The organism is Streptomyces sp. NPDC005303, assembly GCF_040607335.1.
Taxonomy (GTDB): Bacteria; Actinomycetota; Actinomycetes; order Streptomycetales; family Streptomycetaceae; genus Streptomyces.
In genome coordinates this window covers 341,630-450,410 of record NZ_JBEXGM010000002.1, presented here as the reverse complement: position 1 = coordinate 450,410, position 108,781 = coordinate 341,630, and the positions used below count along the sequence as shown (strand labels likewise).

112 protein-coding genes, 4 tRNA genes and 3 pseudogenes (2 of these 119 cut by a window edge) are annotated in these 108,781 nt (G+C 69.8%); 63 read left to right on the top strand and 56 right to left on the bottom strand.

The window, feature by feature from the left end; genetic code table 11:
• On the top strand, positions 1 to 570 hold the 3' end of the coding sequence (locus ABZT93_RS06050) for an immune inhibitor A domain-containing protein (protein WP_356099580.1). The gene continues 1,782 nt to the left of window position 1, outside the view; only the last 570 of its 2,352 coding nucleotides appear in the window; its start codon lies off the left edge, out of view; the stop codon is at positions 568 to 570.
• 113 nt (positions 571 to 683) lie between these two features.
• Positions 684 to 1,028 carry a hypothetical protein gene (locus ABZT93_RS06045; protein ID WP_037710638.1) on the top strand — a complete coding sequence of 115 codons (345 nt, stop codon included), beginning with the start codon at positions 684 to 686 and terminating at the stop codon, positions 1,026 to 1,028.
• Positions 1,029 to 1,044: 16 nt separating this feature from the next.
• Here ABZT93_RS06045 and ABZT93_RS06040 read toward each other — a convergent pair whose 3' ends face one another.
• On the bottom strand, positions 1,045 to 1,632 hold the full coding sequence (locus ABZT93_RS06040; RefSeq protein WP_356099577.1) for an isochorismatase family protein: 588 nt from the start codon (positions 1,630 to 1,632) through the stop codon (positions 1,045 to 1,047).
• Positions 1,633 to 1,729: 97 nt separating this feature from the next.
• Entirely contained in the window at positions 1,730 to 3,076 is a 1,347-nt protein-coding gene (locus ABZT93_RS06035) for a nicotinate phosphoribosyltransferase (protein WP_356099574.1), read from the bottom strand.
• Positions 3,077 to 3,134: 58 nt separating this feature from the next.
• Between ABZT93_RS06035 and clpS the strand changes: the two genes are divergently transcribed.
• The 7 genes from clpS (at position 3,135) to ABZT93_RS06000 (ending at position 7,882) form a co-directional block, all read left to right on the top strand.
• Positions 3,135 to 3,452, top strand: a complete 318-nt coding sequence (gene clpS / locus ABZT93_RS06030) for an ATP-dependent Clp protease adapter ClpS (RefSeq protein ID WP_007382360.1) — start codon at positions 3,135 to 3,137, stop codon at positions 3,450 to 3,452.
• Between the two features lie 41 nt (positions 3,453 to 3,493).
• Entirely contained in the window at positions 3,494 to 4,096 is a 603-nt protein-coding gene (locus ABZT93_RS06025; RefSeq protein ID WP_356099572.1) for a DUF2017 domain-containing protein, read from the top strand.
• A gap of 349 nt (positions 4,097 to 4,445) precedes the next feature.
• Positions 4,446 to 5,891 carry an amino acid permease gene (locus ABZT93_RS06020; RefSeq protein WP_356099569.1) on the top strand — a complete coding sequence of 482 codons (1,446 nt, stop codon included), beginning with the start codon at positions 4,446 to 4,448 and terminating at the stop codon, positions 5,889 to 5,891.
• A 69-nt stretch (positions 5,892 to 5,960) separates the two neighbouring features.
• The gene (locus ABZT93_RS06015; protein ID WP_356099566.1) at positions 5,961 to 6,383 is read left to right on the top strand and encodes a M67 family metallopeptidase; all 423 of its coding nucleotides are present in this window, start codon (positions 5,961 to 5,963) and stop codon (positions 6,381 to 6,383) included.
• Between the two features lie 79 nt (positions 6,384 to 6,462).
• The gene (locus ABZT93_RS06010) at positions 6,463 to 6,558 is read left to right on the top strand and encodes a putative leader peptide (RefSeq protein WP_356021866.1); all 96 of its coding nucleotides are present in this window, start codon (positions 6,463 to 6,465) and stop codon (positions 6,556 to 6,558) included.
• An 88-nt stretch (positions 6,559 to 6,646) separates the two neighbouring features.
• Positions 6,647 to 6,925 (top strand): MoaD/ThiS family protein, encoded by a 279-nt coding sequence (locus tag ABZT93_RS06005; RefSeq protein WP_007382355.1) that lies wholly within the window; start codon positions 6,647 to 6,649, stop codon positions 6,923 to 6,925.
• A gap of 6 nt (positions 6,926 to 6,931) precedes the next feature.
• Complete coding sequence (locus ABZT93_RS06000; RefSeq protein WP_356099563.1) at positions 6,932 to 7,882, top strand: cysteine synthase; 951 nt, start codon at positions 6,932 to 6,934, stop codon at positions 7,880 to 7,882.
• 7 nt (positions 7,883 to 7,889) lie between these two features.
• Here ABZT93_RS06000 and ABZT93_RS05995 read toward each other — a convergent pair whose 3' ends face one another.
• Positions 7,890 to 8,342 (bottom strand): type II toxin-antitoxin system PemK/MazF family toxin, encoded by a 453-nt coding sequence (locus ABZT93_RS05995; protein WP_356099560.1) that lies wholly within the window; start codon positions 8,340 to 8,342, stop codon positions 7,890 to 7,892.
• 234 nt (positions 8,343 to 8,576) lie between these two features.
• On the opposite strand from ABZT93_RS05995, the gene ABZT93_RS05990 reads away from it, so the two are divergent.
• The gene (locus tag ABZT93_RS05990; RefSeq protein ID WP_356099557.1) at positions 8,577 to 9,329 is read left to right on the top strand and encodes an MBL fold metallo-hydrolase; all 753 of its coding nucleotides are present in this window, start codon (positions 8,577 to 8,579) and stop codon (positions 9,327 to 9,329) included.
• Between the two features lie 71 nt (positions 9,330 to 9,400).
• Here the strand turns inward: ABZT93_RS05990 and ABZT93_RS05985 are convergent, their stop codons facing one another.
• A complete protein-coding gene (locus ABZT93_RS05985) occupies positions 9,401 to 10,651 on the bottom strand; it encodes a PTS transporter subunit EIIC (RefSeq protein ID WP_356099551.1) in 1,251 nt (416 codons plus the stop codon).
• A gap of 253 nt (positions 10,652 to 10,904) precedes the next feature.
• Here ABZT93_RS05985 and ABZT93_RS05980 point away from each other — a divergent pair, with 253 nt between their 5' ends.
• The 4 genes from ABZT93_RS05980 (at position 10,905) to rdgB (ending at position 13,126) form a co-directional block, all read left to right on the top strand.
• Positions 10,905 to 11,138: a PTS glucose/sucrose transporter subunit IIB gene (locus tag ABZT93_RS05980; protein WP_311717686.1), complete on the top strand. Its 234-nt coding sequence runs from the start codon at positions 10,905 to 10,907 to the stop codon at positions 11,136 to 11,138.
• 85 nt (positions 11,139 to 11,223) lie between these two features.
• Entirely contained in the window at positions 11,224 to 11,961 is a 738-nt protein-coding gene (gene rph, locus ABZT93_RS05975) for a ribonuclease PH (RefSeq protein ID WP_356099545.1), read from the top strand.
• 146 nt (positions 11,962 to 12,107) lie between these two features.
• Positions 12,108 to 12,512, top strand: a complete 405-nt coding sequence (locus ABZT93_RS05970; RefSeq protein WP_356099541.1) for a hypothetical protein — start codon at positions 12,108 to 12,110, stop codon at positions 12,510 to 12,512.
• A gap of 11 nt (positions 12,513 to 12,523) precedes the next feature.
• Positions 12,524 to 13,126: an RdgB/HAM1 family non-canonical purine NTP pyrophosphatase gene (gene rdgB, locus ABZT93_RS05965; protein WP_356099538.1), complete on the top strand. Its 603-nt coding sequence runs from the start codon at positions 12,524 to 12,526 to the stop codon at positions 13,124 to 13,126.
• Positions 13,127 to 13,180: 54 nt separating this feature from the next.
• Here the strand turns inward: rdgB and ABZT93_RS05960 are convergent.
• Together ABZT93_RS05960 and ABZT93_RS05955 are read right to left on the bottom strand one after the other, a co-directional pair.
• A tRNA-Leu gene (locus ABZT93_RS05960) sits at positions 13,181 to 13,264 on the bottom strand.
• A pseudogene (locus ABZT93_RS05955) lies at positions 13,264 to 13,428 on the bottom strand (HNH endonuclease); the annotation flags it as partial. The pseudogene ABZT93_RS05955 and the gene ABZT93_RS05960, both read right to left, overlap by 1 nt.
• 44 nt (positions 13,429 to 13,472) lie before the next feature.
• Here ABZT93_RS05955 and ABZT93_RS05950 point away from each other — a divergent pair.
• The gene (locus ABZT93_RS05950) at positions 13,473 to 13,979 is read left to right on the top strand and encodes a GNAT family N-acetyltransferase (protein WP_356099535.1); all 507 of its coding nucleotides are present in this window, start codon (positions 13,473 to 13,475) and stop codon (positions 13,977 to 13,979) included.
• On the opposite strand, the gene bcp is transcribed toward ABZT93_RS05950, so the two are convergent.
• Positions 13,960 to 14,427 carry a thioredoxin-dependent thiol peroxidase gene (gene bcp / locus ABZT93_RS05945; RefSeq protein WP_356099532.1) on the bottom strand — a complete coding sequence of 156 codons (468 nt, stop codon included), beginning with the start codon at positions 14,425 to 14,427 and terminating at the stop codon, positions 13,960 to 13,962. The genes ABZT93_RS05950 and bcp overlap by 20 nt on opposite strands.
• A gap of 93 nt (positions 14,428 to 14,520) precedes the next feature.
• Between bcp and ABZT93_RS05940 the strand changes: the two genes are divergently transcribed.
• Both ABZT93_RS05940 and ABZT93_RS05935 read left to right on the top strand, forming a co-directional pair.
• The gene (locus ABZT93_RS05940) at positions 14,521 to 14,850 is read left to right on the top strand and encodes a DUF3618 domain-containing protein (protein WP_356099530.1); all 330 of its coding nucleotides are present in this window, start codon (positions 14,521 to 14,523) and stop codon (positions 14,848 to 14,850) included.
• Positions 14,851 to 14,894: 44 nt separating this feature from the next.
• The gene (locus ABZT93_RS05935; protein WP_356099527.1) at positions 14,895 to 15,245 is read left to right on the top strand and encodes a co-chaperone GroES; all 351 of its coding nucleotides are present in this window, start codon (positions 14,895 to 14,897) and stop codon (positions 15,243 to 15,245) included.
• A gap of 64 nt (positions 15,246 to 15,309) precedes the next feature.
• On the opposite strand, the gene ABZT93_RS05930 is transcribed toward ABZT93_RS05935, so the two are convergent.
• Complete coding sequence (locus ABZT93_RS05930; protein ID WP_356099524.1) at positions 15,310 to 17,724, bottom strand: transglycosylase domain-containing protein; 2,415 nt, start codon at positions 17,722 to 17,724, stop codon at positions 15,310 to 15,312.
• 202 nt (positions 17,725 to 17,926) lie between these two features.
• Here ABZT93_RS05930 and ABZT93_RS05925 point away from each other — a divergent pair, with 202 nt between their 5' ends.
• From ABZT93_RS05925 to ABZT93_RS05910, 4 genes are read left to right on the top strand one after another with little or no spacing between them, the layout of a single operon-like run.
• A complete protein-coding gene (locus ABZT93_RS05925; RefSeq protein WP_356099521.1) occupies positions 17,927 to 18,727 on the top strand; it encodes an ABC-2 family transporter protein in 801 nt (266 codons plus the stop codon).
• The gene (locus ABZT93_RS05920; protein ID WP_356099518.1) at positions 18,720 to 19,541 is read left to right on the top strand and encodes an ABC transporter permease; all 822 of its coding nucleotides are present in this window, start codon (positions 18,720 to 18,722) and stop codon (positions 19,539 to 19,541) included. Before ABZT93_RS05925 ends, ABZT93_RS05920 begins: the two co-directional genes overlap by 8 nt.
• A gap of 26 nt (positions 19,542 to 19,567) precedes the next feature.
• Positions 19,568 to 20,551 (top strand): ATP-binding cassette domain-containing protein, encoded by a 984-nt coding sequence (locus tag ABZT93_RS05915; protein WP_356099802.1) that lies wholly within the window; start codon positions 19,568 to 19,570, stop codon positions 20,549 to 20,551.
• 33 nt (positions 20,552 to 20,584) lie between these two features.
• Positions 20,585 to 21,283, top strand: coding sequence for a DUF1707 domain-containing protein (locus tag ABZT93_RS05910; RefSeq protein ID WP_356099516.1), 699 nt, complete (start codon positions 20,585 to 20,587; stop codon positions 21,281 to 21,283).
• 104 nt (positions 21,284 to 21,387) lie between these two features.
• Here ABZT93_RS05910 and ABZT93_RS05905 read toward each other — a convergent pair whose 3' ends face one another.
• Positions 21,388 to 22,722 (bottom strand): SGNH/GDSL hydrolase family protein, encoded by a 1,335-nt coding sequence (locus ABZT93_RS05905; RefSeq protein WP_356099513.1) that lies wholly within the window; start codon positions 22,720 to 22,722, stop codon positions 21,388 to 21,390.
• 195 nt (positions 22,723 to 22,917) lie between these two features.
• On the opposite strand from ABZT93_RS05905, the gene ABZT93_RS05900 reads away from it, so the two are divergent.
• Both ABZT93_RS05900 and ABZT93_RS05895 read left to right on the top strand, forming a co-directional pair.
• Positions 22,918 to 24,309 (top strand): DUF445 domain-containing protein, encoded by a 1,392-nt coding sequence (locus ABZT93_RS05900; RefSeq protein WP_356099510.1) that lies wholly within the window; start codon positions 22,918 to 22,920, stop codon positions 24,307 to 24,309.
• Between the two features lie 67 nt (positions 24,310 to 24,376).
• Positions 24,377 to 25,828, top strand: coding sequence for an MFS transporter (locus tag ABZT93_RS05895; protein ID WP_356099507.1), 1,452 nt, complete (start codon positions 24,377 to 24,379; stop codon positions 25,826 to 25,828).
• A gap of 367 nt (positions 25,829 to 26,195) precedes the next feature.
• On the opposite strand, the gene ABZT93_RS05890 is transcribed toward ABZT93_RS05895, so the two are convergent.
• A complete protein-coding gene (locus ABZT93_RS05890) occupies positions 26,196 to 27,623 on the bottom strand; it encodes an alginate lyase family protein (RefSeq protein WP_356099798.1) in 1,428 nt (475 codons plus the stop codon).
• 141 nt (positions 27,624 to 27,764) lie between these two features.
• Here ABZT93_RS05890 and ABZT93_RS05885 point away from each other — a divergent pair, with 141 nt between their 5' ends.
• The gene (locus ABZT93_RS05885; RefSeq protein ID WP_356099504.1) at positions 27,765 to 28,142 is read left to right on the top strand and encodes a VOC family protein; all 378 of its coding nucleotides are present in this window, start codon (positions 27,765 to 27,767) and stop codon (positions 28,140 to 28,142) included.
• Between the two features lie 3 nt (positions 28,143 to 28,145).
• Here ABZT93_RS05885 and ABZT93_RS05880 read toward each other — a convergent pair whose 3' ends face one another.
• Positions 28,146 to 28,448 (bottom strand): hypothetical protein, encoded by a 303-nt coding sequence (locus ABZT93_RS05880; RefSeq protein WP_356099501.1) that lies wholly within the window; start codon positions 28,446 to 28,448, stop codon positions 28,146 to 28,148.
• A gap of 183 nt (positions 28,449 to 28,631) precedes the next feature.
• Here ABZT93_RS05880 and ABZT93_RS05875 point away from each other — a divergent pair, with 183 nt between their 5' ends.
• Positions 28,632 to 29,057: an Hsp20/alpha crystallin family protein gene (locus ABZT93_RS05875; RefSeq protein ID WP_356099499.1), complete on the top strand. Its 426-nt coding sequence runs from the start codon at positions 28,632 to 28,634 to the stop codon at positions 29,055 to 29,057.
• Positions 29,058 to 29,173: 116 nt separating this feature from the next.
• A complete protein-coding gene (locus ABZT93_RS05870; RefSeq protein ID WP_356099496.1) occupies positions 29,174 to 29,587 on the top strand; it encodes a DUF2267 domain-containing protein in 414 nt (137 codons plus the stop codon).
• A gap of 13 nt (positions 29,588 to 29,600) precedes the next feature.
• On the opposite strand, the gene ABZT93_RS05865 is transcribed toward ABZT93_RS05870, so the two are convergent.
• Entirely contained in the window at positions 29,601 to 30,080 is a 480-nt protein-coding gene (locus ABZT93_RS05865; protein WP_356099493.1) for a hypothetical protein, read from the bottom strand.
• Here ABZT93_RS05865 and ABZT93_RS05860 point away from each other — a divergent pair.
• The 3 genes and pseudogenes from ABZT93_RS05860 to ABZT93_RS05850 all read left to right on the top strand — a co-directional run.
• A pseudogene (locus ABZT93_RS05860) lies at positions 29,982 to 31,025 on the top strand (alpha/beta hydrolase); the annotation flags it as partial. The gene ABZT93_RS05865 and the pseudogene ABZT93_RS05860 sit on opposite strands and share 99 nt — an antisense overlap.
• A 90-nt stretch (positions 31,026 to 31,115) precedes the next feature.
• A complete protein-coding gene (locus tag ABZT93_RS05855) occupies positions 31,116 to 31,691 on the top strand; it encodes a GNAT family N-acetyltransferase (protein WP_356099795.1) in 576 nt (191 codons plus the stop codon).
• The gene (locus tag ABZT93_RS05850) at positions 31,688 to 32,230 is read left to right on the top strand and encodes an HAD domain-containing protein (protein ID WP_356099490.1); all 543 of its coding nucleotides are present in this window, start codon (positions 31,688 to 31,690) and stop codon (positions 32,228 to 32,230) included. The genes ABZT93_RS05855 and ABZT93_RS05850 overlap by 4 nt, the downstream gene beginning before the upstream one ends.
• 50 nt (positions 32,231 to 32,280) lie before the next feature.
• On the opposite strand, the gene ABZT93_RS05845 is transcribed toward ABZT93_RS05850, so the two are convergent.
• Entirely contained in the window at positions 32,281 to 32,697 is a 417-nt protein-coding gene (locus ABZT93_RS05845; RefSeq protein ID WP_356099487.1) for an SsgA family sporulation/cell division regulator, read from the bottom strand.
• A gap of 226 nt (positions 32,698 to 32,923) precedes the next feature.
• On the opposite strand from ABZT93_RS05845, the gene ABZT93_RS05840 reads away from it, so the two are divergent.
• On the top strand, positions 32,924 to 34,771 hold the full coding sequence (locus ABZT93_RS05840; RefSeq protein ID WP_356099485.1) for a sigma-70 family RNA polymerase sigma factor: 1,848 nt from the start codon (positions 32,924 to 32,926) through the stop codon (positions 34,769 to 34,771).
• 112 nt (positions 34,772 to 34,883) lie between these two features.
• Here the strand turns inward: ABZT93_RS05840 and ABZT93_RS05835 are convergent, their stop codons facing one another.
• The 8 genes from ABZT93_RS05835 to ABZT93_RS05800 all read right to left on the bottom strand — a co-directional run bounded on the left by ABZT93_RS05835 (position 34,884) and on the right by ABZT93_RS05800 (position 40,987).
• Positions 34,884 to 35,183, bottom strand: coding sequence for a zinc-ribbon domain-containing protein (locus tag ABZT93_RS05835; RefSeq protein WP_356099482.1), 300 nt, complete (start codon positions 35,181 to 35,183; stop codon positions 34,884 to 34,886).
• A gap of 100 nt (positions 35,184 to 35,283) precedes the next feature.
• Positions 35,284 to 35,907: a hypothetical protein gene (locus ABZT93_RS05830; protein ID WP_356099479.1), complete on the bottom strand. Its 624-nt coding sequence runs from the start codon at positions 35,905 to 35,907 to the stop codon at positions 35,284 to 35,286.
• Positions 35,908 to 35,957: 50 nt separating this feature from the next.
• Positions 35,958 to 36,947: a BtrH N-terminal domain-containing protein gene (locus ABZT93_RS05825; protein WP_356099476.1), complete on the bottom strand. Its 990-nt coding sequence runs from the start codon at positions 36,945 to 36,947 to the stop codon at positions 35,958 to 35,960.
• A gap of 53 nt (positions 36,948 to 37,000) precedes the next feature.
• The gene (locus ABZT93_RS05820) at positions 37,001 to 37,513 is read right to left on the bottom strand and encodes a nucleoside deaminase (protein WP_356099474.1); all 513 of its coding nucleotides are present in this window, start codon (positions 37,511 to 37,513) and stop codon (positions 37,001 to 37,003) included.
• 40 nt (positions 37,514 to 37,553) lie between these two features.
• Entirely contained in the window at positions 37,554 to 38,102 is a 549-nt protein-coding gene (locus tag ABZT93_RS05815) for a hypothetical protein (protein WP_356099472.1), read from the bottom strand.
• The gene (locus ABZT93_RS05810; RefSeq protein WP_356099469.1) at positions 38,099 to 39,799 is read right to left on the bottom strand and encodes a hypothetical protein; all 1,701 of its coding nucleotides are present in this window, start codon (positions 39,797 to 39,799) and stop codon (positions 38,099 to 38,101) included. The genes ABZT93_RS05815 and ABZT93_RS05810 overlap by 4 nt, the downstream gene beginning before the upstream one ends.
• Before the next feature lie 138 nt (positions 39,800 to 39,937).
• Positions 39,938 to 40,126 carry a DUF397 domain-containing protein gene (locus ABZT93_RS05805; protein WP_356099792.1) on the bottom strand — a complete coding sequence of 63 codons (189 nt, stop codon included), beginning with the start codon at positions 40,124 to 40,126 and terminating at the stop codon, positions 39,938 to 39,940.
• 15 nt (positions 40,127 to 40,141) lie between these two features.
• On the bottom strand, positions 40,142 to 40,987 hold the full coding sequence (locus tag ABZT93_RS05800) for a helix-turn-helix transcriptional regulator (protein WP_356099467.1): 846 nt from the start codon (positions 40,985 to 40,987) through the stop codon (positions 40,142 to 40,144).
• A 219-nt stretch (positions 40,988 to 41,206) separates the two neighbouring features.
• Here ABZT93_RS05800 and ABZT93_RS05795 point away from each other — a divergent pair, with 219 nt between their 5' ends.
• Positions 41,207 to 41,839, top strand: a complete 633-nt coding sequence (locus tag ABZT93_RS05795; protein ID WP_356099465.1) for an ATP-binding protein — start codon at positions 41,207 to 41,209, stop codon at positions 41,837 to 41,839.
• On the opposite strand, the gene ABZT93_RS05790 is transcribed toward ABZT93_RS05795, so the two are convergent.
• Positions 41,836 to 42,585: an HNH endonuclease gene (locus tag ABZT93_RS05790; protein ID WP_356099462.1), complete on the bottom strand. Its 750-nt coding sequence runs from the start codon at positions 42,583 to 42,585 to the stop codon at positions 41,836 to 41,838. The two genes, ABZT93_RS05795 and ABZT93_RS05790, sit on opposite strands and share 4 nt — an antisense overlap.
• A gap of 161 nt (positions 42,586 to 42,746) precedes the next feature.
• On the opposite strand from ABZT93_RS05790, the gene dcm reads away from it, so the two are divergent.
• A complete protein-coding gene (gene dcm / locus ABZT93_RS05785; protein ID WP_356099459.1) occupies positions 42,747 to 43,967 on the top strand; it encodes a DNA (cytosine-5-)-methyltransferase in 1,221 nt (406 codons plus the stop codon).
• Here the strand turns inward: dcm and ABZT93_RS05780 are convergent, their stop codons facing one another.
• On the bottom strand, positions 43,968 to 44,438 hold the full coding sequence (locus tag ABZT93_RS05780; RefSeq protein ID WP_356099456.1) for a very short patch repair endonuclease: 471 nt from the start codon (positions 44,436 to 44,438) through the stop codon (positions 43,968 to 43,970).
• 280 nt (positions 44,439 to 44,718) lie between these two features.
• Here ABZT93_RS05780 and ABZT93_RS05775 point away from each other — a divergent pair, with 280 nt between their 5' ends.
• Positions 44,719 to 45,582 carry an NgoMIV family type II restriction endonuclease gene (locus ABZT93_RS05775; RefSeq protein WP_356099453.1) on the top strand — a complete coding sequence of 288 codons (864 nt, stop codon included), beginning with the start codon at positions 44,719 to 44,721 and terminating at the stop codon, positions 45,580 to 45,582.
• 314 nt (positions 45,583 to 45,896) lie between these two features.
• Here the strand turns inward: ABZT93_RS05775 and ABZT93_RS05770 are convergent, their stop codons facing one another.
• Together ABZT93_RS05770 and ABZT93_RS05765 are read right to left on the bottom strand one after the other, a co-directional pair.
• Entirely contained in the window at positions 45,897 to 46,346 is a 450-nt protein-coding gene (locus tag ABZT93_RS05770) for a HEPN domain-containing protein (RefSeq protein WP_356099450.1), read from the bottom strand.
• Positions 46,347 to 46,368: 22 nt separating this feature from the next.
• Positions 46,369 to 47,571 carry a DUF262 domain-containing protein gene (locus ABZT93_RS05765; protein ID WP_356099448.1) on the bottom strand — a complete coding sequence of 401 codons (1,203 nt, stop codon included), beginning with the start codon at positions 47,569 to 47,571 and terminating at the stop codon, positions 46,369 to 46,371.
• Between the two features lie 775 nt (positions 47,572 to 48,346).
• Between ABZT93_RS05765 and ABZT93_RS05760 the strand changes: the two genes are divergently transcribed.
• Positions 48,347 to 48,811, top strand: coding sequence for a hypothetical protein (locus tag ABZT93_RS05760; protein WP_356099445.1), 465 nt, complete (start codon positions 48,347 to 48,349; stop codon positions 48,809 to 48,811).
• 458 nt (positions 48,812 to 49,269) lie between these two features.
• A complete protein-coding gene (locus tag ABZT93_RS05755; RefSeq protein ID WP_356099442.1) occupies positions 49,270 to 49,734 on the top strand; it encodes a hypothetical protein in 465 nt (154 codons plus the stop codon).
• Positions 49,735 to 49,821: 87 nt separating this feature from the next.
• Here the strand turns inward: ABZT93_RS05755 and ABZT93_RS05750 are convergent, their stop codons facing one another.
• From ABZT93_RS05750 to ABZT93_RS05740, 3 genes are all read right to left on the bottom strand, one after another.
• The gene (locus ABZT93_RS05750) at positions 49,822 to 50,670 is read right to left on the bottom strand and encodes a hypothetical protein (RefSeq protein ID WP_356099439.1); all 849 of its coding nucleotides are present in this window, start codon (positions 50,668 to 50,670) and stop codon (positions 49,822 to 49,824) included.
• Between the two features lie 262 nt (positions 50,671 to 50,932).
• Entirely contained in the window at positions 50,933 to 51,943 is a 1,011-nt protein-coding gene (locus tag ABZT93_RS05745; protein WP_356099437.1) for an SEC-C domain-containing protein, read from the bottom strand.
• A 102-nt stretch (positions 51,944 to 52,045) separates the two neighbouring features.
• On the bottom strand, positions 52,046 to 53,518 hold the full coding sequence (locus tag ABZT93_RS05740; protein WP_356099434.1) for a beta-1,6-galactanase: 1,473 nt from the start codon (positions 53,516 to 53,518) through the stop codon (positions 52,046 to 52,048).
• A gap of 277 nt (positions 53,519 to 53,795) precedes the next feature.
• Between ABZT93_RS05740 and ABZT93_RS05735 the strand changes: the two genes are divergently transcribed.
• The gene (locus tag ABZT93_RS05735) at positions 53,796 to 54,599 is read left to right on the top strand and encodes a class E sortase (RefSeq protein WP_356099431.1); all 804 of its coding nucleotides are present in this window, start codon (positions 53,796 to 53,798) and stop codon (positions 54,597 to 54,599) included.
• A gap of 131 nt (positions 54,600 to 54,730) precedes the next feature.
• On the opposite strand, the gene ABZT93_RS05730 is transcribed toward ABZT93_RS05735, so the two are convergent.
• Positions 54,731 to 56,122, bottom strand: coding sequence for an MFS transporter (locus ABZT93_RS05730; RefSeq protein WP_356099428.1), 1,392 nt, complete (start codon positions 56,120 to 56,122; stop codon positions 54,731 to 54,733).
• Positions 56,123 to 56,190: 68 nt separating this feature from the next.
• On the opposite strand from ABZT93_RS05730, the gene ABZT93_RS05725 reads away from it, so the two are divergent.
• From ABZT93_RS05725 to ABZT93_RS05710, 4 genes are all read left to right on the top strand, one after another.
• Entirely contained in the window at positions 56,191 to 56,718 is a 528-nt protein-coding gene (locus ABZT93_RS05725) for a helix-turn-helix domain-containing protein (protein ID WP_356099426.1), read from the top strand.
• A 35-nt stretch (positions 56,719 to 56,753) separates the two neighbouring features.
• Entirely contained in the window at positions 56,754 to 57,065 is a 312-nt protein-coding gene (locus ABZT93_RS05720) for a DUF6412 domain-containing protein (protein WP_356099423.1), read from the top strand.
• Between the two features lie 86 nt (positions 57,066 to 57,151).
• Entirely contained in the window at positions 57,152 to 57,865 is a 714-nt protein-coding gene (locus ABZT93_RS05715; RefSeq protein ID WP_356099419.1) for a YidC/Oxa1 family membrane protein insertase, read from the top strand.
• A 116-nt stretch (positions 57,866 to 57,981) separates the two neighbouring features.
• Positions 57,982 to 58,839, top strand: coding sequence for a fumarylacetoacetate hydrolase family protein (locus ABZT93_RS05710; protein ID WP_356099416.1), 858 nt, complete (start codon positions 57,982 to 57,984; stop codon positions 58,837 to 58,839).
• Between the two features lie 122 nt (positions 58,840 to 58,961).
• Here ABZT93_RS05710 and ABZT93_RS05705 read toward each other — a convergent pair whose 3' ends face one another.
• From ABZT93_RS05705 to ABZT93_RS05695, 3 genes are read right to left on the bottom strand one after another with little or no spacing between them, the layout of a single operon-like run.
• A complete protein-coding gene (locus tag ABZT93_RS05705; protein WP_356099413.1) occupies positions 58,962 to 59,819 on the bottom strand; it encodes an LLM class F420-dependent oxidoreductase in 858 nt (285 codons plus the stop codon).
• A 44-nt stretch (positions 59,820 to 59,863) separates the two neighbouring features.
• A complete protein-coding gene (locus tag ABZT93_RS05700; protein WP_356099410.1) occupies positions 59,864 to 60,373 on the bottom strand; it encodes a heme-degrading domain-containing protein in 510 nt (169 codons plus the stop codon).
• Complete coding sequence (locus ABZT93_RS05695) at positions 60,370 to 61,443, bottom strand: Gfo/Idh/MocA family oxidoreductase (protein ID WP_356099407.1); 1,074 nt, start codon at positions 61,441 to 61,443, stop codon at positions 60,370 to 60,372. The genes ABZT93_RS05700 and ABZT93_RS05695 overlap by 4 nt, the downstream gene beginning before the upstream one ends.
• A 48-nt stretch (positions 61,444 to 61,491) precedes the next feature.
• Between ABZT93_RS05695 and ABZT93_RS05690 the strand changes: the two genes are divergently transcribed.
• From ABZT93_RS05690 to ABZT93_RS05665, 6 genes are all read left to right on the top strand, one after another.
• Positions 61,492 to 62,835 (top strand): ROK family transcriptional regulator, encoded by a 1,344-nt coding sequence (locus ABZT93_RS05690; RefSeq protein ID WP_356099404.1) that lies wholly within the window; start codon positions 61,492 to 61,494, stop codon positions 62,833 to 62,835.
• An 83-nt stretch (positions 62,836 to 62,918) separates the two neighbouring features.
• A complete protein-coding gene (locus ABZT93_RS05685; RefSeq protein ID WP_356099401.1) occupies positions 62,919 to 63,704 on the top strand; it encodes a hypothetical protein in 786 nt (261 codons plus the stop codon).
• Positions 63,705 to 63,817: 113 nt separating this feature from the next.
• A complete protein-coding gene (locus ABZT93_RS05680; protein ID WP_007382293.1) occupies positions 63,818 to 64,597 on the top strand; it encodes an HAD-IIA family hydrolase in 780 nt (259 codons plus the stop codon).
• A 98-nt stretch (positions 64,598 to 64,695) separates the two neighbouring features.
• The gene (locus tag ABZT93_RS05675; protein WP_356099398.1) at positions 64,696 to 65,223 is read left to right on the top strand and encodes a hypothetical protein; all 528 of its coding nucleotides are present in this window, start codon (positions 64,696 to 64,698) and stop codon (positions 65,221 to 65,223) included.
• A 5-nt stretch (positions 65,224 to 65,228) separates the two neighbouring features.
• Complete coding sequence (locus ABZT93_RS05670) at positions 65,229 to 65,930, top strand: class F sortase (RefSeq protein WP_356099395.1); 702 nt, start codon at positions 65,229 to 65,231, stop codon at positions 65,928 to 65,930.
• Between the two features lie 82 nt (positions 65,931 to 66,012).
• A complete protein-coding gene (locus ABZT93_RS05665) occupies positions 66,013 to 67,572 on the top strand; it encodes an LPXTG cell wall anchor domain-containing protein (protein WP_356099392.1) in 1,560 nt (519 codons plus the stop codon).
• Between the two features lie 277 nt (positions 67,573 to 67,849).
• On the opposite strand, the gene ABZT93_RS05660 is transcribed toward ABZT93_RS05665, so the two are convergent.
• The gene (locus tag ABZT93_RS05660; protein WP_356099389.1) at positions 67,850 to 68,629 is read right to left on the bottom strand and encodes a GAF and ANTAR domain-containing protein; all 780 of its coding nucleotides are present in this window, start codon (positions 68,627 to 68,629) and stop codon (positions 67,850 to 67,852) included.
• A gap of 164 nt (positions 68,630 to 68,793) precedes the next feature.
• On the opposite strand from ABZT93_RS05660, the gene ABZT93_RS05655 reads away from it, so the two are divergent.
• Complete coding sequence (locus ABZT93_RS05655; RefSeq protein ID WP_356099386.1) at positions 68,794 to 69,834, top strand: glycoside hydrolase family 6 protein; 1,041 nt, start codon at positions 68,794 to 68,796, stop codon at positions 69,832 to 69,834.
• Positions 69,835 to 69,932: 98 nt separating this feature from the next.
• On the opposite strand, the gene ABZT93_RS05650 is transcribed toward ABZT93_RS05655, so the two are convergent.
• The 3 genes from ABZT93_RS05650 to ABZT93_RS05640 form a co-directional block, all read right to left on the bottom strand.
• A complete protein-coding gene (locus tag ABZT93_RS05650; RefSeq protein WP_356099383.1) occupies positions 69,933 to 71,870 on the bottom strand; it encodes a kelch motif-containing protein in 1,938 nt (645 codons plus the stop codon).
• Positions 71,867 to 73,885, bottom strand: coding sequence for a glycosyltransferase family 2 protein (locus tag ABZT93_RS05645; protein WP_356099381.1), 2,019 nt, complete (start codon positions 73,883 to 73,885; stop codon positions 71,867 to 71,869). The genes ABZT93_RS05650 and ABZT93_RS05645 overlap by 4 nt, the downstream gene beginning before the upstream one ends.
• Before the next feature lie 577 nt (positions 73,886 to 74,462).
• Positions 74,463 to 74,536, bottom strand: a tRNA-Lys gene (locus ABZT93_RS05640).
• A gap of 165 nt (positions 74,537 to 74,701) precedes the next feature.
• Between ABZT93_RS05640 and ABZT93_RS05635 the strand changes: the two genes are divergently transcribed.
• The 5 genes and pseudogenes from ABZT93_RS05635 to ABZT93_RS05615 all read left to right on the top strand — a co-directional run bounded on the left by ABZT93_RS05635 (position 74,702) and on the right by ABZT93_RS05615 (position 80,219).
• Entirely contained in the window at positions 74,702 to 76,009 is a 1,308-nt protein-coding gene (locus tag ABZT93_RS05635) for a peptidoglycan-binding protein (protein WP_356099378.1), read from the top strand.
• Positions 76,010 to 76,204: 195 nt separating this feature from the next.
• On the top strand, positions 76,205 to 77,314 hold the full coding sequence (locus ABZT93_RS05630) for an SPFH domain-containing protein (RefSeq protein WP_356099375.1): 1,110 nt from the start codon (positions 76,205 to 76,207) through the stop codon (positions 77,312 to 77,314).
• Positions 77,315 to 77,409: 95 nt separating this feature from the next.
• Entirely contained in the window at positions 77,410 to 78,015 is a 606-nt protein-coding gene (locus tag ABZT93_RS05625) for a lytic polysaccharide monooxygenase (RefSeq protein WP_356099372.1), read from the top strand.
• A gap of 86 nt (positions 78,016 to 78,101) precedes the next feature.
• Positions 78,102 to 78,536: a hypothetical protein gene (locus ABZT93_RS05620; RefSeq protein WP_356099369.1), complete on the top strand. Its 435-nt coding sequence runs from the start codon at positions 78,102 to 78,104 to the stop codon at positions 78,534 to 78,536.
• Positions 78,537 to 78,576: 40 nt separating this feature from the next.
• Positions 78,577 to 80,219 (top strand): annotated as a pseudogene (locus ABZT93_RS05615) (long-chain-fatty-acid--CoA ligase).
• 121 nt (positions 80,220 to 80,340) lie between these two features.
• Here the strand turns inward: ABZT93_RS05615 and ABZT93_RS05610 are convergent.
• The 6 genes from ABZT93_RS05610 to ehuB all read right to left on the bottom strand — a co-directional run bounded on the left by ABZT93_RS05610 (position 80,341) and on the right by ehuB (position 84,520).
• Positions 80,341 to 80,414, bottom strand: a tRNA-Lys gene (locus tag ABZT93_RS05610).
• A gap of 92 nt (positions 80,415 to 80,506) precedes the next feature.
• Positions 80,507 to 81,265, bottom strand: coding sequence for an IclR family transcriptional regulator C-terminal domain-containing protein (locus ABZT93_RS05605; RefSeq protein WP_356099366.1), 759 nt, complete (start codon positions 81,263 to 81,265; stop codon positions 80,507 to 80,509).
• A gap of 220 nt (positions 81,266 to 81,485) precedes the next feature.
• Positions 81,486 to 82,283, bottom strand: coding sequence for an ectoine/hydroxyectoine ABC transporter ATP-binding protein EhuA (gene ehuA / locus ABZT93_RS05600; RefSeq protein ID WP_356099363.1), 798 nt, complete (start codon positions 82,281 to 82,283; stop codon positions 81,486 to 81,488).
• Positions 82,273 to 82,923, bottom strand: coding sequence for an ectoine/hydroxyectoine ABC transporter permease subunit EhuD (gene ehuD / locus ABZT93_RS05595; RefSeq protein ID WP_356099360.1), 651 nt, complete (start codon positions 82,921 to 82,923; stop codon positions 82,273 to 82,275). The genes ehuA and ehuD overlap by 11 nt, the downstream gene beginning before the upstream one ends.
• On the bottom strand, positions 82,923 to 83,618 hold the full coding sequence (ehuC, locus tag ABZT93_RS05590) for an ectoine/hydroxyectoine ABC transporter permease subunit EhuC (RefSeq protein ID WP_356099356.1): 696 nt from the start codon (positions 83,616 to 83,618) through the stop codon (positions 82,923 to 82,925). Before ehuC ends, ehuD begins: the two co-directional genes overlap by 1 nt.
• A complete protein-coding gene (ehuB, locus tag ABZT93_RS05585; protein ID WP_356099352.1) occupies positions 83,615 to 84,520 on the bottom strand; it encodes an ectoine/hydroxyectoine ABC transporter substrate-binding protein EhuB in 906 nt (301 codons plus the stop codon). Before ehuB ends, ehuC begins: the two co-directional genes overlap by 4 nt.
• A 97-nt stretch (positions 84,521 to 84,617) precedes the next feature.
• Between ehuB and ABZT93_RS05580 the strand changes: the two genes are divergently transcribed.
• Entirely contained in the window at positions 84,618 to 85,112 is a 495-nt protein-coding gene (locus tag ABZT93_RS05580; protein WP_356099348.1) for a DUF3830 family protein, read from the top strand.
• A gap of 3 nt (positions 85,113 to 85,115) precedes the next feature.
• On the opposite strand, the gene ABZT93_RS05575 is transcribed toward ABZT93_RS05580, so the two are convergent.
• Positions 85,116 to 86,528 carry an amidase gene (locus ABZT93_RS05575; RefSeq protein WP_356099344.1) on the bottom strand — a complete coding sequence of 471 codons (1,413 nt, stop codon included), beginning with the start codon at positions 86,526 to 86,528 and terminating at the stop codon, positions 85,116 to 85,118.
• 22 nt (positions 86,529 to 86,550) lie between these two features.
• Positions 86,551 to 87,498: a D-2-hydroxyacid dehydrogenase gene (locus ABZT93_RS05570; RefSeq protein WP_356099341.1), complete on the bottom strand. Its 948-nt coding sequence runs from the start codon at positions 87,496 to 87,498 to the stop codon at positions 86,551 to 86,553.
• 197 nt (positions 87,499 to 87,695) lie between these two features.
• Here ABZT93_RS05570 and ABZT93_RS05565 point away from each other — a divergent pair, with 197 nt between their 5' ends.
• Complete coding sequence (locus tag ABZT93_RS05565; protein ID WP_356099339.1) at positions 87,696 to 88,520, top strand: aspartate/glutamate racemase family protein; 825 nt, start codon at positions 87,696 to 87,698, stop codon at positions 88,518 to 88,520.
• Complete coding sequence (locus ABZT93_RS05560) at positions 88,517 to 89,248, top strand: decarboxylase (RefSeq protein WP_356099336.1); 732 nt, start codon at positions 88,517 to 88,519, stop codon at positions 89,246 to 89,248. The genes ABZT93_RS05565 and ABZT93_RS05560 overlap by 4 nt, the downstream gene beginning before the upstream one ends.
• Before the next feature lie 19 nt (positions 89,249 to 89,267).
• Here the strand turns inward: ABZT93_RS05560 and ABZT93_RS05555 are convergent, their stop codons facing one another.
• Together ABZT93_RS05555 and ABZT93_RS05550 are read right to left on the bottom strand one after the other, a co-directional pair.
• A complete protein-coding gene (locus ABZT93_RS05555; RefSeq protein WP_356099333.1) occupies positions 89,268 to 89,801 on the bottom strand; it encodes a hypothetical protein in 534 nt (177 codons plus the stop codon).
• A 13-nt stretch (positions 89,802 to 89,814) separates the two neighbouring features.
• Positions 89,815 to 90,075 carry a hypothetical protein gene (locus ABZT93_RS05550; protein ID WP_356099330.1) on the bottom strand — a complete coding sequence of 87 codons (261 nt, stop codon included), beginning with the start codon at positions 90,073 to 90,075 and terminating at the stop codon, positions 89,815 to 89,817.
• Positions 90,076 to 90,249: 174 nt separating this feature from the next.
• On the opposite strand from ABZT93_RS05550, the gene ABZT93_RS05545 reads away from it, so the two are divergent.
• Positions 90,250 to 91,371, top strand: coding sequence for an LLM class flavin-dependent oxidoreductase (locus tag ABZT93_RS05545; protein WP_356099327.1), 1,122 nt, complete (start codon positions 90,250 to 90,252; stop codon positions 91,369 to 91,371).
• On the opposite strand, the gene ABZT93_RS05540 is transcribed toward ABZT93_RS05545, so the two are convergent.
• Positions 91,368 to 93,182 (bottom strand): EAL domain-containing protein, encoded by a 1,815-nt coding sequence (locus ABZT93_RS05540; RefSeq protein ID WP_356099323.1) that lies wholly within the window; start codon positions 93,180 to 93,182, stop codon positions 91,368 to 91,370. The genes ABZT93_RS05545 and ABZT93_RS05540 overlap by 4 nt on opposite strands.
• Positions 93,183 to 93,465: 283 nt before the next feature.
• On the opposite strand from ABZT93_RS05540, the gene ABZT93_RS05535 reads away from it, so the two are divergent.
• Positions 93,466 to 94,749 carry a M6 family metalloprotease domain-containing protein gene (locus ABZT93_RS05535; RefSeq protein WP_356099320.1) on the top strand — a complete coding sequence of 428 codons (1,284 nt, stop codon included), beginning with the start codon at positions 93,466 to 93,468 and terminating at the stop codon, positions 94,747 to 94,749.
• 361 nt (positions 94,750 to 95,110) lie between these two features.
• Here ABZT93_RS05535 and ABZT93_RS05530 read toward each other — a convergent pair.
• The 7 genes from ABZT93_RS05530 to ABZT93_RS05500 form a co-directional block, all read right to left on the bottom strand.
• Positions 95,111 to 95,184: transfer RNA gene (locus tag ABZT93_RS05530), tRNA-Lys, on the bottom strand.
• On the bottom strand, positions 95,175 to 95,762 hold the full coding sequence (locus ABZT93_RS05525; RefSeq protein WP_356099317.1) for a bifunctional DNA primase/polymerase: 588 nt from the start codon (positions 95,760 to 95,762) through the stop codon (positions 95,175 to 95,177). Before ABZT93_RS05525 ends, ABZT93_RS05530 begins: the two co-directional genes overlap by 10 nt.
• 147 nt (positions 95,763 to 95,909) lie before the next feature.
• Positions 95,910 to 96,278, bottom strand: coding sequence for a hypothetical protein (locus ABZT93_RS05520; RefSeq protein WP_053851180.1), 369 nt, complete (start codon positions 96,276 to 96,278; stop codon positions 95,910 to 95,912).
• Positions 96,279 to 96,439: 161 nt separating this feature from the next.
• Complete coding sequence (locus ABZT93_RS05515) at positions 96,440 to 97,792, bottom strand: AAA domain-containing protein (protein WP_356099314.1); 1,353 nt, start codon at positions 97,790 to 97,792, stop codon at positions 96,440 to 96,442.
• Positions 97,789 to 99,381, bottom strand: a complete 1,593-nt coding sequence (locus tag ABZT93_RS05510) for a hypothetical protein (RefSeq protein ID WP_356099311.1) — start codon at positions 99,379 to 99,381, stop codon at positions 97,789 to 97,791. Before ABZT93_RS05510 ends, ABZT93_RS05515 begins: the two co-directional genes overlap by 4 nt.
• Positions 99,372 to 100,493 (bottom strand): hypothetical protein, encoded by a 1,122-nt coding sequence (locus ABZT93_RS05505; RefSeq protein ID WP_356099308.1) that lies wholly within the window; start codon positions 100,491 to 100,493, stop codon positions 99,372 to 99,374. The genes ABZT93_RS05510 and ABZT93_RS05505 overlap by 10 nt, the downstream gene beginning before the upstream one ends.
• Positions 100,444 to 101,409 (bottom strand): phosphatase PAP2 family protein, encoded by a 966-nt coding sequence (locus ABZT93_RS05500; protein WP_356099306.1) that lies wholly within the window; start codon positions 101,407 to 101,409, stop codon positions 100,444 to 100,446. The genes ABZT93_RS05505 and ABZT93_RS05500 overlap by 50 nt, the downstream gene beginning before the upstream one ends.
• 209 nt (positions 101,410 to 101,618) lie before the next feature.
• Here ABZT93_RS05500 and ABZT93_RS05495 point away from each other — a divergent pair, with 209 nt between their 5' ends.
• Complete coding sequence (locus tag ABZT93_RS05495; protein WP_356099303.1) at positions 101,619 to 102,212, top strand: histidine phosphatase family protein; 594 nt, start codon at positions 101,619 to 101,621, stop codon at positions 102,210 to 102,212.
• Between the two features lie 112 nt (positions 102,213 to 102,324).
• On the opposite strand, the gene ABZT93_RS05490 is transcribed toward ABZT93_RS05495, so the two are convergent.
• Positions 102,325 to 103,722, bottom strand: coding sequence for a tetratricopeptide repeat protein (locus ABZT93_RS05490; RefSeq protein WP_356099301.1), 1,398 nt, complete (start codon positions 103,720 to 103,722; stop codon positions 102,325 to 102,327).
• Between the two features lie 265 nt (positions 103,723 to 103,987).
• Here ABZT93_RS05490 and ABZT93_RS05485 point away from each other — a divergent pair, with 265 nt between their 5' ends.
• Together ABZT93_RS05485 and ABZT93_RS05480 are read left to right on the top strand one after the other, a co-directional pair.
• Complete coding sequence (locus ABZT93_RS05485; protein WP_356099298.1) at positions 103,988 to 104,368, top strand: hypothetical protein; 381 nt, start codon at positions 103,988 to 103,990, stop codon at positions 104,366 to 104,368.
• A gap of 48 nt (positions 104,369 to 104,416) precedes the next feature.
• Positions 104,417 to 105,268 carry a fused MFS/spermidine synthase gene (locus ABZT93_RS05480; RefSeq protein ID WP_356099295.1) on the top strand — a complete coding sequence of 284 codons (852 nt, stop codon included), beginning with the start codon at positions 104,417 to 104,419 and terminating at the stop codon, positions 105,266 to 105,268.
• 1 nt (position 105,269) lies between these two features.
• On the opposite strand, the gene ABZT93_RS05475 is transcribed toward ABZT93_RS05480, so the two are convergent.
• Positions 105,270 to 105,776 carry a hypothetical protein gene (locus ABZT93_RS05475; RefSeq protein WP_356099292.1) on the bottom strand — a complete coding sequence of 169 codons (507 nt, stop codon included), beginning with the start codon at positions 105,774 to 105,776 and terminating at the stop codon, positions 105,270 to 105,272.
• A 98-nt stretch (positions 105,777 to 105,874) separates the two neighbouring features.
• Here ABZT93_RS05475 and ABZT93_RS05470 point away from each other — a divergent pair, with 98 nt between their 5' ends.
• The 3 genes from ABZT93_RS05470 to ABZT93_RS05460 all read left to right on the top strand — a co-directional run.
• Positions 105,875 to 106,579, top strand: a complete 705-nt coding sequence (locus ABZT93_RS05470; protein ID WP_356099289.1) for a response regulator transcription factor — start codon at positions 105,875 to 105,877, stop codon at positions 106,577 to 106,579.
• Positions 106,576 to 107,973 carry a HAMP domain-containing sensor histidine kinase gene (locus ABZT93_RS05465; protein ID WP_356099286.1) on the top strand — a complete coding sequence of 466 codons (1,398 nt, stop codon included), beginning with the start codon at positions 106,576 to 106,578 and terminating at the stop codon, positions 107,971 to 107,973. Before ABZT93_RS05470 ends, ABZT93_RS05465 begins: the two co-directional genes overlap by 4 nt.
• A gap of 74 nt (positions 107,974 to 108,047) precedes the next feature.
• Positions 108,048 to 108,781, top strand: the 5' portion of a protein-coding gene (locus tag ABZT93_RS05460) for a cellulose binding domain-containing protein (protein ID WP_356099283.1). 661 nt of this gene lie beyond the right edge of the window; only the first 734 of its 1,395 coding nucleotides appear in the window; the start codon lies at positions 108,048 to 108,050; its stop codon lies beyond the right edge, outside the window.

Sequence of the window (108,781 nt, the reverse complement as noted above, 5' to 3'; positions counted from 1 at the left end):
ACCGCGAACGGCTTCTCACGCATCGGCGCCTCGATCACGGACGACTACGCGCAGTACTACCTCGCCGAGAACCGCCAATACGTGTCGTACGACAAGGTGTTGAAGGTCGGCCCGTACAACTACGGCTTCTCGAAGACCCGTCCGGACTGGGTGGAGCACTACGCCTACCAGAACGGCCTGTTGATCTGGAAGTGGGACACCTCCCAGGCGGACGACAACACCAGCCAGCACCCGGGCGAGGGTCTGATCCTCCCGGTCGACTCCCACCCGACCGCGCTGAAGTGGTCCGACGGCACGCTGATGCGCAACCGCATCCAGGCCTACGACTCCACCTTCAGCTGGTACCCGACGGACTCGATCACGCTGCACAACGCCGACGTCGCGACGAAGATCAAGTCCAAGCCGGGCGTCCCGGTCTTCGACGACGGCACGTCGAGCTACTACGACGCGTCGAACCCGCTCGCCGGGGTCAACATCACTGACACCGACACCCGGATCAAGATCGTCAAGGAGCCCCTGAACGGCTCGACGATCACGCTCCAGGTCGGACCTTCGGTCAAGAAGAAGTAAAACAGCAGGTCAGAAGCGTATCGGCGGCAACCCCTGGCGGGTTGCCGCCGATCGTGTTTAGGTGCGTCCTGTGGCTTCCTTATTGACACCGACACCCACGGGGGTATGACCGCATGGCCGCAGGAGGTTTCTGCAAGCTGCCGAACGGCAGGGTGGTGGTGGCGCTGAACCTGCCCCGCCCGCCCGCCGACGGCTACGGCAACGTGCGGGTACTCGTCCACGCCCACAACCGGGCGCGCGCCCTGACCAGGCTGCGCAACCTGGGGCTGCGCGCGGTGTACCTGCGCGGCAACGGTGCGCCCCCGACCCCGGACGAGATCACCGCCGTACTCCACCACCCGGACGGGCTGATATGGCGTACCGCCCCTGACAACGCTGTCGTGGGCGGTCCCGAGCTGGTCCAGGAGCTGTGGCATCCGATCAGGTCACTGCTGAGGAGGCCGACGGCACCGGCCTGAGGCCGCGTGCCCGTCCCTAGACGACCGGCTTCCCGGACAGCTCCACGCCCGCCTGCCGCAGCTCCTCGATCGCCCGCTCGGTCGTCGCCTCGGCGACCCCGGCGGTGAGGTCGAGGAGGACCTGCGTACGGAAGCCCTCCCGGGCCGCGTCCAGCGCGGTGGCCCGTACGCAGTGGTCCGTGGCGATCCCGACCACGTCCACCTCCGTGACCTCCCGCGCCCGCAGCCAGTCGGCCAGCGTCACGCCGTTCTCGTCGGCGCCCTCGAACCCGCTGTACGCCGCCGCATACGCCCCCTTGTCGAAGACCGCGTCGATCGCCCCGGAGGCGACGGCCGGCGCGAAGTTCGGGTGGAACCCCACGCCCTCGGTCCCGGCGACGCAGTGCGCCGGCCAGGAGTGCACGAAGTCGGGGTTGTCGGCGAAGTGGCCGCCGGGGGCGATGTGGTGGTCGCGGGTGGCCACCACGTGCTGGTAGCCGGAGCCCGCCGCCTGCCCGATCAGCTCGGTGACGGCGGCGGCCACATCGGCGCCTCCGGCCACCGCGAGGCTGCCTCCCTCGCAGAAGTCGTTCTGCACGTCGACGACGATCAAGGCGCGGCGCATGGTGGGTGTCCTTCGACTAAGAGTGAACTTATGAGCCTAGAGACTTCGGGGACCGGGCGGGAGGGGGCATGGACGGGCGCGTTCGGGACGACAGCCGCTAGTTACCCGTGCGCCCGTTGACATACTCCGTCGGAATGACAGGCTCCCCGCGCGAGAGCTGCGTCGCCGACAGCGGCAGGTTGGCCCGGGCGGCGGCATGCCGGTCCCGTACGACGTCCAGCGGCTCGCGCGCCACCACCTCGCCGCCCTTGACCAGCTCCACCACCAACTGCCGGTCCGTGAGCCCCGGCGGGACCGGCCCGGTGCCGACCACCTCGGCCTCCGCGACGCCCTCCGTGTCCAGCCGCCGGGCCGCCCACTTGCGGCCGCCGACCGAGGTCTTGCCCCCGGACGACTTCTTCGCGACCGGGATCAGCGGCGCCTTCGGGTCGTCGGACTCGGCGCGCGCGACCAGCTTGTAGACCATCGAGGCGGTCGGATGCCCGGACCCGGTCACCAGCTGGGTGCCGACGCCGTACGCGTCCACCGGGGCCGCGGCCAGCGAGGCGATGGCGTACTCGTCCAGGTCGGAGGTGACGATGATCCGCGTCCCCTTGGCGCCCAGCTCGTCCAGCTGCTGGCGCACCCGGTGCGCGACCAGGAGCAGGTCGCCGGAGTCGATGCGCACGGCCCCCAGCTCGGGCCCGGCGACCTCGACGGCCGTACGGACGGCCTCGGTGACGTCGTAGGTGTCGACCAGCAGGGTGGTGCCCCGGCCCAGCGAGTCCACCTGGGCCTGGAAGGCGTCCCGCTCCTGGTCGTGCAGGAGGGTGAAGGCGTGGGCGGAGGTGCCCACCGTCGGGATGCCGTAGCGGAAACCGGCTGCGAGGTCGGAGGTGGTGGCGAAGCCGCCGACGTAGGCGGCGCGGGCGGCGGCCACGGCGGACAGCTCGTGGGTGCGGCGGGCGCCCATCTCGATCAGCGGCCGGTCACCCGCGGCCGAGGACATCCGGGAGGCGGCCGCGGCTATCGCGGAGTCGTGGTTGAGGATCGACAGGATCACGGTCTCCAGGAGCACGCACTCGGCGAAGGAGCCCTCCACCCGCATGATCGGCGAGCCCGGGAAGTACACCTCGCCCTCCGGGTAGCCCCAGATGTCACCGCTGAAGCGGTAGGAGGCGAGCCAGTCCAGGGTCTCCTCGTCGACGATGGAACGCTCCCGCAGGAAGCCGAGGACGTCGCCGTCGAAGCGGAAGTTCTCCACCGCGTCCAGCACCCGGCCGGTGCCCGCGACGACGCCGTAGCGCCGTCCTTCCGGCAGCCGCCGGGTGAAGACCTCGAACACGCTGCGCCGTTCGGCGGTACCCGCCTTCAGGGCGGCCTGCAGCATGGTCAGCTCGTACTGGTCCGTGAAGAGCGCCGTCGAGGGAACGTCCACCGGCAGCCCAAGGTCCGCTGTGTTCATAACAACGGATGCTACCCCACTTCGCGTCAGTGTGACGATTTGTGGGGCGCGTGGCAGCATGGGCCGTGTGACGTCACCCGCTCCCGTAGAGATCGAACGCACCGAGTCGGCGGAAGAGGTCTTCGCCGTCCCCGAGCCGGACGTCCCCTGGGTCACGATCGTCCACAACGACCCGGTCAACCTCATGAGCTACGTGACCTACGTCTTCCAGACGTACTTCGGCTACTCGAAGGACAAGGCCACCAAGCTGATGCTCGACGTCCACCACAAGGGCCGGGCGGTCGTCTCCAGCGGATCCCGCGAGGAGATGGAACGCGACGTGCAGGCCATGCACGGCTACGGTCTGTGGGCCACCCTCCAGCAGGACCGGAAATGACCCGCCCCCGCCCGCAGGACCGGAAGTAGCGACAATCCCTGATGCCCGGAACCTTCGAACCGCTTCCCGGCGGCGGCGCGGCCGTCGCTCTCGACGACGTCGAGATCTCCATCATCCGGTCGCTGGCCGTCCAGCTCCTGGAGCTCATCGGCCCGGGACCCGCCGAGGACGCGCCCGACGACCCGCTCGCCGAGCTCTTCGCGGACGGCCCGAGCGAGCCGCCCTCCGACCCGGTGCTCAAGCGGCTCTTCCCGGACGCCTACAGCGACCCCGAGGGCACTCCCCAGGCCGAGCAGGCCGAGGAGCAGCGGGCGTACTCCTCGGAGTTCCGCCGCTACACCGAGAACGACCTGCGGGCCGGCAAGCGCGAGAACGCTCTCGCGGTGGTCCGCTCCCTGGACGCGCTGCACTCCGCGGGCGACGGCGGGGCGGTCCTCAAGCTGTCGCCCGGTGAGTCCCAGCAGTGGCTCGGCGCCCTCAACGACCTGCGGCTCGCGATCGGCTCCCGCCTCGACATCACCGACGAGGAGGACACCGACCTCCTCTACCGGCTCCCGGACGAGGACCCCCGTAAGCCGATGGTGATGGCGTACCTGTGGCTGGGCGGTCTCCAGGAGACGCTCGTGACCACCCTTATGCCATGAGATGTGATGGTTCCGTGTTCGCTCAGGGGACGCTCAAATCCGGATAACGATCACGTCACCGCACTGACGGCATTCGCGTATCCCGGGCGGCGTTTGTCCCCTTCTTCCTGTGACCCGCGCCACATAATGCACGGGTGATCAATGCTGCGGCCGTGATAAATCTTCACGACCGCCCGGCGAACACCACCCGTATGTTCGGCCGGGTGCGCCACCGAGCCGGCAACCGCCGGCCAGGCTCAGCGGACCCGGGGAAGCCCGGGCCCGCTCACTCCATCAATCCGGGGGGATCGAGATCCGATCCGCGGCCGACGAAGGCCGGGGTCGGTATGGAGAAAGGCGCACCACAGACATGACCTCCGCTCAGGTCGACACAGGCACGGGCTCAGGCTCGGAGAAGACCCCCGAAGAGGGGTACGAGCGCGGACTCGGCAGCCGCCAGGTCCAGATGATCGCGATCGGCGGCGCCATCGGCGTCGGCCTCTTCCTCAACGCCGGGGCGAACATCGCCAAGGCCGGTCCGAGCCTCATCCTGATGTACGCCGTCGCCGGCGTGATCATCTTCTTCATCATGCGGGCACTCGGCGAGCTGCTGCTCTACCGCCCGGTCTCCGGGTCCTTCGCGGAGTACTCCCGCGAGTTCCTCGGCCCGTTCTTCGGCTACTTCACCGGCTGGACGTACTGGCTGCTGTGGGTCGTCACCGGTATGGCGGAACTCACCGCCGCCGCGATCTACGTCAACTACTGGTTCCCGGCCGTCCCCCAGTGGACGACGGCCCTGGTCTTCCTGGTCGTCCTGTTCGTGGCCAACCTGATCTCGGTGAAGCTGTTCGGCGAGATCGAGTTCTGGTTCTCGATGATCAAGGTCACCGCCCTCATCGGCATGATCGTGATCGGCCTCGGAGTCCTCACCTTCGGCTTCAGCGCGGCCGGTGACACCGCCGCGGTCTCCAACCTCTGGGCCTTCGACGGCTTCTTCCCCAAGGGCATCGGCTCGTCGCTGATGACCCTCCAGGGCGTGATGTTCGCCTACCTCGCCGTCGAGCTGGTCGGCGTCACCGCCGGTGAGTCCGAGAACCCCGAGAAGACCCTCCCCAAGGCGATCAACACCCTGCCCTGGCGCATCGGCCTCTTCTACGTCGGCGCCCTCACCGTCATCCTGTGCGTGGTGAAGTGGACCGAGTTCGCGGCGGGCGTCAGCCCCTTCGTGAAGGCCTTCGCCGTGATCGGCATCCCGGCGGGCGCCGGAATCGTGAACTTCGTCGTCCTGACCGCGGCCCTGTCCTCCTGCAACTCCGGCATGTACTCCACGGGCCGCATGCTGCGCACCCTGGCCGACAGCGGAGAGGCGCCGCAGGCCTTCAACAAGCTCTCGGTGACGCGCACCCCGGCGCTGGCCATCACCGTCTCCGTGCTCTTCATGGGCATCGGCGTGGTGCTGAACTACGTCGTGCCGGAGAAGGCCTTCGAGTACGTCGTCTCGGTCGCGACCGCGGCGGGCATCTGGACGTGGCTGATGATCCTGGTCAGCCATGTGCGCTACCGCCGCGAGGTCGTGGCAGGCCGTCTGCCCGCCTCGGCCTTCCCGGCACCCGGCGGCTCGGTCGGCAGCTGGATCGCGATCGTGTTCCTGCTCTTCGTGACCGGCCTGATCGCGTACGACGCCGACTCCCGCGTCTGCCTGTACGTGATGGCCGGATGGGCCGCCGCGCTGGGCATCGGCTGGGCCGTCCTGAAGACCCGGAACCCGGGTATCGCGGACCGGCGCGAGCCCGAGTTCGAGAAGGTCGGCGGCTAGAACGTCCGGCATGTGGGCCGCTTCGTACCGAACCTCGGTACGGGGCGGCCCTTTGCTTATCCTTTCGACATGCTGACCATCACCCAGGCCCTCGTCGACCAGATCGTCGCGCACGCGCGCAAGGACCACCCCGACGAGGCGTGCGGAGTCGTCGCGGGACCGGCCGGGTCCGACCGCCCCGAGCGCTTCATCCCCATGCTCAACGCCGCCATGTCGCCCACGTTCTACGAGTTCGACTCCGGTGACCTGCTCAAGCTGTACCGCGAGATGGACGACCGCGACGAGGAACCGGTGGTCATCTACCACTCCCACACCGCGACCGAGGCCTACCCGTCCCGCACGGACATCTCCTACGCCAACGAGCCCGGCGCCCACTACGTCCTGGTCTCCACCGCCGACACCGACGGCCTCGGCGACTTCCAGTTCCGCTCGTACCGGATCGTGGAGGGCGAGGTCACGGAGGAGGAGGTCACGATCGTGACCGCCTACTGATCTCACAGTTCGGTCAGGATTCATCCAGCATGCGAGATCACACTCCGGGGCCCCGACCGGGAATCGATACGATGAGCCCATGGTTCTGAATGACGTGAGCGAGAAGGCGCCGGGCATCCTGCTCGTGGCGCGGCTGCACGTCGACCTGTGCAGGCTGAACAGCGCCATCTGTTGACGTTCCCTGCCGCCGTACGGCCGTGAGCCGCGGCGCGCGTCGTCGTGCGCCCACCGACCAGAACACTTCCCGACAGGAGCCCGCAACCATGGCCATCGAGGTCCGCATCCCGACCATCCTTCGCACCTACACCGACGGCCAGAAGGCGGTGGAGGGCAACGGGAACACCCTCGCCGAGCTCTTCGCCGACCTCGAGACCCGGCACGCGGGCGTCCAGGCCCGCATCGTGGACGGCGGTGAGCTGCGCCGGTTCGTCAACGTCTACCTGAACGACGAGGACGTCCGCTTCCTCGACGGCATCAACACCAAGCTCACCGACGGCGACAACGTCACGATCCTGCCGGCCGTGGCCGGCGGCATGGCCTGATCGTCGATGCGTTACGACTCCCCGCTGGCCGCGGTGGGCAACACCCCTCTGGTGCGCCTGCCGCGGCTCTCGCCGTCCGCCGACGTCCGCATCTGGGCCAAGCTGGAGGACCGCAACCCGACCGGCTCCGTCAAGGACCGCCCCGCCCTGCACATGATCGAGCAGGCGGAGAAGGACGGCCGTCTGACCCCGGGCTGCACGATCCTCGAACCCACCTCCGGCAACACCGGCATCTCCCTCGCGATGGCGGCGAAGCTCAAGGGCTACCGGATCGTCTGCGTGATGCCCGAGAACACCTCGCAGGAGCGCCGGGACCTGCTCGCCATGTGGGGCGCCGAGATCATCTCGTCCCCCGCCGCGGGCGGCTCCAACACCGCCGTACGGGTCGCCAAGGAGCTCTCCGCCGAGCACCCCGACTGGGTGATGCTCTACCAGTACGGCAACCCCGACAACGCGGGCGCCCACTACGCGACCACCGGCCCGGAGATCCTCGCCGACCTCCCCTCGGTCACCCACTTCGTCGCGGGCCTCGGGACCACCGGCACCCTGATGGGCGTCGGTCGCTACCTGCGTGAGCACAAGCCGGACGTGAAGATCGTCGCCGCCGAGCCGCGCTACGACGACCTGGTGTACGGGCTCAGGAACCTGGACGAGGGCTTCGTACCGGAGCTCTACGACGCGTCCGTCCTCACCACCCGCTTCTCCGTCGGCTCGGCGGACGCGGTCACCCGCACCCGCGAGCTCCTCCAGCAGGAGGGCATCTTCGCGGGCGTCTCCACCGGCGCCGCCCTGCATGCGGCGATCGGCGTCGGCAACAAGGCGGTCAAGGCGGGGGAGCCCGCCGACATCGTGTTCGTCGTGGCCGACGGCGGCTGGAAGTACCTCTCGACCGGCGTCTACACCGCGGCCACCACGGAGGAAGCGATCGAGACACTGCAGGGCCAGCTCTGGGCCTGACCGTCCGCTAGGTCGCCAGGTGACGGACCTGGTCCCACAGGACCGGGTCCACCACCCCCGCCTTGCGCCGGAAGTCCCTCACCGGCACCAGGCGCAGCTCGTCCGTCTCCAGGAAGCTCGCGCGCCCCCGGGCGTCGCCCACCGAGCCCGGAGGCAACGGGATCACCCCGGCCCGCTCGTCGCGGTACTTGCTGGTGATCTTCGCGACGGTGACCCGCCCGCCGCGCACCGCCAGCACGAGACACGGCCGGTCCTTGCCCCCCGGCCCGTCCTCGTACGGCACCTGTGCCCACCAGATCTCGGCGGGCCGCGGCCGCACCCCCGTCGTACGCCCGGACGGCCGAGTCGTACGGTCCGCGCGTCCGCGGGGCCGGTGCCCCCGCCCCCAGCCGTCCACGAGCGTGGCGACCAGCGCGAGCAGTACCACCGCAGCGAGCGCGAGCCACCAGGACGTGTCCATGAGGACGACGTTACCGGCGCGCGAACTGCCCCGCGCGCCCTCTGCTGAACCCGTGATCCCTCTCTCACTCCCTACACGCCCCTGGTCCAGCCGAACCGGTGACACCACAGGTGAGTTCGCCCACAACAGCCCTTGGCGGAGGAGCGACCGGAGGTTTTGCGCCTTACGCTCGACGGACCGCACGACCCCCGTTTCCATCCCAGAAAAGTTCCCGCCAGCGGAGGTTTCTGTTTCATGAAGCTCACCGTCGTCGGCTGCTCGGGGTCGTTCCCGTCCGCGGAATCGGCCTGCTCGAGCTACCTCGTCGAGGCCGACGGCTTCCGGCTGCTTCTCGACATGGGCAACGGTGCCCTTGGCGAGCTGCAGCGCCACTGCGGTCTCTACGACCTCGACGCGATCTTCCTCAGCCATCTGCACGCCGACCACTGCATCGACATGTGCGCGTACTTCGTCGCGCGCTACTACCGCCACGACGGCGGCCGCTGCGACCCCATTCCGGTCTACGGCCCCGAGGGCACCGAACACCGCCTCACCACGGCCTACGCCGACACCCCCACCGCCTCCTCCATGAGCGAGGTCTTCGACTTCCACACGGTCAAGCCGTCCACCTTCGACATCGGCCCGTTCACCGTCCACACGGAACGCGTGGCGCACCCGGTCGAGGCGTACGGCATCCGGATCGAGCACGGCGGCAGGTCGCTGACCTACTCCGGTGACACGGGTCTCAGCCCCGCCCTGACCGAACTCGCCCGCGACACCGACCTGTTCCTGTGCGAGGCCGCCTTCACGCACGGCAAGGAGAACATCCCCGACCTGCACCTCAACGGCCGCGAGGCGGGTGAGACCGCGACCCGGGCAGGCGCCCGCCGCCTGGTCCTCACCCACATCCCCCCGTGGACCGACCCCCAGGTCAACCTCGCCGACGCGCGCGCGGTCTTCGACGGCCCGGTGACTCTGGCGACGCCGAGGGTGTCGTACGAGATCTAGCGCGCAGGGCATGACGAAGGCCCCCGGAGCGGTTCAGGGCTCCGGGGGCCTTCGCATGCGGTACGGCGGCTCTACGCCTTGGTGAGGTCCTCGACCTCTTCCTCGGGCTCGCGGCCGGGGGTGGGGAGGTTCCACTTGATGATGGCGAAGCGGAAGACGGCGTAGTAGATCGCCGCGAACACCAGGCCGATGGGGATGATCATCCAGGGTTTGGTGGCCAGGTTCCAGTTCAGCGCGTAGTCGATGAAGCCCGCGGAGAAGTTGAAGCCCGCGTGGACTCCCAGCCCCCAGGTGACGGCCATGGACACGGCGGTCAGCACGGCGTGGATCACGTAGAGGATCGGGGCGATGAACATGAACGAGAACTCGATCGGCTCGGTCACGCCGGTCACGAAGGACGTCAGGGCGAGCGAGACCATCATGCCGGTCACGGCCTTGCGGCGCTCGGGGCGGGCGGTGTGCGCGATGGCCATGGCCGCGGCGGGCAGACCGAACATCATGATCGGGAAGAAGCCGGACATGAACATTCCGGCGGTCGGGTCGCCGTGCAGGAAGCGGTTGTAGTCGCCCGTGTAGACCTGGCCTGCGGCGTCCTTGAACTCGCCGAGCTGGAACCACGCGACCGTGTTCACGAACTGGTGCATGCCAATCGGGATGAGCCCGCGGTTGATCGCGCCGAAGAGAGCGGCACCGAACGAGCCCAGACCGGTCATCCACTCACCGAAGTTGGTGATGGCGTCACCGATCGGCTCCCAGACCAGCCCGAAGAAGACACCGAGGGCGACCCCGACGAAGGCCATGATGATCGGCACCAGACGGCGGCCGTTGAAGAAGCCGAGCCAGTCGACCAGCTTCTTGCGGTGGTACCGCTGCCACAGGACCGCCGAGAGCAGACCCACGATGATGCCGCCGAGGACACCGGGGTTGTTGTAGGTCGCGGCTATGTCCGCACCCTTGGTGATCTTCGCCTCGGTGACGGGGAACGACTCCAGGACCTTGCTGTAGACGAGGAAGCCCACCAGCGCGGCGAGCGCGGTCGAACCGTCGGCCTTCTTGGCGAAGCCGATGGCGACGCCGATACAGAAGAGCATCGGAAGGGCACCTGTGATGGCGCCGCCCGCGTTGGCGAAGACCGAGGCGACCTTGTCCCAGCCCAGGCCGTCCTTGCCGAATACGTCGTCCTGGCCGAGGCGGACCATCAGCCCCGCCGCCGGCAACACGGCGATAGGGAGCTGCAGGCTTCGGCCGACCTTCTGCAGGCCCTGTATAAGACCGGATCCCCGCTTCTTAGCGGGGGCCGCCGTCTCGGTGGCGGTGCTCATAACGCTTCCTCCATCGGGTGGTGGTCTACACCACTCAGTGGTGTAGACCTGTTGTACACGATGGGGGCGTTATAAGGAACCCGTCAATTTCGCAACCGGAGGACTCCCTCCTCACCGCCGTTCCCCGGGGTTGGCTACCACCCGCCAGGTGGTGTAGACCAGTTACGGACGATTGGGTTGCTGTGACGTCATCTTCGGTACGTACGGCGCAATCGCTCACGAAACTGGGCCCACTGTGCGTGAGGAGACCGACATGGCCACCAAGGCAGAGAAGATCGTCGCCGGACTCGGCGGCATCGAGAACATCGAAGAGGTCGAGGGCTGCATCACCCGCCTGCGCACCGAGGTCGTCGACGCCGGCAAGGTCGACGACGCCGCCCTCAAGGCCGCCGGCGCCCACGGCGTCGTCAAGATGGGCACCGCCATCCAGGTCGTCATCGGCACCGACGCCGACCCGATCGCCGCGGAGATCGAAGACATGATGTGACGCCGGAGACCATCCCGGCCAAGGGGCCCCTCCCATCCCAGGAGGGGCCCCTTCCGCATCCCCGTCTCCGGCTAGGCTCAACGCCATGTCTCGAATCGACGGCCGCACCCCCGAACAACTCCGCCCAGTCACCATCGAACGCGGCTGGAGCAAGCACGCCGAGGGCTCCGTCCTCGTCTCCTTCGGCGACACGAAGGTCTTCTGCACCGCCTCCGTCACCGAAGGCGTCCCCCGCTGGCGCAAGGGCAGCGGCGAGGGCTGGGTGACCGCCGAGTACTCCATGCTGCCCCGCGCCACCAACACCCGCGGCGACCGCGAGTCCGTCCGCGGCAAGATCGGCGGCCGCACGCACGAGATCAGCCGCCTCATCGGCCGCTCCCTGCGCGCGGTCATCGACTACAAGGCACTCGGCGAGAACACCATCGTCCTCGACTGCGACGTCCTCCAGGCCGACGGCGGCACCCGCACCGCCGCGATCACCGGCGCCTACGTCGCCCTCGCCGACGCCGTCGCCTGGGCCCAGGGCAAGAAACTGATCAAGGCCGGCCGCCAGCCGCTGACCGGAACCGTCAGCGCCGTCTCCGTCGGCATCGTCGGCGGCGTCCCCCTCCTCGACCTCCGCTACGAGGAGGACGTGAAGGCCGACACCGACATGAACGTCGTCTGCACCGGCGACGGCCGCTTCGTCGAGGTCCAGGGCACCGCCGAGGCCGAACCCTTCGCCCGCGACGAACTCAACTCCCTCCTCGACCTCGCCGTCCTCGGCTGCTCCGAACTCGCCGTCCTGCAGAGCAAGGCGCTCGACACGGTCCTCGAAAGGTAAAGAGACCGCCAAGAACGGTGGCCGGCGCGCGCAACCCGACCGCCCGCCCCGGCGTCTTCGGGAGTACGGGCGCCCGCTGTGCACAACGGGCGCCCGGCCAGTCAACGGGGGCCTCCTGAGGCCTGCCACAGGGAGGGAACAGATCCATGGCCGCGAGCAGACGCCGCCGTAGTCGCCGTACCACCATCGCCGCCGCGGTGGCCGCCGTAGGACTCACCGTCGGCCTCACCACCGGCTGCGACGCCGTCAGCAAGGCACTGGACTGCGTCCAGACCGCCGAGGCCGTCGCCGACAGCGTCACCGACCTCCAGCAGGCCGTGGAGAACGCGTCGAACGACCCCACCCAGATCGACGAGGCCCTCGCCTCCATCGACCAGAACCTCGACGCGATAGGCGACAAGACCGACAACACCGACGTCAACCAGGCGGTCGACCACCTCAGCCAGGCCGTGACCAACGTCCGTACCGCGGTCAAGAACGGCGACGAGACCCCGGACCTGAGCCCCGTCACCGACGCGGCCGGCGAACTGACCAAGGTCTGCACGCCGTAATACTGGTGGGCATGACCCGCCTGATCCTCGCCACCCGCAACGCCGGCAAAATCACCGAGCTCCACGCGATCCTCGCCGACGCAGGCCTGCCGTTCGACCTCGTCGGCGCGGACGCGTACCCCGACATCCCCGACGTCAAGGAAACCGGCGTCACCTTCGCGGAGAACGCCCTCCTGAAGGCCCACGCCCTGGCCCGGGCGACGGGCCTGCCCGCCGTGGCCGACGACTCGGGCCTGTGCGTGGACGTCCTCAACGGCGCCCCGGGCATCTTCTCGGCCCGCTGGTCAGGACGCCACGGCGACGACAAGGCCAACCTGGACCTGCTCCTGGCCCAACTCTCCGACATCGCCGACGAACACCGCGCCGCCCACTTCGCCTGCGCGGCAGCCCTGGCCCTCCCGGACGGCACGGAGCGAGTGGTCGAGGGCCAACTGCGAGGCGTCCTTCGCCACGCCCCCGTGGGCACGAACGGCTTCGGCTACGACCCGATCCTCCAGCCGGAGGGCGAGACGCGGACGTGTGCCGAGATGACAGCGGAGGAGAAGAACGCGATCAGCCACCGGGGGGAGGCGTTCCGGGCGCTGGTGCCGGTGGTGCGGGAGCTGTTGGGCTGAGGTGCACACGGAAAAGGCCTGTGCATCGTTCCTTCGATACGCAGGCCATCCGTGTGCGGCGGAAGGGATTCGAACCCTCAAGCCCGATCAAGGGCCACAGATCCTAAGTCTGCTGTGTCGCCATTGCACCACCGCCGCTAGCTGATTGCCATCGTACCGGCAGTCGCTCGCGGCCCGTTGCCTCCCCTGCACCAGGTGCTGGTGATCGCGTGGCAGTTGGGGTACAGCAACCGCAGGTTCTCTCTCCGGTCGTCGCCCAAGTCGCCGTTGATGTGATCGACCTCCAGGGTCACGGGCTTACCGAACCGCTTGTCGGACAGTCACGCCCGTCATGTAGACCTCAGACATGGACGCGGATCTGAATCTCCGAACAGCGGGCTCCACCGACCGCCCGGTCATCGAGCGACTCTGGCTCATGTTCCAGCACGACATGTCCGAGTTCGTGGGGGGAGTGCCGGGCCCCGACGGGAGCTTCCGCAGTGAGCGGCTGGAGGCTGCCTTTGCCGGGTCGGGGGACTGGGCGCCGTATGTGATCGGTCTCGGTGACCGGCCCGTCGGGTTCGTCTTCGTGCGGGGGCTCGCCGGGCCCACCCGGGTGCTGAACAGCTTCTTCGTCGTGCGCGGGGTGCGGCGCACTGGGGTCGGGCTGTGGGCCGTGCGGGAGGTGGTGGCGCGGCATCCGGGGGCGTGGGAGGTCGCGTTTCAGGACAGCAACACGAGGGCTGTCCGGTTCTGGCGGCGGGTCGCGGAGGACCTCGCTCCCGGGCGGTGGAGCGAGGAGCACAGGCCGGTTCCGGAGCGGCCCGACCTGGCTCCTGACTGCTGGATCTCGTTCAGATACCCAGGTCCTTGATGATCTTCGCCACGTGGCCCGTCGCGCGGACGTTGTACAGGGCTCGTTCGACCTTGCCCTGTTCGTCCACGACGATCGTGGAGCGGATGACGCCCATGTAGGTCTTGCCGTAGTTCTTCTTCTCGCCGTAGGCCGCGTAGGCCTCGGTCACGGTCTTCTCCGGGTCGGCCAGCAGCGTGACCTTCAGGGATTCCTTCTCGCGGAACTTCGCCAGCTTCTGCGGGGTGTCCGGGGAGATGCCGATGACGTCGTAGCCCGCGCCGGCCAGCACCTCCAGGTTGTCGGTGAAGTCGCAGGCCTGCTTCGTGCAGCCGGGGGTCAGGGCGGCCGGGTAGAAGTAGACGATGACCTTGCGGCCCTTGTGGTCCGACAGGGAGACCTCGTTGCCGTCGGCGTCGGGCAGGGTGAAGGCGGGGGCCACGTCCCCGGGCTGGAGTCGCTCGCTCATTGGGTCAGCGTAACCGGGGGTCCTGACAGTGCGGTGGCGGGCGGAACTGACAGACTGTCCAGGACAAGCAGAAACGACCCCGGAGGCTCTACCGTGGCGGACACGTCGGACATCAGAACCCCGGCGCAGATCGAGGCGGACATCAAGCGCCGCCGCGACGTGCTGGCCGAGACGCTCGACGAGATCGGGGTGCGGGTGCACCCGAAGACGATCGTCGGCGACGCCAAGGCCAAAGTCGTCTCCAACATCGACCACACGCTCGGGCGGGCGTACGTCGCCGTCAACAAGGCGGTCACGGACGTGAAGGCCCAGTTCGTGGACGAGGAGGGGGCCCCTCGTCTGGAGCGTGTCGTGCCCGTCGCCCTCGTCGCCGTGGGGCTCGTGGGGCTGCTCGCCCTGGGCACCAGGCGCCGCAAGGGCTGACCCGGCCGCGTACCCGGGCGTCGAGGACAGGTAGGTTCAGTGGCGTGAGCGCGAAGAGAAACGACACCTCGCAGGACAAGCTGCCCATCCGGATGCTGCACGACCGTGTACTCGTGCGGCAGGAGAACGGTGAGGGCGAGCGGCGTTCAGGCGGCGGCATCCTCATTCCCGCCACCGCGGCCGTCGGGCGCAGGCTGGCCTGGGCCGAGGTCGTCGCCGTGGGGCAGAACGTACGGACCGTGGAGCCCGGTGACCGGGTGCTGTACGACCCGGAGGACCGGGCCGAGGTCGAGGTGCGCGGGACCGGTTACGTCCTCATGCGTGAGCGTGATCTGCACGCTGTGGCGGCCGACCGGTTCGAGGGTTCCGAGGACTCGACGGGCCTGTACCTCTAGACAGCGGTCCGAAAGGGGCCGGTGACCGACGTCACCGGCCCCTTTCGCCGTGCTCGCGGGACGGTCAGTCCCGTCTGGACGTGGTCACCAGGCCCCCGCCCTCCGTCGTCGCTCCGCCGCTCGGTGTGTCTCCGGTGGTTCCCCCGGTCGTGTCCCCCGTCGTGCCGCCGTCGGTCGTGGTGCCGCCGTTCGTGGTGCCACCCGTGGTCCCGCCGGTCGTCGTGCCGCCGTCGGTGGTACCGCCACCGGTGGTCGGGCCCCCGGTCGTGCCGCCCGTCGTGGTGTCGCCGCCGGTCGTGGTCGTACCGCCGTTGTCCTGGCCCTGGGTCTGCCCCTGCGTCTGGCCCCCGGTGTCCTGGCCGCCGGTGGTGTCGCCCGTGGTGCCGCCGTCGTCCTGGCCGCCCGTGGTCGGGTCGACGGGAGCCTGGCTGCTGGGGGCCCGGGTCTCGGCGCCCGGCTGGAGTTCCAGGTCGAAGTCGCTGGCCGGCTTCCCCTTGAGGGCGTTCCTGGTGTACTGCGCCCAGATCTCGGCGGGTGGTCCGCCGCCGTTGACGCGCTCCAGGCCCATCGCGCCGTACAGCGACTTGTGGGCGGCGGTCACCGGGTCCTGGCCCATGACGGAGACGACCGTGGCGAGTTCGGGGGTGTAGCCGGCGAACCAGGCCGCGGTGTCCTCCTCGGCGGTGCCGGTCTTGCCCGCGGCGGGGCGGTCGGCGCCCTGGGCGGCGGTGGCGGTGCCGTTCTCGACGACGCTCTGCAGGATCGAGGTGGTGGTGTCGGCGGCCTCGCGGCTGACGGCCTGCTCGGCCTTCTGCCGGGGCAGTGTGACGGTCTCCGAGTTGTCCTTGGTGATCTTGTCGATCATCGTGTAGGTGCCGTGGCGGCCGTGGTTGGCGAGGGTTGCGTAGGCCTGCGCCATGTCGAGGACGCTCGCGGTGTTCACGCCGAGCGCGATGGACGGGGACGCCGTGAGGTCCGGGGTGTTGGAGGGGATGCCGAGGTCGATCGCGGTCTGCTTGACCTTGTCGGAGCCGACGTCGACGGCCATCTGCGCGTACACCGAGTTGACGGACTTGTCGGTGGCCTCGCGGACGGTGATCTCGCCGTAGGAGCCCTGGTCCTCGTTCTCGGGGGCGTAGGTGCCGCCGCTCCAGCCCTCGACGGGGCGCTTGTTGGTGCCGTCGTAGTAGGTGTTGGGGGTGATGGTCTGGCCGTCCTGCGTCTCGGAGTCGTTCTGGACGGCCGAGGCGAACACGATGGGCTTGAAGATGGAGCCGACCTGGAAGTCGCCGCGGGTCGCGCCGTTCGTGTACTGCTTGACGTAGTCGATGCCGCCGTACATCGCGACGACCTTGCCGGTCTTCGGGTCGACGGAGGCGCCGCCCGCGCGGACGTAGTTGTCGGCCTTGTTGTTCTTCTTGTCGAGCTTCTTCATCACCTGGTCGTTCACCGCCTTCACGAAGGCGTCCTGCTTGCTCTTCTGCAGGGTGGTGGTGATGCGGTAGCCGCCCGCCTCCAACTGGTCCTTGGTGAGGATCTTGTTGTCGATGATGTAGTCCTCGACCGCGTCCCTGATGTAGCCGCGCTGCCCGGACAGGCCGGTGGAGACGGTCTGCTCCTTGGGCATCGGGAACTTCAGCCCGGCGCGCTCGGTCGGGGCCAGCCAGCCCTTCTTGACCATGCCGTCCAGGACGTAGTTCCAGCGGGCCTGGGCCGCCGCCTTGTTCTCGGGGTGCGCGACGACGTCGTACTCGCTGGGCGCGTTGACCAGCGCGGCGAGGTAGGCGGCGCGGGCCGGGTCGAGGTCGACGGCGTCCATGCCGTAGTAGGCCTGGGCGGCGGACTGGATGCCGTAGGCGTTGCGGCCGAAGTAGCTGGTGTTGAGGTAGCCCTCGAGGATCCGGTCCTTGGACTGGGTGCGGTCCAGCTTGATCGAGATGAAGAACTCCCTGGCCTTGCGGGTGACGGTCTGTTCCTGGGCCAGGTAGTAGTTCTTCACGTACTGCTGGGTGATCGTCGAACCGGACTGCTTGCCCTTGCCGGTGGCGGTGTTCCAGCCGGCGCGCAGCATGGCCTTCGGGTCGATCGCGGACTCCGAGTAGAAGTCGCGGTCCTCGGCGGCCAGTACGGCGTGCTGGGCGTCCTTGGAGATCTGTGCGAGGGAGACGTTCTCGCGGTTGATCTCGCCGTCGCGGGCGAGCTGGCTGCCGTCGGCGTAGAGGAAGACGTTGGACTGCTTGGTGGCGAGCGCGTTGGCAGGCGGGATCTTGACCATGGAGTAGCCGAGGAAGAACAGGCCGGCCAGGGCGATCAGTCCGAGGACGAAGGTGCCCAGCACCATGCGCCAGGTCGGGATCAGCCGTCGCCAGCCGGTGCGCCTGGGCCGCTTGGCCTTCTTCTTGCCGTCGGGCTCTTCAGCCGCCTGCGGGTCTGTCGGTGCCCAGCCCTCGGTCGTCGGCTGCTGCGGCTGGTCGCTCATCTCGTGCACGGACTCCTGTTTCGCGTCGTACGTTCCCGTACGACCTCGTACGCCTTCTGCGTCCCCTGTTGAAGACTCTCGCACCCTGCGTTCCGTTCCCGGATATGGCGCGCGTCTCGCCCGGAAAATGGGTGGCCCGCCCCGTCACCTGCGCACTAGGCTCCTGCGCTTCGGTGTCCGCGGGCCGAGGAGGGCTGTTGATGTGGGTTCCTGGCGCCTGTACGCGGCTGTTGCGGCAGGGGGATTCCGACGATACGCGACATATCGCGCGGCCACGTTCGCGGGGGTGTTCACCAACACCGTCTTCGGTGTGATTCTCGTCTACACGTATCTCGCGCTGTGGGACGAGAGGCCCCATCTGGGGGGCTACGACCAGGCGCAGGCCGTCACCTACGTCTGGCTGGGACAGTGTCTCTACTCGACGCTGGCCATCCAGGGCGGCGGTGCCGAGAAGGACGTGATCGAGCGGATCCGCACGGGTGAGATCGCGGTCGACCTGTACCGTCCGGCCGATCTGCAACTGTGGTGGCTGGCGAGCGACTTGGGCCGCTCACTGTTTCAGCTGATCGGACGCGGGGTGATCCCCTTCGTGTTCGGCGCGCTGTTCTTCCCGATGGCGCTGCCGACCGACGTCATGTCCTGGGCGGCCCTGTTCGTGGCGCTGCTGCTCGCGATGCTGGTCAGTTTCGGGATCCGCTATCTCGCGGCGCTGAGTGTGTTCTGGCTGATGGACGGCATGGGCATCATGCAGGGCGTGATGATCACGGGCGTCTTCTGCTCGGGCATAGTGTTCCCGCTCAACGCCTTCCCCGGGGTGCTGGGCGACATCGTGCGGGCGCTGCCGTGGGCGGCGCAGCTCCAGATGCCGGCGGACGTGCTGATGGGGGAGACCGACCCGCTCGGGGCGTACGCCTTCCAGGCGACGTGGGCGGTGGTGCTGCTCGGGGCGGGGCGGCTGCTGCAGTCGGCGGCGACGCGGCGGGTGGTGGTGCAGGGTGGCTGAGACGTCCCGCCTGGGCGAGGGTGCGCGGGCCTACCGGCTGATCGCGGGCATGTGGATCCGGTCCGCCATGACCTACCGCACCTCCTTCGTCGTCACGATGTGCGCCAACCTGGTGATGACCGGCCTGGACTTCGTCGGGATCCTGTTGATGTTCTCGCAGGTCGAGTCGCTGGGCGGCTGGGGGCTGCCCGAGATCGCCTTCCTGTACGGCCTGTCAGTGACCGCCTTCGGGATCGCCGACCTGGTGCTCGGCTCGATGGACGTGCTGGGCTCGCGGATCCGGGACGGCTCCTTCGACATCCTGCTGGTGCGGCCGGCGCCGGTGCTCGCGCAGATCGGCGCGGATCGTTTCGCGGTGCGCCGCCTGGGCCGGATCACTCAGGGCACGGTGGTGCTCGGCTGGGCTCTGGCCTCGGTGGACGTCGACTGGAGTGCGGCGAAGGTGCTGCTGGTGCCGGTGATGGTGGTCAGCGGTGCGGTGATCTTCTGCGCGGTGTTCGTGGCGGGCGCGGCCTTCCAGATCTTCGCGCAGGACGCGAGTGAGGTGCAGAACGCGTTCACGTACGGCGGCACAACCCTGCTGCAGTATCCGCCGACGGTGTTCGGGAAGGACTTCGTGCGCGGGGTGACGTTCGTGCTGCCCCTCGCCTTCGTCAACTGGGTTCCGGCCTCCTATGTGCTGGGCCGGCCGTACCCGCTGGATCTGCCGCGGTGGGCGGCCTTCGCACCGCCGCTGGTGGCGGTGGCGTTCTGTGCGCTGGCCGGGCTCGCGTGGCGGGCGGGACTCGGGTCGTATCGGAGTACGGGGAGTTAGTGGTGGACCTGGTGATGGACACGGCGATGGACGTGGCGACGGACGCCTTCATCGAACTCGACCGCGTCGAGAAGGTCTTCGACGTGCGCAGGAAGACCGGTTTCCTGAAACGGGAGCGGCGCCAGGTGCGGGCGGTCGACTCGATCTCCTTCACCGTGGCGCGCGGTGAGATGGTCGGGTACATCGGCCCGAACGGCGCGGGCAAGTCGACGACGATCAAGATGCTGACGGGCATCCTGACGCCGAGCGGCGGGCGCCTGCGGGTGGCGGGCATCGACCCGTCCCGGGACAGGACGAAACTCGCCCACCGCATCGGGGTGGTCTTCGGCCAGCGCACCACCCTGTGGTGGGACCTCCCGCTGATCGACTCCTACAAGCTGATGCACCGCATGTACCGCATCCCGGACGCCCGTTACCGCGAGAACCTCGACCGCTGTGTCGAACTCCTCGAACTGGCCGACCTGTTGGATGTTCCCGTACGACAACTCTCCCTGGGCCAGCGCATGCGGGGTGACATCGCGGCGGCACTGCTGCACGACCCCGAGGTGCTGTACCTGGACGAGCCGACCATCGGACTCGACGTCATCTCCAAGGCCAAGGTGCGGGGATTCCTGCGTGAGTTGAACACCGAGCGCGGCACCACGGTCCTGCTGACCACCCACGACCTCCAGGACATCGAGCAGCTCTGTTCGCGCGTGATGGTCATCGACCACGGGCGCCTGATGTACGACGGTCCCCTCGCGGGCCTGCACGAGGTGGGCGAGAGCGAGCGCACGCTGGTGGTGGACCTGGAGCGGGAGGTGCCGCCGATCGACGCTGCGCCCGCGCGTGTGGTGAAGGTGGAAGGGCCGCGCCAGTGGCTGGCGTTCCCCGCCTCCGAGTCGGCGGCGGCGCTGGTGGCCCGGGTCGCGGCGGAGTACCCGCTGGTCGATCTGTCGGTGCGGGAGCCGGACATCGAGGCGGTGATCGCGCGCATGTACGCGGGAGAAGCGGAGAACGCGGTGTCGTAGCCGTGGGGAGGGGTTGCTCGTAGGCTGCCCTGTATGACGGAAGAACTCCCGGAGCTGCGTGCTGCCGACGCCGATCGTGAGCGAGTCGCCGAGGTCCTGCGGGACGCCCTCGCGGAGGGGCGGCTCGACATGGAGGAGTTCGAGGAGCGGCTGGACGCCACGTACAAGGCGCGAACCTACGGCGAGCTCGCACCGATCACCCGGGACCTGCCGGTCGGACCGGTGACCGCTCCCAAGGTCGACATGCTGAAGCGGCCCGAGCCGGACGGGAGTTGGGCGTCCCGGATCGTCGGCGGCGAGGGCTCCTCGACGTGGGCCGTCGCCGTGATGTCCGGGTTCCAGCGCAAGGGGCGGTGGACCGTGCCCCGGCGCTTCAACTGCTTCGCCTTCTGGGGCGGCGGGGAGATCGATCTGCGGGAGGCGAACTTCGCCGCCGGCGAGGTCGAGATCAACTGTGTCGCGATCATGGGCGGGATGCAGGTGATCGTGCCGCCCGGGGTCGAGGTCGTGGTGCGCGGGATCGGGATCATGGGCGGCTTCGACCAACGCGAGGAGGGTGTGCCGGGGGAGCCGGGCGCTCCGCGGGTGGTCGTGACCGGGTTCGCGTTCTGGGGCGGGGTCGGCGTCGAGCGCAAGCTCAGGAGGGCCGACCGGCAGCGGCTGCGGGAGGAGCGGCGGCAGGAGCGGCTGGAGCGCCGGGAGGCCCGGGAGCTCCGACGCGGGGAGCGCTGAGCGGCCGGGGGCGGGTGCGGGATCGTTGTGGCTGGTCGCGCAGTTCCCCGCGCCCCTGAGTGGGTGCGGGGGAAGCATGCCTGGCTGCACCCACCCGCCCGCGCCTACAGTCTCGCCGCCGCCGAACCCTTCAGGTACTCCAGGTCGAACACGTCCGCCATCCGCTCGTACCCCTTGTCGTTGGGGTGGAGCCGGTCCCCCGAGTCGTACATAGGGCGGAGACTGCGGGGGGCGTAGGGATCCCGCAGCGCCCTGTCGAAGTCGATCACCGCGTCGTAGACCTTGCCCGAACGGATCGCCGCGTTGACGGTCTGGCGGACGCCCTCGCGGGCCTCGGTCCAGGTGGTGCGCTTGCCGACGGGCATGAGGGTGGCGCCGACGACCTTGATGCCGCGCGCGTGGGCCTGGCGGACCAGGTCGCGCAGGCCGGTGAGGAGCTTCTGGGGGTCGACGGTGCCCGGCGTGCGGAGGATGTCGTTGATGCCGAGGTCGATGACGACGATCTTGACGTTGGGGCGGTCGAGCACGTCCCGTCGGAAGCGCCGGATGCCGGCCTGGTTCTCCAGGGGGCGTCCGCGGGCGTCCGCGAGGACCCGGTTGCCGCCGATTCCCTCGTTGACGACGCTGTAGCGGGGCAGCTCCCGGCCGGTGGCGAGCGCGGTGCGCAGGCGCAGGTTCAGGTAGTCGGGCCAGCGGGCGTTCGCGTTCATGGAGGAGTTCTTGCCGTCGGTCAGCGAGTCGCCGAAGGCGACCACCGTGCCGTCGGCCTCGTCGCTGAGCACGTCCAGCGCGGTGAGATACCGCCAGTGGTCGACCTGGTCCGTGTACCCCGCCCCGGTCTCGTCCCCGGTGAGGTCGCCCGGTCCGGCGTACGACGTCTGGCGGGCCGTCGGATGGTAGGTGACCGGGCCGGACAGGCTGGGGGAGTAGGTGGTGACCAGGACGTCCGCGCCCGCCGGGACGGCCAGGGCGACGGCGTCGCTGAGCACCTGCGCGCCCGCCGGGATGACGACCGTGGTGCTGGCGGCGAACGTGAGCCGCCGGGTGGTCCCCGCCTCCGCGGCGGGGGTCGCCGTGCCGGCGGCGAGGGCGAGGGAGGCGTGCGTGATGGTCAGCGCGGTCCGGCCGTAGAGATTGGACAGCGTGATACGGGCACTCGTACCGCCGACGCTGGTGTGGACGACGTTGCGGACGGAGCGGCCGGTCATGCCCTCGGCCTCGGTGCCGGGCTCGGCGCCGACCGGGGAGGCGGACCAGGTGCCGACCCAGACTCCGGCGGAGGCGGGCGCGGCGGAAGGGCGTACGGCGCGGGAACCGGACAACGAGGTCTGGTCCGTGGTGCCGTTGTCGGCCGCCACGCCGACGTAGATGGCGGTGGACAGGGCCACGATCACGGCGACGATCGCGGCGAGCAGGGCGTAACCATGACGCCGAGTCATGTGGTGCTGTTCTCCTAGGGCGATGGGAGCCCGAGGCTCCGATCTGATGAACCCATGATGAGGCATGAATCCGGGGAGAAGTGACGAGACCCCCTCCGGTTCCCTCGTCCGGACCGACCCCGGGAACTCTTGTTCTGCTCCGGGAGTCCGTCAGGAAGGGACAATGTGTGAGGGATCACCGAACGGGTGGAGCGGATGGAACGCACGAAACCTGAGGAAACGGGACCGTCCGACGCGGGACCGTCCGACGTCGAGCGGCAGGCCCGCAGGGACGGAGCCGTGCCGTCCACGAGCCGTGCCGCCCCCGCTTCGGCCGTCCGTGCGATGAACACCTTCAGCGCCGCGGACCTGGAGAAACAGCGCGGGGTGCGGCGCATGAAGCTCACCGCGACCGGGCTGCTGCTGTTCGTGGCGGTGGTGTACGTGCTGACCACGTGGGCGCACAACTCCGGGGCCGGTCCCTGGGCCGGCTATGTCGCCGCGGCCGCCGAGGCCGGCATGGTCGGCGCGCTCGCCGACTGGTTCGCGGTCACCGCCCTCTTCCGTCACCCGCTCGGCCTGCCCATCCCGCACACCGCGATCATCCCCACCAAGAAGGACCAGTTGGGGGTGTCGCTCGGCGAGTTCGTCGGCGAGAACTTCCTCTCGGAGGAGGTCGTACGACAGCGGCTGCGTGCCGTGGGGATCGGCAGCCGGCTGGGCGTCTGGCTGGCCGAGCCCGAGCACGCCGACCGGGTCACGGCGGAGCTGTCGGCCGCGCTCAGGGGCGCCCTGACCGTCCTGCGGGACTCCGACGTCCAGGCCGTAGTCGGCGAGGCGATCACCCGGCGGGCCGACGCCCAGGAGATCGCGCCCGGCATCGGGAAGATGCTGGACAAGGTCGTCGCCGACGGCGGTCACCGGCGGGTCGTCGACCTGGTGGTGGCCCGGGCCCACGACTGGCTCGTGCTCCATGACGAGCAGGTCATGGACGCGGTGCAGGGGGGCGCGCCCGGCTGGACCCCGCGGTTCGTCGACAAGAAGGTCGGCGAGCGGGTCTACAAGGAGCTGCTGCGGTTCGTGACCGAGATGCGGGACATGCCGTCCCATCCGGCGCGCGGCGCGCTGGACCGGTTCCTGACGGACTTCGCCTCCGACCTCCAGTCCGACACCGACACGCGCGCGCGTGTCGAGCGGCTCAAGGGCGAGGTGCTGGGGCGCGGCGAGGTGCAGGATCTGATCGCGTCCGCCTGGACCGCCGTACGGTCGATGATCGTCTCCGCCGCCGAGGACGAGCGCAGTGAGCTGCGGCTGCGGGTGCGGGCGTCGCTGTTGTCGCTGGGTGCGCGGATGGCCGTGGACCCGAAGGTGCAGGCGAAGGTCGACGGGTGGGTGGAGGGGGCCGCGGTGTACGTGGTCACCACCTACCGGCGGGAGATCACCTCCCTGATCACCGACACGGTGGCCGGGTGGGACGCCGAGCACACGACGCGGAAGATCGAGGCGAACATCGGCCGCGACCTGCAGTTCATCCGGATCAACGGCACGGTGGTCGGATCGCTCGCGGGATTGTTGATCTATACCGTGTCGCGGGCGCTGGGGGCGTAGGGGAGCAGGTCGGGGGCACCCGGGTGGGGTTCGTTCGAGGATCGCTCGACGAGGAGGGAGCCCGTCCGTGACCACCGCCCAGGCCGATACCGGCCGCACCGTGACGACCAACATCCCCGCCAGACTCGACCGGTTGCCCTGGTCACGCTGGCACTGGACGATCGTCATCGGGCTCGGCACCGTGTGGATCCTCGACGGCCTGGAGGTCACGGTCGTCGGCAACATCGCGAGCCGGCTCTCGGAGCCCGGCAGCGGACTGTCCATCTCCTCCGGGCAGGTCACCGGTATCGCGGCGGCGCTGTATGTGGCCGGTGCGTGCCTGGGTGCGCTCTTCTGGGGGCGGCTCACGGACAAGTGGGGCCGCAAGAAGCTGTTCATGATCACGCTGGCGGTGTATCTGGCGGCCACGGCGCTGACGGCGGTGTCCTTCGACTCCTGGTGGTTCTTCCTGTTCCGGTTCCTGACCGGCTTCGGGATCGGCGGCGAGTACGCGGCGATCAACTCCGCGATCGACGAGCTGATCCCGGCGCAGTACCGGGGCCGGGTCGACCTCATGATCAACGGCAGCTTCTGGCTGGGGGCGGTGGGCGGCTCGCTGCTGTCGATCGTCGCGCTGAACACGGACATCTTCGCGAAGGACGTGGGCTGGCGGCTGACCTTCGCGCTGGGCGCCGTGCTGGCCTTCGTGATCCTTATCGTACGGCGGCATGTACCGGAGAGTCCGCGGTGGCTGCTGATCCACGGGCGGGACGAGGAGGCCGAACGGATCGTCACGTCGATCGAGGAGCAGGTGGAGGCGGAACAGGGCTCCACGCTGCCGCGGCCCGAGGGTGAGATCACGATCCGTCAGCGGCGCAGCGTGTCGTTCGTGGAGATCGCGCGGACCGTGTTCTCGGACTACCGGCGCCGGTCGGTGCTCGGCTTCTCGCTCTTCATCGGCCAGGCCTTCCTCTACAACGCGATCACCTTCGGCTTCGGCGCGATCCTCACGACATTCTTCGACGTGCCGACCGGGAACACCGGGTACTACTTCGCGGTCATCGCGATCGGCAACTTCTTCGGGCCGCTGCTGCTGGGCAAGCTGTTCGACACGGTCGGGCGACGAGTGATGATCTCGTCGACCTACCTGCTCTCGGGGCTGCTGCTGTTCGCGACGGCCTGGCTGTTCGACCGGGGGTCGCTGAGTGCGAACACGATGACGGCCTGCTGGTGTGCGGTGCTGTTCTTCGCGTCGGCGGGCGCGTCGAGCGCCTACCTCACGGTGTCCGAGGTGTTCCCGATGGAGACCCGGGCGATGTCGATCGCCTTCTTCTACGCCCTGGGCACGGCCGCGGGCGGCATCAGCGGACCGCTGCTGTTCGCCGACCTCACGAGCACGGGGAAGGTCGGCGACACGGTGCTGGCGTTCCAGATCGGCGCGGGCCTGATGTGCGCGGCCGGCCTGGTGGCGGCGTTCCTCGCGGTGCGGGCGGAGCGACGGTCCCTGGAGGACATCGCGAAGCCACTCACAGCAACGTGATGCCTCCGGCGGTTGGGCGGGGGCGGTCGTCGGGTGTCTGAGGTCGTCGGGTGTCTGCGGGCCGGTGGGGGCTGGTCGCGCAGTTCCCCGCGCCCCTGAGGCCTGCGGCGGCCTGTGCGGGTGCGTCGCCGCCTGGTGCGGAGACGCACCCGTCCTGGACGCAGGGTGACAACAACCCCCTAGGGGCGCGGGCAACTGCGCGACCGGCCACGACGCACCCGCACCCGCTGGACAACCGTCGCGGGCGGGCGAAGTGCGGCGAACGGTCCGTCCTCGCGCGGGCGACTGCAACCCCCTAGGGGCGCGGGGAACTGCGCGACCAGCCACAACGCACCCGCACCCGCCCGACAACCTGACCCGGCACCCCCTACTCCGTACCCCCGCGCCGCACCCGATCCCGCCGCCGCAGCAGAAGCAGTCCCCCCGCCACCGCCGTGATCCCCGCCGCCGCGGACCACCCGACGATGTCGTCGGAACCGGTGGCCGCGAGGTCCTGGCCGGCGGCGGGGGACGCCGTACCCCCGGAGGAGTCGGCGGAGTCGGCGGAGTCCGAGGGGGCACTCGCGCGCCCCGCCGGGACAGGCGAGGCCCCCGTGTCCGCCACCCGGTCCCGCGTGAACGCCAGCGTGCCGAAGCCCAGTTGGTCGTACCCCCCGCTGTTGGGGCCGTAGTCCCCACCGCCCCCCTCCGGCGAGGACTTCGCCGCGACCCGGGTGAGGTACGACGCCGAGAGCCCCCGCCGCTTCGTGTAGTGGTTGGCGATCATCGCCCAGATGGGGCGGGTCATCGCGGGGTCGACGCCGGCCGCTGCGGACGCCGTCTCCCTCCCGGACCAGCCCCCGATCGCACCCTTCGCCCGGGTGTTGGCCGTGTAGGAGACCTCCCCTCCCATGCTCCACTTCGCCACGTACTGGGCCCCCTTGAGGAACCGGCTGTCGTCGTAGCCGTACAGGTCGTACCCCTGGTTCCACGCCATCTCGCAGAACGTGCCCATCAGCCCGACCCCGAGCAGCGCGTGCCCCTGGTCCCGGCCCGCCTCCAGCCACTCGCCGAGACCGTCGCCGGTCACGACGGGGATGGCGTTCCTGATCGCGCCGAGCCCCTCGCCGTGCTTGAAGTAGTCGATCGCGCGGGCGACTTGGGCCCTGTCGTCGCAGAAGATGCCGGTGGCCAGGACGCACGCCATCGTGCACAGGTCCCAGTTGGTCCAGTAGTTGGTGACGACGGCCCCGTTGTGCCGGACCAGGAAGTCGTCGCTGAGCGGGGCGAAGACCTTGCTGAGCATCTCCTGGAAGCGGGAGAGGTCGAAGCCCGGGTGGTCGCGGACGAGTTCGGCGGCGTTGGCGAACTGGTAGCCGTAGAGCCCGGCGGCGAGGAAACGGTCCGCGCTGCCTTCGAGGGAAGTCAGCTTCGCCGACCAGGCGTTGAGGATCGCCACGGCGGTGTCGGCATGCGCGCTGTCGCCGCTGACGTGGTACCGGAGGGCGTTCTGGTAGGCGGCGTGGATGTCGTTGTAGAGGGTCGCGTAGTTCTGGGGGCTGCCCGCACCCCGGTACACCGTCGCCTGCGGGTTGGGCGTCCAGCCGCTCTGCGCATGGCGGTTCGCGGTCAGCCTGGCGAAACCGGCCGTGTAGGGCGCGGCGCCCGCCTTCACCTTGGCGGCCATGCGGGCGAGGTCGGCCCGGGTGTGCAGCAGGCCCGGGTGCGCGAAGGCGGAGTCGGCGGCGACGGCGGTGGCGGGCAGGGCCGTGGCGGCGGTCACCGCGACACCCGCGGCGCCCGCTGCCTTGAGCATGCCGCGGCGGCTGATCTGTGAAGTCACGAACGTCATTCCTCGCGTGCCGGTGGCTGGGGACGCTCAGGAGACGCGAGGGTGGAGCGGTCGATAACAGAAAAGGTCGATGACAGAAAAGGGAACAGCGAAGGAGCCGTGCCCATGAGCATCCGCAGGATCATGCCCGACATCCACGTGGAGTCCGGGGAGGCCCTGACCGCGAACCGTGACTTCTACGGCCTGCTCGGCTTCGAGGAGGTCATGGACATGGGGTGGGTCGTCACGCTCGCGTCACCCGCCAACCCGACCGCCCAGATCAGCTTCCTCACCGAGGAGCGCACCGCGCCCGTCGTCCCCGACCTGAGCGTGGAGGTCGAGGACGTCGACGCCGTGTACGCGCAGGTCGTGGCGTCGGGAGCGGAGATCGTACGGGAGCTGCGGGACGAGGAGTGGGGCGTACGGCGCTTCTTCGTCCGGGATCCGAACGGCCGGGTGGTGAACGTACTGACCCACCGGGCCGGGGGAGCGAGGGTCCGGTGACTCTCAGGCGTTGCGGTCCGCCACCGCCCAGGACGCCAGTGCCACCGCGCCCGCCACGCCGAAGACCGCGGGCCACGCGCCCACCTTCTTGGCCAGCGGGTGGGACCCGGCGAAGGCGGCCACGTACGCCGCCGACAGTGCCCCGGCCGCCTTCCCGCCGGCCCGCTCCCGCCACTGCTGGGCCGCAGCGGCCCCGGCGACGGCCAGCACCGCCCCGCCCAGCTGCCGCTTCTTCGTCCAGCGGGCCACGCCGTACCCGCCGACGAGCCCGCCCGCCGCTACCAGCGCGCTGGGAACCTTCGCCATGTCTGCCTCCTGACGCTCATGATCGGCACGGTCACGACCGACCCCGCCGACGGTCCGAGGCTAACTCCGGGCCGGTCCCGAAAAACGAACCTGAGTCGGAGCTTGTCAAGTTTCCTGGCTTCGAGCTATATAAGAAGGCGTAGGCATCGCACCGCAGAGTCTGTGGAAAGGAGATGGACTGTGATGCTCATGCGTACCGACCCCTTCCGTGAGTTCGACCGGCTCACGCAGCAGGTTTTCGGTTCCAACGCCCGTCCCGCCGCGATGGCGATGGACGCGTACCGGTCGGGAGACGACTTCGTCGTCCACTTCGACCTCCCCGGTGTCGACCCCGAGTCGATCGACCTGGACGTCGAACGCAACGTCCTGAACGTCCGCGCCGAACGCCGCCTCCCCGCCCCCGAGGGCGCGGAGATGATCGTCGCCGAGCGCCCCACGGGCTCGTTCACCCGTCAGCTCTTCCTCGGCGACACCCTCGACACGGAACGTATCGACGCCTCGTACGACGCCGGTGTCCTCACCCTGCGCATCCCCGTGGCCGAGCAGGCCAAGCCGCGCCGCATCCACATCACGGGCGGCGACAGCGGCCGCAAGCAGATCAGCCGCTGACGCAGGCCCCATATCAGGCGGTGGCTGCCCGAGCCCCGCATCAGACAGCGGCGTCCCGCGGGGCGATGTGTCCGTCCCGCGGGACGCCCGGAGCAACAACCCAGGAGACCCCGTACATGAGCGCGAACCGACCCAGCTGGACCGGCCTCGTCGAGGCGGTGCAGGACGCCGGACAGTACGTGACCCCGGCGGAGGCGGAACACGTCCTGCGCGTCGTCCTGTCCGCCCTCGGCGACCACGTCACCGGCGAGGAACGCGTCGACCTGGCCCAGGCCCTGCCCGAGGAGGCGGCCAGGGTCCTCGCCTCCCGCATCCCGCTCAACACACCCTTGCCGGCACCGGAGTTCGTTGACGCGGTGGCCGCCCGTATCGAGGACGCGACCCCGGCGACGGCCCGCTGGCACGTCAGCTCGGTGCTGAGCGTGCTGCCCGAGCTGGTGGGCCACGAACTCGTGGACCGGGTGCTGGACCGACTGCCGTCCGGTTACGCCCTGCTGTTCGGCAAGGCGGAGCTGGTCCTCACAGCCTGACGCTCCCGCCCGCTCAACGGTCCTCGCCCTTGCGCGCCCCGGCCCGCAACCGCAGCTCCGTCACATAGGCGGAGGAGACGGCACAGCCGACCGCGGCGAGGGCGAGGATCACGGCGACGGGAGTGACGTACCCGGGGACCTCGTCGGCCGGGTAACCGCCGCCGTCGCTCGTCTCACAGACGAAGGAGAGGGGCAGGAAGCTCACCGAGTAGTCGATGACGTGAACGGCCCGCTCATCCGTACGGCATGGCAGGATCGGCGACGAGCCCGCCCCGCCGTCCTCCGCCTCCAGGACCGCGCCGCCGACACACAGCAGGCCCCACGCGTACACGGCGGCCGCCACCGCGCCCGTCAACGCGGCCAACCCGCGCAGAGCGGCGGGGAGTTCGGCGCGGTGCGTGAACCAGTCGGCGGTGCGGCCGCCGCCGTAGCCGAGGAGTGCGAACGCGGTGACCACGAGGATCAGGATGAACAGTGGGATCAACCAGAACATCCCGGCCCCCTGACTGATCGTTTCCGGGTCCGCCCGAGTCCAGCAGCACAGGATGCGAACGGCTGTGGCGGAGCCCACAGTTCCGGCAACAGGGCTGTCACAGACGGGACGTGGAAAACAGCTGGCGCTCGGCGCGCGGGTCGGGCGAGGCTTCCCTCACGTACGCAACCCAGGCGAGGGGGAGCAAAGTTGAAGCGCCTCACCACCCACCTCACCGTCGGCGACGGCACCCGCATCGCCTACCGTGACCGCCCCGGCCCCGGCCCCCGCCCCGAACCGTCCGTGCTGCTCCTGCACGGACTCGCGGGACATCTGGGCGAATGGGACGACCTGGCCGGGCGCTTGGAGTCGGCCGGGCACCGCGTGGTCTCGTACGACGCCCGTGGCCACGGTGAGAGCACCCGCCGCCCGGCGTCGGTGAGCCGGGCCGCCCATGTCGAGGACGCCGTGACCCTGCTGCGGGAACTGGATCTCGCTCCCGCGATCCTCGTCGGCCAGTCCCTCGGCGGCCATACGGCGATGCTGCTCGCGGTGGACCATCCAGGTCTGGTCCACTCCCTGGTCCTGGTCGAGGCGGGTCCGGCGGGACGCAGCCCGGAGCTGCCCGGTGAGATCGCGGGCTGGCTGGACAGCTGGCCCCTTCCCTTCACGTCCTTGGAGGAGGCGACGGCCTTCCTCGGCCACGAGGCATGGGCCCGGGGGCTCGAGGAGCGGGCGGACGGCCTTCGTCCACGCTTCGACCGTGACACGCTGGTCCGGACGATGAGGGAACTGGCCGTCGACGGCTACTGGCCGCAGTGGTCGCGGATCCGCTGTCCCACACTCCTCGTGCGCGGCGCGTCCGGCACCATGAAGCCCGCGGAGGCGGCCGAGATGCTGTCCCGTCGCCCGGACATCCGCACGGCCGTCGTCCCGGGCGCCGCCCACGACGTACACCTGGACCAGCCGGAACTGCTCCACCGGGAGATCGAGAAGTTCCTGGCCGGCCGACGAGCCGACGAGCCGACGAGCCGACGAGCCGACGAGGAGAAGCCCGTGACGTACGTCTTCCTGGAGACCCTGAGGCTGCGGCTGCGGGCGTTCACCGAGGCCGATGAAGACCATCTCGTCGCCCTCAACAGCGACCCCGAGGTGATGCGCTTCCTCACTGGCGGCGCGCCCACACCCCCCGAGACGATTCGCACCCGCACCCTTCCCCGCCTCCTCCACGACCACCCCGGCCTCGGCACCCGCGGCTACTGGGCGGCCGAGGAGAAGTCCACCGGTACCTTCCTCGGCTGGTTCGAGTTCCGTCCCCTCGACGACGGCAGCCCGGCCGTCGTCGAACTGGGCTACCGCCTGAACAGGGCCGCCTGGGGCCAGGGTTACGCCACCGAGGGCTCCCGCGCCCTCATCGACAAGGGCTTCACCGACCTCGGCGTCGAACGCGTCACCGCCAACACCATGACCGTCAACAAGGGCTCGCGCCGCGTGATGGAGAAGTCCGGCCTGACGTTCCTGCGCACCTTCTTCCGCGACTGGCCGGAGGCGATCGAGGGGTCGGAACAGGGCGAGGTGGAGTACGAAGTGCTGCGCACCGACTGGGAACAACGCCGACGCGAGCAATCATGAACACCGGCCGCCCGCTCCTCTACCTCGACGTCGACGGCCCCCTCAACCCCTACGCCGCCAAGCCCGAACGCCGCCCCGAGGGCTACACCACCCACCGCATGAAGCCCGAGGGCTGGCTGGCCCAGCACCCCGGCCTGCCCCCGTCCCGCGTCAAGCCCCTTCGGGTCTGGCTCAACCCGTCCCACGGACAGGCCCTGTTGAAGCTGACCGACCGCTACGACCTGGTCTGGGCGACCACGTGGCGCGAGGAGGCGAACACCTTCATCGCCCCCGTCCTCGGCCTCCCACCCCTCCCCGTCGTCGACTGGCCCACCATGCTCACCCCCGGCCCTGACGGCACCTTCTGGAAGACCCACCACCTCGTCACCCATGCCGAGGGCCGCCCCTTCGCCTGGCTCGACGACGAACTCGACGACAGTGACCGGCAGTTCGTCGCCGCACACCATGACGGTCCGGCCCTGCTGCACCGGGTCGACCCCCGACTCGGGCTGCGGGAAGCGGACTTCGCCGAGCTCTCGGCCTTCGCGCGGGGCCTGTGAGGGCGATCCCCGGACCTCAACGCCCCTGCCCACGGGTGCCGAGCGCCGTCTCACACCTCGTCGAGCAGCGAGGCGAGCCCGTGGTCGAGGTCCGGGCCCAGATCCTCGGTGCCGGGCTCGACGACGTCGTAGGAGCGCAGCAGGAAGCGGCGGAGGGTGGCCGTGCCGAAGCGGATCACGGCGAGGCCCAGCGGGGAGTGGAGCTCGACGACGGTCCGGGCCCATCCGCACGGCCGTATCCGTACGTCCCCCGCCCCGGCGGGCGCCTCGAGCCCCTCCTCCAGCAGCGCCCGCCCGAACATCCACGTCACGCCCTCGCCGTCGGCCGAGACATGCGCGGGGAAGTCGATGTGCACGGCGAACGGCTCGGCGGAGCTGTAGCGCAGCGTGGGCCGCACCGGGAGTTCCGGGTGGGCGGGGCTGATCAGGCGGGCGCGGACGGTCTGTTGCAGGCTGGTGAGGCGCATGGGAGGCGTTCTCCGTCTCGGGTGGGGCCTGGGGCTCGGGGCCTGGGGCGCGGGGCTGTCGGGTCCATTGCCTTGTCGAGTGGCCGGAGTACCGATCGATTACGCCACGACGGACGACAACTTCTGTGATCTGAATCACGTCCGGAACTGAATGATTGAAAGTTTTGTCATCTACGCTGACAAACTCTTCCGACCCCCCACCCGCCGGGAACTGGAGCGTTCCTGCATGACCGACCAACCCGCCAGAGTGCCCGCCCGGACGTCCCCCGCCGCGACCGCCGCTTACGTGCGGATCTACGAGGAGGAACAGCCGCGCCTCGTCGCGTACGCCCGCTCACTCACCCGTAACTCCTGGGCGGCCGAAGACCTCGTCGCCGAGGCGCACTTCCGCGTGTGGCGGCGGCTGTCCGCGGGGCACAAGATCGACAACGTCCCGGCGTACCTGATGACGACCGTCCGCCACCTCGCCTCCTCCGTCGCGAGCGCCACGCACGAGACCCCGCGCGACCCGCAGGTCCCGGAACAGGCGTCGGCCGGACACGTGGTCGACCCGGCCGAACAGGTCTCCGCCACCGACCTGTTGGTGCGTGTCCTCGGCGAACTCCCCGAACGCTGGGTGCGGGCCCTGTGGCTCGCCGACGCCGAGGGCCAGCCGCTGGAGACGGTCGGCCGGCAGATCGGCGCCAAGCAGGGCGCGACGGCCGTCCTGCTGCACCGGGCGCGCGAAGGCATGCGCCAGGCGTTCCTGCGCTCGCAGACCGAGGCGCCCGACGACCCCGCGTGCGAGGTCCACTGGGTCCGGATGCCGGCCTACGTCCGCGGCAACGCCACCCCGCGCCAGTCCGAGCGCCTCCTCGCCCACGTCGACGACTGCGACGGATGCCGCGGGCGCCTCACCGTCCTGATCCGCGCCAACGACCGGCTGCCCGCGCTCGTCGGCCCCGCGCTGCTGGTCTTCGCGGTGGGCGGCGGTGCAGGGAAGTTCCTCGCGTCGCTCACGGCCGGTTCCGTGGGCTCCGCTTCGGCGACCGGCCAGGGCGTTCTTCGTACGGCCCGTGCGGCGGGCCCCAAGACCAAGGCCGCCCTCGCCTCCGGTACGGCAGCCGCGGCGGTCGTCGCGGTCGTACTGGCCCTCGGCCTGAACGAGTCCCCCACGACGGTGACTTCGCCGGAGAGGCTGCCGGTGGCGCAGCCGCCGGTGGCGGGGCCGTCGGCGGGGGCGGTGGGGAACGCGCCAGGGGGTGCCTTGCCGGTCGAGGCCGAGCGGAACCAGGACCGGCACCAGGATCGGGATGGGGATGGGGACGGGGATCCGGGCGACGGGGTGGGGGCGGTCGTCGCGGAGGATGGCGGGGGATCCGAGAACACGGGTGACTCCAGGGGCGGTTCGGGCGGCGCTGACGGCGACGGTGTCGTAGACACCCCGGGAGCACCGGAGCAGCCTGCACCGGGGGTGCCGGATCCTCGGCCCAGCCCCGTGGACCCCGCGCCGGAAGTGCCTGACCCCGGGCCCAGCCCTGTGGGGCCCGAGCCGGAGGTGCCCGACCCTGGGCCCGGTCCAGTGGGGCCTGAGCCAGGGGTGCCGGATCCGAGTCCCAGCCCTGTGGAGCCTGAGCCGGGGGTGCCCGACCCTGGGCCCAGCCCCGTGGACCCCGCGCCTGAAGTGCCTGACCCCGGGCCCAGCCCCGTGGACCCCGCCCCGGGAGACGAGGAGCCGGAGCCGGAGCCGCCCGTGGAGTCGACGCCTGCCCCGCCGAAGGAACAGCAGCCCGAGCCCGAGAAGCCGGAGCCGGGCACGCCGGGGGAGGGGCAGCCCGTACCGGAGCCCGGCACCCCGACGCCCACTGATCCCGCACCGGTCGAGGACACACCGGACCCGCCGACGTACTCGGAACCGCCCACCGCGCCGGAACCACCGGGAGGACGGGAGTCACCGGAGATGCCTGATCCGTCAGCCCCTCCGCCGGACCCGTCACCCGAGCCCGCCCCCACCACCCCCTACACCCCTCCCACCCCGGGCGACCACTGCGTCCCCGGAACACCCGCCCCCGGCAGGGAAGCTGAACCAACGTAGAAACAGCCGACGCCAGCCCCGCCGTCAGGTGGGCGGGGCAGGAACCCGCACCCCGCACGGGTCTACGACCACCTGCTCGGCGGCGGGGTGGCCCGCACGCTCACCTGAACCGTTACTGGTGGTACGGCTGCTGCGGGGCCTGTCCGCCGTACACCTGGCCCCCCTGCCCGCCCGAGCCGGCCTGCGTCTGCAACCGCTCCGCGTCCTCCGCGCTCACCTTGTTCTCCGCCCCGCAGAAGGTGCACTGCGTCGCGTACTTGGTGGAGATCGGGAACAGCGGCACGAAGAACAGCGTGAACTTCGTGACCCGCTTGCGCAGCGTGTGCGCGGCCGGGTTCCCGCAGCGCCCGCACACCAGGGTGAGTATCGCGAGCTGGTACAGGTACCCCTTGGTGCCAAAGAGGATGAGCATGGTGCCGCCTTCCGGGATCGGTGCTTGAGAGGCAGTATCCCCGCCCCGGATGCCCGCACCGAGCGCCGCTCACGTCCGGCCGCCCTCACTCCGCCGACGATCAGTCGCAGTCCACCGAGTGAATCGCCGGATAGACCGGATTCCCGCTGCTGCCATGGACGACGAGGACGCCCTCGCCCCGGCCCCACGTCAGCTCGTACGACCCCTCGGCCACGGGCCGGTACCCGTCGTCGGCGAACCAGGACCCCGACGGCCCCCACGCGACCCCGGTGGAGCCCCCCACGCCGTACACCTCACCGCTGCCCGCCATCAGGAACGCGGTCTCCCGTACGACGGCCGTGCAGCCGCCGGGCCCACTGGGTCGTAGGACGAGGTACTGCGCCCCCAGGTCACCCAGGACCCCGAACCCGACGCTCACGACGGCCAGGACCGTCAACAGCACGTACCCGAATCGGCGCGGCACGTATCGCCCGGCCGTCACCGCCGTATCGCCGTCGTCAGGGGCCGAGCGTCGCCGTCGTACGCCATGAACGCCCATGAGCACCAGCGACACGACGATCAGAGCCCCACCCAGCACCCACGCCGGAACCACCCGCCCGGCGACGACCACCAACACGCTGCCCCAGCTCACCACGGCCGCGAGCACGAGCCCCAGGACACAGACGGCCTGGTACGGAAACGGCGGCCTGGCCGCCAGGCGGGCCCGCCACTGCGCAAGGTCCATCAGCGCACCCTAGCCGCGAACTGCCCAGCACAGAGCGGCGGTTGCGGTTCTCAGGCCTCCACGCGGCTCAGCGACTCCATCGCCTCGCGCTCGATGCGCGCCAACTCCTGGAGGGCCGAACCCGCCCGTACGAGGAACCGGTCCTCGCCCGACTCACCGGCCCTGGCGATCAGCGCCGCGACCTCGGTCCACAGGGTGGCGGCCTCGGCGTACAGCCGGTGGCCGGTCCGTAGACGATCACTGTCGACGAACTGCTCGCACTCGGCGAGGAAGTCACGGTAGAGATTGCGGAACAACGCACCCCCGGTCCCGGCCCTCTCCATCAGCAGCGCGGCCTGCGGCAGATCCCGCCCCGGGTCGTCACTCCGCCGAAGCCAGGTGCGTACGGCCTTGCCGGCCTTGTCGATGCCACGGTGCCCCAGGTTGGCGATGGGCGGGTTGAGGAAGGCGTGGGCGCAGGCGGTGATGGCCGGAACGATCCTCGTGTGAGCAGCGGGCAGGTCCGGGGGCGCGGTGACGGTGAACGACCGGTGTTTGGCAGCCATGGGCCCCCGAGCCGCTCTGGCCTCGGCCAGACTCGCCAAACTGGTGGACACGGCACCGCCCTGCTGCTCGGTGTCCACGAGCCGGGCGACCTCGTCGTCATAGCCGTACATGGCGACGACATGCCCCCCGAAGTGCACCTTCGCCGTGAAGTACTCCAGGTGATAACTGTCGAGCTGCAGCCCCACAGGTCGCCCGGCACCGATAGCCTCCACGACATTCGCCCACGCCCTGCGTGGCGAGGTCGTCTCCCGCACCTGAAGCCCGAGCCCAAGAACATCAGCCAGATTCCGACAGACCTCGAACGGCTTCACCCGCCCCCCGAGAAACGGGAACCCCATGCTCTTGCTGTCCCAGTAAACGAAGGACAGCCCACGGCCCAGCCCGAAGAGCATGGGTTCGGAGAGGTCGATGCCCTGGTGGCGCAGGAGTACGCCGAGGGTTGTGGTCTCGCAGTGCTGCGTCCCGCGGGGGTCGATGCCCTGCACGATGGTCATGCGGTGGCCTTCTGATGCAGGTGATCCGACCAGGCCGTCTCGGCGCGTGAGCCTTAGAGCTTGGGCTCTACGGGGAAAGGCAGCTTGTCCGCCCAGCCGGCCAGGGCGGAAGCTGCGATCTCGCGGGCCTCGCCGCCCGCGGAGGTCTCCGTGAGAAGAGTGCGCTCAGCGTTGGGGAGGGCGAGTTCGCGGTAGTACTGAAGGTCCTCGAAGCCGTTGACGGCGACGTCGTGACTGGTGGCGGCGTACACGAGACGAGGGATGCGCGCCCAGTAGCAGGCGGTCAGGCACATGGGGCAGGGCTCGCTGCTCGAGTACATCACGGCGTCCTCCATCAGATGGCGCCCGAGCTTCGTACCCGCGGCACGCAGAGCCATGACCTCGGCGTGTGCCGTGGGGTCACGGAGTTCGACGACCGAACTCGTACCGGTGGCGACGACTTCGCCGTCGATGACGACAATCGCGCCGAACGGGGTCTTGCCCTCGTCCTCCAGGGCGTGGCGGGACAGTTCGATGGCCTGGGTGAGGAAGTCGTGGTCCTGCGGGGTCTCGGGAGCGTAGGGCACCTTGTCTCCAAGTGTTCCGTCGAGCCGGTTGCGGGTGCACTTACATGTAGATGGAGGGGTCAGCGTCGCCGAAGGGGCCGTCGAAATCCATGTCGTAGCCGGTGAGGGGCGTGGTGGCCCCGGCGGTTGTGACGGTGTGCAACGCCAGTTGGGCCTTGTGGGGATCGGTCCAGTCCCCGTTTTTCAACAGTTCGACCATATCCGGGATGTCTGCGCCGGACTGGTCGCCGCGGAGTATGAGCCGGTGGATGCGCGGGACGGCTGACGAGTCGGCTGGGCAGAGCAGCACTCCGGTGGCGGAGAGCCGCTCGTGCCACTCGGCGAAAGCCAGGTCGACAGCGGGTGGTCTGGAGATCGTCTCGGGCGTGAGAGGGAGGTTGTGCAGGACAACGCGGGTGAGGGTGAGACGGTCCCCGCGTCGCAGCTGGGCGGTCATGATGGCCTGGTCGACCTCGTTGCGGAAGGCTGTGAACTCGGGCTGGAGCCAGACCTGGCCACACTGCACGACCACGGCCGATGCCACGTCAGGAGCTTCGAGCTCGGCGAGACGTTCGCGCCAGGAGGCCATGTCTATGACGGGTTCGGTCACGTTCCCTCCCGGGTGTGAGCGCCGACAAGTTGGAGGACAGCCAGGCCAGTGACGACGGCCTCGGCGGGGTCGCTTGCTTCAGCGGCTCCGGGCAGCACCCGGGTAGCGAGGCGAGCGGTCGCCTGCAGGGCGGGCGCGGGGAGTGCGGCGAGGAAGTCGCGCAACTCGGAGTCGCTCTCGGTGGGAGCGAGCGGGGCCAGGCGGCAGGCGATGGCGAGCACCATCGCGGCGGGCCGCCGCTGAGGCTCGACCAGGGGGACGGGCAGCCGGTAGGTACGGCCGCCTCGGGCATGCCGTATCCCCGCCGCGGCCGAACCAGGAGGGTCCGCGCGGCAGACGAGACTCAGGAGGGCCTCGCGGGCCTCGGCTGCCGTGGTGAAGTAGCGGTGGGTGGCGAAAGTCCGCAGATAGGCGCCCAACAACTGGTGATCGGGCGTGAACTCGGGTCGTACCAGCTCCGGTGGATGAGACAGCCGGGCATCGCGCAGGGTCGCGAGCGCCGTCACAGACACGAGGGCCCAGAAATGGTCGTAGTCCTCCTGCGAACCGAAAACCCGTCGGGCAGCGTCGGTTTCAGGCGTGGCCACGCGGCCTTGACCGCCGTACAAGGACTGACGTAACTGGCTGAGGATGGAAGCTCCATCCCAGTAGTTCCCCATGAACTTGGTACCGGTGAGGAGTTCGTACGTCCCGTAGAGCGAGCTGGCCTGATGGGCGCCATGGAATTCGGTGAAGTCGCCAGTCCAAAGCAGCACTTGGAGCGGACTGGTGAGAATGGAACCGCGTTCGTCGTGGTGGGTGGCGGACTTGGGGTCGGGGTCGACGCAGCGCAGGATCTTCAGCCGGGCGTCCGTGGTGAGCGCGGCCAGCTCACGGGCGGCCCGACTGGAGGCGACGCCACGCACCGACATCAGCAGGGCGGTGTTGGCGAGCCATGCGAGGTAGCGGCTGAGAGCGCCGAGCGGTGGAGCGGGGTCGGACAGCCGTCGGCAGTGACCGATCACCGAGTCGATGAGCGCGTGTGCGCAGGAGACGACCTGGATCGGATCGGCGCCACCGGCGAGAGTGGCCCGTGCGAGGCGGTGCAGCACATCGAGATGAACGGTGATGGTGTCGTCGACGGCCTCGACCGGCACCTCCGCATCCACCAACTGGTCGACGAGATGCCGGATGGCGGTGGGATCGTTGCCGGTCGCGGCCTGACTCACGGTTCCCAGATAGGAGTTGACGATGGGGTCGTGCTCAAGGCCGGGGGCGGAAGAGCCGGGACGGCTGCTGCGTCCACTGCCGCTATTGCCTCCCTGTCGAGCCAGGGCCTCGGCCAAGGTGCGGCGCAGCAGTTGATTGCGGCCACCGATGCTGGCCAGCCCGAAGAGCCGAACGAAGGAAAAGACCCCGTAGATGTTCGCCAACAGGAACAGCAGCGCTCCGTAGGTGGCACTGGCGACGTTGTCGCCGAGCAGCCCACAGCCGGTGAACAGCGCCGCGAACCATCCGATCAGCACCCACTCCCGGAACGCGATGTGCCCATCGATCGCCCGTAACGACGGCCACGAGCTGGCGGCGGAAAAGGTCAACGCGAAGATGACCGCCTCACCGGTCAACAGCGTCGCGAAGAAGGCGATGCTGAACTGGGTCGCGTCGACGACATCGTCGTGGCTACGGGGATAGGCGAGAGCGACGAATGCGAGGCCCACGGCGCACAGGAACAGCCAGATCTGTCTCCATACCTGCACTGTCGCTCCGTGTCCCCTGAGCCTCCGTGGTGTCGCTCAACTCTTTCAGGGATGACGGAGGTTGCCAACAGGTGATCAGGTCGGTTCGGAGTCGACCGGTCAGTGCGGCAGGTTGAGGCTTGCCAGGAAGCCAGCCCAGGTGGGCGCTGACACGGTGAGGTGCTGATGCTCGGGGCGCTTCGAGTCCCGTATGAGTACACCGGACGGGATGACCGCGGCTTCAACACACTCGGTCGCATTGCCACCGCTGTAAGACGACTTGAACCAGGCAGACTCAGACGCAGTCATGGGACCGACGGGCATTCACAACTCCTTGCGGGCGCGATGGATCAGGGCGGAGGAGGCCTCCATGTCCAACGCTTGTGCGCGGAGGTACTCGAACGCAAGTCTGTATCGGTCCAGTTCCTCGTCCTTCTCCAAGAAGAGGGAGCCGGTGTGGAAGTCGACGTACACGACGTCCAGGCCTGGTTCGACGCCGCCGATGATGACGAAGCTTCCCAGAGCAGCTGCGTGTGCTCCTTTGGAGAAGGGCAGAACCTGAAGCGTGATGTGAGGCGACTCGTTGGCTTCGAGCAACCGGTCGAGCTGCTCCCTCATGGCCGCCGGCGACCCGACGAGACGACGGATCACGGACTCGTCGAGGATGGCCCACAGGCGAGGCGGCTTCGGCCGGGAGAGGATCTCCTGCCGCTTCATGCGGATGTCCACTAGCCGTTCGATCTCCGCCGGTTCCAGCGGCACTTCGTTGGCCTTCTGCAGCGCGGTGCTGTACGCACGGGTCTGGAGGAGGCCGGGGACGTAAACGCACGCGAAGTGGCTCTCGTGCACCGCCTCGTCTTCCAGAGTGAGCAGCAGGTTCATGCTCTCCGGGATAGTGTCGGCGAAGGAGCTCCACCAGCCCTGCTGCTTAGCATCTTTGGCCAGCCTGACAACCGCCGTACGCTCGGCCTCGGTTGCTCCGTACTCGCGGCAAAGCGCATCGATGACGATCCACTTGACTGGTCCGGCCTGGGTTTCGTACCTGCTCACCGTCGCTTTGGACACGCCGACGAGTTTCCCGGCCTCCTCAAGCGTCAGACCCCTGCGGGCGCGCAACTTGCGCATTGTCGCGCCTAGTTGGCGACGCCGGGTTGTGGTGCGTTCGGGCATGCGGCTCCTCCGCCAAGTACCAGGTCGTCAGGCCCGGTGGTTCTCATCAGGCTAGGCAGGGAGCACCTGGACCCACCATCAGATTCACCCGATGGGTTCTCGTGAGAAGTTACACAGCGAGACTTCTCTGTGCCATGCTCGCTTCCAGATCGCTACACAGCGCAGTCGTGAGAACACGGAAGGTGCGACAGCTGTGTGGCTTGGGAGGGAGGAATAGCCATGCCTGGCTACGAGGTGTCCGAGCCCCAGCTCCGCTGTGTCCTGCCATTCGAGGCAGTGCCGACGGAAGTGCGCCTTCTCCGGAAGGCCGCTGCCAAGCAGCTGAGCCGTTGGGGCGTGTCCGCAGCAGCAGACGAGACGGAGTTGCTCGTCACAGAGCTGGCGACAAACGTCTTCAAGCATGTCGGCGAAGGCGTATCGGCGACTTTGGTCCTTGAGTGGAGGGGAGAGCGGCTGAGACTTGAGGTTCACGACAAGAGCCAGGTGGTGCCGGCGCCCAAGTCGACAGGCTGTGACGCGGAGTGCGGCCGAGGGCTTCACCTCCTTGCGGCGCTGGCTGTGGACTGGGGAACGGTCCTCACCGCTGTGGGCAAGGCAGTCTGGTGTGAGATCGCGATCACCTCGGGGCAGGCGTGCCGACGCATCGAGCGGGCCGTTGAGGCGCTGGAGAGATATCAGGGCCGCATCGGGGGCCTCGGCCTGCTGGGAGTAAGGCGGGAGATGGCCCTGGAGGAGTCAGCGATCGAGCTGATCGCGGACCTCCTCCACTGGACCGCCGCCCGTGGCCATGATCCGGACGACATGCTCGACCGCGCTCAGGTGCACTACGAAGCAGAAGCGGACGCAGCCTAGTGGCCGACATCCTGAGCGGACTTCTGCATCTCGTCCCGGAGGGCGGTTGGTGTACGCCAGGATTCTCCGGGACGGCTCCTGTGGCACATCCGGTGGCAGTTGGCGCATACGCAGGCAAGGTCGTCGAGCCAGGTCTCTCGGGTCCCGGAGGCGTAAAGGGGAGTGACGTGGTGCACTTCGATGTAACCCTCGCCCAGGTCTCCGTACGTGCGGGCGAAGTCGAAGTCGCAGACCTCGCACCGGAGCGGGCGCCCGCGACGCTGAACTTGCTTGATCTTCAGGGCGCGGAGCTTCGGGTTGCGCTCGCGGGCCAGGGCGCGACGGACGAGGAGGCGTCCCTCAATGGCGGACGCGCCGCTCTCGTCGACTTCGTCGGGCTGCGGAGGGATGCGGTGCAGTTCCCCAGAGGCAATGCCCTCCTCAAGCGTCTCGGCGGCTTGAAGCATCTCGACCTCTCGGTCCGAGAAGGCATCGATCATGAGCAGCGTGGGCTTGCCGCAGCGGGTGGCCTTGCCGGAGTACAGCTTGTGGTTCGACATGAAGTCAGTGGTCTTGCGGCTCACGCTGTCCGGAGACCGAAATCCGGGAAGGGCGCGTTCCTCCGGGGAGTGGATCGGGAGCGAGCGGATCAGCTCAGACAGCTCCTGGACCTCCCGGTCGTTGGTCCGCAGCTCGCGCCAGCCGTTCTTCACGACCAGGGCTCCGGCCAGTACAAGTTCGTCCTCGGTCCAGGCAGGTATCCGCATGTGCAATATCGTATGAGTGTTCGGCGTGGCGGAGGGTGCGTTCAGCGAACCGCGGGACGTGCTGCAAACTTGGTGAGGTCTCGTTGTCAGTGGGGTCTGTCACCCTCAGTGATGGTGGATTGCGCAATGTGTCTGCCGTTGTACGGCTGTAAGGAGGGGGCATGACCCACACGATGGAACCTGAGCGCTCTGCGGAGACCAACGAGCCTGAGTTCACCTCGATCGAGATCTGCGCTGGCGCGGGCGGGCAGGCTATCGGCCTGCATCAGGCAGGGTTCGGACATCTTGCGCTGGTCGAGATCGATCCGTACGCGGCAGCGACGCTCAGGATGAACGTCATCTCTCACCCAAAGTGGCTTTGGGAGCGGGACAACTGTGACGTCCTCCCGCCGACGGACGTCAAGAGCTTCAAACTGGAGCATCTGCAGAAGAGCGCGAAGCTGTACCGCCAGCGTGGGCTCGACCTTTTGGCGGGAGGAGTTCCTTGTCCTCCGTTCTCGCACGCGGGCAAGCAGCTCGGCAAGGACGATGAGCGCGACCTGTTTCCGCGCATGCTGGAGCTCGTCAAGGAGCTTGAGCCACGAGCCGTGATGATCGAAAACGTGCGCGGCATCATGGACCCGAAGTTCGAGAACTACCGGGAACAGATCAAAGCACGGCTCCAGAGCGGCTGGTATGAGGGGGAAGACGGCCAGAAGGTCTGGGACGACGGGCTCGGCTATGAGGTATGCGAATGGGGCATCTTGGAGGCCAGTGACTTCGGAGTGCCTCAGCTTCGTCCTCGCGCAATCCTGGTTGCCTTCCGGAAAGACGTACTGAAGGACGTCAAGTACGAGTGGCCCACGCCGACCCACGACGAGCCCGTCAGCGTCGCAAAGGCGCTAGGACCGTCCATGCTGGCCAGGTACAAGCCCTACTTCGAGGGTGTGTATGCCGAGGTGGCGCGAGAGAGCCATCGGCTCTGGCTCGATGCCGCAACTCGTCGCCATGAAGAACTCCTGGAGCGTGGGGGCGGAGGCATCGCCCCCACGCTGGTCGGTGGGTCGAAGAAGCATGGGGGAGCGGATCTTGGCCCCAGTCGTGCGAAGGCAGCGTGGAAAAGCCTTGGTGTAAACGGTTTGGGTGTCGCCAACGACCCTGAGACGTGCAAGAAGAAGGAGACCGAGGCCCGCGACCTCTTCGGGCCGAACGGACCGATGCTCACGGTGCAACAGGCGGCCCTTATCCAGGGCTTTCCGCCTGAGTGGGAGTTCTCGGGTGGGAAGACCGCTCAGTACCGGCAGGTGGGTAATGCCTTCCCGCCGCCTGTGGCCAAAGCGGTTGGCAGGTCGATCGCTGATGTCCTGAGGGCCGCGCGCGAGCGCGACAGCAAGAAGGACTGATCACTCTTCCTGCTCGACCATCCCGTGTAGCTGATCTCGCTGCTTGGCGACTTCTGCAGCGATCCGGCCCGCGCACTCCGTGGCCGATTCGTGTTCCCAGAACCGAAGCACCGTCCAGCCGGCTGCTTGCAGCCGCTGGTCGGTGTCACGGTCGCGAGCCATGTTCCGGGCGACCTTCTCTGACCAGTAGCCGGGGTTTGTCCTGGGAGGCACATAGTGCTCTGGGCAGCCATGCCAGTAACAGCCATCAATGAAGACAGCGACCTTCGTTGGGCGGAAGACCATGTCGGCTGTGCGACGCAGGTCTGACAGGGGTCTTGCGGCGACCCTGTAGCGGAGCCCCTGAGCATGCACGAGTCGGCGGATCAGACGCTCGGGGGTGGTGTCCCTGCTGCGAATGGCCTGCATGTTGCGGCGCCGTGCGGCAGAGGAAGCCCAAGAACCCTGAGGAGGAGTCCAGTTGTCAGACACGCCTGCTCTTCCCGGTGTTGATCAGTAAGCTCAGATCCGCAGCATGCGGATGGTTCCGTCGGTGATGGGAGTAGTTTATGCCAACACCAGCCTGCAGTGCGGAGTTTGGGCTGGATTGTAGAGTTGCGCCGTAGGGGTTCGCGATTCTCGTGCGGAATCTGGTCGCGAGGGGTGTGTGTTGGCGACCGGACCATCCGGGTGAATGACACCTGCATTATCGCTGCGATTTATTGGTGGTCCCGGTTTAACTGCCTGATTTTGTAAGAGGAGTGGGTTTCGCGTGACGGCTGCACTTACCAGGGCCAGGGGTAAGTTCCACAAGGAGCTGGTTGACAGGGAGACTCTTTCACTTTCACTTGATGGGGTGGCCTCGAATGCTGACAAGAGTCAAAAGACTAGCTCGAGTATCGCATCAAGTATTGCGGATGAGCTATCTGCGCAGGTTATCGAGAAAAAGCTTGATGGGCAGCGCGCCGGCAAGCAGTTCGAAGAAGCTGTGGAGGGGTTTCTTGCGGAAGTATTCCCTCTCTTTAATTCTCTTCGGCCTGGCGACTGGAGTGTTGAGAACGTCGGCGGTTCGCGGGCCGAGTATCAGATCTCCAAGTATGAGCCTTATGCGCACCTGGCGGACCTTGCAAACGCAATCAAGGAAAATCGCAATCTCGCCTCTGTGCTAGGGAACTCCTACGAAATCAGCCCAGATATCCTGGTCCTGCGCAAGCCGGAATCTGACGAGGTCATCAATAGTAATCAGGAACTCGTTGATGCCGAATCGGGTCGTCATGCAGTAATCCGGATGGTGAACCAGGAACGTCCCATCGTTCATGCCATAGTGTCATGTAAATGGACGCTTCGTAGTGACCGCGCCCAGAATGCGCGCTCGGAGGCACTTAATATCATCAGGAACCGTAAGGGCCGCACTCCTCACATTGCCGTCGTTACTGGGGAGCCGTCACCTTCGAGGTTGGCATCGCTGGCTCTCGGTACCGGCGACATCGACACCGTGTATCACTTTGCCTTGCCTGAACTGATCAAGGCAGTCGATGGCACGCAGAATGACGAGGCGATCAGCATGCTGAGTACTCTGGTCTCTGGAAAGCGACTCCGTGACATCAGCGACCTACCTCTTGATCTGGCTATCTAGCGCACTGATAGCAAATCGGTGGGAGGCAACTAGGGGTGCTTAGGAGTTCCGTCGGGGCGGGATTTTTGTGGTCCGGTCAGCAAGGGTGCGGCTCTGATTGCATACCCGTAGTGCTTGGCAGTCTCCAGCATCGACGCGGCAGGTGAAGCCCGACTCGGTCATCCAGCAGCGAGAACCACCGCGAATACTGCTAGTGAGCGTCGCGGTCAGGCCGTTCTAAGTGCTAGCAACACGATCATGACTGGCGCTTTCCTAAAGCGTCCGATAGCAGATACTGCTGCAAGCTAGGACATCTCAGATCGTGTTGCGAGCTCTTATGGAAGCATGCGAGAAACTACCCAAGAGTGAAGATCATCCACCAGTTTCTTGTAAGTAGCCATGCTGAACTGTCCGCCTCGATAGCTTTCTCCGTGCGCTACCTTATTTCTAATCTCTATAAGCTTACCCAGGGAATTTCTCCGTTCTTCCCGGTTCAGGAAATCAATGATTTCCGACGCCCATGGATCCCCGAAGCGCGCCATGAGGGCTTCCAGCGTGCCCGGCCCCAGGTTCGGAGCCTTCTTGAAGAAGGACATCACGAAGCTTTGTGGACTTCCGCCCACCGAGCTTCCTATGTAGCCGCTGATGGACGTGAACATCAGCTGTTCTAGGTAGCCTGAGAGACGGATGCACATGTACTTGTGCATGTCTTCATGGAGAGAGATTTCCATCGATTGAAGTCCTTGAGTGTACCTCTGGTATGAGGCGTCCAACTCAGACTTCATCGAGCTGACCTGTCGGCGCGCCTCACTCCTGCTCGGCGCCAAGGGGTTCTCCCTGGAAGGCTTCCGTCGCAAGTCGGATGCGCAGCCTGACCTGGTCGGCGTGAGAGGTGCTCTCTGCCACGGCTTCCTTGTACTTGGCGTTTTCTTTGAGGCGGCCTAGTTCTCTAGCTACGGAGTCAGGGGAATGTGTTGTTCCGTTCTCAAGCGCGGTCATGAGTCCGACAAGCACAGCGTCAGTGTGCGCAGCGTTAACTTGCGTACCCTTTATCCTGAGTGCTTGGGCCCCGACGCCCTCGTTGAGCAGAGCGGTAGCCTTCGTAAACCGGTCACGGATGCCTTCATGGTCTGGCGGGAGTTCGTCTTGGTACAGTTCCAGGTAATTATTCAAGAACTGAGCCATTGGAGGCCGGAAAGATTGTGAGCCATGGCCTGTCGGAATGAGTGAGATGGCTCGCAGGATTAGTTCGTGATCTTTGAGATCGCGATTCTGCTCACCAAACATGGCGCGCCAATTCGGGTCTTGGTTGAGTTCCCGGACAAAGTTTACGGTTGCTCCTGCGTAGAGGGCGACTCGGATCTGCTGCGGCTTGAGGTTGGTCCCGCCGCTGTTGATCCGCTCGAATAGGGAGTACACTCCCCGCCTGCCCTCTGTACCCTTCGGAACTACAATGGTCGCTTGAATGAAGGTGTTGTCGAAGAGCCGACGATCTTTAGGATCGAGGGTTTCATACGTGGCTCCCTTTGAGTCGTCGCCGACGTATAGAAGGGAGAACTTGCGGGGCCCTGGCTTTGTCCAGTACTTGCCGTGTTTGAACGCTTGGAGCGTGGAGAGGCGTTGCTGTCCGTCAAGCACTAGGTATCGCCGGTCCGAAAGTTCAACCAGGAAGATGCCCGGCACCGGATATCCGAGCAGGACGGACTCGATGAATCGGTCCATCTGCTTCTTCTTCCAGACTAGGCCGCGCTGGAACCCTTCGTATCCTGCGATGTCATCCTCGGCCAGCGGCTCGAACGTCGGAATTATGAAGGTGCCGTTGTCGAGCCGTTTGACCAGACCGTCGACATCGAAGTCTGCACCGAAGTATCGGAGTGCGTCCTCTGCGCGTACAGGTTCAGTCTCGACTGCGTCTGCCTCGGAGTCGTCTACTGCGGACTCTTCGGGAACCTCGCTCTCACTCGGGTCCTCATGCTCGTCGGGCTCGGCGGCTGCTGGTTTTTCTGCCATAGCGAAAGCTTAGTGGCATGCGTGTGAGGCGTGTTGGGCCGTCACGGCAGCTGAGCGGGTGTCCCACCGTCGGCTGCGAAGCCCCTCCGTTGCCGAAGTGCCATCGCATATGCGAGGCCGGCGTTGCTGCCATGCGCAGCCCCCAAGAACTTCTCCCAGGAGGCCCGCTGACCTGGTAATTCCTTGTGCGGGTAGCGGGATTGGAATCCGCGACCTCTTCGTCCGTACGGTGGTCCGGAACTTCGTGAGTGCAGTACGGGGCAACTGACCTGCATGTGAGGGTTCCAGACTGTCCACCCGTGTCCGGTCCCGCATACTGCTTCGTTGCCGCGGGGCCGCCCGCTTCTTGACCAGTGTCGTGCCTCCGCGGACTGCCTCAAGGGCGCTCCCTGCGGTCGCGTCGCCTGCGGCGATCGGTCTGCGGCCGACCCTTGACCCAGTCCGCTGCGGCACGGGGGAGAAGCGAGCGGGTGGCCCGGAGGGATGGGTGGCCCAGGTGGGTTGCAGGGTGGGTTGGCTGCGGTGTACGCCGGGGTGGGGTGCGCGGTCGGGTCGCGGTGGCACGCCAGGTTTGTTCAGCGGCTGACGACCGGTCGGGGCGCGGGTGTGCCTCGGGTGGGGTGAAAGCTCCGGACCTTGGCTGGGGCTCCGTACCGCCATCCTCCAGCAAGTTGACCTCTCTGATCCTCGGGGAGGCACCGTTGGGGCGGAGCGAGGGCGGTGCGGGCTCATCGGCCGGGGCTGGTCTGGTCGCGGGTGACGGGAGTAGTGGTCGATGGGTGTCCGGGAGCGTGATCGCAAGGTGTACCGGCCGCTTTGGAAGGCCGGCCTCGAGGTGATTCCGAACGCCGTGCCGGACGGTGTGATGCCGTTCGTCCTCGGATACGGTGCCGAAGACGTGGTCGGCGGTTTCTCCCATCGGTACGACACCCCGCGGCTTGTCGCGCGACTCAATGCCGACTGGTACGACCTCGCTGTCAGCTCGGGCCTTCTCGACCATCGGCGCGAGTTCCTCGTACAACTTCCGCAGGGCACCCGGTCGCACCGGGCCGTCCTGCGGGAGCAGCACAGCGGCGGCCACACCGCGCCGGCGGTCTGGACCCGGGTCCGGCTCCTGGCGCGCTGGGACATCATGGGCCGGTCCGCGGGATCTGCGTTCCTCGGCATTCACTCGGGCCACCCGGGGCTTCGCCATGATGGCTCTGGACAGCAGCGTGTACGTCCATGCCTCGACGGGTGAGATCGGCGTCGATGTGCTCGCGGTGCGCCATCCGGAGCGCTCGGAGAACGTCCTGCGGCGCCTGGAGTGGATGGCGGGATACGACAGTCCCTACGTCAACTGCGAGGTCAAGGAACGGATCTGTACGGTCGACCGATGTTGGTGCAAGCGAGGTAGTGCTCCGCCCTACGCTCGTAGCGGTGGTGAAGCGGCGACAGTCGGCGAGCCAGGACGCCGGGGCGTTCGATGGTCCAGCGGTGCCGGCCTCCGTGCTCGGCCGGGTGTGAGTAATTCTCCGGTGGCGGCCCCGCGTCACCAGTCGGACAATGGAATTGCGTTCAGCGTGGTTGAGGGCTTACGGACATGACCGGTTGCCCACCACTCGTTTCCACGATTCACCCTTCAGTTCGGGCGCAGGCTGTCGCTTCTCGCGTTCAGCTCGGCAACCCGGCACAGCTCTGCATGGAGGTGTTTCCGTGATGACGAAAGCCAGCGAGCAGCGAGCTGCAACGGGTGTCCGCTCCCGAACCAAGTGGGATGTGTACTGCCCGGAGGAAGACCTCAACGTCATCATGTTGTTCCCCAGCGAACATGCCGCCGACCAGGCCGCGGCCGAACACAACGCTCAGTTCACTCCGGCACACACGGCAGGGGCGGTGGTGCACACGCCTAGCGACGAGGACCCGCCGCACCTTACTGAAGCTCAGCGCGAAGCGTTCAAGGAGAACGCTGCCACCCTCGAAGAGGCCGAGGAGCAGCTCCGGGCGGCCCAGCAGAAGGCCTATGCAAGGTTGAACGAAGTGGGCATCAATCGTAGCCCCGATGATGTCTTTGACACGTGCTTGAGCTGCGGATGTCCGGCGTATGTGGCGACACCTCACCACCCCGACGCCGCTTGCCGGAGAGAACACTGTGGGCACTCCGCGCCTAACCATCGTTGGTGACATGGCTCGTCCGGAGGCGTGATGCCGGGCGCCATGATGCATGGCGGCCCGGCACCGGATTGCCGACGCGCGGTGCTGCCGAACCGCTTACCTGACGTCGACGAAGTCGCCGCGCGCCGTCGATGCGGCGGTGGTGGCGGTGCCCGCGAAGACGTAGCGGTAGAAACCGTCGACCGTGGCCTTGGTGGTGGTCTTCAGGGCGCCTGTGCTGTTGGTCTTGACCGTCTTGAGCGTGGTGTAGGTGTTGCTGCCCTTCTTGCGGAACTGAAGCTTCGCGGGCTGGGACGCGTAGCCCGCGTACTTGCCCGTCGACCAGTTCGCGCGGGTGAGCTTGCCCGTGACCGTGATGGTCTTGCCCTTCTTGACCGGCTCGGGCGAGGCGTTGGCGGTGAGCGTGGACGCCTTCTTGATCGCGGTGGTGGCGACGTCGTCGTTGTAGCTGGCGTTCGCGTAGAGGTCCCAGGCGCCCAGGAACAGCTTCCAGGTCCCGGCCACTCCGTTGTCCTTCATGTCGGTGGCGGGGTGGATGTTGAAGACGGCCTTGCAGGTGTAGGTGCCCTGGGTCGCCGTCTCCGTGCAGTCGGGGTCGTCGTCCGTGCCCAGGCCGCCGGTGATGCCGTCCGTGGTCGAACTGTCGGTGCCCTGCCACAGGAAGGCCTCGGTGAGGGCGACACCGTTCTGGTCCGTGGCGGTGTACGTGACGGTGACGGACTTCGTGCCGGTGGTGCCGAGGACGATGTCCTTGCCACTGTTGATGACAGCGTGCGAGAACTTGGTATTGCCCAACGAGTCCTGCGGCTGAACGGACTTCGAGGCGAAGGAACCGAGCTTCCCTGCCACCCCCGTCCGCTCCGCTGCCTGGGCGGCCACCGGAAGAGCGAGCACGGACAGAACGACGCCACCGGAGATGACGGCGGCCGCAACGCGTATACGCATGAATCCCCCACGGGAAACTGAGAGGCCCGCCCAAGTCTCCCCTTGGCCGGGCCTGTTGATCTCCGCATCCTATGGACTCGGTTCGGAACCAGTGAAGATCTTCTGGGTAAACAGTGTGTCTTGTGTGCCTCCGTGGCCTGCGGCACACCGGGCCGGCTCAGCGGCTTGCCGTCGGAGTCGCGGAGCTGCAGGACAGGGGCGGGCCCCGGCGCCGATCAGCAGTTCCTCGGGCTGTCCGCCCCCTCACGCATCACACCGTCGCTTACTCCCCGTGGCACTCCCCATACCCCCGCCCCGACCCGCACCAGCACCCCGTCCCCCGCTGTGGCGGCCACTCCACCGCGCGGCCCCGGGCCGCCAGGGTCGTCGCGTACTGGGGGAGCAGGGTCGTGTCGGACGGGGACGAGCCCTCCGAGGCCGCGAAGGCCTCGTACGACGGGACCGTGCCCGTGACGATGCCCAGGTTCGCCGTGCCGGAGGCGGACAGTTCGCGCAAGGAGGCCTCTATGGTCGCCAGGTGCTCCTCGTGGGAGGGGTACTCCGAGGAGAGGGAGGGGTAGGCGCCCACCAGTTCCGTCAGTTCGGAGGCTGGCCAGTGCAGGACCGCCACCGGGAAGGGGCGGGACAACGCCGCCCGGAACGTGCCGAGTTCGGCGCGCAGGCGGGAGATCTCCGCCTCCAGCTCCGCCGGGTTCTCCGAGCCGAGGGACCAGACGCGCTTCGGGTCGTGCAGCTCGTCCAGGGAGACCGGGGAGGTGTGGAGGGTGTCGGCCAGGGTGTCCCACTCGTCGTGGGCCAGGCCGAGCATCCTGCGGACCCGGTGACGGCCGAACAGCAGAGGATGCGTGGAGTACGGGGGCTCCGGTACGTCCGTCAGGAGCACCCTCGCTCCCTCCGTGAACGTCTCCTGCGCCTGCTCCAGCTCGTCGTGGGACTCCAGGGCCTCCGCGACGATCACCCAGGGGGCCGGGTCCCGGGGGGACGCCGCGCGGACGCCGTCGATGATCGCGCGGGCCTCGGCCTCATGGCCGTACTCCCAGAGGTTCGCGGCCTTCAGGGCGCGGACGAGAAAGGGGTTCTCCAAGCCCGCCTGCGCGGCCAGCAGGCGGTCGTAGAGGGAGGACGCGGCGGGGCGGTCGCCGGCCAGTTCCAGATGGGCCGCGGCCTGCAGGAGCAGGGCTTCGGCGTCCTCGGGATACCGGTCGGCGGTCCGCTCCAGGCGCGCCGCTTCGGCGTTGTGGTCGACGTTCTCGGCAGGCGTGTCGGGGCGCATGGGTGACACCGTACTGCCGATCAGTGGCAAAGAAGAGGGAGGTGCAGGCCAGGGGCCGGTTAACAGGAGAAGAGCCCGGGGCCCGGGCCCGCACCCCCCGCCTCAGATCGTCACGCCGTCGATCTGCAGGGTCTGCACCGCCTTCGCCGCGAACGGCACGGCCACGCTCTTTCCGCTCAGGAAGGTGTTGGAGTAGGACGCGTACTTGTCGCCGCCCGTCGTCACCGTGTTCCAGCGCGGGACCAGTCCGCCGGAGCCGCCCGTCACCGTGGTGAAGCGGGACAGGTCGAAGGTCAGGGTCTGGGCCGAGGTCGAGGTGTTCAGGGCCACGATGACCAGGCGCTTGGCCGAGGAGTCGTAGGCCGCGACCGCGTTGCTCACACCCGTGTCGATGATCTTCATGCCGGGGCGGATGTGCCGGCTGAACTGGGCCAGCACGTAGTACTTCGTCTCGATCGCGCCGGCCTGGAGGGTGCCGGCGTCGTACTTGATCACTCCCCAGCCCGCCGTCGGGTCCATGACCTGCCAGTAGACCCAGGCCGTGGGGTGCAGCCAGCGGAAGTCGTAGAGGAGGTTGAAGGCCGTGGTGTAGCCGGTGCCGTCCCCGTCGCCGGTCTCGGAGTTCCACAGGGCCTTGCCGGCCGTGGTCACCACGTCCGTGTAGAGGAGGTCCCTGCGGCCGTTCGAGCCCTGGTAGCCGTGGACGTTGACCCGGTTCACGTACCCCTTCGTCGTCGAGCTGAAGGAGTTCCAGGTGGTGCGGGCGAGGTCGTAGCTGGTCTCGTCGGAGGCCGAGATCTTCACTCCGGTCAGACCGCGGTTGTTCAACTCGCTGCGCAGGTACGGCAGTACGGCTGACTGGACGGACGCGTCCATGTGGCAGCCCTCCTGCGTGCCGGTCGCCGTCCACCAGGACGAGGAGGGCTCGTTGAAGGCGTCGACCGTCGAGAAGTTCACGCCCCAGTTGTTCTTGGCGTACAGGGCGGTCGCTGCGAGGTGGGAGGCGTGCTGGCGGTAGTTCCAGGTCTGGAGGTTGTTGCCGCCGTCGGAGGCGCCGGAGGGGTTGTGGTTCTGGCACATCCACCACATGGGCGAGTTGGCGAACAGCTCGCTGACAGCGCCTCGTTGCGTCGCCTTCACCAGCATCGCCCGCTGGTTGGCGTCCGCCGTCCAATCCCACGCCGAGGACGTCGGGTCCTCGTTGTTCCAGTCCTGCCAGTAGCCCTCGATCTGCTTGAAGGCGGGGATGTTCGGCGACGCGGTCATCGACGTGCCGCCCACGGAGTTCCAGCTGGAGGCGCCCAGGTTGTAGCGGGCGATGTTGAGGCCGAGGCCGGGCAGCGAAGTGCCGTTGTAGGACGTCGACTTGGTGGTGAAGAAGATGTCGGCGAAGTCGTCCCGGGCGCCGAACACGTTCGCCCACCAGGCCAGGGAGGTGCCCCAGCCCTCCCAGGTGCCGTAGGACGTGCCCGGGCTGACGGCGATCGTGGCGTCCGCACGGGCGGTACCGGTGGCCAGCGCGCTGCCGAGGAGGGTGCCTCCTGCGGCTGTCAGCAGCGTTCTGCGTCGGATCATGGCTACTCCGAACTCCGATGGATCGACGCGGCCTTCTGACCCGCGTCGTGGCCTGCCCCGTTCATGCCACGACGAAGCATCGGGTGTGGCCGGTGGGGTTGTCGAGAGTTCTGACAGCCCTTCCTAAAACCAGTGGAGGAAGTGCGGTATATCGGACGCGACGACCGGGGGGACGGTTTCGGGCGACCGCTGCGTCCCTCTACGAGGCGCCCGGCACTGGTGACTTGCAGGCCCTGCCCTTATCGTGCGGGCGGCCCCGTCCGAGGAGGCGTGAGACATGCGGCAGCGCGTCATGCACCACGGAGCCCGGCGCCGTCGGGAGCGTCGCCGCCGCGCGGTGTGGACCGGCGGCGAACTGCTGGTCACCGTGGGCGTCGTCCTGCTGCTGCTCGTGGTGCATCAGCTGTGGTGGACCAACCGGGAGGCCCGGGAGGGTGCTCAGCGCAGGGTCGAGGCGCTGGAGCGGGAGTGGGGGCGGGGTGGGGGCGCCGCCTCCGGTACGGCCGCCGGATCCGGGTCCCCGTCAGACGCTCCGTCCGCTGCTGCGAGTCCTCCGCAGTCCGCGGCGGGGCGGGGTGCCCTCGCCACCGCCCCGGGCCCCCCGGACTCCACCGCCCCGGCGCCGGACCTGTCCCAGGCGTACGCCGTCCTCAGCATCCCCCGCCTCCACCTCCGCGTGCCCGTCGCCGAGGGCGTCGGCAAGCAGAGCGTCCTCAACAAGGGGTACGTCGGCCACTACCCCGGCACCGAACAGCCGGGCCGCGCCGGGAACTTCGCGCTCGCCGGGCACCGCAACACCCATGGCGAGCCCTTCCGGTACGTCAACCGCCTCGCGCCCGGGGACACCGTCCGGGTGGAGACGCGGAGCGCGGTCTACACGTACGCCGTGGACAGGACGCTGCGCCAGACCTCGGCCCGCGACTCGGGGGTGATCCGCCCGATCCCGCGCTCGACGGTCCATCCCGCCCACGGCTACACCGCGCCCGGCTACTACCTCACCCTCACCACGTGTACCCCGGAGTACACGTCCCGGTACCGGCTGGTGGTGTGGGGCAAGCTCGTGTCGATGCGGCCGCGTTGACGGCGTCATGGCTCGCGCGGTCCCGTCACGTGGCCGTGCTGACGGCGTCATGGCTCGCGCGGTCCCGTCACGTGGCCGTGCTGACGGCGTCACCGCTCCCGCACTCCCTCCACGCGCCCGCGTTGACGGCGTCACTGCTCCCGCAGCCCCACCACGCTCGCGGCCGCCACCAGCGCCAGTCCCGCCGACACCAGCATCGCGATGTCCGCGCCGTGGGCGAGGCCGCCGCCTGAGGACGTGGCGATCGCGATGGTCAGGGCGACCCCGGCGCAGGAACCGATGTAGCGGAAGGTCTGCTGGGCGCCCGAGCCCATCGCCGCCCGCGCGGCCGGGACGGACTCCACGGCGAGCAGCGGGAGCGCCGCGTTCAGCAGGCCGCTGCCGACGCCGGCGATCACCAGGCCCGGCAGCAGCCGTACCCAGGAACCCGCGTCCAGCGAGCCCAGCATGGTCAGCACGCCCGCCGCGTGCAGCAGGAAGCCGATCGCGAGCTGCCAGCGCGGCGGCACCCGGCCCGCCAGGCGCCGGACCTGGAGGGCCACGGCGAAGGACAGGCCGGACCACAGGAGGAAGAGCCAGGCCGTGGCCATCGCGGAGAGGCCGACCGTCTGCTGGAGCAGCGCCGGGAGGAAGCTGAACAGGCCGATCACCGCGAGGCCCGTGAACAGGCCGCTGGAGGAGGAGGCGAGGAAGCGGCGGTGGCGCAGCAGGCCCAGGTCGATCATCGGGGTGGCCGAGCGGCGTTCCACCGCCGTGAACGCGGCGAGCAGGGCCACGAACGCCAGCAGCAACAGGCCGACCGGTGCCCGCAGCCACCCGTCCCGGCCCAGGGTCAGGGCCGCGACCAGGGCGACCAGGGCGAGCCCGAAGGTCACGGCTCCGGCGAGGTCGGGGCGGCCGCCGCGCGGGGCCCGGGACTCCGACAGAAGGCGGGCGGACAGGGCGGCCACAAGCACGGCGGCGGCGCCGAGAACGCCGTACGACACTCTCCAGTTCGGCATCGCGCCGCTCAGCAGAGGGCCGACCGCGATGCCGCCGCTCACGAACGCGCCCCACACACCGGTCGCGTGCAGACGGCCCCTGGGTGAGGGGAACGCGTGGACGATCAGGCCCAGGCTGCTCGCGAGGAGTGCCGCGCTGGCCGCGCCCTGGGCGATCCGGGCCAGCGTGAACAGCCAGGTGGACGTGGTCAGCGCGCCGAGGGCCGTGGTGAGGCCGAGGGCCAGGGTGCCCGCGACGAAGATCCGGCGGCGGCCGTAGTCGTCGGCGAGGCTGCCGGCGACCAGGAGGAGGGCGGCCAGGCCGAGCGGGGTGCCGTTCAGGAGCCAGGCCTGGGCGGACAGCGGGGTGTGCAGGTCGGCGGCGACATCGGGGAGCGTGACCATGGGCGCGGTGTACGTCATGAGGGCCACGGCGGTGGCGGCGCTGGTCAGGGTGAGCGTGGCGGTGGGGTGCGCGGGAGACGCCTGGGGGGTCTCGGCGGCCTTCACCTCGGGGAGAGTTCGTTCATTGAACCTAGCCATGGCGAGAACCGTAGCAGAGCGAGTTCGGTCATTGAACCCACTGCCCGGAAATGGTTACAGTGGGCGGCATGGCACTGGGCAAGGACTACGCGACACAGGAATGCTCGATCGCCCGCGCGCTGGAGATCGTCGGCGAGCGCTGGACCCTGCTCGTCGTCCGCGACGCCCTCTACGGCGTCCGGCGCTACAACGACTTCCTCGTCCACCTCGGCATCCCACGCGCGGTCCTCGCCGCCCGCCTCCAGATGCTCACGGAGGAGGGCATCCTCGAAAAGCGCCGGTACCAGGAGTCCCCGCCGCGCGACGAGTACGTCGTCACCGACCGCGCCATCGCCCTGTGGCCCACCCTGCGCGCCCTCGGCCGCTGGGGCCGCGAGCACCGGGGCGAGCCCGCGCTGCGCCTCTTCCAGCACGCCGAGTGCGGCACCGAACTCGGCTCCTACGGCGAATGCCCCGCCTGCGCGAAGGTCGTACCGGTCGAGGAGGTGCTGATGCTGCCGGGCCCCGGACTCGATCCCGATCCGGCGGATCCGGTCAGCCGGGCCCTGCTCAAGCCGAAGAGGCTCTTGCAGACCATCGCCGTCGATCAGGTATAACCGGGGGAGGACTCGAAGCGAGAGGGGGAGCGGCCGTGATGCGCAGCTGGACGACACCGCGTCCCGCCGCAGTGCTGCTCTTCCTCCTTCTCGACATCGTCCTGCTCGACACCGGCAGCCTCTCCGCCGCCGTCGCGCTCGCCGCGACCGCGGCGGCCGGTTCCGCGTTCGCCGCCTGCTCGCTGATCGCCTCGCGCTGCGCGCCCGCCGTGCCGCCCACCCGGGTCCGCACCGCCATCCGCGACCGCGCCCGCCGCACGGCCTTCCTCCCGCAACGCGACCCCGACGCCAAGGGCCGCCCCCGCCCCCGGGCACCCGGTCACGCCCTGCCGGCGACCGCCGCGTAGGGGCTCACTCCTGTAGGGACACCCCGCGCGGGTCGTCATGCCGCCATCTCACTCCCGGCACGACGAGACCCCCGGAGGGCTCACCCATGTCCGTCTTCGCAGATCTGGTCCAACAACTCGCCGACCTGCTCCACCCCCTCTTCGGCGCCACCGCGGCCGCCGCCGCGATCGTCCTGTTCACCGCTTTCGTACGACTGCTCGTGCATCCCCTGTCCCGCGCCGCCGCCCGCGGCCAGAAGGCCCGCACCAAACTCCAGCCGAAGATCGCCGAGCTGCGCGGCAAGCACAAGGACAACCCCGAGAAGCTCCAGAAGGCCGTGATGGCCCTGCATGCCGAGGAGAAGGTCTCGCCGCTGTCTGGCTGCCTGCCCGGACTGTTCCAGCTGCCCGCGTTCTTCCTGCTGTACCACCTCTTCTCCAACACGACGATCGGCGGGAAGGCGAACGAACTGCTCAGCCACGAGCTGTTCGCCGCGCCGCTCGGCGGACGCTGGGCGGACGCGCTCGGTCACGGCGGAATGTTCGGGGGAGCGGGGCTCGTGTACGTCTGTCTCTTCGCGTTCGTGGTCGTGGTGGCGACCTTCAACTACCGCCGCACGAAGCGGATGATGGCCGCGAACCCGGTCATGCCGGTGACCGACGGGCAACCGGTGCCCGGGGCGGGCGTGATGAGCAAGGCCATGCCGTTCATGTCCTTCTTCACCCTCTTCACCGTGGCGGTGGTGCCCCTGGCTGCCGCGCTGTACGTGGTGACCAGTTCGACGTGGGCCGCGGTCGAGAGGGCGGCCCTCTACCGCTGACCGGTCCAGTCCGTGAACCGGGTATTGCGGACGGGACGCCCAGCTTGGAGGATCGACCAGTCATCCGATGGCTGCACCCCTCGGAGGACGCCCCGCGATCGAGGGAGATAGTGATCATGAAGCTGCTGCGAGTCGGTACGGCGGGAACGGAGACGCCGGCGCTGCTCGATGCCGACGGGGTCCTGCGGGACCTGTCCGGTGTCGTGGACGACATCGACGGGACGCTGCTCGCCGACGACGCGGCACTCGGCCGGGTCCGCGCGGCCGCGGAGGCCGGGGACCTGCCGGCGCTGGACGCCACAGGGCTTCGCGTCGGGCCGCCGATCGCCCGGATCGGGAAGATCGTCTGCATCGGTCTGAACTACCACGACCACGCGCGCGAGACGGGTGCCGAACCGCCCGCCGAGCCGGTGATCTTCTTCAAGGCCGCGGACACCGTGGTCGGGCCCTGCGACACGGTTCTGGTGCCCCGGAAGTCGGTGAAGACCGACTGGGAGGTCGAGCTGGCGGTCGTGATCGGACGTACGGCCCGGTATCTGGCGTCCGCCGAGGAGGGGCTGGCGCATGTCGCCGGGTACGCGGTGGCGCACGACGTGTCCGAGCGGGAGTTCCAGATCGAGCGTGGCGGGACGTGGGACAAGGGGAAGAACTGCGAGACGTTCAACCCCCTGGGGCCGTGGCTGGTGACGGCCGACGAGGTTCCGGATCCGCAGAGCCTGTCGCTGAAGCTGTGGGTCAACGGCGAGTTGAAGCAGAACGGCACGACCGCCGAGCAGATCTTCCCCATCGGTGAAGTGGTGCGGTACGTCAGCCAGTTCATGACCCTGTACCCGGGTGACGTCATCAACACCGGTACGCCGGCCGGAGTCGCGATGGGGGAGCCCGAGCCCAAGCCGTATCTGCGGGCCGGGGATGTGGTGGAGCTGGAGATCTCAGGGCTCGGGCGTCAGCGGCAGGAGTTCAAAGACGCGTAGACCCTCCGCCGGGTGAGCCGGGGACTGCGCGTTGTTCGGCGGGTGCGGCGCCGTTGTGGCTTGTCGCGCCCACGCGGCGGAGCCGCATATTGACACAGTCCCGCGCCCCTGAAGGCCGTAACTCACCCCAGTAGAGATGCGAGCCTGCGCCAGCCCTCCCTCGGGAGTTCGTAGCGCGGGCCGCCGTCCACGATCTGCAGGGCCACGTGGTCCGCGCCCGCCTCGATGAACTCGTCGATGCGGGTGCGGATCCTGTCGTCGGTGCCCCAGGCGAAGACCGCGTCGACCAGGCGGTCGCTGCCGCCGTCCTTCAGGTCGTCCTCCGTGAAGCCGTTGCGGAGGAAGTTGTTGGTGTAGTTGGGCAGGCCCAGGTAGACGGCCAGGCAGTCGCGGGCCAGGGCGCGGGCCCGCGCGGGGTCGGACTCGAGGACGACCTTCAGCTCCGGGGCCAACAGCGGCCCCTCACCCAGGAGTTCGCGGGACCGTGCCGTCTGGTCGGCGGTGATCAGGTACGGGATCGAGCCGGCCGCGCGGTCCCGGGCCAGCTCGATGGTCCTCGGGCCCAGGGCGGCCAGGACGCGGCCGTCGGCCGGGACTCCCGCCTTGTCCAGGACATCGAGGTAGGCCACCAGGGCCGAGTACGGGCGCCGGTACTGCTCGGCGAGCTTGGCGTGGCTGACGCCCAGGCCCAGGACGAAGCGGCCGGAGTGGGCGGCGTTCAGGTCGGTGAAACTCGCGGACGCGGCCTCGGCTTCGTGGTCCCAGATGCTCTGGATGCTGGTGCCGACGACAATCCGCGAGGTCGCGTCGAGGAGCGGGGCGGCGTTGGCGGCCGAACTGCTGCCGCCCAGCCAGATCGCGCCGAACCCGAGGTCCTCCAGCTCGGCGGCGGCCTCCGCGCGTTCACCCCGCAGGGACGGGTCCTCCCCGCGCAGACCGCCGCCGTTCCAGATGCCGTACTTTCCGATGGTCTCCTTCATGGCAGGTGCCAACGTGGGAGTGCCCGGCGATAATTCCTGTCCCGCTAAAGGCTCTTGTTCAAGAACTCCTCCAGCGCCTCGACCACGAACCGGTGGTCCTCGAGCTGGGGCAGCCCCGAGACCGTCACCGTGCCGACGACGCCCACGCCCTCCACCGTGATCGGGAAGGAGCCGCCGTGCGCCGCGTACTCGTCCGGGTCCAGACGCGAGGACTCCTCGAAGGTGCTGCCCTTGGCGCGGAAACGGGCGCCGACCAGGTAGGAGGCGGAGCCGTAGCGCTCCACGACCCGGCGCTTGCGGTCGATCCAGGAGTCGTTGTCCGGGGTGGAGCCCGGCAGGGCCGCGTGGAAGAGCTGCTGGCCGCCGCGGCGGATGTCGACGGCCACCGGAGCCTGCCGCTCCCGGGCCAGCTCCACCAGCAGGGAGCCCAGCGCCCACGCGTCCTCGTACGTGAACTGCCGGAAGACCAGGTGGCGTTCCTGCGCCTCCAGTTCCTCCAGGGGCGGGGTGAGTTCCGGCTGGAACTTCGGGGTCAGCCCGGTGTTGTGCGTCACAGCTGCACCGCCACTCCGTCGTGGGCCGAACGGCGCGCCGCCTCCAGTACGTCGAGGGCGGCGGCCGCCTCCAGCGCGGTCACCGGGTTGGTGCCGCCCTCGGTGAGGGCCCTGGTCACGGCCGCATAGTAAGCGGGGTAGTCGCCGGGGAGGGTGGGCACGGGGCTGCCGCCGCCCGTCACGGGGGACTCTCCCGCGCCCAGCCGGCCCCACAGCGACTCGGGCTCCTCTCCCCAGCCGGCCGCCGTGCCGGGGCGCTCGCCCTCCCTCAGGGCCGCCTCCTGCGGGTCCAGGCCGTACTTCACATAGCCCGCCTTGGAGCCCAGCACCCGGAAACGGGGGCCGAGTTGGGCGGTGGTGGCGGAGACGTAGAGGTGGGAGCGGACGCCGCTCGCGTGGGTGATCGCGATGAACGTGTCGTCGTCGATCTCGGCGCTCGGGCGGCGCACGTCCGCCTCGGCGTACACGGAGGCGGCGGGCCCGAACAGGGTCAGAGCCTGGTCGACGACATGGCTGCCGAGGTCGTACAGGAGACCTCCGATCTCTGCGGGGTCGCCGGACTCGCGCCAGCCGCCCTTGGGCTGCGGCCGCCACCGCTCGAAACGGGACTCGAAGCGCCACACGTCGCCCAGTTCGCCCTCGTCGAGGAGGTGGCGCAGGGTCAGGAAGTCGTTGTCCCAGCGCCGGTTCTGGAAGACGGACAGGAGCAGACCGCGGTCCTCGGCGCGGGCGGCGAGCTCGCGCGCCTCGGCCGCGGTGCCGGCGATCGGCTTGTCGACCACGACCGGGAGACCGGCCTCCAGAGCGGCGGTGGCGAGCGGTACGTGCGTCTTGTTGGGGGACGCGATGACGATCAGGTCCAGTTCCGCCGCGCGGACGAACAGCTCGTCGGCGCCCGCGACCGTACGGACGTCCGGGAACTCGGTGCGGGCCTGTTCCTGCCGCTCGGGGTTCGAGGTCACCACCGTGTCGAGGGTGAGGCCCTCGGTGGCGGCGATCAGCGGGGCGTGGAAGACGGAGCCCGCGAGGCCGTAGCCGACGAGGCCCACGCGGAGGTCAGCAGCAGTCATGCCCTCCACTTTCGCAACGGCGTTGCCAAAGTGCAAGCGTGGCGGACAATGGCACGCGTGAACAGGACGAACGGCGGCACCGACCTCCTGGCCCCGCGCAGCCGCAACACCGCGCTCGTGCTCGACCTGCTGCGGGCGGCGGGTGCCGGGGGGATCAGCCGACTGGAACTCGCCGAGCGGACCGGGCTGACCCCGCAGGCCGTCAGCAAGATCACCGGGCGGCTGCGGGAGGAGGGCCTCGCGGTGGAGGCGGGACACCGGGCCTCGACCGGCGGCAAGCCACGCACCGTCCTGCGGCTGGTGCCCGGAGCGGGCCACGCGGTGGGCGTCCACCTGGACCGGGACGCGCTGCGGGCGGTGCTGGTGGATCTCGCCGGCACGGTGGTGGGCGAGCGGCGCGCCGCGCTGGACCTGGGCGCGGGGGCGGAGGCTGTCGTGTCGGCGGTCGCGGGAGAGATCGAGGCGCTGGCGCGGGGGGCGCGGGCAGGAGGGGGTGGGGCGGAGGACGCCGGTTCAGGTGCGGGCGGCGACGGGCTCCCGGGTCCGGCGTCCGCGCCGGTGAACGGGGCTCGGGGGCGAGGCCGGACGGGGGCCCCTTCCACTGTCGGCAGCAACGGGTCGGCCGCAACCGGGCCCGCCGCCAGGGGTGCCGTCGCTCCGCAGGCCTCCACTTCGCGTCCCGCTGCTGGTGCGCCACCTGCCCCCGCGCCCCTCCCCACCGTCGCCTCCTTGCCCTCTCTCCCCTCCCTCCTCGGCGTCGGCGTCGCCCTCCCCGGACCCCTCGATCACACCCGGGGCGTGCTGCACCGCGTCACCGGCTTCCCCGAGTGGGACGGCTTCCCCCTGCGGGACGCGCTCGCGCGGCGGCTCGGGGTGCCTGTCGCGGTCGACAAGGACACCAACGCGGCCGCGCTCGGGCTCGCCGTCGCGGGGGAGCGCGGATCCTTCGCGTATCTGCATCTCGGTACGGGCCTCGGCGCCGGTCTCGTCATCGGCGGGGCCGTGCACCGGGGTGCGCGGACCGGGGCCGGGGAGTTCGGACACCAGGTCGTCCAGCTCGACGGACCGCCTTGCGGCTGCGGCGACCGGGGCTGCGTCGAGGCGCTGTGCCTTGCGGCGGTGGCCCGAGGCGACCTCGACGAAGCGGCCCGGGTCCTCGGCATCGCGGCCGGCAACCTCGTCGCCCTGCTCGACATCGACCTGGTCCTGCTGGGCGGCCGTACCGTCGACACCGCCCCGGACGCGTTCCTGCGCGGGGTCGAAGCCGTCCTCGACGAACGCGCCCGGCGCACCGGCGAGGAGACGGTCCCGGTCCGCGCCGCGGCCGGCGAGGTCGCCGAAGGCGCGGCGCAGCTCGTACTGGCCCCGCTCTTCGGCCGGTCCGACGCCTGACGTCCGCTGATCGAGGGGACTTCCCGGGCCGTACGGAGCGGCATCCCCCGTCGGCCGCGTCCGCCCGGCACGGTCATGTGTTCATGCGACGGTATGTATACGGTTCCACGTCCGCCCTCCTCGGCCTCGCGGCGGCGGCCGCCCTGCTCTCCGCGCCCCCCGCGGCAGCCGGCCCGGGTCCCGCCGACCACTCCTGCGCCCCCAACGGCCGCGCCTTCCCCCTCACCACCCGCATCCACGGCGGCCCCGCCGCTTACGAGCCGGGCGGGGGCTTCAAGACCTGGTACCTGGATCTGATCAACACCACCCCGCAGACCTGTGACGGGATCCACCCGGTCGTCGTCCTCGTCGACGAGCGGCACGCCCTGAAGCCCGCGCAGCCCCGCCTGGAGTTCTACGACGGCCCCCGCACCCGCGCCGTCCGGTTCGAGAGCACCGACGAGGACGAACTGGTCGGGGCGTTCGGCGGTGCCGGGCTCACCGTCGGCCCCGGGCAGACCCGCACCGTGAAGGTACGGCTCGCGGTCGCCGCGGACGCCGTACCGAACGAGGTCACCGTCAACGCGGCCGTCGTCCAGCGGCACGGCGACGACGGCGACTGGGTGGGGCAGTCCAACGACTACCGCTTCGGCATCGGCCCCACTGGGGGCACCAGGCCCGACGCCACCCCCACCACCACCGCGACCACCACCCCCACTCCCACTCCCACTCCCACACCCACCCTCAGCAGGGAGGAAGGCTTCGCCTTCACGGACGCGGCCGAGGAACTCGCCAGCACCGGCCCCGCCGTGGCCGCCGCCGCCCTCGCGACCGTCGCCCTCCTCCTGGTCACGGCGGGCGCGATCCTCCGGTCCCGCGGTCGCCGCTGACCCCAGAGCTTCCGGCACCTGTCCCCGGCCGGCCATTCCCCCAAGATCGGGCCACTGTCTAGGCTGGGGCCGACGCAGCACGGCGTACACGCGTACGGCAGGAGATCCCGCACATGGCAGACCGCAAGCCCATCGATTCGTGGCTCACCGACATGGACGGTGTACTCATCCACGAGGGCGTACCGATCCCCGGCGCCGACGCCTTCCTCAAGAAGCTCCGTGAGTCCGGCAAGCCCTTCCTGGTGCTGACCAACAACTCCATCTACACCCCGCGCGACCTGCACGCCCGCCTGCGCCGCATGGGCCTGGACGTCCCGATCGAGAACATCTGGACCTCCGCCCTGGCCACCGCGCAGTTCCTGGACGACCAGCGGCCCGAGGGGACGGCGTACGTCATCGGCGAGGCGGGCCTGACCACCGCCCTGCACGACATCGGCTACATCCTCACCGACCACGAGCCGGACTACGTCGTCCTCGGCGAGACCCGCACCTACTCCTTCGAGGCCATGACGAAGGCGGTCCGGCTCATCAACGACGGCGCCCGTTTCATCTGCACCAACCCCGACGAGACCGGCCCCTCCGCCGAGGGCGCGCTGCCGGCTACCGGCGCCGTCGCCGCCCTGATCACCAAGGCGACCGGCAAGCAGCCGTACTTCGCGGGCAAGCCCAACCCGCTCATGATGCGCACCGGGCTCAACACCATCGGCGCGCACTCCGAGACCAGCGCGATGATCGGCGACCGCATGGACACCGACGTGCTGGCCGGCATGGAGGCCGGCATGCAGACGTTCCTGGTGCTCACCGGCCTGACCCGGCCCGAGCAGGTCGAGGACTTCCCGTACCGGCCTTCGAAGGTCGTGGACTCCATCGCGGACCTCGTGGACCGGATCTGAGACGGCTCCGGGACTGACCCGAACGGAGTAACGCGGCACCCCCTCGGGATGCGGGCCCCGGCCCGCCGGGAGACTCTCCAGACATCTGGAGGTTCACGATGGGTTCCCTACGCCTCACTCTCTGTACCGCGGTCCTGGCAGTCGCCGCCTTCGCCCCCGCCGCACAGGCTGGGGACGGGCGCGGCGTCTCGGTGACCCCGTCGACCCCCGCCGCCGGCGCCGACCTCACGCTGCGGGTGACCGGCTGCACCGGCAGGACGGCCACCGCCGCCTCGGCCGCGTTCGTCGCGGACGCCCGACTGACGGGGACCGGCGGCGGTCTCGCCGGCGAGACCCGGGTCCGCTCCTCGATCGAGCCCGGCCCCTACGACGTGAAGATCACCTGCGCCGACACCGAGGTGCAGGGCAGGATCACCGTCGCGGCGGCCGGGGGCGGCACAGCCCTGGCGTCCCCCGCCGCCCCCGTCGACGCGGGCGGCGGCTGGACCGCCACCCACCTCTCCGCCATGGAGCCCCAGGTCATCGAACCCGGCACCGGGCACGCCGTGACGGGACTGGTGCTCGCCGGGGTCGCGGCGGTGGCCGTGGTGCTGCGCCGCAGCCGCCGGAGCCGCGGGGCGGAGTAGAGGCGATGTCCGACCGTTTCTCCGACCCGGAGGGCGGCCGCGCCCCTCACGGAAGCATCTCCGGGACCGGACGGCTGCTGGCCTGCGTGACCTGGGCGACGCTGCTGCTCGGGCTGTGGATGTGGGGACGCGAGGTCACCGACGTACGCCACGCCAGGTCCGCGCCGGTCACCGATGACATGGCCGCGGTCGGGCGCCTGCACCCCGCGGCCGCCGAACTGCCGCCCGACGCACGGCCGTTGCCGGAAGCGCTGCCACAGCGCCTCGACATCCCGGCCCTCGGGGTGCAGGCACCCGTGGTGGCCCGCGGGCTCGACGCCCGGGGTGCCCCGGACCCGCCGCCCTTCTCCCAGCCCGGCGTCGTCGGCTGGTACGCGGCCGGCGTGAAACCCGGGGCCGCCGGGACCGCGCTGATGGTGGGACACGTCGACACCGAGACCCGGCCCGCCGTCTTCCACCGGATCAGCGCGCTCAGGCCGGGGGAGACGGTCTGGGTGCTCCGCGACGACGGCCGGGTCGCCGAGTTCACCGTCGACGATGTGCGCACCCTCACCCGCGAGCACTTCGACGCCCACCAGGCCTACGGCCCGCGCGAGCCGGGCCGCGCCGAACTGCGCCTGATCACCTGCGGCGGCACCTTCGACCGGGCGAGCCGCGGTTACTCCGCGAACGTCGTCGTCTCGGCGTATCTGACGGGCGGCCGGTAGAACTCGGGGGCAACCCTCGGTGGCCGCCGGATGTCTGAGTGGCTGGCGGGGCGAGACACGCTCCGCGGGGAGGGACACCAGGATGATCAACCGCCGACGCAGGGCCGGGGCCGTGCTGACCGCCGTCGCGGCCGTCGTCGCCGCATGGCTGCCCGTGACGTCCGCGCAGGCCGCGGACGGTCCGGTCGTGCACATCAAGATGCGGCAGGACAAGATCGCGTTACCCATGCCACCGAGCGAGGTTCCGTCGCAGGTGAGCTGGCTGCTCCACAACGACGGGCCCGGTGTCGCGAAGGACGTCACCATCAGCATGGACCTGACCGACGTCAAGAGCTGGCTCATGGTCGACCGCAAGCCTGCTGACGACGTCTACACCGGGTCCACCCTCGCGGAGGTTGCCGAGGGCGACACCTCCGGCGGCATCGTGCACATCAACCCGAAGCCCGGCACCCCGGTCGGCACCACCGGCACGGTGATCATGAAGGGCACGTCGTCCAACGGCACGGTCGTCTCCACCCCCGTCGAACTGACCGTGGATTCCCCCAAGTTGACGGTGAACAATCTGGCCGACCGGAAGGGCGACAAGCCGGGGACCACCATCGAGACGCCGGTCACCATCAGCAACACCGGTTCCGTGCCCGCCGACGGGGTCCAGCTGAAGGTGCTCACCACCCGCGGCCTCGCGTACGCCGACCGGTTCTCCAACTGCGCCTACTCCACGGTCTCCGCGGACCCGTACGGCGGCCCCTCCGAGCAGGCGCTGTGCACCTTCGACACGGTCGTCGAGCCCGGCAAGAGCTACCGGCTGGACCAGCCGCTGGACCTGGAGGTGAATCAGCAGGCCCTCTACGAGTTCGTCCGCCGCGAGGCCCTGCCCCTGTCGGGCGCCGAGGTGCCGTCGGGGAGCGGTCCGAAGCTCTCCCTGGTCGCCGCCGGGGCCGCGGACACCTCCGGCACGAAGATCGGCAGGCAGTACGTGCTGGCCGACAACTCCGCCGACATGGCCGCGGGCGGCGACACCGCCGAGGGCGCGCCGGGCGACCTGGTGCACGTGGACCTCTCGTTGAGCAACGAGGGCCCGGCCCGCATGGACAACAACGTCAGCGACGACCAGCCGGCGCTGCTGTTCACCGTCCCCACCGGCACCAGGGCCGTGGAGATCCCCAAGCCGTGCAGCGTGTGGCTCCCCGACGCGCAGGCCGGCAACGGCGAGCAGACCCCCGGCGAGCCGCAGTACGTCTGCAACCCTCTGGAGACCGGGTTCGAGGTCGGGGACACCCGTACCTTCCGCTTCGGCCTGAAGATCCGTGAGGGTGCCGAGACCACCACCGGTGCGGCCAAGGCGACCACGGCGTACGACAACAAACTGGAGTTCGACGACAACCAGGCCAACAACACCGCGCCCGTCACGGTCGAGGTCGAGGAGGCCGGCGGCGCCACCGCCTCGCCCTCCGCGTCCCCCGCCGCCACGGGCGACGACGGCAACGACGTCAAGACCCAGACGGCCGCCGACGCGGCCGTGACCGGCTCGCTCGCCAGCACGGGCAGCAGCAGTGCGCTGCCCGTCGCCGGCGCGGTGGGCGCGGGCGCGCTGCTGATCGGTGGCGCGCTGGTGTTCTTCGTACGGCGCAGGAAGGCCTGACGCGAGAAGGACTCACGGAACCTGGCCCGGTCGGCGACCCGCTCCCCCCGAAGCCGCCGACCGGGCTGGTCCTCGACCGCACGCGCTCGGGCTGCGGGAGTAACCCGGCGACGGCGCGGGAGGCCTGGAGGCTCGGTGGTGATGACTGCGGCCAGGGGCTGGGGCCGTATCCCTATGAGAAGACTCTAGAACGGATGAGCGCCCGGGCCTAGAGGCTTATGGACGCCAAGTGCCGTGCCGTGTGGCTCTCCGTCACACGCCCTGGTGGTCCAGGGTTCTACGCGGGTCCGTCAGCGCTTCCGTCGGTCCGGCGGCGCAGATCGGCATCCTCCGCGACACCCTCGATGACCGCGCTCGCCACCCGGTCCAGGGGCAGCCGACGCCGCCGCGCGTACTGCCGCAGCGCCACGAACGCCTCGTCGGCGGGGACGCTCCAGCGCTCGGCGAGCATCCCCTTGGCCTGCTCGATGCGGACCCTGCTGGACAGGGCCTCCTGCAACTGCCCGGACAACGTGCGGTACCGGGCGTAGGTGTGACGGTTCTGCAGACCGAGGGCGGCGGCGTCGGCCAGCGCCTGGGCGACCTGCACCTCGGAGGTGACCTCGTCGGCCGGACTCGTGTCGGGCAGCGTGGGGACGAACACGTTGAGGGCGCCCAGCAGGGTCTCACGGCGGCGCAGCGGGACCGCGAACGTCGTCACGATGTCGTGCCTGAGGGCCCGTTCGGTGAAGTCGGGCCAGCGGGCGGCCGCGTGGGCGACCCGTATGGAGACCGGCGGTACGGCCTTTCCCGAGCCGTAGCTGTCCAGACAGGGCCCACCGCCGTGCTGCGCCTCCAGCAGATCCAGCGCCACCCGCTCGTGCCGGCTGCTCGCGGCCAGCGACACCGACCGGCCGCCGTCGATGAGCATCACCCCGGCCGCCCGTGCGTCGAGCAGCTCCACACAGTGGTCGGAGACCCGTTGTAAGTACCGGGTGGCCTCGAAGTCCTCGACGAGGGTGTCCGCCGCCTCCACCAGTGCCGAGGCCAGCCGGATCTCCCTGGTGGCGTACCGCATCGCTGAGCACTCCCCTTCATCGACGAGCGCCCCCGTACGGGCGCGCACCTACCCCGACCTTCGAGGCTGTAACAGCTCCTGGACAAGGCTCCGGCGAGCTCGTGGGCGGCGCGCCCGGTGTGTCACGATTGAGACTTGCCACAGTGCACCCAGGGGGGAATTGGATGTACGTCAGCAGGGGGGCCAGGAGGGCGGCCCGCGCACGGGCGTCCGCGGCGGTGCTGGGGGCGGCACTGCTGCTCGCCGCGTGTTCGTCGTCGGAGGATCCGAAGAAGGAGGGCGACGGCGACAAGGCCGGTGCCGAAATCACCCAGCAGCCCAAGGAGGCCGACCCGTTCTGGGTCAACCCGGACGGCACCGCCGCCAAGCAGGTCGCGGCGTACGAGAAGAGCGGCAAGGACGACGAGGCCGGACAGATCCGCAAGATCGCCCAGCAGCCCACGGGGGAGTGGATCGGCCCGGAGAACCCGGAGCAGGAGGCACGCGGCTTCACCGAGGCCGCGGACAAGACCGGCCGTACGGCCCTCCTGGTCCTCTACAACATCCCGCACCGCGACTGCGGCCAGTACTCCCAGGGCGGCGCCGCCGACGGCAACGCCTACCGGACCTGGATCGACGGCGTGGCCGCGGGCATCGGCGACCGCTCGGCGACGGTGATCCTCGAACCGGACGCCGTCCTGCACCTGGTCGACGGCTGCACCAAGGACGAGTTCCACGAGGAGCGCTACGACCTGCTCAGCGGCGCCGTCGAGAAGCTCAAGTCCCTGAAGAACACGAAGGTCTACCTGGACGCGGGCAACGCGGGCTGGGGCCACCCCGACCAGATATTCCAACCCCTCCGGTGGGCCGGCATCGCCAAGGCCGACGGCTTCTCGGTGAACGTCTCCAACTTCTACTCCACCAAGGACTCCATCACCTACGGCAAGCAGCTCTCCGCCAAGGTCGGCGACAAACACTTCGTCATCGACACCAGCCGCAACGGCAACGGCCCGTACAAGGACGGCGACGAGAACGAGCGCTGGTGCAACCCACCGGGCAGGGCGCTGGGGGAGACGCCGACGATAAAGACGGCGGACCCGCTGGTGGACGCCTACCTGTGGGTCAAGCGCCCGGGTGAGTCGGACGGCGAGTGCAAGGGCGGCCCGAAGGCGGGTCAGTGGTGGCCGACCTACGCCTTGAAGCTGGCGGAGGGTTCAACGCCCTAGGGGCGCGGGGCTGTATCGATTTGCGGCTCCGCCGCGTGGGCGCGACCAGCCACAACGCTCCCGCACCCGAAAAGCAAAGGTGCGGGAGCGTTTCAGTGCTAAGGAACTCGAACCCACTGAGCCTTCGACGGCGTCCCCTGATCGTCATCGACGAACAGCATGTACCACCCCGACTGCACCAGATTCTTGTTCTCCGGCACCGTCACCTTCACCTTGTCCCCGGACACCGTGAACTTCAGCTCGACGGACCGCTGATCCACATCGGTCACATGAGTGGACGCACTGGGCCGGATCAACCGCACCTTCTTGATCACGGAGGCCTGCGGAGAGGTGAACGTCCCCGAAGCCCCCCGAGCGATCGTCTGCGGCCCCCCGGACAGCGAAGGCCGGGAGTCCCGGTACAGATAGGGCGGCGTATAGATCTCGATCCGCTGCTCGAAGACACCCGGCTTCGTGTTCGCCTTGTCCCCGTACAACGAGTCCGATCCGAAGAACATCACCCGCCCGTCCGGCAGCAGCAGCGACCCGGAGTGGTAGTTGCGCCCCACCAGCGGATCGGCCACCGACTCGAACGTGTTGGTGTCCGGGTGGTACAGCCGGGCCTGATGGATGTTGGAGTCACCGCGCCCGCGATAGTCCTCCGACCCCCCGGACACCAGCACGCTGTCGTCGGGAAGGATCGACGCCTGCGGATACCGCGTCCCCTTCTCCAGCGTCGGCCCGTCCACGAACTTCGGGCTGTCCGCCTTCATGTCCACGATCCGCGTCCGGTTGCTGGACAGCTTGGACTCGCCGACCCCGCCGCCCCCGATCACCATGAACTTCTCGTCCTGTGCCGGAGGCAGCAGCACGGTCCCGGAGGTCTCCATCTCGTTCGGGTCGCTGAGCCCGGGGATCTTCGTGAACTTGTTGCTGTCCACGTCCCAGATGCCAGGATCACGCCCCACATTGTCCGGCCCGTACCCCGCGTTCGACCCCGAGTAGAAGACCTTGCCGTTCTGCATGAGGAACAGCGCGGGGTAGGTCGGGAACTGACGGACCTTCGAGAGGTACGTCCACTTCTTGGTCTTCGGGTCGAACACCTCGTTCTTGCCGGGGACCAGCTGCCCGATGTCGTCGAGACCGGAGACACTGAGGATCTTCCCGTCGCTCAGGGTGGTGAGCGTCGGATACCAGCGGGCCTCCTTCATCGGGTCGACCTTGATGTACTTCTCGGCGACCGGATCGAACTCGAAGGCGTCCCGGATTCCCTGGAAGTCCTTCTTGTCGAGCGCGAGCTTCTGCGCGATGCCGTACGTGTTGCGCGCGTCCGTCCCGGTCAGACCCTGGATCCGGTAGTTGTCCTGTGTACCGGTCTCGTACTTGGCGCCGCTCTTCTGCGCCTCGACATAGATACGCCCGAGGCCGGGGTCGTTGCGCAGGAACTTCCCGGTCGCCTTGTCGAAGACCTTCGTGGCCCGCTCGACGACGACCGGGTCCCTGGACACGAACGTCTTGCCGTTCTCCTTGCCGGTGAACCTGGTGCCCGCCGGCAAGGTGATCGGCCGGTCCGGGTTCTCGTTGTGGACGATCATCAGGCCGCCGGCCTTGGTGACGTCACCCTTGAGCTTCTCGTACCGCTTGGTGCCGCCGGCGATCAGCAGGTTGCCGTTCGCCAACTGTGTGTGCCCCGTGCAGAACAGGTCCTTGGGTGTCGGCACCTTCTTGATCGTGCCCTTGACCGGATCCCAGATCCGGGTGTCGAACCTCTTGGCGTCGAAGTTGTCCTGGTTGTTGCCCGAACCCGCCACCAGCAGCACCTTTCCGGTGCGCAGCAGCGCCGCGTGGATGGTGTTCTGCCGGTACTTCTCGGGGAACTGGACGATCTCCCACTTGCCGTTCTCGGCTTTGTACTCGGGCTTGTTGATCTGGTACTGGTGGTATTTCGCCGTCCCGAAGCGGTACAGCCACGGGCCGTTCATCCCGGCCAGCGCGAGCACCACCGCCGTACCGATCGCGAGCCGACGGGCGCGGCGGCGGCCTGCACGGTCGTTCATTCCTTACGTCCCCCAAGTCCACCGAGGGCGATCTGCATGGTCTGGTCGTTGCCCCCGTGGTCCCCGCTGTCCGCGGAGCCCGGCTTCGAGGCGGCGGCCCAGGTCGGCTTGTGGGCCGGGGCGTGCTGGGCCGGAGTGTGCTGGCCCGGCAGCGGCTGCGGCTGGTACTGCGCCGGAACCTGAGCCGGGGTCACCGGCCCGTGGGGCGCCTCGGCGGCCGCGGCGGGCTTCTTCCTCGCCTGTCGCAGCATGTGCCGCCAGGTGAAGATCGGTGTCGCGGTGATCAGCATGGCGAAGGTCGCCCAGATGATCATCGCGGGGTGCGAGTGCCCGAGGGCGACACCGGCACCGATCGAGCCACCGAAGATCGCGATGAAGTACCAGTGGTAGCGGAAGGTCGCGAACCACCGGTCGGGGCTCGCGGAGTCGCCCTTAGGCGTGACCACGAACTTGCTCTTGCGCCGCAGCAGCGAGTCGACCAGCGCCTTCGCGTACAGCGGGGCGGACAGCGCCGACATCACCATGCCCGCCACACCGCCGGAGCCCTCGGGCTCGTGCGGGGAGACGTTGTGGCGGCGGTTCCAGACGTACAGGCCGATCTGGAGCGCGGAGGCGTTGCCGTAGAGCATCAGCCACACGGTCGGGTCGATGTTCACACCCGAGGCGCCCAGGCCCAGGAACAGCGCGCAGCTCATGGCCGCGAGGATCCAGTTGAGGGCGGACATCGGGTAGAAGATGATCATCATCGTGTAGTTGAAGAGCTTGCTCGGCGGCAGCGAGTACCAGCCCTTCCAGTACTGCTTGAGGATCGTCTCGTACGTCCCGCGCGACCAGCGCATCTGCTGGGTGAAGAAGTCCGTCCAGGCGCTCGGGCCCTCACCGACCGCGAGCACGTCCGGGGTGTAGACCGAGCGCCACTTGCGGCCCGTCGCCGGGTTCTTGTGGCGGTGGATCTCGAAGCCGGTGGCCATGTCCTCGGTGATCGAGTCGTACAGCCCGCCGACCTGCTTGAGCGCCTTGATCCGTACGGCGTTGGAGGTGCCCACGAACATCGGGGCGCCGTACTTGTTGCCGGCGCGCTGGATCAGCGCGTGGAAGAGGAACTGCTGGGACTCGGCGGCCTTGGTGACGAAGTTGTCGTAGTTGCCGTAGACCTGCGGGCCGATCACGAAGCCGACGTCCGGGTCGCGGAAGAAGCCGAGCATCCGCTCCAGGTAGTTGGGCAGCGGCACGTGGTCGGTGTCCACGGAGGCGAAGAAGTCGTACTGGTCGCCGTGCGCGTCCAGCCAGGCGTTGTAGTTGCCGTGCTTGGTCTTGGCGCGGTGCGGGCCCTTGGGCTGGTTCCACTTCTCGATGCCCTTGCGGGAGAAGTGGTGCACGCCGAGCCGGGCGCACACCTCCTTGACCGCCGGGTCGTCGCCCTCGTCCAGGAGCCAGACGTGCATGAGGCCGCGGTGGCGGATCCGCACCGCGGCTTCCAGGGTCTTCGTCACCATCTCCAACGGCTCCTTGCCGGGCACGAAGGAGGTGAGGAAGGCGACTCTGGTGCCGGTCTCGGGAACCACCGGGATCGGGTCGCGGGCGACCAGGGTGGCGTGTGCGTTGGACAGGACGTTCATGCAGCGGAAGAACTCGATCAGGCCGATCGAGACGAGCATGACGATGTCCAGGGCCGGCAGCCACGAGAAGGCCGGGTAGTCGCGCTCGGTCCAGTGCTCGGGCTGGAGCAGCCAGGCCAGCAGGACCAGCGAGAGCAGCGGGGCCGCGGCGAGCATCAGGGCGACCCGGATGCGGTGCGGCTCCTGTGAGATCAGCGAGCGGTACTGCACCTTGTAGGGCTGGCCCGGGTCGGGCTGTGTGAGGGGACCGGCCAGTCTGCTGTAGTGCTCGTAGTCGTACTTCGGAAGTGTCTTCTTTATCCGGCCCAGTGTGCCGGTCCGATGTGAAGGCAGCCTGAGCTGTGTGGTGTCGGACGGGTCGAAGTTCTGCCGGGCGCCCGTCGGCGTCGACGTCATGAGTCATCCCCCCACACGCGGACGAGCCGCGTGTCGTCGTTTCCTTACGGCTGCTCAGGTCCCCCTCGACCTTCACAGACGCATCAGTGGTGGGCCGCAGTCACCACAATCTTCATAGCACTAGACAGGTAACGGCGGCCTTCCGGTTGCAGACGCCCCCCTCGGCATCCTCCGAAGCGGGGCCCCTTTCCCCGCAACACCGGCAACCGGCTCCTTGCCCCCCAAGTGCCGCGTATACGCAGCATCTTGAAAACCAGGGTTCTACGGTGCGCATCATGATCGCAAGATGCGAAACGCGGTGTTTACCGGGCATACGCGTTCATTGTGGCTCCTGTGGGGGCCTTGTGGAGTCGTTGCGGACATTTATACGGTCATCGGGTCCGCCCGGTTCACACCCCTTCATGCAGAAAGGCCCCCCGTCTGAGCGAGGGACCTTCCGTGTCTGTGCGCCGCCAGGGACTCGAACCCCGGACCCGCTCTGATGCCGCATCTCCTGGGGGATGACCCCCAGACCCCCAGCCGCCTGCGCCGAAACATGTCGGGCCCCCCGCTTTAACGGGAGGCCCGACATCGTCTGTGCGCCGCCAGGGACTCGAACCCCGGACCCGCTGATTAAGAGTCAGCTGCTCTAACCAACTGAGCTAGCGGCGCGTGCTGACCTGCGCAACTTTACCCGAAGCCGGAGGGTGCTCCGGACCGCCGTCCGGGCCGCCGTACATCATTCGGACCGTCAGCATGCGCGTCGGAGCGACAGTTGAGAAACTGGCGAATGTGCACAGTTGCGGACATTTCTATCTGGAGTGTGAGGGGCGTCGCATGGAGACTCCGGTGTTCGAGGAGATCGATCCCGCGAGCGACTGCGACTGCCCCGGTTGCGTCCACTGGCGGCGCGTCCTCCCCCGGTCGACCGGCGCCCACCCCGCCGCCACCCGGGCCATGATCCTCGCCGCCGTGGCCTCCACCGCCCTCGGCACCTTCCACACGGCCCCTGTCTTCGCCGCCCCCCACATCCCGGCCCGTGCGGGCGCCCCGGTGGGTGACGAGCCCGACACCCCGCAGGGCCACAAGGCCCCGCTGCACGGCCCCGGCGGCAGACCGGCGGCCGTCAAGGCGTCGACCACCACCCGCGCCGACATCATCCGGCGGGCCAAGGAGTGGGTCACCGCGAAGGTGCCCTACAGCATGTCCGCGTACTGGAGCGACGGCTACCGGCAGGACTGCTCGGGCTTCGTGTCCATGGCCTGGAACCTGCCGGGCAACGAGTGGACCGGCAGCCTGGCCCAGTACGGGATCAGGATCGCCAAGGACGAGCTACAGCCCGGCGACATCCTGCTCTTCCACAACCCTGACAACCCCGAGCAGGGCTCCCACGTCGTCATCTTCGGCGGCTGGACGGACTACACGCACACCTATTACCTCGCCTACGAGGAGGCCCGCCCGTACGCCCGCCAGCAGGCCACCCCGTACGCCTACTGGAACAACTCGGACCGGTACGTCGCCTACCGGTACAAAGGGCTCGCGGACGCCGCGGCGGGCGCGGAGCCGGACAACGCCAAGCCGCGGGCGCCCGAGGTGACGCCCTACCCGGGGGCCGCCTACTTCGGTCCCGGGGCCAACAACAAGTACGTCACCCAGCTCGGCCGCATGCTCGTGAAGCGCGGCGCCGGGCGCTATTACACCTCCGGTCCCGGCCCCCGCTGGGCGGACGCGGACCGCAGGGCCACCCGGGCGTTCCAGCACGCGCAGGGCCGGCACGGCGAGGACGCGGACGGGCTGCCCGGCGCGCAGACCTGGAAGCTGCTGGTGACCGGCAGGGGAAGGGACATCGAGCCGACGGGCGGTCGGGCGGGAGCGGCCGGACCGACGGTGCCCTCCTCGCACGGCGTCCCCGGCTACCCGGGGCGCGCGATGTTCCGGCCCGGCGCGACCAACGAGTACGTCACCCAGCTCGGCCGGCAGCTGGTGAAGAAAGGGTTCGGCAAGTACTACACGACCGGGCCGGGGCCGCGCTGGGGCGAGCCGGACCGGCGAGGCGTCGAGGCCTTCCAGCGCTCCCAGGGCTGGCGGGGCGGCGCGGCGGACGGTTTCCCGGGGCCGGAGACCTGGCGTCGGCTGTTCTCGTAGCCGGGCGGCGTGTGGCCGGCCGGCTCTCCACCAGCCGGCCCGTCATCACCCCACCCGTCATCACCCCACCCGGCTCGTCATCACCCGGCCGTCATCACCCGGCTCCTCACCACCCGGCCGTCATCACCTGGCCCGTCATCACCTGACCTGTCATCACCTGTTGTGACGCATCTGGCGCGGAGGCTGGAGGCACTCATGAGCACGACCACTTCACACACCCCCGAGTCCGAGGGGCCGCCCCGGTCCGCACGGCTCATCCAGAACGAGGCGACCACCGAGATCCCGGTCCATCTGCTCTTCCGTGACGACCCGGACCCGGTCGCGGTACCGCTGAAGCCCGCGGTGGTGGCACGCAGGCAGGGCACCGGAGAACAACCCCGCCTGCGCGGGCCCGCCCAGATCACCCCGCGTCCGGTACCCGACGTCGACCCCGAGCTGGCCGAGCGTCCCGCGCGGGTGCTGCCGGGCTCGGTGGGCGTCCTCGCCGGCGTCTGCGGACTGGCCGGGTGCGCGGCCACCTCGTGGTGGGCCGGCCTGCTGCCGCCGCTCGCCCTGGCGGCGCTCAGGGTCCCGGAGTCCGCGGGCGCGGGCCTCGGTCCGGCGCAGTGGGCGGCGTACGCCGGAGCCGGTGCCCTCGCCCTGTTCGGCTTCGGCGGACTGGCCCGTGGCCGCACCGGGCGCGCCTGGGTGCTCGGGCTGTTCGGCCGCTACCGGGGGACCGTCCGGCGCACCGGCCTGATGTGGGTCAACCCGCTGCTGCTGCGCCGCCGGGTCGACGTACGGCTGCGGCACTGGCGCGGCGAGCCGATGCCGGCCGCCGACGCGAGCGGGGTCGCGCTCCGGGTCGTGGTCCTGGTGGTGTGGCGGGTGCGGGACACCGCTCGGGCCACGCTCGGCGTCGACGATCACGAGACATATCTGCGCGAGTGCGTGGAGGCCGCGCTCGCCAGGGTCCCGGTGGAGGCGCCGGGCTCCGGCCGCGGTTCGGCCGACGCGGCGGGGGAGGCGCTGACCCGGCTGGTGGCCGCGGAGACCGCGCCCGTCGGCGTCGAGGTGTTCTCGGTCCAGCCGCTGCGTGTCGAGTACGCCCCCGAGGTCGCCGCCGCGATGCACCGGCGCCGGATCGCCGCGCTGGACGCCCAGCACCGGGCGACCGTGCTGAACTCGGTCGTGGACTCCGTGGAGGACACCGTGACCCGGCTGACCATGCGGGGCCTGGTGGAACTGGACGACTACGAACGCAAGGCGCTGGTGAAGGACTTGACGGTGGCGTTCTGCGCGGGGCGGCAGGAAGCGGGCTCGTGATTGGTATGGACATGTTCAAGTAGCGGTCATAGTCTGGTACTTGGTCTAGACCTGCAAGCTCACTGAACTTCCCCCACGTTCCCAGGAGCAGCAGCATGCGCAGAAGGGCCAAGTGGTACGCCACCGCACTCGGACTCACCACCGCCGGCACCCTCGTCCTGTCCACCGGGGGCGCCAGCGGCCACGGCTACACCGACCTCCCCATCAGCAGGCAGAAGCTCTGCCAGAACGGCACCGTGACGAACTGCGGCGACATCCAGTGGGAGCCGCAGAGCGTCGAGGGCCCCAAGGGCTTCCCGGCCGGCGGACCCGCCGACGGCCAGATATGCAACGGCGGCGTGAGCCGCTTCAGCCAGCTCAGCGCGCCGCGGACCCCGTCGGGCGCCGCTTGGCCGGCGACCAAGGTGACGGGCGGCCAGAGCTACACCTTCCGCTGGCAGTTCACCGCCATGCACGCCACGACCGACTTCAAGTACTACGTCACCAAGGCGGGCTGGAACCAGAACCACAACCTGGCCCGCTCCGACCTCAACCTCACCCCGTTCCTGACCGTCCCCTACAACGGTCAGCGACCCCCCTCCACCCTCTCGCACAGCGGCACCCTGCCGTCCGGGCTCAGCGGACGGCATGTGATCGTCGCGGTGTGGACGATCGCCGACACGACGAACGCGTTCTACGCCTGCTCGGACGTCACGTTCTGAGCATTGCTTGAGACAGTCCGGTCTTCCCCCGGGGTAGGTTCCCCCACACGATCAAGCGATCGGTGCCTGACCTCGGGGGATCTGTCATGGACGCCATCTTCTACCTCATTCCCTGCCTGATCATGGCCGTGACCCTGTCCGGCGCGTACGTCATGGTGCGGCGCTGGCTGCGGATGCGCAGAGCCTGGACGAGCGGCCTCACCGCCGAGGCGCGGTGCCTGCGGGTGTACGCCGTGGCGCACGGCGGCGGCGACAGCCGGGTGCACACGAGCCTGCGCCATGTGTACGAGTTCAGGGCCCGCGACGGCCGGATCGTCCGCTTCGAGGAGGAGGGCGGCCCGGGGACCACGCTCGAGGGGGACGTCGTCATCGTGCGCTACGCCGAGGGCCCGCGCATCGTGGCCACGGCCCGCCCCGGTGGCGGCGGGCTCGGCTGCGCCGCCTTCACGGTGGTGGCCTTCGCTGGGGTGGCCGTCCTGTTCTGCGTCGGCTTCATGGTCACCGTCGCCACGATGTCCTAGACCTCCACATCTGACGGTTCGTCAATTACCGTACGCCCCCATGGACTCCAGGAGGCGTACGGTCGCGGAGCTCGTCGCCGGGCGGTGGGGCGACGACCGGCCCGGGCTGTGGTTCGAGGGGCGCTCGCTCACCCACCACGAGGTGGCGGCGGGCGCCGCCGTCCGGGCGGCACTGCTCACCGACCTGCTGCCGGGCGCCGGGGCCCACATCGGTCTGTTGCTCGACAACACACCGGAGTACCCCTTGTGGTTGAGCGCCGCCGCCCTCGCCCGCGCGGCCGTCGCCGGCGTCAACCCCACCCGCCGGGGCCCCGAGCTGGCCCGCGACATCCTGCACACCGAATGCCGTCTGCTGATCACCGAGGGGGCCCACCTGCCGTTGCTGCGCGGCCTCGACCTCCCCGGCGTCCGCCTGCTGGTGACCGGCACCGAGGAGTACGACACCCTGCTCGCGCCCTACGCCGGCGTCGAACCGGACGCCTCCCGCGCCGCCCCCGACGACCGGCTGCTCCTCTACTTCACCTCCGGCTCGACCGGCGCCCCCAAGGCCGCGCTCTGCTCCCAGGGCCGGCTGGCCGCCGCCGGGCGCTCGCTGGCCGACCAGTTCCGGCTCGGCCCCGACGGCGTGCACTACGTCTGCATGCCGATGTTCCACGGCAACGCGGTGATCGCCGACTGGGCGCCCGCGCTGGCGAGCGGGGCCGGGGTCGCGCTCAGGCGGCGGTTCTCGGCCTCGGGGTTCCTGGCGGACGTGCGGGCGTACGGGGCGACGTACTTCACCTATGTCGGCCGGGCGATCCAGTACGTCCTCGCCACCGAGGCGCGCGAGGACGACCGGGACAACCCGCTGCGGCTCGGCTTCGGCACGGAGGCGGGGGCGGTGGACGCGGCGGCCTTCGAACGGCGGTTCGGGGTGCGGTTGGTCGAGGGGTACGGGTCCTCCGAGGGCGGCGCGGCGATCCAGTGGTCGCCCGGGACTCCGCGGGGCGCGGTCGGTCGGGCGGGGCCCGGGCTCGTCGTACTCGATCAGGAGACGGGTCAGGAGTGTCCGCACGGTTCGACCCGGCCGGGCGGCTGCTGAACGGGGACGAGGCGATAGGGGAGCTGGTGAACAGGGCCCCGAACCCCTTCGAGGGGTACTGGCGCAACCCCGAGGCGGAGGCCGAGCGCCGCCGGGGAGGCTGGTACTGGACCGGTGACCTCTTCTACCGGGACGCCGACGGCCACCTCTACTTCGCGGGCCGTACGGATGACAGGCTCCGCGTCGACAGCGAGAACCTGGCCGCGGCGGTGATCGAGAACATCCTCGCGCGCTACGAGGGGGCGGTGGCCGTCGCCGTGTACGCGGTGCCGGATCCGGTCACCGGGGACCAGGTGATGGCGACCGTCGCGGGGAGCTTCGACCCGGTGACCTTCGCGGACTTCCTGGAAGCCCAGCCCGATCTCGGCACGAAGATGGCACCCCGGTTCGTGCGGGTGGTGGAGCGGATGCCGGTCACGGCCACGAACAAGATCCACCGGGCGCGGCTCAGGAAGGAGGGCGTGCGGTGCACGGACCCGGTGTGGTGGCGACCACCGGGCTCACGGACATACCAGCCCCTGGAAAACGCCGAAGGACCCCCCGCTCCCACGAGAGGTCCTTCACCGGTGCGCCGCCAGGGACTCGAACCCCGGACCCGCTGATGCTGCATCCTCTGGGGAGGTGACATCAGCGGCTGCGCCGCGGGCCCCAGACCCCCAGCCGCCGTCTCGGCACCCTGAAACGCCGAAGGACCCCCCGCTCCCACGAGAGGTCCTTCACCGGTGCGCCGCCAGGGACTCGAACCCCGGACCCGCTGATTAAGAGTCAGCTGCTCTAACCAACTGAGCTAGCGGCGCATGACTCTCGCCCTCCGCCTTCGGCGGCTGGCGACAGGAAAAATACTACCTGGTCCCGGGGGGTGCTTCTGACCACCCGGGGAGGGGTCCTCTCAGATGGCCAGGGACAGCAGCACCGGGGCTGCGCTCCTGTTCAGGCGGTCCGTCGCCTGGCGCAGCCGGTGGGCCTGGTCGATCGGGAGGGACAGCGCGAGGCAGCCCACCGACGACCCCGCCGTGATCGGCACCGCCGCGCACACCGTGCCCACCGCGTACTCCTGGAGGTCGAGGTGCGGGACCGTGGGCGGCTGGGCCTCCAGACGGGAGAGCAGCAGCTTGTCGCTGGTGATGGTCCGCGAGGTGAGCCGGGTCATGCGGTGCCGGGAGAGGTGGTCGCGGCGGCCGTTGTGGTCGAGCTGGCTGAGCAGGCTCTTGCCGAGCGCGGTGGCGTGGGCGGAGGAGCGGAAGTCCACCCACTCGTTGACCGCCGGGGTCGCGGGACCGTCGGCGTACTGGGCGATGGTCACCTCGCCGTCGACGTAGTGGCTGATGTATACGGCCGCGCCGATCGAGTCGCGCAGTTCGTCGAGGGTGCGCTGGAGCTTGTCGCGCAGGGCCTCGTCACGGTCATGGGTGGAGCTCAGCCTGGTCAGGGCGTCTCCGGTCACGTACGCGCCATCGGCGACCTGCTCGACGTACCCTTCGCGGCGCAGCATCCTCAGGAGCGTGGTCAGTCGCTCCGGGGCGAGGCCGGTGGTACGGGCGAGCTCGGCGTCGGTGACTCCGGCGGTGTGCCGCGCCACGGTCTCCAGGACGCGCAGTGCGTCCTGGGCCGAGTGGTACGGCGCGGTCGGTTCGTGCTTCAGCGCCACGGTGTTCCCCCTGCGCTCGCTCGGTCGCACTACTACTGGGCCGTAATCCAGACAGCGATCCCCTCCACGATAACCGGCAAAAGGCTTGTAGTGAGCGGCTGTTGACGAGATTCCGTCCCCGGGCCGGGCCCCCTCAGCAGGGGCGCCGTACTCTGGCATATGCCAGAGACATGACCCGGGTCCGGGACCTCGGAGATTGAACACTGTTCACTTCTTGTGATCAGAGAACCGCGCTCAGAAATTCCCGGGTGCGGTCCTGCGCCGGGTCGCTGAAGATCTTCTCCGGCGGGCCCGACTCGATGATGCGGCCCGAGTCGAACATCAGGACCTGGTCGGAGATGTCCCGGGCGAAGTTCATCTCGTGGGTCACGCAGAGCATGGTGATGTCGGTGGTGCGGGCGATGTCCCGCAGCACGTCGAGCACGCCCGCGACCAGCTCCGGGTCGAGCGCCGAGGTCACCTCGTCCAGCAGCAGCACCCGCGGCCGCATGGCCAGTGCCCGCGCGATCGCCACCCGCTGCTGCTGCCCGCCGGACAGCTGGGTCGGCCGGGCGCCGGCCTTGTCGGCGAGCCCGACCAGGTCGAGCAGCTCACGCGCGCGTGCCTCCGCCTCGTCCTTGGACATGCCGAGCACGGTGACGGGCGCCTCGGTGATGTTGCGCAGGACCGTCATGTTCGGGAACAGGTTGAACTGCTGGAAGACCATCCCGATCTTCTTGCGCACCTCGCGCAGCTGCTTCTCCGGCGCCGGGAACAGCTTCTCGCCGTCCACGGTGACCGTGCCCTCGTCGGGCTTGGTCAGCGTCATCAGCATCCGCAGGATCGTGGTCTTGCCGGACCCGGAGGGACCGATCAGCGTCACGTGCTTGCCGGAGTCGACGGAGAAGCTCAGCCGGTCCAGGACCGTGTTCGACCCGAAGCGCTTGGTCACGTCCTCGAAGCGGATCAGCTCACTGCCGTCGACCGGCGGGTTGGTGTGCGCGTCGGTTTCTTTCGTCAGGGGAGTGTCAGCGGACAAGACGTCGCTCCAGGGATCGCAGAAGAAGGGAGGCCAGATAGGAGATGACGATGAAGGCCACGCCGATCACGGTCAGCGGCTCGGTGAACTGGAAGTGCTCCTGCGCGAACAGCCGCGCCTCGCCGAGCATCTCCAGGACCGTGATCACCATCAGCATCGGTGTGTCCTTGAGCATCGAGATCACGTAGTTGCCGAGGGCCGGCACGACCCGGCGGATCGCCTGCGGCAGGATCACCACCTGCCAGGTCCTGATCCGCGGCAGGTTCAGCGCGGTCGCCGCCTCCCACTGGCCGGCGGGCACCGCCTCGATACCGGCCCGGTAGACCTGCATGGTGTACGTCGAGTAGTGCAGCCCGATCCCGATGACACCGGTGGCCAGCGCCGAGAGGGTCACACCCCACTCGGGCAGCACATAGAAGAGGAAGAACAGCTGGACCAGCAGCGGGGTGTTGCGCACGAACTCCGTGACCACTCCGACCGGCCAGCGCACGAACCGCGAGGGCGCGCGCATCAGCAGCGCCCACACCAGCCCGAGGACGAAAGAGATCAGCGAGCCGAGCGCGAGGGCCTGCAGGGTGACCAGCAGACCGTCCCAGAACTGCGGCATGAAGTCGCCCACGGCGCTCCAGTCCCACTCCATCAGACACCACCTACGACCGGCTCGGGCACCTTCACCTCACGGGTGGGCGCCTTGCCGACCCCCGCCTTCAGCTTCTTCTCCAGGCCCCGCATCAACCGCGTGAGCAGGAAGGCGATCACGAAGTAGATGAGCAGCAGATACGTGTAGATCCCGGCGCTCTCCTGGAGCGCGAGCCGCACCAGGTTGCCGCTGAAGGCGAGGTCGCCCATGCCCATCACGGACACCAGCGCGGTGCCCTTGAGCAGCTCGATCAGCAGGTTGGAGAACGGCGGAATCATCTCCGGCACCGCCTGCGGCAGCAGGATCAGCCTGAGCCGCTGCCAGGGCGTGAAGCTCAGCGCGATGCCGCCCTCCTGCTGGGCCGGGTCGACCGCCTTGAGCGCCCCGCGCACGATCTCGGAGCCGTACGCCCCGTAGGTCAGGCCGAGCGCGAGCGTGCCCGCCCACATCGGCACGAGCTGCCAGCCGAAGGCCGGGGGCAGCACGAAGAACACCCAGAAGATCATCACCAGCGCGGAGGTGCCGCGGAACACCTCGGTGTAGAGGCCCGCGAGGAAGCGGACGATCCACAGCCGGTGGGTGCGCGCGACGCCGACCACGAAGGACACGGCGGCGGCGAGCAGTGAGCTGAACACCAGCAGCTGGACGGTCGTCCAGATGCCCCTGAGGACCAGTTCCCAGAGTCCGGTTGTCATCCGCCGCAGAGCTCCTTCGCGGTCAGGTCCGTCATCTCGGCCCGGGTGAACCCGAAGGGCTTGAGGATCCGGAGCAGTTCCCCGCTCTTCTTCAGCTTCCGCAACTCGACGTTGAAGGCGTCCCGCAGGTTCGTCTCGGTGCGGCGGAACGCGAAGGCCCCGCCGTCGGTGTGCGGCTTGCCGCCCACGATCGGCGGGAAGGCCTTCGTGGCCTCCGCCTTGGCCGATTTCTTCACCACCTCACGGGTGGTGAGCGCGGTCCCGGCGAACACGTCGACGCGCCCCGCCTCCACCGCGTTCAGCCCCGCGACCTGGTCGGGAACGATCAGGATGTCGCTCTCCTTGTAGCCCGCCTCGACGGCGTACTGGATCTCCGCGTAACCGGTGCCGGTGGCGAACTTCGCCTTCTTCTCGACGACGTCCTTGTAGTTGTGAAGACCTTTTGGATTTCCCTTGCGCACGATGAAGGAATCGAGCATCTGATAGTCGGGATCTGCGAAGATCACCTGCTCGCAACGTTCCGGGGTGACATACATCCCGGCCGCGACGACATCGAACTGCTGTGAATTCAGCCCGGGAATGAGCGAGCCGAACTCGGTGGGCACCGGCTGCACCCGGTCCACGCCGAGCCGCTTGAATATCACCTTCGCGAGTTCCGGCGCCTCGCCGGTCAGGTCGCCGTTCTTGTCGATGTATCCGAAGGGAATCTCACCGGCGATTCCCAGCCGTACGACACCTGCCGCGCGCAGTCGGTCGAGCAGTTCACCGCCGCCCGTGGTGGAGGCGGTGGCCACGCGTGAGCAGCCCGCGGCGCCCAGGGCACCGAGCGCCGCCACCCCCGCGAGCAGCGATCGGCGGGTGGTCCCGGATATGTGTTCGCCATGTTCCAGTGGTGGAGCCATGGCGGCGCGGCTACCCGACCGGATGCGAGTTATGCGGATCGATTCGAGCCCCGTTCCGCGGCGAGGCCCTCTTGACCGGCGGGGGACCATGGAGTGCATGACTGACCGCTACATCGAAGTCTCGCTGGTCAAGCGGGGGATAACCGCGAGGGCAAAGCTGCTCGACGATCGTGCGCCGATCACCTGCGCGGCCGTATGGGACGCCCTCCCGCTCGCCGGTGACGTCTATCACGCGAAGTACGCACGCAACGAGATCTACGCACTGTTCCCGCCTTTCGCGGAAACAGAGCCACCCCTGGAAAACCCGACAGTCACCCCGATTCCCGGAGATCTCTGCTATTTCTCCTTCGCGGGCACCGAGCTCGGCACGAAGTCCTACGGCTACGACCGCGAGGTCCGCGCGGGCACGACCGTCGTCGACCTGGCCCTGTTCTACGAACGCAACAACCTGCTCCTGAACGCAGACGTGGGCTGGGTGCCGGGGATCGTGTGGGGCCAGGTGGTGGAGGGCCTGGACGCCCTGGCCGAGGGCTGCAACGACCTGTGGCGCTCGGGCGCCCTCGGCGAGAGCCTTCGTTTCAGCCGGGCCTAGCGCTCACCCCGCGTGGGCCGCGGCGGGCGGCCGGATGCCCGCCGCGCCCGCCTCGTACAGGGCGTGGGCCGCCCGCAGCACCAGGTCGTCCCGGTGTCGGGCCGCCACGATCTGGAGTCCCACCGGCAGCCCGTCGCCGTCCGTGCCGACGGGCACGCTCGCCGCCGGCTGCTGCGTCATGTTGAAGGGGTACGTGAACGGCGTCCACCCCGTCCAGCGGTGATGCCCCGAGCCCTTCGGCACCTCCGTGCCCGCCTCGAACGCGGTGATCGGCAGGGCCGGGGTGACCAGCAGGTCGTAGGAGTCGTGGAAACGGCCCATCCGGCGCCCGAGTTCCATGCGCACGTCCACCGCGGCCAGGTAGTCGAGCGCGCTCATGCGGGCGCCGAGGCCGCAGATCTCCCGGAGCCCCGGGTCCAGCGACTCCCGCTGGTGCGGCCCGAGATGCTGGGTCACCCGGGCCGCCCCGCTGAACCACAGGGTGTGGAAGGCGTCCACGGGATCGGTGAAGTCGGGGTCGGTCTCGGTGACGTACGCGCCGAGTCCGGCCAGGCGTTCCACGGCACGGCGGACCGCGGCCGCGACCCCCGGCTGCACGGCCACCTGGCCGCCGAGGGACGGTGAATAGGCGACCCGCAGCCCGCGCACCCCGCCCGACAGGGTCGCCGAGTACGGGCCCGCCGCCGGGCCCAGCGCCGACCAGTCGCGGGAGTCCGGCACCCCGATGACGTCGAGCAGCAGCGCCGCGTCGGCCGCGTCGCGGGTCATCGGGCCCACGTGGGCGAGGGTGCCGAAGGCGCTCGCCGGGTAGAGCGGCACCCGCCCGTACGTCGGCTTGAGGGCGAAGATCCCGCAGAACGCGGCCGGGATACGGACACTGCCCCCGCCGTCCGTACCGAGCGCCAGCGGCCCCGCGCCGAGCGCCGCGGCCGCCGCGGCGCCCCCGCTGGAGCCGCCCGCGGTGCGCGTCGGGTCGTACGGATTGCGGGTCACGCCCGACAGCGGGGAGTCCGTGACGCCCTTCCAGCCGAACTCGGGGGTCGTGGTCTTGCCGAGGAAGACCGCGCCCTGCTCGCGCAGCCGGGCGACGGACGGCGCGTCCTCGTCCCAGGTGCCGCTGTCCCGGATCGTCCTGGAGCCCTTCAGCGTCGGTGCGCCGCGCTGCAACAGGATGTCCTTCACCGTGACCGGGACGCCGTCCACCGCGCCGGACGGCTCCCCCCGTCGCCAGCGGTCGGCCGAGGCGCGGGCCTGCGCCAGGGCCTCCTCGCCGGTCAGCCGCACGAACGCGTTCACCTCCGGCTGGATGCGCTCGGCCCGCTCAAGGGCCGCCCGGGTGGCTTCGACGGGGCTGAACTCTCCCTTGCGGTAGCCCTCGACGAGGTGTACGGCGGTCAGGTCCGAGAGGTCCTGCATGTGCTGCCCCTCTGTTCGACGATCAGTGCCCCGGTACATACCCGCGTTGTTTGTCGACCACGTTCGTCAGTGCTCTGCCCGCCTCCCAGCGCTCGTACAACTCCACGAACTGTGTGCCGAGTTCATCGCGCCAGCCGATCGTGTCGCCGCTCATGTGCGGGGACACGATCAGCCCCGGGACCTGCCACAACGGGCTCTCGGGCGGCAGCGGTTCGGTGTCGAACACGTCCAGAGCGGCCCCGGCGATCCACCGCTTGGACACCGCCTCCACCAGCGCGTCCTCGACGACCAGTTGGCCGCGCCCGATGTTGATGAACCGTGCGGAGGGCTGCATCATCCCCAAGCGGCGGGCGTCGAACATGCCGTGTGTCTCCGCGGTGAGCGGGGCGGCCGAGATCACCCAGTCCGCGCGGGCCATCAGCCGGTCGAGGTCGTCGGGGCCGTGGATCCCGGTGCGGGGACGGCGGCCGACCAGGGCGGTCGTGATGCCGAGCGCCTTGAGGGTGCTCACGATCGCCCGGCCGATGGGCCCGGAACCGACCACGCACGCGCGCGTGCCGGCCACCCTCTGGGACTCCCGGTGCCGCCACACGCCCTCGCGTTGCAGCTCCAGCGTCCGGGGCAGATCCTTGGCCATCGTCAGGACCAGCGCGGCGACGTACTCGGCGATCGGCTGGTCGAAGACCCCGCGGGCGTTGGTCACCACCGTGTCGGAGACAGCGAGTTCGGGGCACATCAGGTGGTCCACGCCCGCGCTCGCGGTGTGCACCCAGCGCGGCCGCGGGCCCTCGCCCGGCCAGGCGTCCCGCACCGCGGTCGAGGTGAAGTCCCAGACCAGCAGCACGTCGGCGGACGGCAGCCGCTCGGCGAGCGTGCTCGCGTCCGTGTGCACGATCCGGGCCCGGCCGGTGAGTCTCCCGAGGCGCGGCAGGGGGTCGGCGTCAAGGACCAGAAGGGTGGGGACGGACATCGAGGCACCGTTTCTACGGATTATCGCGGAGCTGCCGGGCGTCTGACGTGGGCGGGAACACCGGCGGCAACCCCGGTGTGACGTGAGCGTGACATGGGCGGATTGACCACGCTCGCACCCGAACCTACCTTCGTCAACACGGGCGTTGCGCACGTTCCGCTGTCCCCCCGTCTCTCACCGTGAGGCCGGTCTCTGCCATGGACGTTTCCTTTCTGGGTGGTCCGCGCCCCCAGCGCGGTGTCGGTGTCGTCGCCCCCTTCGACTTCGCGCTCGACCGCGAGCTGTGGCGCTGGGTCCCCGACGACATCTCGCTCCATCTGACCCGTACCCCGTACGTCCCCGTCGAGGTCAGCCTCGACCTGGCCCGGCTGGTCAGCGAGCACGAGACCCTGCACGAGGCGGTGCGCACGCTCAACGCCGTCGCGCCCGAGACCGTCGCCTACGCCTGCACCTCCGGCAGCTTCGTCGGCGGGATCGCAGGGGAACGCGCCATGTGCGCCGCCATGACCAGGGCGGGCGCGGTCCCCTCCCTGACGACGTCCGGCGCCCTCCTGGACGCCCTCACCGAGCTCGACGTCCGCCGGGTGGCCCTGGTGACGCCGTACACGGTGTCGGTGACCAGGTCGCTGGAGGAGTACGTCGCCGAGGCGGGCGTCTCGGTCACCGGGTGCGCCTACATGGGCCTGACCCGGCACATCTGGAAGGTGCCCTACCGGCAGGTCTCCGAGATGGCCCACAAGGCCGTAGGGGCCGACGCCCAGGCGCTGTTCATCAGCTGCACCAACCTGCCGACGTACGACGTCATCCCGCAACTGGAGGCGGAACTGCGCATACCGGTGATCTCGGCCAACCAGGTGACCATGTGGGCGGCGTTGCGCCGACTGGGTACCCGAGCCGTGGGACCGTACCAGGCGCTGATCGACCCGGCGGCGAGGTCCGGTCCCGTGCGCCCGGAGATTCCGGGTCTGCCGGAAGTCCGGGAACTGCCGGACGGAGAACAGCAGCAGGAAGGCTGGACATGACCACACTCGGATTCCTCTACCCGGGCCACTCCGCCGAGGACGACTATCCGCGCATCGAGCAGCTCCTGGGCAGCGACATCCGCCTGGACGTGGTCCACACCGACATCGGCACCGACGCCCACCGCGTGGACGCCCTCCTGGAGATGGGCTCCGCCGAGCGGCTCGCCGCGGGCGTCGAGGAGCTGCGCATGTCGGGTGCCGAGTCCGTCGTCTGGGCCTGCACCAGCGGCAGTTTCGTGCGCGGCTGGGAGGGTGCCCAGGAGCAGGTCCGGACCCTGGCCGTGACGGCCGGTATGCCCGCCTCCTCGACCTCCTTCGCCTTCGTGCACGCGGCGAAGGAGATCGCGGCCGGGCGGGTGGCGGTCGCGGCGACCTACCCGGACGACGTGGCGGCCCTGTTCGCCCAGTTCCTGCGGTCGGGCGGGGTCGAGGTCCTCCAGGTACGCGGCGCCGGGATCATCACCGCCGCGGAGGTCGGCACCTGGGGCGAGGAGGAGGTCTTCGCGCTGGCCCGGGAGGCCGACTCGCCGGACGCCGAGGCGGTGCTCCTCCCGGATACAGCCCTCCACACGGCCTCCCACATCCCCGCCCTGGAGAAGGAGCTCGGCAAACCGGTCCTCACCGCGAACCAGGTCACCGTCTGGGAGGCCCTGAGGCTGACGGACCGCCGCGTGAACGCGCCGGCGATGGGGGCGCTGTTCACGAGGGAGCCGATCGTCCAGGTGTGAGACGCGGCTGTTCAGGGGCTCAACGTCGACGGTTCTGGGCGGCCTCGGCGGTGAGTTCCGTGTGCATGGCGCGGAGTCGCCGGTGCTGACGGTTTCCGTATAGGACGAGCCAGCCCAGGAGGACCGCGGTGAACAGGCCCGTGCCGAGGGTCCGCGGCAGGCTCGCGGTCAGGGCCGTCAGCACCACGACCGCGCAGAACAGGACAGCGAGGACGACCTGGGCAGCGACCCGGTGGCGTGTGCGACGCAGACGCTGCTCGACCAGGTCGCGCATGGCCTGCCGCTCCTGCGGCGCCGTGGGGACCTCGCCCCGGCGCAGCTGCCGGTCCAGCGACACGAGGCCGTCCACGGAGCCTCCGGCGGCTCGCTTATCCCGGCGCCGCACGGCGAGCATGACGCCGACCCCGCCGACCGAGGCGGACACCACGTACAGCAGGGCCGAGGCGATCGAGCGCTCGGGGGACAGCAGCAGGACCACGACGCACGCGACCAGGAGGGACAGGGCGACCTGGACCCACAGGTGCTTGCCGAGAAAGGAGTTGACGCGTTCCACGGCCTGCCTCGCGTCACAGCCGGTCGCGGCGGCGGACTGCGCGCAACCGCATCGTCAGGCCGACGGCCAGCAGCACCAGGGCCACCGCGCAGTAGGCCCACGAGCCGGTGCCGCGCACGGCGTCGACGGCGGACAGGACCACCCACAGGGCGGCGACGACACTCAGCGCGGTCCACGCGATGTCGGCGATACGGATGGACAACTGGGCGCGCTGTCTGGTGCCGGGTTCCAGCGGTCCGAGGTCCGACGGCCGCGACGGGTTCTTTTGCGTCATGGGCGATCCCTCCGATTTGTGGGGTTGTGCGCGCCGGGTACCCGGGGGCTTCCCGGGCAAGCGGTCAACTGCCGTACGGGATACGGAAGATGGGGCTCCGGGAGACGAGGCGACCGCGCCCGGGAATAACCGGGGACACTCTCCTGTTGTGGCCACGAAGACAGCGCACGGCTCATGAGCAGGAGGCACCCCACCGTGGCGGAAGACGAGATCCGAGGTACTGCACAGGGCACCGCCCCCGTACCTCTCTCGGTACTCGACCTGGTCACCGTCGGCGCCGGACGCACGGCCTCCGACGCCCTGCGCACCAGCGTCGACATCGCCAGGCTCACCGAGTCCCGCGGCTTCCACCGCTACTGGATCGCCGAGCACCACTCCATGCCGGGCGTGGCGTCCTCCTCGCCCGCGGTGATCCTCGCCCACCTCGCCGCCCACACCACCCGCATCCGGCTCGGCTCGGGCGGCGTCATGCTCCCCAACCACGCCCCGCTGGTGATCGCGGAGCAGTTCGGCACGCTGGAGGCGATGGCCCCGGGCCGCATCGACCTGGGCCTCGGCCGGGCCCCGGGCACGGACGGCGCCACCGCCGCCGCCCTGCGCCGCAGCGACGGCCTGCGTGAGGGCGCCGACGACTTCCCCGATCAGCTCATGGAGCTCACCCGCTTCCTGGACGACGACTTCCCCGACGGCCACCCCTACCGCCGCATCCACGCGGTACCCGGCCCCGTCCAGGCGACCTCACCCGGCGGTGTCCAGTCCCCGCACCGCCCGCCGCTCTGGCTGCTCGGCTCCTCCGGCTTCAGCGCCCAGCTGGCCGGCTCCCTCGGCCTGCCCTTCGCCTTCGCGCACCACTTCTCGGCGCAGAACACCATCCCGGCCCTTGACCTGTACCGCGAGTCCTTCCGGCCCTCCGCCGTCCTCGACGAGCCCTACGCCCTCATCGGCGTCTCCGCCCTCGCCACCGACGACGAGAGGGAGGCCCGCCGCCAGGTCCGGGCCGCCGCGCTCAACATGATCCGGCTGCGCACCGGCCGCCCCGGCCTGGTCCCCACCCCCGAGGAGGCGGAGGCCTACGAGTTCAGCCCCATGGAGGAGGAGTTCGCCAACTCCTGGAACGCCAACGTGATCCACGGCACCGCCGACGAGGTCCGCTCCGGCCTCGACGACCTCCACAAGCGCACCGGAGCCGACGAGCTGATGATCACGGGCAACGCCCACAGCGGTGACGTACGCCTGCGCTCCTACGAACTCGTCGCGGACGCCTACGGACTCCCCACGGCCTCCCAGGTCTCCTAGGCCTTCACGCCCATCAGCCCGGAGATACGATCCGGCGACACCGGCCGCGAGTACAGCCACCCCTGGCCGGTGTCGCAGCCGATGCGGCGCAGGCGGCTGGCCTGGGCCGAGGTCTCGACGCACTCCGCGGTGACGGTGAGACCCAGGCGGTGGGCCAGCTGGATCATCGCCTCCACGACGACCTCGTCGGCCGGGTTCGGGGGGACGCCCTCACCCTCGTACTGGAAGCCCCGTACGAAGGAGCCGTCCAGTTTCAGGACGGAGACCGGCAGGCGGCTGAGGTAGGCGAGGTTCGAGTAGCCCGTACCGAAGTCGTCGATCGCGATGCCGACACCCATGTCGCTGAGCGCCTGGAGTGCCTGGAGCGGGCGGCCCGCCGAGCCCATCACCGCCGACTCGGTGAGTTCGAGCTGGAGCAGGTGCGGGGCCAGACCCGTCTCCGCGAGGGTCTGCGCCACGTCCGCGACCAGGTCGGAGTCCCAGACCTGACGGACCGCCACATTGACGCTGACGAAGATCGGCGGCTCGTCCGGGTGGTCCAGCTGCCACTGCCGGGCCTGGCGGCAGGCGGTGGCGAGGATCCAGCGGCCGAGCGGGACGATCGAGCCGTCCTCCTCGGCCAGTGCGATGAACCGATTCGGCGTCAGCAGGCCGAACTGCGGGTGGTTCCAGCGCACCAGCGCCTCGACCCCGCGCAGTCGGCCGTCCTCCATGCCCACCAACGGCTGGTAGTCCAGCTTGAACTCGCCGCGCTCGATGGCCGGGCGCAGCGTGGAGGCGAGGGCCTGACGGGTCATACGGTGGGCGTTGCGCTCGGGGTCGAACAGCGTCCAGCGGTCCCGGCCGTCGGCCTTGGCCCAGTACAGCGTGGTGTCGGCGGCCTGCATCAGGCCCGTCGCCGAGGTGCCCGCGGCCCGGCGTTCGACAACCCCGATCGACGCCGACACCGACATCCGGTGGCCGGAGAGGTCGAAGGGCGCCTGGATCGCCTTCAGCAGGGACTCCGCGAGGTCGGCGAGCTGCTCCGTGCCGGTGGAGTCCTCGACGAGCAGTGCGAACTCGTCGCCGCCCAGTCGCGCGACCAGGGGAGCGGTCGCCCGGCCCTGGCCGGCCTCGTCCGCGCAGCGCGTCAGGCGCTCGGCCACGGCGGCGAGCAGCCGGTCGCCGACCCGGTGGCCGAGGGTGTCGTTGACGGCCTGGAACCCGTCCAGGTCCAGATAGCACAGCCCGATCCGGCCCGTACCGCCCTGCTCGTACGACTCCGGCTCCAGCGCGGCCGTCAGCCGCTCGAAGAACAGTGTGCGGTTGGGCAGCCGGGTCACCGGGTCGTGCATCTGCAAGTGCCGAAGCCTGGCCTGCAGTTCACGGCGGGCGGTGATGTCGGCGACGGAGAGCAGGACACCGGGTGAGCCCTGCGAGTCGGCGGCCAGCGGGGTGACCGTGATCTGCGCCCACATGGAGTGCCCGTCGGGATGCTTGAGCCTGCGCTTGCAGCGCAGCTTGGCCTGCCGGCCGCGCAGCACCTCGCGGTAGGCGTGCCAGGTGCGCGTGTCCGAGGCCAGGTCCACCAGGTCGGCGGCCGGGGTCCCGGTCAGCTCCTCGGGCGCGGCGCCGAGCAGCTCGCCGAAGGCGGGGTTGGCGTCGACGACCGTGCCCTCGCGGTCCACCACGGCCATGGCCAGCGGCGCTGCCGCGAAGGCCGCCCGATGCGACGGGGGATCGGGACGAAAAGGCGTCGCGATGTCACTCTCTGTAACGGCTGACCCGTCGAGGTCTGCCGCGGCCGTCGGCCCTTCGGACGTTCCGCTCACCGCTAGCTCCCGCAGTGCACTCGATCGCTGTCCGCGCAGGAAAGTGTGCCGATCATAGAGGCTGCCCCCAGGCCCTTCCAGCCATTGCCCGGTCTCGGGGACCGGCAACCCCTTCTGGCAGATCGTTTCTGCCCGCAGCTGGACGGGTTCTTCAGGCTCGGGACCGGTTGTGACGTTCCGTGAGTGATTCGGGGTGTCGGCAGACCCGGCAGGTCACGCGGACTCACTCGTCCGGTGCAGATAAACAGGGCGTACCCCCACAAACTCACACAGGCTGGGTGCGGTGTCCCGTGAACCGTTTCCGGAGGTCCCGTTGCCGCGCCCGTTTCCGCGCACTCTCCCGCGCCCCCGACTGCGCAGCACCGCCGCCGTGTTCACCACCATGGCGGCCCTCGCCGCCACCTCTCTCATCACCGGCCCCTCGGTCGCCGGCCCCTTCTCCTCGGCGCCCTGCACCCTGGAACGCACCGACGCCCATCACTCGGAGGGCCTGGACACCTGGAACGCCGCCTATCCGCGCCCGGCCCGCGCCCTCGACGCGGTGATGGTCTTCCTGTCCTTCCCGGACGCCCGGCCGATGACCACCCCCGCCCAGCTGACCGCCGATCATTTCCCGGCCACCACCCGCTTCTTCGAGCGCACCTCCTACGGCCGCTTCACGCTGCGCCCGCACCCGCTGCGGCACTGGATCCGGATGCCGCGCCCGTCGACGGCGTACGCCATACAACGCGACTGGAGTGCCGCTGACCGGGGCACCTATCTGCGTGACGCGCTCGCCGTGGCCGACGGGCAGGTCGACTTCTCGCGCTACGACGTCGTCTACCTCGTCGCCGATCCGGACGCGCCCGGCGTCGACTCGGACGCCACGAAGGTCGTCAACCTGGACGTCCCGCTGCACGCCGACGGCACGGACATCCGCCGGGTCGTCACGGTCTTCGAGAAGCATCCGCCGGACCGTCTGGTGCTGGCCCACGAGACCGGGCACGTCTTCGACCTGCCGGATCTGTACCACCGGCCGATGGACGGCAAGGGCGACTGGGACACCTACGTCGGCGACTGGGACCTCATGGGCAGCCAGTTCGGTCTGGCCCCCGACCTGTTCGCCTGGCACAAGTGGAAGCTGGGCTGGCTGGAGCGGCGGCAGGTGGTGTGTGTCCGGGGGCCGAAACCGGTGCGGCTGACGCTGGAGCCGGTGGCGGCCGGTCCCGGCCGGGCGGGGATCTTCGGGCTCGGGCACGGCACGAAACTCGCGGTCGTGCGCACCGGGTACGACAGCGCGCTCGCCTTCGAGGCCCGCGAGGCGGTGGGCAACGACGTGGCGGTCTGCCGGCAGGGCGTGCTGGTCTACCGCGTCCACAGCGGCGCGGCGTCCGGCGGCGGCCCCATCCAGGTGATCGACGCCCACCCCGGCACCGAGGCCTGCTGGGAGAACTCCGTCTATCCCCCCCTCGCGGACGCCCCCGTACAGGTGGGCGAGGACTTCAGGGTGCCGGGGGAGGACGTACGGGTGAAGGTGACGGGCCGGACGACCACGGGGGCGTGGGACGTGGAGATCGCGGTCGGGTGACGCGAGGGGCACGACGAAGGCCCCCCGCTTCCGCGAGAGGCCTTCGGTGTCTGTGCGCCGCCAGGGACTCGAACCCCGGACCCGCTGATGCTGCGTCTTCCCGGGGGCAACCCTCGGACCCCCGGCCGCCCCTGCCTGCTCGTGCGTGCGGAGGAGTCTGTCTTACGACGAAGGCCCCCCGCTTCCGCGAGAGGCCTTCGGTGTCTGTGCGCCGCCAGGGACTCGAACCCCGGACCCGCTGATGCTGCGTCTTTCCGGGGGCAACCCCCGGACCCCCGGCCGCCCCTGCCTGCTCGTGCGTGCGGAGGAGTCTGTCTCACGACGAAGGCCCCCCGCTTCCGCGAGAGGCCTTCGGTGTCTGTGCGCCGCCAGGGACTCGAACCCCGGACCCGCTGATTAAGAGTCAGCTGCTCTAACCAACTGAGCTAGCGGCGCCTGCTGACGTCGTAGACCTTAGCATCCTGATCGGCCGGGGGAAAAATCGATATCCGCACGGCGGTGCGGGCCGCGCGTACGGCCGCCCAGAGCAGGATTTCCGGGCCCGGCAGCCACGGCCGGCGGGTGTCGGGAGCGACCAGCCAGCGCGCGGTGAGCGCGGATTTCGCGGCGCTGAGCGGGGGCGGGACGGTCACCGCGTCGCCGGTGCCGTGGCACAGCAGGGGTGGGATCGCGGCCGTACGGCCGAACTCCTCCCAGCGCAGCAGGGACGGCAGCCGCTGTGCCGTGCCCGGTGCCGCGAACAGCAGCATCCGGCCCCGGAGTGTCGCCACCGGCCCCGAACCCGGTCCCTCGTCCCACAGTCGGTCGAGCATCCGGCGCCCGAAGATCGCGGGGGTGCTGACCACGTCGAAGGCGGTGCCGCAGGGCAGGACGACCGGGGCGGCGGGGCGCTCCTCCCAGAACGACAGGGTGCTGCGCGGATACGTTCCTGCCGAGGCGAGCCAGGCGGCCCCGTCCGAGGTGACGCCGGAGACGTCGAAGCGGTCGGAGAAGGGTTCGTCGCGAGTGCTCATGCACATACATCTACCGGGCGTGAGCGGACGGTTCCTCAGGGTTGCGGGAAACCGGGACAGGCGGGTGCGGTGGGGGGTATCTTGCCCGTCCGGCATATGCCAGGAAGTCTTTACGGCGGCCACTGGGACGGGTGGGGCGCCTGTGCCTCAGACGGGGTCGGCGTGCCCCGCCCCGCCCTCCGCGCCGCGCAGCAGATCCCGGCCGAACTCGACCATCTTCTTCGCGTAGTCCTCGGTCCACTCGGCGCGCTCGGCGATGTCCGCCGTCGTGAGCCGGTCGAAGCGCCGGGGGTCGGCCAGCTGGGCCGCCGCCATCGCCTGGAACTCCACGGCACGGTCCGCCGCCGCGCGAAAGGCGTGCGCCAGCTCGGTGGACCGGGTCAGCAGCGCGCGCGGGTCGTCGATCGACTCCAGGTCGAAGAAGTGCTCCGGGTCGTCGGCCACCTGCGCGGGCTCGAACAGCAGGGGCGCGGGGCGTAGCCGCGGCTCGTTTCGACGCGGCGTGGGCTCCGCCATGTCTTCATCCTCCTCGTACCTCGTCCGTACCGTCGGCCCGCCTGTGGAGGGCCACCGTCCATTGTCCCGCGCCCGTGCAAGAGGGCGGGGCACCCGCAGCGGTACCAAGGTCTACGGCCCACGCGATGTTCCCGCTCACGGTTTCGTGGCGGCGGCTTCCGTCACGGCCGCCACGGCACCCGGTGTTCCGCCAGCCGCGCCAGCACCGCGTGGTTGGCCTCCCAGCCGTCCGGGAACTTCACCAGGGTCCCCAGCTGGACCGGTTCCGTGGACGGGTAGTCGTCCAGGAGGTCGCTCACGCCCGCCCGGCACACCACCACGCACGCGTGGCGGTGGCGGGAGGCGAGGACGCACAGGCGGCCCGTCTCCAGATGGAAGGCGGTGGCGTCGGGGCGGCCGGAGAGCGGGTGGAGGACGACCGTGACGTCGTACTCGCGGCCCTGGAGACGGTTCGCCGTGTCGACGGTGACGTCCGCGACACCGAGGTCGGCAAGGGCCGCACGGACCGCCGCCGCCTGGTCCCGGTGTGCCGTGCCCACGGCGATACGGTCGGCCGTCAGCGGCGCGGGCTCCGGCGAGCGCTCCGACGTGGCCGCCCCGCCCCGGTCCAGCAGCCGCCGTACGACCGCCGCGACCGCGCGCACCGCCTCCGGGTCCGTGCGCGGAGTGTGCCGTGCGGGCAGCTCCAGCAGGCCCCAGCCGGACTCGGCCGCCGCGTCGATCACCCGGTCGGGGCCCGAGCCGTCCGAAGGGACACCGAAGGTGAGGCGCCGGTCGCCGTGGTCCGTGCCGCTGCGGAAGGGCGTGTACGGGTAGAAGGCGTCCGAGACCAGGGGCGCGGCCGAGGCGGGGAGCCGCCAGGACACCGGCAGCCGGTGCTGGGGCAGTTCGGGGTTGTGGGCCAGCAGGGTCGTCACCGCAGAGGCCGAGGGGTCGTACGACAGCCCCGCCCACTGCTCGCTCCCCACGATCGCGAACGGATCCAGCTGTCCGGGGTCGCCCACGAACAGCGCCCGCTCGAACAGCCCCGCCACCGCCAGCAGGGAGTCCGAGCGCATCTGGTACGCCTCGTCCACGATCGCGTGCGCCCACGGTTCGTCGACCTTCACATGCCCCCACTTGGCGGCCGTGGAGATGACGACGGGCAGCCCGGTCAGATCACCGGCCTTCGCCGACTTGCGGACCTGGGGCAGGTCGTCCAGCGCCTTGTCGTACGGGTCGGCGTCACTGCTGTGCAGCCGCCCGACCGGTAGCTCGGGGTTCTTCTCGGCGAGCCTGAGGACCAGGTCGTCCACCTGGGCGTTCGTCTGCGCGACCACCATCAACGGGCGTCCCGCGTCGGCCAGTTCCAGTGCCGCCCGGACGACCAGGGTGGACTTGCCGGCGCCGGGCGGGGAGTCCACGACGACTCCGCGGTGGGTGCCGTGCAGGGTGTCGTGAAGGATCGCGTCGGTGGCCCGCGCGGCCTCGGCACCGGGGTCGAAGGCCCGGGGGCCCCTGGCCTGGGTGGTCACAGGACGTCCTCCGGGGTCAGGGGATCGGCACTCTCCTGCACGGCCTCACCGGGCGGCCCCCCGTGCGTCCACGGCGTGTCCTCCGGGTCGGGCAGCTTCGCGCCGCCGCGCTGCTCGTGCTCGAAGAGCGTGAAGCACACCCGGTCGCCCTTCTCGGGCACGGACCCGGTCTCCGGCTCCTTGCCGCGGCCCATCTTGTCGAGGATCTTCAGGACGATCAGTGCGCCCTCCTCCTCGGATGCCACGAACTCGGCCGACTGCGGCTTGCCGCCCAGCGAGCGGTACACCTTGGCCCGCTCGCCCAGATGCGGCCGGTCGTCGGTGCGTACGGTCACCAGCGGGCGCGGGCTCGGCCGCTTGCCCTCGCTGTACGTCATCACGACGTCCGTGACCTCCCCGGCGAACGCCTCCCCGGACAGCCGCCGCCCCGCCATCACCAGCGGGTCGTCGAGCGCCTCCTGCGCCTCCAGACGGGCCTGTTCACGCTCGCGTGCGGCGAGTTTGTTCGCGGCGGTGACCGCGTCGTCGCGGCGCGGCTGCGGGGGCTCGCCCGCCACGACCCGGTCGCGGTGGCTCGTGAACGACCACCGGTCGCGCGTCCACCGCTCCTCTACATGGGCTCCCTCGGGCAGCGCCCGCAGCAGGTCCACGCCCCGCCACACCGCGTCCCAGGTGGGGCGGGTGCGGCTGACCACGAGCGCGCGGATCTCCTGCTCGGCGGCGGCGAGTGCGCCGAGCCGGTCGTCCGCCTCCAGACCGTCCTCGGCGGCGGCAAGGGCGGTCCGTGCGCGGTCGTAGCGCTCCAGGGCGGGGGCGAGCAGTCTGTTGTCGAACGCCGGGTCGGTGGCGGGACCGGCGGGCGGGTGCAGCAGCTGGCCGCGGTCGTCCCGCGCGAGCTCTGCCTCCAGGGCGGCCTCGGCGCCCGAACGGCCCTCGGGCGGGTCGATCCAGGCGAGCAGCGCGCCCAGGTGCTGGTCCTCCAGCGTGGACTGGCCGGTGGACCAGTGCCGGGCCAGCACGTCCGTCATCGCCAGCAGCAGCGAGGAGCCCGGCACCCGGGCCCGCTCCCCGAAGTGGGTCAGCCACCGGCCCAGCAACGGCACCCGGGGCGGGGCCGGATACGGGGTCTCCGGGTCCTGTTCCGCCGTACGCCGAAAGCGCATCGACCGCCCGAGCAGCCGTACGAGATCGACGCCCGCGCGGCTCGGCAGGATCAGCTGCGGGGCGTCCGCGCACAGTTCGACCTCGACCTTGACCCGCTTTCCGGTCTCCGGATCGGTCTCATTGCGCTCGGCGGCCTCCACCGACTCGGCGTACCCGTCGACGTACGGCAGCACGATGTCCGCCAGCTCGGCCAGGAACGCGAACCTGAGGTCCCGGTCCCGGGGCTGCGGTACGACCAGGAGGTGCGGGGCGTCCCGGTCGGTGCCCACGAGCGCGCCGAGCGGGGCACCGGCCTCGCCCGCGGTGGTGAGCGGGACGAGGACGAGGGGCTGTTCGGAGAGGTGCCGGTGCCGGACGGTCGCGGCGGGCTGGGCGCGGCCGGTGCTGACGGCCTCCAGGCGGGCGAGGGTGGCGATCAGTGACATGCGCTCACCCCCAGGGCCTCCGCGCGCAGTTCCGCCGCTCTGCGCAGGGCCGCCACCGCCGGATCGTCCGGATCACCGGCCTCGCCGCGAGCGGCCGCCAAGACCTCCTCGACCGTCGTCAGGCCGCCCAGTTCCGCGCGGACCGAGCGGCCCAGCGAGGTCACCGCGCCGGCCGCGCGGGAGCGGTCCCGGCAGTGGAAGGCCAGTTCGCACGCGGACAGGCACTCGGGCGCGTAGGTCGCCGGGACCGACTCGACCGCGGCCGTCAGTTCGGCGGCGGGCAGGTCGGGGGCGAAACAGGTGCCGTCGGGGAGGGCGTCGGCGATGTCCTGGATGCGGGTGAGCCGGGCCAGCTGGCGGGCGGTGACCGCGCGCTGCTTGCGGATGTCGACGGCCGAGGCGGTGGGCAGGTTGGAGAAGTCCTTGGGGCAGACCAGCAGGACCCGGTGGCGGACCTTCGGGGCCGGTTCCAGGCGAGCGGCGACCTCCTCCAGCGCGAGAACGTACACCGCGGCCTGGCGGGCGGCCGCGCCCACCTTCGACGGGTCCGCCGAACCGTCCAGCATCGGGAAGGACTTGATCTCCACGACCGTCCAACTGCCGTCCGGATGCACGACCACGGCGTCCGGCTCCAGGAAGGCGGCGGAGCCTGCGACGTCGAGCGCGAGCATGGGGTGGTCGAGCAGCGTCCACCCCTGTGTCCCGGAGGCTTCGCGCAGGGCGAGAGCCGTACGCGCGGTACGGCCCTCGGGGCCGATCGCGGTGAGGTCGGGCACCTGGGCCTCGGCGGGCGGCTCGGCCCCCCGGTCCAGCCGTTCGTGCACCAGCCGCAGCAGCTCTGCGCCGCCGTCCGCCTTGACCTTGGCCTCGAAGGCGTTGCCCCGCGTCAGGGCGAACTGTGACTGCCCGAAGGCGGACGGCGAACCCAGCGCGCTCGCCAGCGCCGTCTTGTTCACCCCGGCGCCGTCGAGGATCGCGCGCCGCTTGCAGCCGGGGTTCGCGGCGAGCGCCGCCAGGGCGCGCGCGTCCATTGCCTTGGCCGGTACCTCGGGTCCGCGCAGCTCAGCGAGCCGCTGCCGGAGCGCCGTCCCCCGCGTCCGTGGGAGCGGCACTCGGCTCGGCTCCGCTTGCGAAGCGTGACTCGCGCTGCCGTGGAATGTGCTCACCCGGGGAAGTCTGGCATCCGCCACTGACAATTGAGGGCTCTGCTGAGGGCTCTGTGTCCCGAGAGGCGACGGAGACGGGGGCTATCCGGGCCCGTACGCCCGCCGTGGCCCGATCCGCGGCCCGGCTGACGTACGGGGCGAGCAGGAACCCGAGCCCCATCACCGCCGCGCCCGCGGCCGCGTCGAGGAAGTAGTGGTTCGCGGTGCCCATCACCACGATCGTGGTGATCAGCGGGTAGGCGACGGCCGCGATCCTCGTCGTACGCGTCCTGCCGTAATGCCACAGCATCACGCCGCACCACAGCGCCCAGCCGACGTGCAGGCTCGGCATCGCCGCGTACTGGTTCGTCATACCGCCCATGCCCCGGGGCGCGCTCGCCTCGCCGCCCCACCAGCCGTACGAGCTGTACTGGGCCATGGTGTCGACGAAGCCGTGGCTCGCCGAGAGGAGGCGGGGCGGGCAGGTCGGCAGCAGTGTGAAGCCGATCAGACCCATGAACGTGGACGTCATCAGCCAGGTGCGCGCCGCGCGGTAGTGCACGGCGCGGGAGCGGAAGAGCCAGATCAGAACGGCCGGCGTGACCAGGTAGTGCAGCGAGGCGTACCAGAAGTCGGCCGGTACGCCGATCCAGGCCTGGCTGGTGAACAGCCGGTTGAGCGGATGCTCGGCGTTGAGGTACAGAAACTTCTCGACCTTGAGGATCGCCAGGCCGTGGTCGACGGCGCCCGTGACATCACCCCGGGCGAGGAGCCGGCCGGCGCTGTAGCAGGCGTACACCAACAGGATCAGGGGCAGCTCGGTCCACCAGCGCAGCCGCGTCTCCGGGACTGCCTCGGTGCCTGGTGTCTCGGTCAGCGGCATCCGATCCTGTCCCCCTTCGTTTCGCGCGGCGTCCGGCGGTCGTCGTCCGGTCGTGCCACTTTACGGCGTATGTGCGGGCCCTTGTGGAGTGCCCCCACGCAGCGCCTTCGGCCCTCAAAGACGCTGGGATCGCCCGTCGGGTTGCCCTCCCCCAGCGTGCGCGATGATGGAGAGGTTCCGCCTCCGCTTTTCCCCGGAAAGGTTTCTCCATGGCACCGCGCATCCTGCTGGCCCGGCACGGACAGACCGAGTGGTCGCTGTCCGGCAAGCACACCGGCAGGACCGACGTGCCGCTCCTGGAGGAGGGCCGGCGGGGCGCCAAGCTGCTCGGCGAGCGGCTGAACCGGGCCCCGTACGACGGCCTTCCGGGGGTGGAGATACGCACCAGCCCGCTGGCACGCGCGCGTGAGACCTGCGAACTCGCCGGGTTCGGTGACCGGGCGGCCACCTGGGACATGCTCATGGAGTGGGACTACGGCGCGTACGAGGGCATGACCCCCGACGAGATCCAGGCGGTGCGGCCGGGGTGGCTGATCTGGCGGGACGGCGTCCCCGAGGGGGAGTCCCTGGCGGAGATCACGTCCCGCGCGGACGAGGTCGTCGCGTGGGCGCGTGCCGCGGACCGGGATGTGCTCGTGTTCGCCCATGGGCACATCCTGCGGTCCATCGGGGCGCGGTGGCTGGGGTTGCCGCTCGACTTCGCGGCGCGGGTGCGGCTGAATCCGACGTCCTTGTCCGTGCTCGGGTGGGCCTACGGGGAACCGGCGATCGAGAGCTGGAACGACTTGGGGCATCTGGGGTAGGTGCCCGACCGTCGGCCGGTGCGGGCTTGTCGCGCGGTTCCCCGCGCCCCTGAGGTGGTGGAGTCAGCTCTTTCAGGGACGCGACCGGCCACGAGAACCCGCGGCCGAGCGATTACGCGATCCTCGGCAATGACGCGTGGCGTTCCAGGAACGCCGACACCCCCGAAGCCCGCCGGTGGGGCAACAGCACCCTCGCCGTCGCCGCCAGCATCGTCTGGATGCGGGACGACTGGACCTCGCCCAACAGCTCCAGCACCCGCAGCCCCGCCGCCGCACCCTCGTCCGGGCGGCCGCCGCGGGCCAGGTCGTCGGCGAGTTCGGCCGTGTACAGCGCGATGTTGCGGGTGAAGTGCGGGTCCTGGAGATCCGCCGCGCGGCGCGCGTGCCGGGCGGCCCGGCGCCAGTCGCCGAGCGTGGACCAGCACTGTGCCTCCAGGCCCTCCAGTTCGGCCTCGCCGTAGAAGCTCATCCACTCGGGGTCGGCGTCCGAGAGGCCTCGTTCGAAGTAGGCCTGCGCGCGGACCAGAGCCTGCTCGCACCCGGTGCGGTCGGCGAGCCCCGCCCAGCCGCCCGCCTCGCGCAGCGCGAGCAGCGACATGAGCCGGGCCGAACCCAGGGGCCGGGCGACCCGCTGCGCGGCCTGTGCGGCCCGCACCGCCTCCCGTGGCCGTCCCGCGTCGCGCGCGAGGAAGGCGGTGTTGCAGAACGCGTGCGCCTCCAGGGCGTCGTCACCGGTCACCCGGGCGGTCGCGAGCGCCTCCGCATAGTGCGAGCGGGCGTCGTCGAATCGTCCGGAGTCGTGCGCGAGCCAGCCCACCGAGATGGCGAGTTCACCCGCGCCCGCGTGCAGCCGGTCGGCGGTGGTCTGCCGGGTCGCGCCGGCGTCCAGCAACGCGTAGGCGGCGCGCAGTGGAGCCGCCGCGCGCTGGTACAGGCCGTCCGCGCCGTGCCGGTCGTCCAGCAACCGGATCCTGCGCACGGCCTCTTCCAGGGCACCCGCCTCGCCCGCCCCGGCTCGCCGGACCGGCCGTCCGGCGGCCTCGGCGTCGAGGGCGAGCCCCAAGGGGCCCAGTGAGGCGGCGGCGACCGTGGCGCCCCCGCCGGTCATGAATGCGCGACGCAGCACGTCGCTCTCCTCGTAGTTGTCGTACGTCTCGTCAGGGTCTTGCGTGTCATACGGCTCGTACGTCCCCGCTGTCTCACCCGTGGTGCGCGTCCGGCGTCCGCGTACGGATGCGCGGGAGGCGAAGCCCAGGTCGGTGAGCGTGCGGCCGGGGAACATGTGCAGGAACACCCGTTCGTACGCGTAGTTGGGGCAGCGGATCTCGCCCGCCTCGACGCGGCCCACATAGCGTGCGTCGCAGCTGACGCTCTCGCCGATCTCGCGCGCGGCCCGTCGCACCGCCGCGGCGAACTCGGCCGGCGAGCGCTGTCCGCGCAGGCGCCGGAACGCGAGGTTCGGCTGCGGTGGTGTGGGGGACTGGGACGAAATCACGATCGACGACGCCATGGCCGGGTCCTCTCGTGCGAACCGTCGAACCATGCCGGAGGTGGGGCGAGTTGACTGGTTTGTCAGTGTGACGCCCTGTTTCCGGCGGGCAAGAACGTACCTGTTGTGTCCGGGTCGCCATGCGTGGTTTGGCTACAAACCGGATATCTCATCCACGATCCGCCATGAACTGCCATCCTTTGCGGCGGACTTCGGCCGTAGCCGTTGACGCCGGCGCGCGTTGAACCTCTCGGAGTCGGATGAGGGTTCCTTGGTGGAGGCCGCGATGGAGATCAGCCAGAGCGTCGAACCTTGTACGCCGGTGTCGTGCGACGTGGTCACGGTGCCGACGAGACACGGCCTGGAGGCCGTCGACATCCTGCGGCGGGGGGTGGGGGAGGGGGTCGGACCGGTGCTGCACGACGACGGTGGCCAGACCTTGGGGTTCCTGGTGCCACCAGGGACAGCGGCGGGTTGGGACGTGCCGGGGAGCACCTGCACGGAGACGGACGGCCGGGGGCTGCGGCTGACTCCGGAGCCACCCGTGGAGGGTGCTGACTGGTTGCTGCCGCCCGGGGAAGCGGACCTGGCGACGGACCCCGCGGTCCTGCGGGCGGCACTGGACGAGGCAGCGAGACTGATCAGGGCCGCGGACAACTGCCGGTGACCGGTGCCCGCGCAAGCGCGAGCACCGACTGCCCCGGATAATGGCGGAGTGGGAAAGTCCAGAAGGTCCGCCGAAGCCGTCGTAGAACCAGTGGACGGCGGCCTCGCCGAGCTCATCCCCGACCGCGAGCGCACACACGCGTGGACGCTGCTCATCGACGGCGCACCGCAGTCCCACGTCGACCTGGACGACCCCCGACACCTCTCCTTCGAGTACCAGCGCCGACTCGGCCATGTCATCGACCTCGCCGCCCCGGCCGGCAGACCGGTGCACGCCGTACACCTCGGCGGAGGCGCGTTCTCCCTCGCCCGGTACCTCGCGGCCACCCGCCCGCGCTCCACGCAGCAGGTCGTCGAGCGGGACGCGGCCCTCGTCCAACTGGTCCGACGGAAGCTCCCCTTGGAGCCGACCGCCCGGATACGGGTGCGGTCCCTCGACGCCCGCGCAGGACTCGCCAAGGTCGCAGACGGATGGGCCGACCTCGTCATCGCCGATGTGTTCAGCGGAGCCAGGACCCCGGCCCACCTCACCTCGACGGAGTTCCTCGACGAGGTCCGAAGGGCGCTCAAGCCGGGCGGTCTCTACGCCGCCAACCTCGCCGACGGACCGCCGCTCGCCCATCTCCGCGGCCAGATCGCCACCGCCGCCGCCCGCTTTTCCGAACTCGCCCTGGTCGCCGACCCGACGGTCCTGCGCGGCAAACGCTTCGGCAACGCCGTCCTGGTCGCCTCCGACACCCCCTTGCCGGTCGCGGAACTGACCCGCCGCGCCGCCTCCGATCCGCACCCGGGCCGCGTCGAACACGGCAGGGCACTCCTCGACTTCACCGGCGGGGCCGTGCCCGTGACGGACGCCGAGGCGGTGGCCTCCCCGGCACCGCCGCCCTCCGTGTTCCGCTGACTCAGTACGTTCCGATCTCCACCCGCGGCGGGCCGTCGTGCCAGGTGCAGAACACCGACACCCGGTCCGCGCCCGAGGAGAACTCCACCCGGATCCACGACTCCGTCTTCCACACCTGCATCGACCAGCCCGTGCCCGGTGTCGCGGACACCAGGGTCGCCGACGTCTCGCCGAGGTCGAAGACCGCACGGCCGCCGTCGGTGTCGTAACTCCTGATCCGGCCGGAGGCGGTGGGAGACGGGCTCTTCGACGGGGTCGGTCTCGCGGTCGCGGGGCTCGGTGTCGGTGCGGGGCTCTTCGTCGGGGCCGTGCGCCCGGTCCGTGTCGGGGTCGGTGACGTCAACGGTTTCGACTCCTGGGTCGTCGCCTCGGCCGCCGTGATGGGCAGGGCGCGGGGCGGGTCGTAGGCCGTGCCCGCCATGACCGTGTGGACACCCCACCACGACAACGTGACCGCCGCGCCGGTGGCGAGCAACCAGGCCAGTACGTGTACGAGTCCTCTGCGCATCGCCCGCCATACTGCCTCACGCGTCTCACAGGCCGCACACGGACTGAGTTATCCACAGGCCCCGACCGTGCCCGCCCGAATCGCGTACGGTGCGGCGCATGGCAAGTGTGCTCGTGGTCGAGGACGACCAGTTCGTTCGCTCGGCGCTCATCCGGCACCTGACCGACGCGGCACACACCGTGCGCAGCGTCGGCACGGCGCTGGAGGCGCTGCGCGAGGTCGCCCATTTCCGTTTCGACGTGGTGATCCTGGACCTCGGTCTGCCCGATCTCGACGGGTCCGAGGCCCTGAAGATGCTGCGCGGGATCACGGACGTCCCGGTCATCATCGCCACCGCGCGGGACGACGAGACCGAGATCGTCCGGCTGTTGAACGCCGGGGCGGACGACTACCTCACCAAGCCCTTCTCGGTCGAGCACCTCTCCGCCCGCATGTCCGCCGTCCTACGACGGTCCCGGGCCGCGGGAGGTGACGCGCCGCCCGAGGCCGTGCTGCGCGTCGGCGGCCTGAGCGTCGACCCGCTGCGCCGCCAGGCCGAACTGGACGGCGTCCGACTCGACCTCACCCGCCGGGAGTTCGACCTGCTCGCCTTCCTGGCCGCCCGGCCCGGTGTGGTCGTGCCCCGCAAGGAACTCCTCGCGGAGGTCTGGCAGCAGTCCTACGGCGACGACCAGACGATCGACGTCCATCTGTCGTGGCTCAGGCGCAAGTTGGGCGAGACGGCCGCGCAGCCCCACTATCTGCACACCCTGCGGGGCGTCGGCGTGAAGCTGGAACCACCGGGCGGGGGGCTGCCGCTGTGAGGTGGGCCCTGGTCAAGGTCTGTCTGGCGGTCACCACCATGGTCGTGGTCGCCTTCGCGGTCCCGCTCGGCCTCGTCATCAAGGAGATGGCCCGGGACCGCGCGTTCTCCAACGCCGAGCGGGAAGCGGCCGCCGTCGCCCCGGCCCTGTCCATCACCACGGACCGCGACCAGCTGGAGCGGGTCGTCGCCTCCGCGGGCTCCGACTCCGGGATGGCCGTCCACATACCGGCGGGCGGCGGCCAGCGGGCCGTGGACATCGGCCGGCAGCGGGCCGCCGCCGACGACATCGCGACCGTGCGCGAACTGGGCCGCGCCTCCACCACCGAGGTGCCCGGCGGCTCCACCCTGCTCCAGCCGGTCGCGCTCAGCTCCGGCGCGATAGCCGTCGTCGAGGTGTACGTCCCCGAGTCCGAGGTGAGCAACGGCGTCGCGACCGCCTGGGCGGTGCTCGCGGGCGTCGGCATCGCGCTCGTCGTCGGCTCGGTCGCGGTCGCCGACCGGCTCGGGATACGGATGGTGCAGCCCGCGCAGAAACTCGTCGAGGGTGCCCACGAGCTGGGGGAGGGGAAGCTGGGCGCGCGGGTGCCGGAGGAAGGGCCGACCGAACTGCGGCTTGCGGCGGTCGCGTTCAACTCCATGGCCGACCAGGTCGTCCAACTGCTGGCGAACGAGAGGGAGCTGGCCGCCGATCTGTCCCACCGGCTGCGCACCCCGCTGACCGTGCTGCGGCTGAACGCGGCCTCGCTCGGGGACGGTCCGGCCGCCGAGCAGACCCGGGCGGCGGTCGCGCAGCTGGAGCGCGAGGTCGACACCATCATCCGTACCGCCCGGGAGGCCAAGCCGCAGACCGCGGCCGCCGGGCCCGGCGCCGGGTGCGACGCGGCCGAGGTGGTGCGGGAGCGGATGGGGTTCTGGTCGGCGCTCGCGGAGGACGAGGGCCGCAAATGGCGAGTGGCCGGCACCGAGCGGCCGGTGCGCATACCTGTGGCCCGGGCGGATCTCGCGGCCGCCCTCGACGCCCTGCTCGGCAACGTCTTCCGGCACACCCCGGAGGGCACGGCCTTCGCGGTCGACGTGCACAACGGCGAGGACGCGGTGATCGTGCTCGTCTCCGACGCGGGCCCCGGCATCCGCGACCCGGAGGCCGCCATGGCACGCGGGCGGGGGTCGGGCAGCGCCGGGTCGACCGGGCTCGGGCTCGACATCGTGCGGCGGCTCGCCGAGGCGACGGGCGGGGACGTACGGATCGGTTCTTCGGTGCTCGGCGGTACCGAGGTGCGGGTCTGGATCCAGCTGGACGGGCGGGAACCGGTGCGCCGGGGACACCGGGTGCGCAGGCGCCGGACGGGGAGACTGGTCTCGACCTTTAACCGGCCCCGATCCCTTCCTTAAGCGCGCCCTAAGTTCCTCAACGCCCGTCCTGATCAGGCCATTTGCCCGTTTCCGGATCGCTAGCGTGCCTCGCCATGAGCATTCATCGGCGCAGAGTGAGTGGCAGGAACAAGGTGATCGGCGGGGTGGTCGCCGCCGCCGTGGTGGGGACCGGCGCGGTCCTGTTGAGCGGTACCGCCCAGGCGGCCGGCGTCGGCGCCGCGTACACGAGGACGAGTGCCTGGTCGACCGGGTACACCGCGCAGTACGTCGTCACGAACAACAGCGGTGCGGCGGAGAAGGACTGGAAGCTGGAGTTCGACCTGCCGGGCGGGTCCACGCTCGCCTCCCTGTGGAACGGGGAGTCCAGTGTGACCGGGCGGCATGTCCTGGTGAAGCCGCCCCGGTGGGACACCGACGGTCTCGCCCCGGGAGAGTCGGTCACCGTCGGGTTCGTGGTCGACGGCACGGGCGACCCCACAGGCTGCCTCGTCGACAACGGCGACTGCTCCACCGGCGACAGCGGCACCCCCACACCCGAACCCACGTCCACCGCTTCACCCACCCCCACACCCACTTCCACAACCACCCCCGCCAAGAGCGCCCGCTTCGCCCCCTACGTCGACACCTCCCTCTACCCCGCCTTCGACCTCCTCGCGAGCACGGCGGCCACCGGCGTGCAGGACTACAACCTCGCCTTCGTCACCGACGGCGGCGGCTGCACCCCCAAGTGGGGCGGCGTCACCGACCTGGCGAGCGACGCCGTGGCCGCGCAGATCGGCGCGCTGCGGGCGAAGGGCGGGGACGTCCGGGTCTCCTTCGGCGGCGC

Excerpts from the sequence above, each read along its gene's own strand:
- ABZT93_RS06045 (WP_037710638.1), top strand. The coding sequence starts at position 684 with ATGGCCGCAGGAGGTTTCTGCAAGCTGCCGAACGGCAGGGTGGTGGTG.
- ABZT93_RS06040 (WP_356099577.1), bottom strand. The coding sequence starts at position 1,632 with ATGCGCCGCGCCTTGATCGTCGTCGACGTGCAGAACGACTTCTGCGAG.
- ABZT93_RS06035 (WP_356099574.1), bottom strand. The coding sequence starts at position 3,076 with ATGAACACAGCGGACCTTGGGCTGCCGGTGGACGTTCCCTCGACGGCG.
- clpS (WP_007382360.1), top strand. The coding sequence starts at position 3,135 with ATGGGCCGTGTGACGTCACCCGCTCCCGTAGAGATCGAACGCACCGAG.
- ABZT93_RS06025 (WP_356099572.1), top strand. The coding sequence starts at position 3,494 with ATGCCCGGAACCTTCGAACCGCTTCCCGGCGGCGGCGCGGCCGTCGCT.
- ABZT93_RS06020 (WP_356099569.1), top strand. The coding sequence starts at position 4,446 with ATGACCTCCGCTCAGGTCGACACAGGCACGGGCTCAGGCTCGGAGAAG.
- ABZT93_RS06015 (WP_356099566.1), top strand. The coding sequence starts at position 5,961 with ATGCTGACCATCACCCAGGCCCTCGTCGACCAGATCGTCGCGCACGCG.
- ABZT93_RS06010 (WP_356021866.1), top strand. The coding sequence starts at position 6,463 with ATGGTTCTGAATGACGTGAGCGAGAAGGCGCCGGGCATCCTGCTCGTG.
- ABZT93_RS06005 (WP_007382355.1), top strand. The coding sequence starts at position 6,647 with ATGGCCATCGAGGTCCGCATCCCGACCATCCTTCGCACCTACACCGAC.
- ABZT93_RS06000 (WP_356099563.1), top strand. The coding sequence starts at position 6,932 with ATGCGTTACGACTCCCCGCTGGCCGCGGTGGGCAACACCCCTCTGGTG.
- ABZT93_RS05995 (WP_356099560.1), bottom strand. The coding sequence starts at position 8,342 with ATGGACACGTCCTGGTGGCTCGCGCTCGCTGCGGTGGTACTGCTCGCG.
- ABZT93_RS05990 (WP_356099557.1), top strand. The coding sequence starts at position 8,577 with ATGAAGCTCACCGTCGTCGGCTGCTCGGGGTCGTTCCCGTCCGCGGAA.
- ABZT93_RS05985 (WP_356099551.1), bottom strand. The coding sequence starts at position 10,651 with ATGAGCACCGCCACCGAGACGGCGGCCCCCGCTAAGAAGCGGGGATCC.
- ABZT93_RS05980 (WP_311717686.1), top strand. The coding sequence starts at position 10,905 with ATGGCCACCAAGGCAGAGAAGATCGTCGCCGGACTCGGCGGCATCGAG.
- rph (WP_356099545.1), top strand. The coding sequence starts at position 11,224 with ATGTCTCGAATCGACGGCCGCACCCCCGAACAACTCCGCCCAGTCACC.
- ABZT93_RS05970 (WP_356099541.1), top strand. The coding sequence starts at position 12,108 with ATGGCCGCGAGCAGACGCCGCCGTAGTCGCCGTACCACCATCGCCGCC.
- rdgB (WP_356099538.1), top strand. The coding sequence starts at position 12,524 with ATGACCCGCCTGATCCTCGCCACCCGCAACGCCGGCAAAATCACCGAG.
- ABZT93_RS05950 (WP_356099535.1), top strand. The coding sequence starts at position 13,473 with ATGGACGCGGATCTGAATCTCCGAACAGCGGGCTCCACCGACCGCCCG.
- bcp (WP_356099532.1), bottom strand. The coding sequence starts at position 14,427 with ATGAGCGAGCGACTCCAGCCCGGGGACGTGGCCCCCGCCTTCACCCTG.
- ABZT93_RS05930 (WP_356099524.1), bottom strand. The coding sequence starts at position 17,724 with ATGAGCGACCAGCCGCAGCAGCCGACGACCGAGGGCTGGGCACCGACA.
- ABZT93_RS05915 (WP_356099802.1), top strand. The coding sequence starts at position 19,568 with ATGGACGTGGCGACGGACGCCTTCATCGAACTCGACCGCGTCGAGAAG.
- ABZT93_RS05910 (WP_356099516.1), top strand. The coding sequence starts at position 20,585 with ATGACGGAAGAACTCCCGGAGCTGCGTGCTGCCGACGCCGATCGTGAG.
- ABZT93_RS05905 (WP_356099513.1), bottom strand. The coding sequence starts at position 22,722 with ATGACTCGGCGTCATGGTTACGCCCTGCTCGCCGCGATCGTCGCCGTG.
- ABZT93_RS05900 (WP_356099510.1), top strand. The coding sequence starts at position 22,918 with ATGGAACGCACGAAACCTGAGGAAACGGGACCGTCCGACGCGGGACCG.
- ABZT93_RS05890 (WP_356099798.1), bottom strand. The coding sequence starts at position 27,623 with ATGCTCAAGGCAGCGGGCGCCGCGGGTGTCGCGGTGACCGCCGCCACG.
- ABZT93_RS05885 (WP_356099504.1), top strand. The coding sequence starts at position 27,765 with ATGAGCATCCGCAGGATCATGCCCGACATCCACGTGGAGTCCGGGGAG.
- ABZT93_RS05880 (WP_356099501.1), bottom strand. The coding sequence starts at position 28,448 with ATGGCGAAGGTTCCCAGCGCGCTGGTAGCGGCGGGCGGGCTCGTCGGC.
- ABZT93_RS05875 (WP_356099499.1), top strand. The coding sequence starts at position 28,632 with ATGCTCATGCGTACCGACCCCTTCCGTGAGTTCGACCGGCTCACGCAG.
- ABZT93_RS05870 (WP_356099496.1), top strand. The coding sequence starts at position 29,174 with ATGAGCGCGAACCGACCCAGCTGGACCGGCCTCGTCGAGGCGGTGCAG.
- ABZT93_RS05865 (WP_356099493.1), bottom strand. The coding sequence starts at position 30,080 with ATGTTCTGGTTGATCCCACTGTTCATCCTGATCCTCGTGGTCACCGCG.
- ABZT93_RS05850 (WP_356099490.1), top strand. The coding sequence starts at position 31,688 with ATGAACACCGGCCGCCCGCTCCTCTACCTCGACGTCGACGGCCCCCTC.
- ABZT93_RS05845 (WP_356099487.1), bottom strand. The coding sequence starts at position 32,697 with ATGCGCCTCACCAGCCTGCAACAGACCGTCCGCGCCCGCCTGATCAGC.
- ABZT93_RS05840 (WP_356099485.1), top strand. The coding sequence starts at position 32,924 with ATGACCGACCAACCCGCCAGAGTGCCCGCCCGGACGTCCCCCGCCGCG.
- ABZT93_RS05835 (WP_356099482.1), bottom strand. The coding sequence starts at position 35,183 with ATGCTCATCCTCTTTGGCACCAAGGGGTACCTGTACCAGCTCGCGATA.
- ABZT93_RS05830 (WP_356099479.1), bottom strand. The coding sequence starts at position 35,907 with ATGGACCTTGCGCAGTGGCGGGCCCGCCTGGCGGCCAGGCCGCCGTTT.
- ABZT93_RS05825 (WP_356099476.1), bottom strand. The coding sequence starts at position 36,947 with ATGACCATCGTGCAGGGCATCGACCCCCGCGGGACGCAGCACTGCGAG.
- ABZT93_RS05805 (WP_356099792.1), bottom strand. The coding sequence starts at position 40,126 with ATGACTGCGTCTGAGTCTGCCTGGTTCAAGTCGTCTTACAGCGGTGGC.
- ABZT93_RS05800 (WP_356099467.1), bottom strand. The coding sequence starts at position 40,987 with ATGCCCGAACGCACCACAACCCGGCGTCGCCAACTAGGCGCGACAATG.
- ABZT93_RS05795 (WP_356099465.1), top strand. The coding sequence starts at position 41,207 with ATGCCTGGCTACGAGGTGTCCGAGCCCCAGCTCCGCTGTGTCCTGCCA.
- ABZT93_RS05790 (WP_356099462.1), bottom strand. The coding sequence starts at position 42,585 with ATGCGGATACCTGCCTGGACCGAGGACGAACTTGTACTGGCCGGAGCC.
- dcm (WP_356099459.1), top strand. The coding sequence starts at position 42,747 with ATGACCCACACGATGGAACCTGAGCGCTCTGCGGAGACCAACGAGCCT.
- ABZT93_RS05770 (WP_356099450.1), bottom strand. The coding sequence starts at position 46,346 with ATGAAGTCTGAGTTGGACGCCTCATACCAGAGGTACACTCAAGGACTT.
- ABZT93_RS05765 (WP_356099448.1), bottom strand. The coding sequence starts at position 47,571 with ATGGCAGAAAAACCAGCAGCCGCCGAGCCCGACGAGCATGAGGACCCG.
- ABZT93_RS05760 (WP_356099445.1), top strand. The coding sequence starts at position 48,347 with ATGGGTGTCCGGGAGCGTGATCGCAAGGTGTACCGGCCGCTTTGGAAG.
- ABZT93_RS05755 (WP_356099442.1), top strand. The coding sequence starts at position 49,270 with ATGACGAAAGCCAGCGAGCAGCGAGCTGCAACGGGTGTCCGCTCCCGA.
- ABZT93_RS05750 (WP_356099439.1), bottom strand. The coding sequence starts at position 50,670 with ATGCGTATACGCGTTGCGGCCGCCGTCATCTCCGGTGGCGTCGTTCTG.
- ABZT93_RS05745 (WP_356099437.1), bottom strand. The coding sequence starts at position 51,943 with ATGCGCCCCGACACGCCTGCCGAGAACGTCGACCACAACGCCGAAGCG.
- ABZT93_RS05740 (WP_356099434.1), bottom strand. The coding sequence starts at position 53,518 with ATGATCCGACGCAGAACGCTGCTGACAGCCGCAGGAGGCACCCTCCTC.
- ABZT93_RS05735 (WP_356099431.1), top strand. The coding sequence starts at position 53,796 with ATGCGGCAGCGCGTCATGCACCACGGAGCCCGGCGCCGTCGGGAGCGT.
- ABZT93_RS05730 (WP_356099428.1), bottom strand. The coding sequence starts at position 56,122 with ATGGCTAGGTTCAATGAACGAACTCTCCCCGAGGTGAAGGCCGCCGAG.
- ABZT93_RS05725 (WP_356099426.1), top strand. The coding sequence starts at position 56,191 with ATGGCACTGGGCAAGGACTACGCGACACAGGAATGCTCGATCGCCCGC.
- ABZT93_RS05715 (WP_356099419.1), top strand. The coding sequence starts at position 57,152 with ATGTCCGTCTTCGCAGATCTGGTCCAACAACTCGCCGACCTGCTCCAC.
- ABZT93_RS05710 (WP_356099416.1), top strand. The coding sequence starts at position 57,982 with ATGAAGCTGCTGCGAGTCGGTACGGCGGGAACGGAGACGCCGGCGCTG.
- ABZT93_RS05705 (WP_356099413.1), bottom strand. The coding sequence starts at position 59,819 with ATGAAGGAGACCATCGGAAAGTACGGCATCTGGAACGGCGGCGGTCTG.
- ABZT93_RS05695 (WP_356099407.1), bottom strand. The coding sequence starts at position 61,443 with ATGACTGCTGCTGACCTCCGCGTGGGCCTCGTCGGCTACGGCCTCGCG.
- ABZT93_RS05690 (WP_356099404.1), top strand. The coding sequence starts at position 61,492 with ATGGCACGCGTGAACAGGACGAACGGCGGCACCGACCTCCTGGCCCCG.
- ABZT93_RS05685 (WP_356099401.1), top strand. The coding sequence starts at position 62,919 with ATGCGACGGTATGTATACGGTTCCACGTCCGCCCTCCTCGGCCTCGCG.
- ABZT93_RS05680 (WP_007382293.1), top strand. The coding sequence starts at position 63,818 with ATGGCAGACCGCAAGCCCATCGATTCGTGGCTCACCGACATGGACGGT.
- ABZT93_RS05675 (WP_356099398.1), top strand. The coding sequence starts at position 64,696 with ATGGGTTCCCTACGCCTCACTCTCTGTACCGCGGTCCTGGCAGTCGCC.
- ABZT93_RS05670 (WP_356099395.1), top strand. The coding sequence starts at position 65,229 with ATGTCCGACCGTTTCTCCGACCCGGAGGGCGGCCGCGCCCCTCACGGA.
- ABZT93_RS05665 (WP_356099392.1), top strand. The coding sequence starts at position 66,013 with ATGATCAACCGCCGACGCAGGGCCGGGGCCGTGCTGACCGCCGTCGCG.
- ABZT93_RS05660 (WP_356099389.1), bottom strand. The coding sequence starts at position 68,629 with ATGCGGTACGCCACCAGGGAGATCCGGCTGGCCTCGGCACTGGTGGAG.
- ABZT93_RS05655 (WP_356099386.1), top strand. The coding sequence starts at position 68,794 with ATGTACGTCAGCAGGGGGGCCAGGAGGGCGGCCCGCGCACGGGCGTCC.
- ABZT93_RS05650 (WP_356099383.1), bottom strand. The coding sequence starts at position 71,870 with ATGAACGACCGTGCAGGCCGCCGCCGCGCCCGTCGGCTCGCGATCGGT.
- ABZT93_RS05645 (WP_356099381.1), bottom strand. The coding sequence starts at position 73,885 with ATGACGTCGACGCCGACGGGCGCCCGGCAGAACTTCGACCCGTCCGAC.
- ABZT93_RS05635 (WP_356099378.1), top strand. The coding sequence starts at position 74,702 with ATGGAGACTCCGGTGTTCGAGGAGATCGATCCCGCGAGCGACTGCGAC.
- ABZT93_RS05630 (WP_356099375.1), top strand. The coding sequence starts at position 76,205 with ATGAGCACGACCACTTCACACACCCCCGAGTCCGAGGGGCCGCCCCGG.
- ABZT93_RS05625 (WP_356099372.1), top strand. The coding sequence starts at position 77,410 with ATGCGCAGAAGGGCCAAGTGGTACGCCACCGCACTCGGACTCACCACC.
- ABZT93_RS05620 (WP_356099369.1), top strand. The coding sequence starts at position 78,102 with ATGGACGCCATCTTCTACCTCATTCCCTGCCTGATCATGGCCGTGACC.
- ehuD (WP_356099360.1), bottom strand. The coding sequence starts at position 82,923 with ATGGAGTGGGACTGGAGCGCCGTGGGCGACTTCATGCCGCAGTTCTGG.
- ehuC (WP_356099356.1), bottom strand. The coding sequence starts at position 83,618 with ATGACAACCGGACTCTGGGAACTGGTCCTCAGGGGCATCTGGACGACC.
- ehuB (WP_356099352.1), bottom strand. The coding sequence starts at position 84,520 with ATGGCTCCACCACTGGAACATGGCGAACACATATCCGGGACCACCCGC.
- ABZT93_RS05580 (WP_356099348.1), top strand. The coding sequence starts at position 84,618 with ATGACTGACCGCTACATCGAAGTCTCGCTGGTCAAGCGGGGGATAACC.
- ABZT93_RS05575 (WP_356099344.1), bottom strand. The coding sequence starts at position 86,528 with ATGCAGGACCTCTCGGACCTGACCGCCGTACACCTCGTCGAGGGCTAC.
- ABZT93_RS05570 (WP_356099341.1), bottom strand. The coding sequence starts at position 87,498 with ATGTCCGTCCCCACCCTTCTGGTCCTTGACGCCGACCCCCTGCCGCGC.
- ABZT93_RS05565 (WP_356099339.1), top strand. The coding sequence starts at position 87,696 with ATGGACGTTTCCTTTCTGGGTGGTCCGCGCCCCCAGCGCGGTGTCGGT.
- ABZT93_RS05560 (WP_356099336.1), top strand. The coding sequence starts at position 88,517 with ATGACCACACTCGGATTCCTCTACCCGGGCCACTCCGCCGAGGACGAC.
- ABZT93_RS05550 (WP_356099330.1), bottom strand. The coding sequence starts at position 90,075 with ATGACGCAAAAGAACCCGTCGCGGCCGTCGGACCTCGGACCGCTGGAA.
- ABZT93_RS05545 (WP_356099327.1), top strand. The coding sequence starts at position 90,250 with ATGAGCAGGAGGCACCCCACCGTGGCGGAAGACGAGATCCGAGGTACT.
- ABZT93_RS05525 (WP_356099317.1), bottom strand. The coding sequence starts at position 95,762 with ATGAGCACTCGCGACGAACCCTTCTCCGACCGCTTCGACGTCTCCGGC.
- ABZT93_RS05520 (WP_053851180.1), bottom strand. The coding sequence starts at position 96,278 with ATGGCGGAGCCCACGCCGCGTCGAAACGAGCCGCGGCTACGCCCCGCG.
- ABZT93_RS05510 (WP_356099311.1), bottom strand. The coding sequence starts at position 99,381 with ATGTCACTGATCGCCACCCTCGCCCGCCTGGAGGCCGTCAGCACCGGC.
- ABZT93_RS05500 (WP_356099306.1), bottom strand. The coding sequence starts at position 101,409 with ATGCCGCTGACCGAGACACCAGGCACCGAGGCAGTCCCGGAGACGCGG.
- ABZT93_RS05495 (WP_356099303.1), top strand. The coding sequence starts at position 101,619 with ATGGCACCGCGCATCCTGCTGGCCCGGCACGGACAGACCGAGTGGTCG.
- ABZT93_RS05490 (WP_356099301.1), bottom strand. The coding sequence starts at position 103,722 with ATGGCGTCGTCGATCGTGATTTCGTCCCAGTCCCCCACACCACCGCAG.
- ABZT93_RS05485 (WP_356099298.1), top strand. The coding sequence starts at position 103,988 with ATGGAGATCAGCCAGAGCGTCGAACCTTGTACGCCGGTGTCGTGCGAC.
- ABZT93_RS05475 (WP_356099292.1), bottom strand. The coding sequence starts at position 105,776 with ATGCGCAGAGGACTCGTACACGTACTGGCCTGGTTGCTCGCCACCGGC.
- ABZT93_RS05470 (WP_356099289.1), top strand. The coding sequence starts at position 105,875 with ATGGCAAGTGTGCTCGTGGTCGAGGACGACCAGTTCGTTCGCTCGGCG.